At 70.3% G+C, this 110,440-nt stretch carries 107 protein-coding genes and 1 riboswitch (2 of these 108 only partly in view); of the genes, 58 read left to right on the top strand and 49 right to left on the bottom strand.

Annotated features, from left to right (window positions below):
* On the top strand, positions 1–107 hold the final stretch of the coding sequence (locus ACZ6Z4_RS20765) for an SDR family oxidoreductase (RefSeq protein WP_465566588.1). It extends 808 nt beyond the left edge of the window; only the last 107 of its 915 coding nucleotides appear in the window; its start codon lies beyond the left edge, outside the window; it ends in the stop codon at positions 105–107.
* On the opposite strand, the gene ACZ6Z4_RS20760 is transcribed toward ACZ6Z4_RS20765, so the two are convergent.
* Positions 108–860 (bottom strand): MBL fold metallo-hydrolase, encoded by a 753-nt coding sequence (locus ACZ6Z4_RS20760; protein ID WP_465566585.1) that lies wholly within the window; start codon positions 858–860, stop codon positions 108–110.
* 17 nt (positions 861–877) lie between these two features.
* Complete coding sequence (locus ACZ6Z4_RS20755) at positions 878–1,474, bottom strand: LysE/ArgO family amino acid transporter (RefSeq protein WP_465566580.1); 597 nt, start codon at positions 1,472–1,474, stop codon at positions 878–880.
* Between the two features lie 70 nt (positions 1,475–1,544).
* Here ACZ6Z4_RS20755 and ACZ6Z4_RS20750 point away from each other — a divergent pair, with 70 nt between their 5' ends.
* Positions 1,545–2,432, top strand: a complete 888-nt coding sequence (locus tag ACZ6Z4_RS20750) for a LysR family transcriptional regulator ArgP (RefSeq protein ID WP_465566576.1) — start codon at positions 1,545–1,547, stop codon at positions 2,430–2,432.
* Here ACZ6Z4_RS20750 and ACZ6Z4_RS20745 read toward each other — a convergent pair.
* Complete coding sequence (locus tag ACZ6Z4_RS20745; protein ID WP_465566573.1) at positions 2,383–3,651, bottom strand: FAD-dependent monooxygenase; 1,269 nt, start codon at positions 3,649–3,651, stop codon at positions 2,383–2,385. The two genes, ACZ6Z4_RS20750 and ACZ6Z4_RS20745, sit on opposite strands and share 50 nt — an antisense overlap.
* Positions 3,652–3,723: 72 nt before the next feature.
* On the opposite strand from ACZ6Z4_RS20745, the gene ACZ6Z4_RS20740 reads away from it, so the two are divergent.
* A complete protein-coding gene (locus tag ACZ6Z4_RS20740) occupies positions 3,724–4,308 on the top strand; it encodes a TetR/AcrR family transcriptional regulator (RefSeq protein ID WP_465566570.1) in 585 nt (194 codons plus the stop codon).
* Between the two features lie 9 nt (positions 4,309–4,317).
* On the top strand, positions 4,318–4,512 hold the full coding sequence (locus ACZ6Z4_RS20735) for a hypothetical protein (RefSeq protein ID WP_363670169.1): 195 nt from the start codon (positions 4,318–4,320) through the stop codon (positions 4,510–4,512).
* Between the two features lie 22 nt (positions 4,513–4,534).
* On the opposite strand, the gene ACZ6Z4_RS20730 is transcribed toward ACZ6Z4_RS20735, so the two are convergent.
* Positions 4,535–5,404 carry an SCO6745 family protein gene (locus tag ACZ6Z4_RS20730; protein ID WP_465566567.1) on the bottom strand — a complete coding sequence of 290 codons (870 nt, stop codon included), beginning with the start codon at positions 5,402–5,404 and terminating at the stop codon, positions 4,535–4,537.
* Between the two features lie 589 nt (positions 5,405–5,993).
* Between ACZ6Z4_RS20730 and ACZ6Z4_RS20725 the strand changes: the two genes are divergently transcribed.
* Complete coding sequence (locus ACZ6Z4_RS20725; RefSeq protein WP_363670165.1) at positions 5,994–6,389, top strand: VOC family protein; 396 nt, start codon at positions 5,994–5,996, stop codon at positions 6,387–6,389.
* Positions 6,390–6,398: 9 nt separating this feature from the next.
* Here ACZ6Z4_RS20725 and ACZ6Z4_RS20720 read toward each other — a convergent pair whose 3' ends face one another.
* Both ACZ6Z4_RS20720 and ACZ6Z4_RS20715 read right to left on the bottom strand, forming a co-directional pair.
* On the bottom strand, positions 6,399–6,905 hold the full coding sequence (locus ACZ6Z4_RS20720) for a GNAT family N-acetyltransferase (RefSeq protein ID WP_465566562.1): 507 nt from the start codon (positions 6,903–6,905) through the stop codon (positions 6,399–6,401).
* Positions 6,902–7,636 carry a class I SAM-dependent methyltransferase gene (locus ACZ6Z4_RS20715; RefSeq protein ID WP_465566558.1) on the bottom strand — a complete coding sequence of 245 codons (735 nt, stop codon included), beginning with the start codon at positions 7,634–7,636 and terminating at the stop codon, positions 6,902–6,904. The genes ACZ6Z4_RS20720 and ACZ6Z4_RS20715 overlap by 4 nt, the downstream gene beginning before the upstream one ends.
* A gap of 97 nt (positions 7,637–7,733) precedes the next feature.
* Here ACZ6Z4_RS20715 and ACZ6Z4_RS20710 point away from each other — a divergent pair, with 97 nt between their 5' ends.
* A complete protein-coding gene (locus tag ACZ6Z4_RS20710) occupies positions 7,734–9,101 on the top strand; it encodes a calcium:cation antiporter (protein WP_465566555.1) in 1,368 nt (455 codons plus the stop codon).
* Here the strand turns inward: ACZ6Z4_RS20710 and ACZ6Z4_RS20705 are convergent.
* Both ACZ6Z4_RS20705 and ACZ6Z4_RS20700 read right to left on the bottom strand, forming a co-directional pair.
* On the bottom strand, positions 9,057–10,607 hold the full coding sequence (locus ACZ6Z4_RS20705) for an ankyrin repeat domain-containing protein (RefSeq protein ID WP_465566552.1): 1,551 nt from the start codon (positions 10,605–10,607) through the stop codon (positions 9,057–9,059). The genes ACZ6Z4_RS20710 and ACZ6Z4_RS20705 overlap by 45 nt on opposite strands.
* A 190-nt stretch (positions 10,608–10,797) precedes the next feature.
* Positions 10,798–11,157: a YybH family protein gene (locus ACZ6Z4_RS20700; RefSeq protein ID WP_465566549.1), complete on the bottom strand. Its 360-nt coding sequence runs from the start codon at positions 11,155–11,157 to the stop codon at positions 10,798–10,800.
* Between the two features lie 263 nt (positions 11,158–11,420).
* On the opposite strand from ACZ6Z4_RS20700, the gene ACZ6Z4_RS20695 reads away from it, so the two are divergent.
* Entirely contained in the window at positions 11,421–12,461 is a 1,041-nt protein-coding gene (locus ACZ6Z4_RS20695) for an amidohydrolase family protein (protein ID WP_465566546.1), read from the top strand.
* 3 nt (positions 12,462–12,464) lie between these two features.
* Here ACZ6Z4_RS20695 and ACZ6Z4_RS20690 read toward each other — a convergent pair whose 3' ends face one another.
* A complete protein-coding gene (locus ACZ6Z4_RS20690; protein WP_465566800.1) occupies positions 12,465–13,181 on the bottom strand; it encodes a DinB family protein in 717 nt (238 codons plus the stop codon).
* On the opposite strand from ACZ6Z4_RS20690, the gene ACZ6Z4_RS20685 reads away from it, so the two are divergent.
* The 4 genes from ACZ6Z4_RS20685 to ACZ6Z4_RS20670 all read left to right on the top strand — a co-directional run bounded on the left by ACZ6Z4_RS20685 (position 13,180) and on the right by ACZ6Z4_RS20670 (position 17,958).
* Entirely contained in the window at positions 13,180–14,949 is a 1,770-nt protein-coding gene (locus ACZ6Z4_RS20685; RefSeq protein ID WP_465566543.1) for a DEAD/DEAH box helicase, read from the top strand. The two genes, ACZ6Z4_RS20690 and ACZ6Z4_RS20685, sit on opposite strands and share 2 nt — an antisense overlap.
* Positions 14,950–15,114: 165 nt before the next feature.
* A complete protein-coding gene (locus tag ACZ6Z4_RS20680) occupies positions 15,115–16,014 on the top strand; it encodes a phosphotriesterase family protein (RefSeq protein WP_465566540.1) in 900 nt (299 codons plus the stop codon).
* A gap of 63 nt (positions 16,015–16,077) precedes the next feature.
* Positions 16,078–16,446, top strand: a complete 369-nt coding sequence (locus ACZ6Z4_RS20675; RefSeq protein WP_465566536.1) for a DUF1304 domain-containing protein — start codon at positions 16,078–16,080, stop codon at positions 16,444–16,446.
* A 42-nt stretch (positions 16,447–16,488) separates the two neighbouring features.
* Positions 16,489–17,958: an MFS transporter gene (locus ACZ6Z4_RS20670; protein ID WP_465566533.1), complete on the top strand. Its 1,470-nt coding sequence runs from the start codon at positions 16,489–16,491 to the stop codon at positions 17,956–17,958.
* Positions 17,959–18,064: 106 nt separating this feature from the next.
* On the opposite strand, the gene ACZ6Z4_RS20665 is transcribed toward ACZ6Z4_RS20670, so the two are convergent.
* On the bottom strand, positions 18,065–18,703 hold the full coding sequence (locus ACZ6Z4_RS20665) for a LysE family translocator (protein ID WP_465566530.1): 639 nt from the start codon (positions 18,701–18,703) through the stop codon (positions 18,065–18,067).
* 157 nt (positions 18,704–18,860) lie between these two features.
* Positions 18,861–19,002, top strand: a riboswitch (cobalamin riboswitch).
* Between the two features lie 34 nt (positions 19,003–19,036).
* On the opposite strand from ACZ6Z4_RS20665, the gene ACZ6Z4_RS20660 reads away from it, so the two are divergent.
* Genes ACZ6Z4_RS20660 through ACZ6Z4_RS20650 form a run of 3 tightly spaced genes read left to right on the top strand, consistent with a single transcriptional unit; the run spans position 19,037 to position 20,589 of the window.
* Positions 19,037–19,234 (top strand): CbtB domain-containing protein, encoded by a 198-nt coding sequence (locus ACZ6Z4_RS20660; protein WP_363670139.1) that lies wholly within the window; start codon positions 19,037–19,039, stop codon positions 19,232–19,234.
* 39 nt (positions 19,235–19,273) lie between these two features.
* Positions 19,274–20,032, top strand: a complete 759-nt coding sequence (locus ACZ6Z4_RS20655; protein WP_465566527.1) for a CbtA family protein — start codon at positions 19,274–19,276, stop codon at positions 20,030–20,032.
* Positions 20,029–20,589: a histidine phosphatase family protein gene (locus ACZ6Z4_RS20650; protein WP_465566524.1), complete on the top strand. Its 561-nt coding sequence runs from the start codon at positions 20,029–20,031 to the stop codon at positions 20,587–20,589. Before ACZ6Z4_RS20655 ends, ACZ6Z4_RS20650 begins: the two co-directional genes overlap by 4 nt.
* 16 nt (positions 20,590–20,605) lie before the next feature.
* Here the strand turns inward: ACZ6Z4_RS20650 and ACZ6Z4_RS20645 are convergent, their stop codons facing one another.
* From ACZ6Z4_RS20645 to ACZ6Z4_RS20635, 3 genes are all read right to left on the bottom strand, one after another.
* Entirely contained in the window at positions 20,606–20,986 is a 381-nt protein-coding gene (locus tag ACZ6Z4_RS20645) for a VOC family protein (protein WP_363670133.1), read from the bottom strand.
* Between the two features lie 100 nt (positions 20,987–21,086).
* On the bottom strand, positions 21,087–21,938 hold the full coding sequence (locus ACZ6Z4_RS20640) for a fumarylacetoacetate hydrolase family protein (protein ID WP_465566520.1): 852 nt from the start codon (positions 21,936–21,938) through the stop codon (positions 21,087–21,089).
* Positions 21,939–21,947: 9 nt separating this feature from the next.
* On the bottom strand, positions 21,948–22,646 hold the full coding sequence (locus ACZ6Z4_RS20635) for a GntR family transcriptional regulator (RefSeq protein ID WP_465566517.1): 699 nt from the start codon (positions 22,644–22,646) through the stop codon (positions 21,948–21,950).
* A 140-nt stretch (positions 22,647–22,786) separates the two neighbouring features.
* Here ACZ6Z4_RS20635 and ACZ6Z4_RS20630 point away from each other — a divergent pair, with 140 nt between their 5' ends.
* From ACZ6Z4_RS20630 to ACZ6Z4_RS20605, 6 genes are read left to right on the top strand one after another with little or no spacing between them, the layout of a single operon-like run.
* Positions 22,787–23,899 (top strand): sugar ABC transporter substrate-binding protein, encoded by a 1,113-nt coding sequence (locus tag ACZ6Z4_RS20630; protein WP_465566515.1) that lies wholly within the window; start codon positions 22,787–22,789, stop codon positions 23,897–23,899.
* Complete coding sequence (locus tag ACZ6Z4_RS20625) at positions 23,896–24,981, top strand: mandelate racemase/muconate lactonizing enzyme family protein (protein WP_465566511.1); 1,086 nt, start codon at positions 23,896–23,898, stop codon at positions 24,979–24,981. The genes ACZ6Z4_RS20630 and ACZ6Z4_RS20625 overlap by 4 nt, the downstream gene beginning before the upstream one ends.
* On the top strand, positions 24,978–26,060 hold the full coding sequence (locus ACZ6Z4_RS20620) for an ABC transporter permease (RefSeq protein ID WP_465566508.1): 1,083 nt from the start codon (positions 24,978–24,980) through the stop codon (positions 26,058–26,060). The genes ACZ6Z4_RS20625 and ACZ6Z4_RS20620 overlap by 4 nt, the downstream gene beginning before the upstream one ends.
* Positions 26,057–27,052 (top strand): ABC transporter permease, encoded by a 996-nt coding sequence (locus ACZ6Z4_RS20615; RefSeq protein WP_363670120.1) that lies wholly within the window; start codon positions 26,057–26,059, stop codon positions 27,050–27,052. The genes ACZ6Z4_RS20620 and ACZ6Z4_RS20615 overlap by 4 nt, the downstream gene beginning before the upstream one ends.
* Positions 27,049–28,563: a sugar ABC transporter ATP-binding protein gene (locus tag ACZ6Z4_RS20610; RefSeq protein WP_465566502.1), complete on the top strand. Its 1,515-nt coding sequence runs from the start codon at positions 27,049–27,051 to the stop codon at positions 28,561–28,563. Before ACZ6Z4_RS20615 ends, ACZ6Z4_RS20610 begins: the two co-directional genes overlap by 4 nt.
* A complete protein-coding gene (locus ACZ6Z4_RS20605; protein ID WP_465566499.1) occupies positions 28,560–29,399 on the top strand; it encodes an amidohydrolase family protein in 840 nt (279 codons plus the stop codon). The genes ACZ6Z4_RS20610 and ACZ6Z4_RS20605 overlap by 4 nt, the downstream gene beginning before the upstream one ends.
* A gap of 109 nt (positions 29,400–29,508) precedes the next feature.
* Here the strand turns inward: ACZ6Z4_RS20605 and ACZ6Z4_RS20600 are convergent, their stop codons facing one another.
* The 3 genes from ACZ6Z4_RS20600 to ACZ6Z4_RS20590 all read right to left on the bottom strand — a co-directional run bounded on the left by ACZ6Z4_RS20600 (position 29,509) and on the right by ACZ6Z4_RS20590 (position 32,177).
* Positions 29,509–30,315 carry a maleylpyruvate isomerase family mycothiol-dependent enzyme gene (locus ACZ6Z4_RS20600; RefSeq protein WP_465566495.1) on the bottom strand — a complete coding sequence of 269 codons (807 nt, stop codon included), beginning with the start codon at positions 30,313–30,315 and terminating at the stop codon, positions 29,509–29,511.
* A gap of 87 nt (positions 30,316–30,402) precedes the next feature.
* Positions 30,403–31,074 (bottom strand): hypothetical protein, encoded by a 672-nt coding sequence (locus ACZ6Z4_RS20595; protein ID WP_465566493.1) that lies wholly within the window; start codon positions 31,072–31,074, stop codon positions 30,403–30,405.
* A 35-nt stretch (positions 31,075–31,109) separates the two neighbouring features.
* A complete protein-coding gene (locus ACZ6Z4_RS20590) occupies positions 31,110–32,177 on the bottom strand; it encodes a DNA polymerase IV (protein WP_465566490.1) in 1,068 nt (355 codons plus the stop codon).
* A gap of 87 nt (positions 32,178–32,264) precedes the next feature.
* Between ACZ6Z4_RS20590 and ACZ6Z4_RS20585 the strand changes: the two genes are divergently transcribed.
* Entirely contained in the window at positions 32,265–33,125 is an 861-nt protein-coding gene (locus tag ACZ6Z4_RS20585; RefSeq protein WP_465566487.1) for an NAD-dependent epimerase/dehydratase family protein, read from the top strand.
* A 19-nt stretch (positions 33,126–33,144) separates the two neighbouring features.
* Here ACZ6Z4_RS20585 and ACZ6Z4_RS20580 read toward each other — a convergent pair whose 3' ends face one another.
* Positions 33,145–33,615, bottom strand: coding sequence for a GNAT family N-acetyltransferase (locus ACZ6Z4_RS20580; protein WP_465566484.1), 471 nt, complete (start codon positions 33,613–33,615; stop codon positions 33,145–33,147).
* Positions 33,616–33,757: 142 nt separating this feature from the next.
* Between ACZ6Z4_RS20580 and ACZ6Z4_RS20575 the strand changes: the two genes are divergently transcribed.
* The 5 genes from ACZ6Z4_RS20575 to ACZ6Z4_RS20555 all read left to right on the top strand — a co-directional run bounded on the left by ACZ6Z4_RS20575 (position 33,758) and on the right by ACZ6Z4_RS20555 (position 38,495).
* Complete coding sequence (locus ACZ6Z4_RS20575) at positions 33,758–36,163, top strand: immune inhibitor A domain-containing protein (protein WP_465566481.1); 2,406 nt, start codon at positions 33,758–33,760, stop codon at positions 36,161–36,163.
* 13 nt (positions 36,164–36,176) lie between these two features.
* On the top strand, positions 36,177–37,109 hold the full coding sequence (sigJ, locus tag ACZ6Z4_RS20570; RefSeq protein WP_465566476.1) for an RNA polymerase sigma factor SigJ: 933 nt from the start codon (positions 36,177–36,179) through the stop codon (positions 37,107–37,109).
* 46 nt (positions 37,110–37,155) lie between these two features.
* A complete protein-coding gene (locus ACZ6Z4_RS20565; RefSeq protein ID WP_465566474.1) occupies positions 37,156–37,611 on the top strand; it encodes a cupin domain-containing protein in 456 nt (151 codons plus the stop codon).
* Positions 37,608–38,066, top strand: coding sequence for a carboxymuconolactone decarboxylase family protein (locus tag ACZ6Z4_RS20560; protein ID WP_465566471.1), 459 nt, complete (start codon positions 37,608–37,610; stop codon positions 38,064–38,066). The genes ACZ6Z4_RS20565 and ACZ6Z4_RS20560 overlap by 4 nt, the downstream gene beginning before the upstream one ends.
* 117 nt (positions 38,067–38,183) lie before the next feature.
* Entirely contained in the window at positions 38,184–38,495 is a 312-nt protein-coding gene (locus tag ACZ6Z4_RS20555; RefSeq protein WP_184800389.1) for a WhiB family transcriptional regulator, read from the top strand.
* 12 nt (positions 38,496–38,507) lie between these two features.
* On the opposite strand, the gene ACZ6Z4_RS20550 is transcribed toward ACZ6Z4_RS20555, so the two are convergent.
* Positions 38,508–38,834, bottom strand: coding sequence for a TFIIB-type zinc ribbon-containing protein (locus ACZ6Z4_RS20550; RefSeq protein WP_465566468.1), 327 nt, complete (start codon positions 38,832–38,834; stop codon positions 38,508–38,510).
* A gap of 220 nt (positions 38,835–39,054) precedes the next feature.
* Between ACZ6Z4_RS20550 and ACZ6Z4_RS20545 the strand changes: the two genes are divergently transcribed.
* Positions 39,055–40,782: an AAA family ATPase gene (locus ACZ6Z4_RS20545; RefSeq protein ID WP_465566465.1), complete on the top strand. Its 1,728-nt coding sequence runs from the start codon at positions 39,055–39,057 to the stop codon at positions 40,780–40,782.
* Positions 40,783–40,785: 3 nt separating this feature from the next.
* Here ACZ6Z4_RS20545 and ACZ6Z4_RS20540 read toward each other — a convergent pair whose 3' ends face one another.
* Together ACZ6Z4_RS20540 and ACZ6Z4_RS20535 are read right to left on the bottom strand one after the other, a co-directional pair.
* Positions 40,786–42,693, bottom strand: a complete 1,908-nt coding sequence (locus ACZ6Z4_RS20540; RefSeq protein ID WP_465566461.1) for a penicillin-binding transpeptidase domain-containing protein — start codon at positions 42,691–42,693, stop codon at positions 40,786–40,788.
* A 153-nt stretch (positions 42,694–42,846) separates the two neighbouring features.
* A complete protein-coding gene (locus ACZ6Z4_RS20535; protein ID WP_465566456.1) occupies positions 42,847–43,650 on the bottom strand; it encodes a VOC family protein in 804 nt (267 codons plus the stop codon).
* A gap of 122 nt (positions 43,651–43,772) precedes the next feature.
* Between ACZ6Z4_RS20535 and ACZ6Z4_RS20530 the strand changes: the two genes are divergently transcribed.
* A complete protein-coding gene (locus ACZ6Z4_RS20530; protein WP_363670086.1) occupies positions 43,773–44,087 on the top strand; it encodes an L-rhamnose mutarotase in 315 nt (104 codons plus the stop codon).
* Here the strand turns inward: ACZ6Z4_RS20530 and ACZ6Z4_RS20525 are convergent.
* The 6 genes from ACZ6Z4_RS20525 to ACZ6Z4_RS20500 all read right to left on the bottom strand — a co-directional run bounded on the left by ACZ6Z4_RS20525 (position 44,084) and on the right by ACZ6Z4_RS20500 (position 51,937).
* Positions 44,084–44,788 (bottom strand): pirin family protein, encoded by a 705-nt coding sequence (locus tag ACZ6Z4_RS20525; RefSeq protein WP_465566453.1) that lies wholly within the window; start codon positions 44,786–44,788, stop codon positions 44,084–44,086. The two genes, ACZ6Z4_RS20530 and ACZ6Z4_RS20525, sit on opposite strands and share 4 nt — an antisense overlap.
* Before the next feature lie 5 nt (positions 44,789–44,793).
* Positions 44,794–45,309: a DinB family protein gene (locus ACZ6Z4_RS20520; protein WP_465566450.1), complete on the bottom strand. Its 516-nt coding sequence runs from the start codon at positions 45,307–45,309 to the stop codon at positions 44,794–44,796.
* Between the two features lie 41 nt (positions 45,310–45,350).
* The gene (locus ACZ6Z4_RS20515; protein ID WP_465566445.1) at positions 45,351–46,670 is read right to left on the bottom strand and encodes a glycosyl hydrolase family 18 protein; all 1,320 of its coding nucleotides are present in this window, start codon (positions 46,668–46,670) and stop codon (positions 45,351–45,353) included.
* 178 nt (positions 46,671–46,848) lie between these two features.
* The gene (locus ACZ6Z4_RS20510) at positions 46,849–48,297 is read right to left on the bottom strand and encodes a S1C family serine protease (RefSeq protein WP_465566442.1); all 1,449 of its coding nucleotides are present in this window, start codon (positions 48,295–48,297) and stop codon (positions 46,849–46,851) included.
* Between the two features lie 722 nt (positions 48,298–49,019).
* Positions 49,020–50,420 (bottom strand): sensor histidine kinase, encoded by a 1,401-nt coding sequence (locus ACZ6Z4_RS20505; protein ID WP_465566439.1) that lies wholly within the window; start codon positions 50,418–50,420, stop codon positions 49,020–49,022.
* A gap of 824 nt (positions 50,421–51,244) precedes the next feature.
* The gene (locus tag ACZ6Z4_RS20500) at positions 51,245–51,937 is read right to left on the bottom strand and encodes a response regulator transcription factor (protein WP_363670074.1); all 693 of its coding nucleotides are present in this window, start codon (positions 51,935–51,937) and stop codon (positions 51,245–51,247) included.
* A gap of 120 nt (positions 51,938–52,057) precedes the next feature.
* On the opposite strand from ACZ6Z4_RS20500, the gene ACZ6Z4_RS20495 reads away from it, so the two are divergent.
* Entirely contained in the window at positions 52,058–53,050 is a 993-nt protein-coding gene (locus ACZ6Z4_RS20495; protein ID WP_465566430.1) for an acetamidase/formamidase family protein, read from the top strand.
* A 24-nt stretch (positions 53,051–53,074) separates the two neighbouring features.
* Here ACZ6Z4_RS20495 and ACZ6Z4_RS20490 read toward each other — a convergent pair whose 3' ends face one another.
* Positions 53,075–53,962, bottom strand: a complete 888-nt coding sequence (locus tag ACZ6Z4_RS20490; RefSeq protein WP_465566427.1) for a DMT family transporter — start codon at positions 53,960–53,962, stop codon at positions 53,075–53,077.
* Positions 53,963–54,051: 89 nt separating this feature from the next.
* Here ACZ6Z4_RS20490 and ACZ6Z4_RS20485 point away from each other — a divergent pair, with 89 nt between their 5' ends.
* Positions 54,052–54,486: an Lrp/AsnC family transcriptional regulator gene (locus ACZ6Z4_RS20485; protein ID WP_363670066.1), complete on the top strand. Its 435-nt coding sequence runs from the start codon at positions 54,052–54,054 to the stop codon at positions 54,484–54,486.
* On the opposite strand, the gene ACZ6Z4_RS20480 is transcribed toward ACZ6Z4_RS20485, so the two are convergent.
* The gene (locus ACZ6Z4_RS20480; protein WP_465566421.1) at positions 54,478–55,440 is read right to left on the bottom strand and encodes a hypothetical protein; all 963 of its coding nucleotides are present in this window, start codon (positions 55,438–55,440) and stop codon (positions 54,478–54,480) included. The genes ACZ6Z4_RS20485 and ACZ6Z4_RS20480 overlap by 9 nt on opposite strands.
* A gap of 183 nt (positions 55,441–55,623) precedes the next feature.
* Between ACZ6Z4_RS20480 and ACZ6Z4_RS20475 the strand changes: the two genes are divergently transcribed.
* The gene (locus ACZ6Z4_RS20475; RefSeq protein ID WP_465566418.1) at positions 55,624–56,835 is read left to right on the top strand and encodes a pyrophosphate--fructose-6-phosphate 1-phosphotransferase; all 1,212 of its coding nucleotides are present in this window, start codon (positions 55,624–55,626) and stop codon (positions 56,833–56,835) included.
* Positions 56,836–56,839: 4 nt separating this feature from the next.
* Here the strand turns inward: ACZ6Z4_RS20475 and ACZ6Z4_RS20470 are convergent, their stop codons facing one another.
* The 3 genes from ACZ6Z4_RS20470 to ACZ6Z4_RS20460 all read right to left on the bottom strand — a co-directional run bounded on the left by ACZ6Z4_RS20470 (position 56,840) and on the right by ACZ6Z4_RS20460 (position 58,460).
* Positions 56,840–57,277, bottom strand: a complete 438-nt coding sequence (locus ACZ6Z4_RS20470) for a low molecular weight protein-tyrosine-phosphatase (RefSeq protein ID WP_465566415.1) — start codon at positions 57,275–57,277, stop codon at positions 56,840–56,842.
* A 1-nt stretch (position 57,278) separates the two neighbouring features.
* On the bottom strand, positions 57,279–57,665 hold the full coding sequence (locus tag ACZ6Z4_RS20465) for a phage holin family protein (protein ID WP_465566413.1): 387 nt from the start codon (positions 57,663–57,665) through the stop codon (positions 57,279–57,281).
* A 126-nt stretch (positions 57,666–57,791) separates the two neighbouring features.
* On the bottom strand, positions 57,792–58,460 hold the full coding sequence (locus ACZ6Z4_RS20460) for a GntR family transcriptional regulator (protein WP_465566410.1): 669 nt from the start codon (positions 58,458–58,460) through the stop codon (positions 57,792–57,794).
* A gap of 169 nt (positions 58,461–58,629) precedes the next feature.
* Here ACZ6Z4_RS20460 and ACZ6Z4_RS20455 point away from each other — a divergent pair, with 169 nt between their 5' ends.
* From ACZ6Z4_RS20455 to ACZ6Z4_RS20435, 5 genes are all read left to right on the top strand, one after another.
* A complete protein-coding gene (locus ACZ6Z4_RS20455; protein WP_465566407.1) occupies positions 58,630–60,204 on the top strand; it encodes a phage tail tip lysozyme in 1,575 nt (524 codons plus the stop codon).
* Between the two features lie 28 nt (positions 60,205–60,232).
* Complete coding sequence (locus tag ACZ6Z4_RS20450; protein ID WP_465566405.1) at positions 60,233–60,844, top strand: PEGA domain-containing protein; 612 nt, start codon at positions 60,233–60,235, stop codon at positions 60,842–60,844.
* Between the two features lie 326 nt (positions 60,845–61,170).
* Positions 61,171–62,043 carry a dimethylarginine dimethylaminohydrolase family protein gene (locus tag ACZ6Z4_RS20445; protein ID WP_465566402.1) on the top strand — a complete coding sequence of 291 codons (873 nt, stop codon included), beginning with the start codon at positions 61,171–61,173 and terminating at the stop codon, positions 62,041–62,043.
* A 77-nt stretch (positions 62,044–62,120) separates the two neighbouring features.
* On the top strand, positions 62,121–63,200 hold the full coding sequence (gene hisC, locus ACZ6Z4_RS20440; protein ID WP_465566399.1) for a histidinol-phosphate transaminase: 1,080 nt from the start codon (positions 62,121–62,123) through the stop codon (positions 63,198–63,200).
* An 18-nt stretch (positions 63,201–63,218) separates the two neighbouring features.
* A complete protein-coding gene (locus ACZ6Z4_RS20435; protein ID WP_465566396.1) occupies positions 63,219–63,932 on the top strand; it encodes an SDR family NAD(P)-dependent oxidoreductase in 714 nt (237 codons plus the stop codon).
* A gap of 127 nt (positions 63,933–64,059) precedes the next feature.
* On the opposite strand, the gene ACZ6Z4_RS20430 is transcribed toward ACZ6Z4_RS20435, so the two are convergent.
* Entirely contained in the window at positions 64,060–64,656 is a 597-nt protein-coding gene (locus ACZ6Z4_RS20430; RefSeq protein WP_465566391.1) for a hypothetical protein, read from the bottom strand.
* Positions 64,657–65,191: 535 nt separating this feature from the next.
* Positions 65,192–66,178: an EamA family transporter gene (locus ACZ6Z4_RS20425; RefSeq protein ID WP_465566388.1), complete on the bottom strand. Its 987-nt coding sequence runs from the start codon at positions 66,176–66,178 to the stop codon at positions 65,192–65,194.
* 175 nt (positions 66,179–66,353) lie between these two features.
* On the opposite strand from ACZ6Z4_RS20425, the gene ACZ6Z4_RS20420 reads away from it, so the two are divergent.
* The 4 genes from ACZ6Z4_RS20420 (at position 66,354) to ACZ6Z4_RS20405 (ending at position 71,522) form a co-directional block, all read left to right on the top strand.
* A complete protein-coding gene (locus ACZ6Z4_RS20420) occupies positions 66,354–67,670 on the top strand; it encodes a phytase (RefSeq protein WP_465566385.1) in 1,317 nt (438 codons plus the stop codon).
* A 353-nt stretch (positions 67,671–68,023) separates the two neighbouring features.
* Entirely contained in the window at positions 68,024–69,190 is a 1,167-nt protein-coding gene (gene pdhA / locus ACZ6Z4_RS20415; RefSeq protein ID WP_465566382.1) for a pyruvate dehydrogenase (acetyl-transferring) E1 component subunit alpha, read from the top strand.
* Complete coding sequence (locus ACZ6Z4_RS20410) at positions 69,190–70,167, top strand: alpha-ketoacid dehydrogenase subunit beta (RefSeq protein WP_465566379.1); 978 nt, start codon at positions 69,190–69,192, stop codon at positions 70,165–70,167. The genes pdhA and ACZ6Z4_RS20410 overlap by 1 nt, the downstream gene beginning before the upstream one ends.
* A complete protein-coding gene (locus ACZ6Z4_RS20405) occupies positions 70,167–71,522 on the top strand; it encodes a dihydrolipoamide acetyltransferase family protein (RefSeq protein ID WP_465566377.1) in 1,356 nt (451 codons plus the stop codon). Before ACZ6Z4_RS20410 ends, ACZ6Z4_RS20405 begins: the two co-directional genes overlap by 1 nt.
* Positions 71,523–71,584: 62 nt before the next feature.
* Here ACZ6Z4_RS20405 and ACZ6Z4_RS20400 read toward each other — a convergent pair whose 3' ends face one another.
* Complete coding sequence (locus ACZ6Z4_RS20400) at positions 71,585–73,039, bottom strand: S8 family peptidase (RefSeq protein WP_465566375.1); 1,455 nt, start codon at positions 73,037–73,039, stop codon at positions 71,585–71,587.
* Positions 73,040–73,252: 213 nt separating this feature from the next.
* Here ACZ6Z4_RS20400 and ACZ6Z4_RS20395 point away from each other — a divergent pair, with 213 nt between their 5' ends.
* The 5 genes from ACZ6Z4_RS20395 (at position 73,253) to ACZ6Z4_RS20375 (ending at position 77,987) form a co-directional block, all read left to right on the top strand.
* Positions 73,253–73,972 (top strand): GntR family transcriptional regulator, encoded by a 720-nt coding sequence (locus tag ACZ6Z4_RS20395; RefSeq protein ID WP_363670017.1) that lies wholly within the window; start codon positions 73,253–73,255, stop codon positions 73,970–73,972.
* A complete protein-coding gene (locus tag ACZ6Z4_RS20390; protein ID WP_363670015.1) occupies positions 73,969–75,285 on the top strand; it encodes an MFS transporter in 1,317 nt (438 codons plus the stop codon). The genes ACZ6Z4_RS20395 and ACZ6Z4_RS20390 overlap by 4 nt, the downstream gene beginning before the upstream one ends.
* A 101-nt stretch (positions 75,286–75,386) precedes the next feature.
* Positions 75,387–76,373 (top strand): ATP-binding cassette domain-containing protein, encoded by a 987-nt coding sequence (locus ACZ6Z4_RS20385; RefSeq protein WP_465566370.1) that lies wholly within the window; start codon positions 75,387–75,389, stop codon positions 76,371–76,373.
* The gene (locus tag ACZ6Z4_RS20380) at positions 76,370–77,200 is read left to right on the top strand and encodes an ABC transporter permease (RefSeq protein WP_465566365.1); all 831 of its coding nucleotides are present in this window, start codon (positions 76,370–76,372) and stop codon (positions 77,198–77,200) included. The genes ACZ6Z4_RS20385 and ACZ6Z4_RS20380 overlap by 4 nt, the downstream gene beginning before the upstream one ends.
* A 130-nt stretch (positions 77,201–77,330) precedes the next feature.
* Positions 77,331–77,987, top strand: coding sequence for a TetR/AcrR family transcriptional regulator (locus ACZ6Z4_RS20375; RefSeq protein ID WP_465566362.1), 657 nt, complete (start codon positions 77,331–77,333; stop codon positions 77,985–77,987).
* On the opposite strand, the gene ACZ6Z4_RS20370 is transcribed toward ACZ6Z4_RS20375, so the two are convergent.
* Entirely contained in the window at positions 77,938–81,216 is a 3,279-nt protein-coding gene (locus tag ACZ6Z4_RS20370) for an ATP-binding protein (protein WP_465566359.1), read from the bottom strand. The genes ACZ6Z4_RS20375 and ACZ6Z4_RS20370 overlap by 50 nt on opposite strands.
* 85 nt (positions 81,217–81,301) lie before the next feature.
* Between ACZ6Z4_RS20370 and ACZ6Z4_RS20365 the strand changes: the two genes are divergently transcribed.
* On the top strand, positions 81,302–82,648 hold the full coding sequence (locus tag ACZ6Z4_RS20365; RefSeq protein ID WP_465566356.1) for a serine hydrolase domain-containing protein: 1,347 nt from the start codon (positions 81,302–81,304) through the stop codon (positions 82,646–82,648).
* Positions 82,649–82,655: 7 nt separating this feature from the next.
* Here ACZ6Z4_RS20365 and ACZ6Z4_RS20360 read toward each other — a convergent pair whose 3' ends face one another.
* The 6 genes from ACZ6Z4_RS20360 to ACZ6Z4_RS20335 form a co-directional block, all read right to left on the bottom strand.
* Positions 82,656–83,093, bottom strand: a complete 438-nt coding sequence (locus ACZ6Z4_RS20360) for a DUF5615 family PIN-like protein (protein ID WP_465566353.1) — start codon at positions 83,091–83,093, stop codon at positions 82,656–82,658.
* Complete coding sequence (locus ACZ6Z4_RS20355) at positions 83,093–83,731, bottom strand: DUF433 domain-containing protein (protein WP_465566350.1); 639 nt, start codon at positions 83,729–83,731, stop codon at positions 83,093–83,095. The genes ACZ6Z4_RS20360 and ACZ6Z4_RS20355 overlap by 1 nt, the downstream gene beginning before the upstream one ends.
* Before the next feature lie 115 nt (positions 83,732–83,846).
* Positions 83,847–84,374, bottom strand: coding sequence for a DinB family protein (locus ACZ6Z4_RS20350; RefSeq protein ID WP_465566347.1), 528 nt, complete (start codon positions 84,372–84,374; stop codon positions 83,847–83,849).
* Between the two features lie 9 nt (positions 84,375–84,383).
* Entirely contained in the window at positions 84,384–85,931 is a 1,548-nt protein-coding gene (locus tag ACZ6Z4_RS20345) for an acyl-CoA synthetase (protein ID WP_465566342.1), read from the bottom strand.
* A 73-nt stretch (positions 85,932–86,004) separates the two neighbouring features.
* Entirely contained in the window at positions 86,005–87,120 is a 1,116-nt protein-coding gene (locus ACZ6Z4_RS20340) for a DUF5938 domain-containing protein (protein ID WP_465566338.1), read from the bottom strand.
* Between the two features lies 1 nt (position 87,121).
* Complete coding sequence (locus tag ACZ6Z4_RS20335; RefSeq protein ID WP_465566335.1) at positions 87,122–87,919, bottom strand: SDR family NAD(P)-dependent oxidoreductase; 798 nt, start codon at positions 87,917–87,919, stop codon at positions 87,122–87,124.
* 169 nt (positions 87,920–88,088) lie between these two features.
* On the opposite strand from ACZ6Z4_RS20335, the gene ACZ6Z4_RS20330 reads away from it, so the two are divergent.
* The gene (locus ACZ6Z4_RS20330) at positions 88,089–88,709 is read left to right on the top strand and encodes a TetR/AcrR family transcriptional regulator (RefSeq protein WP_465566332.1); all 621 of its coding nucleotides are present in this window, start codon (positions 88,089–88,091) and stop codon (positions 88,707–88,709) included.
* Here ACZ6Z4_RS20330 and paaK read toward each other — a convergent pair.
* From paaK to paaI, 3 genes are read right to left on the bottom strand one after another with little or no spacing between them, the layout of a single operon-like run.
* The gene (gene paaK, locus ACZ6Z4_RS20325) at positions 88,706–90,019 is read right to left on the bottom strand and encodes a phenylacetate--CoA ligase PaaK (RefSeq protein ID WP_465566330.1); all 1,314 of its coding nucleotides are present in this window, start codon (positions 90,017–90,019) and stop codon (positions 88,706–88,708) included. The two genes, ACZ6Z4_RS20330 and paaK, sit on opposite strands and share 4 nt — an antisense overlap.
* 13 nt (positions 90,020–90,032) lie before the next feature.
* Positions 90,033–91,238 (bottom strand): 3-oxoadipyl-CoA thiolase, encoded by a 1,206-nt coding sequence (pcaF, locus tag ACZ6Z4_RS20320; RefSeq protein ID WP_465566328.1) that lies wholly within the window; start codon positions 91,236–91,238, stop codon positions 90,033–90,035.
* Positions 91,235–91,672 carry a hydroxyphenylacetyl-CoA thioesterase PaaI gene (paaI, locus tag ACZ6Z4_RS20315; protein ID WP_465566326.1) on the bottom strand — a complete coding sequence of 146 codons (438 nt, stop codon included), beginning with the start codon at positions 91,670–91,672 and terminating at the stop codon, positions 91,235–91,237. Before paaI ends, pcaF begins: the two co-directional genes overlap by 4 nt.
* Positions 91,673–91,750: 78 nt before the next feature.
* Here paaI and paaN point away from each other — a divergent pair, with 78 nt between their 5' ends.
* The 11 genes from paaN to ACZ6Z4_RS20260 all read left to right on the top strand — a co-directional run bounded on the left by paaN (position 91,751) and on the right by ACZ6Z4_RS20260 (position 105,819).
* On the top strand, positions 91,751–93,424 hold the full coding sequence (gene paaN, locus ACZ6Z4_RS20310; RefSeq protein ID WP_465566323.1) for a phenylacetic acid degradation protein PaaN: 1,674 nt from the start codon (positions 91,751–91,753) through the stop codon (positions 93,422–93,424).
* A complete protein-coding gene (locus tag ACZ6Z4_RS20305) occupies positions 93,417–94,802 on the top strand; it encodes a serine hydrolase (RefSeq protein WP_465566320.1) in 1,386 nt (461 codons plus the stop codon). The genes paaN and ACZ6Z4_RS20305 overlap by 8 nt, the downstream gene beginning before the upstream one ends.
* Before the next feature lie 4 nt (positions 94,803–94,806).
* Positions 94,807–95,325, top strand: coding sequence for a flavin reductase family protein (locus ACZ6Z4_RS20300; RefSeq protein WP_465566317.1), 519 nt, complete (start codon positions 94,807–94,809; stop codon positions 95,323–95,325).
* A gap of 30 nt (positions 95,326–95,355) precedes the next feature.
* A complete protein-coding gene (locus ACZ6Z4_RS20295) occupies positions 95,356–96,387 on the top strand; it encodes a zinc-dependent alcohol dehydrogenase family protein (protein ID WP_465566314.1) in 1,032 nt (343 codons plus the stop codon).
* Positions 96,388–96,556: 169 nt separating this feature from the next.
* Positions 96,557–97,792, top strand: a complete 1,236-nt coding sequence (locus tag ACZ6Z4_RS20290) for an ABC transporter substrate-binding protein (protein WP_465566311.1) — start codon at positions 96,557–96,559, stop codon at positions 97,790–97,792.
* Between the two features lie 51 nt (positions 97,793–97,843).
* On the top strand, positions 97,844–98,743 hold the full coding sequence (locus ACZ6Z4_RS20285; RefSeq protein ID WP_465566305.1) for a carbohydrate ABC transporter permease: 900 nt from the start codon (positions 97,844–97,846) through the stop codon (positions 98,741–98,743).
* Positions 98,740–99,645, top strand: a complete 906-nt coding sequence (locus ACZ6Z4_RS20280; RefSeq protein ID WP_363669970.1) for a carbohydrate ABC transporter permease — start codon at positions 98,740–98,742, stop codon at positions 99,643–99,645. The genes ACZ6Z4_RS20285 and ACZ6Z4_RS20280 overlap by 4 nt, the downstream gene beginning before the upstream one ends.
* A 140-nt stretch (positions 99,646–99,785) precedes the next feature.
* Positions 99,786–101,411: a hypothetical protein gene (locus tag ACZ6Z4_RS20275; RefSeq protein ID WP_465566298.1), complete on the top strand. Its 1,626-nt coding sequence runs from the start codon at positions 99,786–99,788 to the stop codon at positions 101,409–101,411.
* A 40-nt stretch (positions 101,412–101,451) separates the two neighbouring features.
* The gene (locus ACZ6Z4_RS20270; protein WP_465566295.1) at positions 101,452–101,859 is read left to right on the top strand and encodes a hypothetical protein; all 408 of its coding nucleotides are present in this window, start codon (positions 101,452–101,454) and stop codon (positions 101,857–101,859) included.
* 166 nt (positions 101,860–102,025) lie between these two features.
* Positions 102,026–102,925, top strand: coding sequence for a TIGR03619 family F420-dependent LLM class oxidoreductase (locus tag ACZ6Z4_RS20265; RefSeq protein WP_465566292.1), 900 nt, complete (start codon positions 102,026–102,028; stop codon positions 102,923–102,925).
* Between the two features lie 1,112 nt (positions 102,926–104,037).
* Positions 104,038–105,819, top strand: coding sequence for an NHL domain-containing thioredoxin family protein (locus tag ACZ6Z4_RS20260; protein ID WP_465566289.1), 1,782 nt, complete (start codon positions 104,038–104,040; stop codon positions 105,817–105,819).
* Between the two features lie 65 nt (positions 105,820–105,884).
* Here ACZ6Z4_RS20260 and ACZ6Z4_RS20255 read toward each other — a convergent pair whose 3' ends face one another.
* From ACZ6Z4_RS20255 to ACZ6Z4_RS20235, 5 genes are all read right to left on the bottom strand, one after another.
* Positions 105,885–106,133: a DUF6458 family protein gene (locus tag ACZ6Z4_RS20255; protein ID WP_363669960.1), complete on the bottom strand. Its 249-nt coding sequence runs from the start codon at positions 106,131–106,133 to the stop codon at positions 105,885–105,887.
* 256 nt (positions 106,134–106,389) lie between these two features.
* A complete protein-coding gene (locus tag ACZ6Z4_RS20250; protein WP_465566285.1) occupies positions 106,390–107,166 on the bottom strand; it encodes a DUF4097 family beta strand repeat-containing protein in 777 nt (258 codons plus the stop codon).
* 133 nt (positions 107,167–107,299) lie between these two features.
* Positions 107,300–108,553, bottom strand: coding sequence for a hypothetical protein (locus ACZ6Z4_RS20245; protein ID WP_465566282.1), 1,254 nt, complete (start codon positions 108,551–108,553; stop codon positions 107,300–107,302).
* A complete protein-coding gene (locus ACZ6Z4_RS20240; RefSeq protein ID WP_465566279.1) occupies positions 108,550–109,215 on the bottom strand; it encodes a hypothetical protein in 666 nt (221 codons plus the stop codon). Before ACZ6Z4_RS20240 ends, ACZ6Z4_RS20245 begins: the two co-directional genes overlap by 4 nt.
* Positions 109,212–110,440, bottom strand: partial view of a hypothetical protein gene (locus ACZ6Z4_RS20235; RefSeq protein ID WP_465566276.1) — the 3' portion only. 58 nt of this gene lie beyond the right edge of the window; only the last 1,229 of its 1,287 coding nucleotides appear in the window; its start codon lies beyond the right edge, outside the window; its stop codon occupies positions 109,212–109,214. The genes ACZ6Z4_RS20240 and ACZ6Z4_RS20235 overlap by 4 nt, the downstream gene beginning before the upstream one ends.

The following is a 110,440-nucleotide window of genomic DNA, read 5'->3' as shown; positions in this document are numbered from 1 at the left end:
AGGTCTACGGCTTCACCGACAGCGACGGCAGCCAGCCGGACGCGTGGCGCTACATCGTCGAGGTGCAGGACCCCGGCAAGCCCGCCGACACCACCGGCTACCGCTGATCACAGCCGCCGCACTCCGCCTTCGCACTGGCCGGCTGGGTGTGCCGCGGCGATCGGCACGCCCAGCTCGGCCGCGAGGCGCAGTACCTCCCGGCGAGACGTCGTAGCGACAGCAGGTTCTCGCTCATACACGTAGACCAGCTCCGGCCACTTCGCCTGCGCCGGATGCACCAGCACATCCCCAGCGATCAGCACCTGGTCTGTCAGCACCGCCTGATGGCCTGGCGTGTGCCCAGGCGTCGGCAGCAGTGTCACGCCGGCAACAGACACCTGCCCATCCACAGTCCGCACCTGCTCACCCAGCGGCTCGATGAGATTCCGGTACGTCGTACCAGCTCGTGCGTGATCCAACTCAGTCTGCTGCACAACGTAGTTCGCATTAGCGAACCGTGGCCGGTCGCCATCGGTGTTCCACCCGGCATGGTCGAGATGGACGTGAGTGAGGATCACCGTGTCGATTTCCTCAGCACCGACCCCGGCCTCCTGCAGCAGCTGAGGCAGGCGGCCCGCCGTACCCAGCCACTCCGCTGCTTCCCCGCCCGCCGGCCCAACCCCTGTGTCCACCAGCACCGCATGCCGATCGCTGGTCAGCAGGTACGAGTGGAAGTGCAGCAGCCAGCCCCCATCAGCAGCAACGTTCCCCGGCGCCTCCACCTCGGCCCAGCGCTGCTGCTCCGCCGACCAACCAGGCAGGGCGTCGCCGATCGGCTCGGGGAACACCGCCACCGCGTCGCACAGCACAGTCACGTCCACGCGGCCATTGTTGGCGCTCAGGGGAGCAGCATCCAGACGCCCAGCGCGGTCATCACCGCGGCGATGCCACCGTCGAGGAACTGCCAGGCCCGGGCACGGGCGAAGACCGGGCCGAGCTTGCGGGCGAAGTAGCCGAGCGAGAAGAACCAGAAGAAGCTGCCGGCGACCGCGCCGACGCCGTACAGCCAGCGGCCATCGGTGCCGTGCTGGTTGGCGAGCGAGCCGAGCAGCACGACGGTGTCGAGGTAGACGTGCGGGTTGAGGTAGGTGAACCCGAGGCAGGTGAGCAGCACGCTGCGCAGCGCGGCCGGCGCGTGGTCGGCGGCGGTCAGTGCGCTCGGGCGGAACGCTCGGCGGGCCGCGACGGCGGCGTACCCGAAGAGGAACAGCGCACCGGCGTACTTGGTGATGGTGAGGGCGGTCGGGTTGCCGGTGAGCAGGGCGCCGAGGCCGGCGATGCCGCTGGTGATCAGGACGGCGTCGGACAGCGCGCAGATCAGGACGACCGGCAGGACGTACTCGCGTCGCAACCCCTGGCGCAGCACGAAGGCGTTCTGCGCGCCGATCGCGACGATCATCGACAGGGTGGTCAGGAAGCCGGCCAGGAGGTTCACACCTTTGACGGTAGGAAGATCGAGCGCTGTAAACCAGCTAAAGATTCTTCACCGCCATTAGCATCACTTCATGGAGATCGACTCGTCCCAGCTCGGCACGTTCGCGGCGGTGATCGACGAGGGCAGCTTCGACCTGGCCGCGCAACGGCTGCGGATCACGCCGTCGGCGGTCAGCCAGCGGATCAAGGCGCTGGAGAGCCGGGTCGGCCAGGTGCTGATCCAGCGCGGGAAACCCGCTCGTACGACGGCCGCGGGCGACGCGCTGCTGCGGCTCGCCCGGCAGGTCTCGCTGCTGGAGGTCGAGGCGATCGCGGCGGTGAAGGGGACCGTCGAGGGGCTGCGGCTGCCGATCGCGGTCAACGCGGACTCGCTGAACGGGTGGTTCCTGCCCGCGCTGCTCGCCGTCCCGCCGGAGCTGGTGACCGCGTTCGACCTGCGGCAGGAGGATCAGGACCACTCGGCCGAGCTGCTGCGGGCCGGCTCGGTGCTCGCGGCTGTGACTGCCGATCCGCGACCGGTGCAGGGCTGCCGCGTCGTGCCGCTCGGGCGGATGCGGTACCTGTCGATCGCCACACCGTCGTACGCCGAACGCTGGCTCGCCGGGCGCCCGCTGGCCGAGGCGCTGGGCGACGCGCCGCTGCTCGTGTTCAACACCAAGGACCAGCTGCAGCACCGGCTGATGCGCAAGGTGACCCGGCGCCGGCTCGACCCACCGGTGCACTCGATCCCCGCGCCCGGCCCGTTCGTCCGGGCGATCCGGCTCGGGCTGGGCTGGGGGATGATCGAGGAAGAGGTGGTCGAAGCCGATCTCGCCGCCGGGACGCTGGTAGAGGTTGCCCAGGGCAAGTACGTCGACGTGCCGCTGTACTGGCAGTACTGGAAGCTCGACTCGCCGGTCCTGGACGCGCTCACCGACGCTGTTCGGCAGGCCGCGGCGGCCGGGCTTCGTACTGCTTGAGCTCGACCGCGTTGCCGACCTTCAGCGGCAGCTCGTCGATCAGCTTGCGCCAGGGCAGGTAGGGCATCAGCCGGAACGTGAGGTTGCGCAGGCGCAGGAACGCCTTGCTGCCCGGGATGAACCAGCGCGCGCCGTCGGTCGCCTGCTTCTGACAGGCGGCGACGAACGGGCGCATCACGGCGTCGTACGCCGCGAACGCGCGGATGTGTGCGGGCTCCACGCTCGTCTCCGCGCTCGGCTCTGCGCCCGTCTCTGCGCCCGGCTCCGCGTCCGCGAGCTGCGCGGCGTGCAGCTCACCGGCCAGCACGTACGCGCCCACGATCCCCAGGCTTGTTCCCATCCCCGCCAGCGGCGACGCGCAATACCCGGCGTCCCCCACCAGCGCGACCCGCCCGCGGTAGTACCGATCCAACTTGATCTGGCTGATCGAGTCGAAGTAGAAGTCCTCCGCCACCTGCATCTCACTCACCAGCCGCGGCACCTCCCACCCGAGCCCACCGAACGTCTCCGCGACCAGCTCCCGCTGCGCCGCCGTGTCCCGCCGATCGACCGTCCGCCCGTCCGTCGCGAAGTAGAACAGCGCCTTCGCCTCGGTGTTGTCGCGCGCGGAGTACGCGCCGACCGTCTTGCCCGGCACGCTCAGCAGCCGCCCGGTGTGGTCGAGCCCGAGATAGTTCGGCACCGTCGCGACCGACACGGCGTACCCGAGATCGTGCCGGAACGACGCCTCAGGCCCGAACGCCAGCCGGCGTACGTTCGAGTGCAGCCCGTCCGCGCCGATCACGAGATCGAACCGGCGCGCATCCGCGTGCTCGAACTCGACCAGTACGCCGTCCGCGTCCTCGTGCAGCCGGGTGATCGAGTCGCCGAACACGTACTCGACGCCGGCGCGGGTGGCGTCGTACAGGATCTCGACCAGGTCGCCGCGCAGCACCTCGAGCTCGCCGCTGAACGCGGTCTCCGAGGTCTTGGCGACGGTCCGGCCGGACCCGTCCACGTAGTGCATCGCGCCCATCCGGGTGGCCCGCGCCTCGACCGCGGCCCGCAGGCCCATCCGGTCGAGCACGGTCAGGGACGCGCCGCGGAAGTCCACGGCGTACCCGCCGGGCCGGGGTGCGGGCGCCTTCTCGACCACGGTCACGTGGTGGCCGAAGTGGTGCAACCAGTACGCGAGGGCCGGGCCGGCGACGCTGGCTCCGGAGATCAGGATCGTTGTCATGGCTTCGACTGTACGGAAGTCTCAGACGTTTGTGCAAGACATTCGTGTGAGGATTTTGGCTAGGATCACCACATGGGCAATCGCGAGGCTTTGATCGAGGGCGCCAAGGTCTGTCTGCGGGAGAAGGGCTACACCCGGACCACCGCACGGGACATCGCCACCGCGGCCGGGGTGAGCCTGGCCGCGATCGGGTACCACTTCGGCTCCAAGGACGCGCTGCTGAACGAGGCGATGCGCCAGGCGCTCAGCGAGTGGGGTGACGAGCTGGGCGCCACGATGAGCGCCGGGCCGGCCGCGGACGCCGTACCGGCGGACCGTTTCGTCGCGACCTGGGCGCTGGTCGTCGACACACTCGCCAACCCGGCGAGCCGGGCACTGTGGACAACCCAGTTCGAGATCCTCAGCCAGGGGGCGCACCTGCCGGATCTGCTGCAGGCTGTCTCGGCGATGCAGGGTGAGGCGCGCGAGGGGTTGGCCGCGCTGTTCGGTGCGACGGACTCGACGACCGACGAGGCGACCACGCAGCAGGTCGGCTCGTTCCTGCAGGCGCTGCTGCTCGGGGTGGTCGCGCTGACGATGTTCAACCCCGAGCAGGCGCCGCGCGGCGAGGACCTCTCCGCCTCGATCCAGCTGCTGGCCCGCAAACTCGGGGGATAGGCTCCCCGGATGAAGAAGATCGTCGCGAGCGCCTTCGGTGTCCTGCTCGCCGTCGCCGGCGTCGTCTGGACCCTCCAAGGCCTCGGCTACCTCAAGGGCAGCTCGATGACCGGCAGCAGCTTCTGGGCAGTCGTCGGGCCGGTCGTCGCGGCGCTCGGTGTCTCACTGCTCTGGGTCACCTGGCGAGGTCAGCCCAAGCGCTAGTACTGCGTGGCTGCGCCTCGGCTCAGGTGCTGAGCTCCGACTCCGGCCAGCGCAGCGCCATCGGGTTGTCCGGCGGGATCAGCCCCGACGCCATCACCGTCGTACTGATCGGCCTGACAAGCCGCTCAAGCTCCTCGGCCTTCGCGTCGCCGAGCGCCCGCCACCCCTGCTCGGCCAGCCGGTCGGTCGTCTCCTCCACCTCACGCCGTACCGCGTGCCCGCGCTCGGCCAGCGCCGTACCGTCCATCAGCCCGCGCTCGCGGAGGTCCTCCTCAGCCGCAGCCCACTCGTCATCACTCCACCGCCGGCTGCGCTGATACACCTCCTTCGACGGCCCACCCGTCGCCGTCATCGTCAGATTCGCCTGACAAGGGCTCAACCCAGCCGCGACCAACGCGGCGACGTGCCCGTCCCCACGCGACTCCCGCAGGATCGTCGTCGCCTGCCACAACACCAGATGCGGCTCATCAGCCCACCCCAGTACGGCGTTCGCCGCCGCCAGCGGCCGCCCAGCAACCGGCGCCACCTCAGCCGCCTCCCGAGCCAGCTCAGCCGCCCGCCGTACGGCGGAACTGCCGACCGCCTCCGGCAGCAGCCGCCGTACCGCCGCGTCCACAGCCTGCAAGCGCGCCTCGATCAACCGCTCCGGCGACGCATACCCCCAAGCATCCGGCAGCGCCCGCGCCACCATCCCCGGATGGAAGTTGTAGAACACCGCCGCCACCACCTCAGGCCCGACCGCCCCCAACGGCGCCGCCCGGCAGGCGAAGTAACTCATCCACCCGCCCCGCAACCCCATCCCGTCCGTGGCCGCCCGAGTCTCCGGCGCGAAGTACGTCACCGCATGAACCGGCTCCAACACCCGCCACATCCGCCGCGCCCGAGTCTCCATCCCCCGATCCAAACACGCCCCCAGCCCGAGCACACCCCGGTGTGACAAACCCACCACCCACCGTGCCGCTCCCAGCAGGCGCCCGGGCGGCCGGTCGCGCCCGCGCCGCATCACGCCACGCTCCGCCCAGCGCCGCACGCTCCGCTCCGCCCGTGCGCCGCACGCTCCGCTCCGCCCGTGCGCCGCACGCTCCGCTCCGCCCGTGCGCCGCACGCTCCGCTCCGCCCCCGCGCCGCATGCCCCGCGCCGCACGCTCCGCCCCGCGCCGCACGCTCCGCCCCGCGCCGCACGCCCCACCCCGCCCGCGCGCCGCACGCCCCACCCCGCCCGCGCGCCGCACGCCCCACCCCGCGCCGCACGCCCCACCCCGCGCCGCACGCCCCACCCCGCCCGCGCGCCGCACGCCCCACCCCGCACGCTCCGCCCCGCGCCGCACGCCCCGCCCCGCGCCGCACGCCCCACCCCGCGCCGCACGCCCCACCCCGCACGCTCCGCCTCGCGCCGCACGCCCCGCCCCGGCGGTTCTCGCTGCTGCTTGCTGAGCACCTCTTCCTCGTGGGTGAGACCTGCCGAATGAGAGAGTCCTCCCATGGGAATCCGGGTGCAGTGTGTGAACTACGACGCGATCGACCCCGCCGCGCAGGCGCGGTTCTGGGCTGAGGTGCTGGGGTGGCGGATCACGTTCGAGCACGAGAAGGAGTACGTGCTGGAGCCGCCGGCGGGCAGCCCGGAGGACGGCATCGTGCCGGACATCCTGTTCCTCCGCGTCCCCGCCGACGAGGTGAAGTCGGTGAAGAACCGCGTGCACATGGACCTGCGCCCCGAGGACCAGGCCGCGGAGGTCGCGCGGATCGAGTCGCTCGGCGGCAAGCAGGTCGACGTCGGCCAGGACGACTCAGCCTCCTGGATCGTGATGAGTGACCCCGAAGGCAACGAGTTCTGCGTCCTGCGCGCGTTCACGGCCGAGGAGCTCGCGTCCTTCTGAGCGAGGCCGTCAGGGCAACGGCCGGTGCATCACGTGCAGCCCGACGTACCCCAACGTCGGGTGCAGGAAAGCTTCCGGCACCGTCCCGATGATCCTGAACCCGAGCGCCTGCCACAGATGTACCGCCGAGGAGTTGCTCTCCACCACGGCGTTGAACTGAACGGACCGGAACCCCTCTGTGGTCGACCACTCGATCATGTCCCCACAGAGGGCCCGCCCAACCCCGCGCCCCCGAGCGCTGCCGGCCACCATGAAGCTCCCGCTCGACACGTGAGCCCCGGGACCAGGCCGATTCGGATACATGTTGGCCGTCCCGAGAACGATGCCCTCGGCATCGACCGCGACCGTGGTGCGACTCTTCGCCGCGCCCGAAGGCGACATCCACAACGCCCGCGCCTCCTCGTCGGACAGCGCCGGGTCGTACGCGTAGGTCTCCCCGGCGTCCACGACCTCCCGAAAGATCGGAAGGATGGCAGCCCAGTCCTCCGCCACCGCAGTCCTGATCTGAACGCTCATCGCTCTCCTGTGGTCGATCGGCAGACGAGATCAGCAGTATCAGAGGCGTCCAGCATGACCACCTGGAAACCCGCCGCAGCGAGCTCCTCCCGGAGTGCGCCCGGCGTGAGGTGCCGCCGATGCGGAACGTAGGCACGCTCCCCGAGCTGGATGAACTGCTCGCCTGCACCTGCTTCCCGATACTCGATCCCTGTGCTCTCGTCGTAGTGGAAGCCGGGTGCGGTACGGCGGTCGGGCGTCCGGATCGCCGTCGAGATGACGTAGTACCCGTCAGGCTTCAGACGGGCGCTGACGGCGGAGAACAGCGCTCGGCGATCCTCATCGGTGACGATCGACTGGAGACAGTAGCTGTCGAGGACCAGGTCGTACGTCGTACTCGACGGCAGGCCGCCGGCGCAGATGTCACCGACGCTGAACCTCACGTCCAGTCCACGCTCCGTGGCCATCCGCCGCCCGATCTCGACGGCTTCAGGAATCAGGTCGACCGCGTCCACCTGAAACCCCCGAGCGGCAAGGAAACAAGCAGCGGTCCCGGTGCCACACCCGTACTCGAGCACCCGCCGACCCGCTGGTGAGCTGAAACCGAGCTGGGGAAGGACTCGCTCCAGGAAGGCCCGGTTCTGGAAGTCGTCGTAGGTCCAGGGAGTGTCGAACAGGTCGTTCCACTGCGTCTGGCCGCGGCGGGCGAGCTCCCGGTACGCCGACTCGTGCTCCGCTTGGTAGTAGCGCACCTGACCTCCGCGGCTTGATGGAACCGATGCGAAAAGGATCACGGCGGGCGCCGGAGATGCCAACTGGTTTGCCGGGGAGCGAATAGAATCTCGGGGGATGACGAACTCCGTGGTCCATGGGTTGCCGCGCTGGAGTCTGGCCGTGCCCCCGCTCGCGCTCGTTGTGCTGGTGCTGTCCTGGGGGCGCGATCTCGGGGCCGTGCTGCTGGTGCTCGTCTGTGCGGGGCTCGGCGCCGCGGTGATCGCGGCGGTGCACCACGCCGAGGTCGTCGCGCACAAGGTCGGCGAACCGTTCGGCACGCTGATCCTCGCGCTCGCCGTGACGGTGATCGAGGTCGCGCTGATCGTCACGCTGATGGCGTCGGGCGGTGAGAAGGCCGCGTCCCTGGCCCGCGACACCGTCTTCGCCGCGGTGATGATCACCTGCAACGGGATCCTCGGGCTGTCGCTGGTGGTCGGCTCGCTCCGGCATCGGACGCAGCAGTTCCGCGTTCACGCCTCGGGCAGCGCCCTCGCGGTGATCACGGCGCTGGTGACGCTGAGCTTGGTGTTGCCGACCTTCACGACCAGTACGCCGGGGGCGACCTTCAGCAGCGCGCAGCTGGCGTTCGCCGGTGTGGTGTCGCTGGTGATGTACGGCGTGTTCGTGTTCGTGCAGACGATTCGGCACCGGGACTACTTCCTGCCGGTGGAGCCCGAGCAGAAGCCGAGCGACCTGGAGCGCCGCGAGACCCGGGACGCCCGGGAACTGCGCGAGGCCCGGGATGTCCGGGAGTTGCGCGAGGCACGGGTGGAGGTTGGCCGGCAGCTGTCGGAAGGCGAGGGCTCGGTCGACCAGGAGCTGGGCGGGGGATCGGTCGACCAAAAGCGCGAGGGGTCGGTCGACCAAAAGCTGGGCGAGGCGCCGGAAGGGCGCGACGAGGAGGACTCCGAGGTCGGGGCTGACGTTGTGGCGGACGTTGTCGAGCAGGAGGACGACGACCAGGAGACGCATGCGGCCGCGCCCAGTGGGCAGGTGGCGTTGGTCAGTTTGGGGATGTTGTTCGTCTGCCTGATCGCGGTGGTGGGGCTGGCGAAGACGGTGTCGCCGAAGTTGGAGGACGCGGTCGCGTCGGCGGGCGCGCCGGTGGCTGTGGTCGGTGTGATCATCGCGCTCCTTGTCCTGTTGCCGGAGACGGTGGCCGCGATTCGGGCCGCGCTGCGGAATCGCCTGCAGACCAGCCTGAATCTCGCGCTCGGGTCGGCCCTGGCCAGCATCGGGCTGACCATCCCGGCCATCGCGCTCGCGTCGATCTGGCTGGACGGCCCGCTGGTCCTCGGGCTGAGCGGGACCGAGATGGTCCTGTTCGCGTTGACCGTGGTGATCAGCCAGCTCACGCTGGCGACCGGCCGGGCCACGCTGCTGCAGGGTGCGACTCATCTAATGGTCTTCAGCGCCTTCCTGTTCCTTGCGGTCAGCCCGTAGGTCCAAGTCGGTCAGGTAGTCGATGACCTCTTGTTGGTGGGCGTGGATGGCCCAGTTCAACGGTGTTCCGTTGTAGTTGGGGTCGCGGAGCGTGGGATCGGCGCCGAGTTCGAGCAGTTTGCGGACGGTGGCCAGGTGGCCGTGCCAGGCGGCTTGGTGCAGGGGCGCCGCCATGGCGAGGATGTTGAGGTCCCAGCCGAGGTCCTTCAACGGTTGTAGGGCTTCGGTGCGACCCAGTTCGGCGGCTCGGATGGGGAGGTAGGGGTTTCGCTGGATCGCCCGGGCGGCCAGGGCTGGGTCGACGGGGGCCGTCGATCCGTTGAGGACTGCGGCGAAGAGTTCGTGGATGTCGTCGAGGGGTGGGGCTCCGGCTGCTCTGAGCAGGGCGGCGATCTCGGTGTGGCCTTGGACGGAGGCGAGCTCGAAGGCTCGGTGGCCGCAGAAGACGGGGTGTTCGGTGCCGCGGCCTTCGGGGTCGGTGCCGGCGTCGAGCATGAGCTGGACGCGGTCGAGCAGGCCTTCTGAGGAGGCGAACACGAGCTCGTCCTCCAGGAGCTGGCGAGCGGTGGGGTGCGCGACGGTGAGGCGCTGGTGCCAGGGGCCGCCGTCGCCTTGGCCGAGGCCGAACTCCAGGAGCAGGCGGAGGTGGTCGGCGTCGTGCGGGGGTGGGCAGCCGGGGCCGCAGTTGTACATGGTTTGGCTGTCGTTGGGGTCGGCGCCGGCCTCCAGGAGGAGGCGGGCCAGGGCCAGGCGGTTCTGGTGCGGGGGCTGGTTGCCTTCGCCGCGGCCGAAGGCGCCGGTGAGGGCGGTGAAGGGGGAAGGCATTCCGGACCAGAGGAAACCGGCGTTCGGGTCGGCGCCGTGCTCGAGGAGGAGGCCAGCGATCTCCAGCGCGGCTTCGGGGGCGACGGGGAGGCGGGAGTAGGTGAGGTAGAGGAGGGGCTCCCAGTTGAAGGGGCCGCCTTGGAGATTGGCGAGGTGGGGGTGCTGAGCCAGTTGCTTGCGGACGCTTTCGACGTCGCCGGCCACCACCTGGGTGAAGAAGTTGCTTTGGGCAAGCTCTGGGGTGGAGGTCAGGAGGGTGTGAGCGGCGTCGGGCCGTTGGGGGTCGTCCTGGCCGTAGTGCAGGGTCGCCAGGCGGAGGAACTCGTCGGCGCGCTGGGCAGGGGTCTCGACCGGGTTGCCGGTGGTTTCGCGGTGGGGTGAGCGAGTGTACTGCTCGACGATGCCCAGGTGGCGGTTGAGTTTGGGCCAGCTGGGAAATCCGTAGCTTCGGGCGACGACAAGTTGTGCGTCGGCGAGCCCACGAAGAGCATCCGCTGAGGGGCTGTCTGGGCGCTCGGGCTCCACGGGAGCAGTTGCAGGTCGCGCAGAGGGCGCTGGGGAGAACTCGGCGACCAGTGCGAGCGCTTGGGCATCACCGGCTCGGACCTGCTTCAGCAGCGTCTTGGCCTGGTTGCGCAGGTGGTCGAGGTTCGGGTCGTCGGGTAAACGGCGGGTCGGCATGGCGACCTCCTCTCTGTGGGCCTGCTGTCCGCGTGGTCAGGCGAGAAAGGAGGTGGGCTCGGAGCACCAGCACGGCAGACTGCGCCGCTCAGGTGTCCCGGTGGTGCACGACCTCGAACTGCTCAGGTGGGCTGAGCCCTTCCCGCGGACCGGTGGCACCCTGCGTGCCTGTCTTCCACAGTACGCCGGATCACGGCGCTTGCATCCACCACTCGGTGAACTCGTGGGCCCGTCCGCCCCGGTCCAGGCGGATCACCCACAGGTTGCTGAACAGCGCCGGCGGGCTGGTCAGGTACGTCGTCCAGCCGCGGACGAACCCGACGCCGTCGCCGAAGCCGAGCACCTCGTACTCGAAGGTGGTCTCGCCCGCCGCGTCGGCGACCTCCAGCCAGGCGCGCACGATCGCGTCCCGGCCCTGCACCGGCTCCTCGTCGGGGCGCCGGTAGAAGACGGCGTCCTCGGTCCACAGCGCGCCGATGTCCTTGGGGTCGTTCGACTCCCAGGCCCGCCGGTAGCGCGCGACCCACTTGTCCAGGTCCTTCTCCCGCATGACTGCATCCTGCCTCCTGTATTTGTTGGCGGCGACTTCGGCTGTGTTTTTGGCGTCGACTTCGTCGCCGCGGGTTTTGGGGCTTTTTCGCCCGCTCTTCCCTCGTCGGTCGGTCGCTTCGCTCCCTTCCTCCTCAGTCCAGAGCGGGCGGCCCCAAAACCTTGGGGGGATCGAAGCGGCGTGGTCTGCGACGGGCGCCGGGCTTTCCGGCGGTGACGTGGACCGAAGCCGTTTCCGGCCCTGTTGACAGAGAAGATACGGAGATGACGACCTGGACCTTCGACGGAGTTTCGCTGCCTGTGGACAAGTCGGTGCGGCTGCGGTTCGGGACGGGCGACGAGGATCGGCTGCCTGGGCGGTTCGCGCTGCCTGGGCTCGTCGACGCGCACTGTCACCTGACTGTGGACGCGGACGAGCAGGGGCCGTTGCTCGCCGGGGGTGAGGCGGAGGCGGTCGCGCGTCTGGACGAGCTCGCGCAGGCGGGGGTGAGCGCGGTGCGCGACGTCGGGGGTCAGCGGGCGATCACGCTCGAGCTGGCGCGTTCACCGCGCGAGGGCCGGCCGGTGGTGCTCGCTGCTGGGCGGTTTCTGGCGCCGAAGGGGCGGTACTTCCCGCGGATGCACGATCCGGTCGAGGCCGATGAGCTGCTCGCTGCTGTGGAGGCTGAGCTGAAGGACGGCGCGACCTGGGTCAAGCTCGTTGCGGACTTCCCGGCGGTCGGGCCCGACGGGCCGATTCGCGGGAGTGCGATCGAGGCGTCGTACGAGATCGAGTTGGTCGCGCAGGTGGTCGAGAAGGCGCACGCGATGGGTGGGCGGGTTGCGGCGCACACCAACGGTGCGGTGGTGAGCGAGTTGATCCGGGTCGGGGTGGACTCGATCGAGCACGGGACGTTGATCAGCGAGCGGGATCTGGAAGTGCTGGGAGCTCGAGGTGGGGCTTGGACGCCGACGCTGTGTGCGTCGATCGACGTACGGGCTGGTGAGAGTGAGGAGCGGCGGGAGCGGCGGCTCGCCAGTGCGAAGTACTTGACCGGCATGCTCGAGTTGGCTGATCAGTACGGCGTGACGGTGCTGACCGGGTCGGACGCAGTGGGGTCCGTCGCGCGGGAAGTCGCGTTGCTGGCTCGGCACGGGCTCGATGTCACGCAGGCGATGGAGGCCGCGACGACGAAGGCCTGGGACTACCTCGGATTACTCGATGACGGCGGCAACCTCGTCACGTACGACGAAGACCCGCGAGAACGTCCCGAGACTCTGGCGACGCCGGCCGCGGTGGTTCTGCATGGTCACCGGATCCGATAGAGCTCACTCGCCGACTTGGCCGTCGATTCTCTCGCGGAGCAAATCGGCGTGGCCGTTGTGGCGGGCGTACTCCTCGACCATGTGCAGGTAGAGCCAGCGCACCGACAGCTGCGGGCCGCCGCGTGGCCGGGTGAACTCGTGGTCGAGGTCGTAGCCGCCGGCAATCGCATCCGACTCCGCGACCACTTGGCGGAACGTTTCCAGGTCCGCCTCCGCCTCAGCAGGCGAGACCAGGTCGAAGTCGCCGTCGGGATGTTCGTCCGTCCACAGCTTCAGCGCGTCCATGCGCCCGTCCAGGCTCAGCTGGAACCAATACCGCTCCACCTCGGTCAGGTGCCGGACCAGGCCGAGCAGCGTCATTCCCGACGGATCGACAGTGGGCCGGACCAGTTCATCCCTGGTAAGCGCGGAGACCTTCCAGAGCAGCGTGCCGCGGTGGAAGTCGAGAAATCCTTGCAGCATGGCGCGTTCGGCACCGGTCGACGGCGGGTCGGCGCGGAACCGTGTGGAGGTGTCGGTCGTCACAGGCACGACCGTACCGCCACGCAACTGTCTGGGGAGGCGAACCTCGTGCCGTATGCTGGGTGATGACGGTCCGCCCAGTTCTGCCTCGGACCATTTGGCAGTCGACCCCCACGCGCCGCGGCCCACGATGCCGCGCCGGGCAGGACGACCCTTTTCGACTTTCTTGGAGTACCAGATGGCGGTCAGCCGCCCCATGCCCACGCCCGAAACCTCTTCCGCCCGCCCGGACGGACCGGCGCGCCCCCGGCGCCGCCGCCGTTCAGGGGCCGGTGGCAACCAATCCGGTCAGGCGGCCGGAGCCCCGAAAACCGCACAGAGCAACGAGAATCGTACCCAGGGTGAGCGTCGCCGCGGCGGTAAGAAGCCGCAGCAGGCCGTACAGACCACCGAGCAGTACGACGACGTCGCGCCGCTGGTCGTCCCCGACGACCTGACCTTCACCGACCTCGGCCTGCCCGCCGAGCTGGTCGCCGCGCTGTCCTCGGCCGGCGTCACCAAGCCGTTCCCGATCCAGGCGGCGACGCTGCCGGACTCGCTGGCCGGCAAGGACGTGCTCGGCCGCGGCCGGACCGGTTCCGGCAAGACCTACGCGTTCGTGCTCCCGGTGATCGCCCGGCTCGCGTCCAGCGGCACCCGCCGCCGGCCGAACCAGCCGCGCGCGCTGATCCTGGCGCCGACCCGTGAACTGGCGACCCAGATCCAGGCCTCGATCACGCCGCTGACCGACGCGTTCGGGCTGCGCACGATGACCATCTTCGGTGGCGTCGGGCACGGCCCGCAGATCACCGGCCTGCGCAAGGGCGTCGACATCGTCGTCGCCTGCCCGGGCCGGCTCGAGGACCACGTCAAGGCCGGTCACGCCAAGCTCGACGCGGTGGAGATCACCGTGCTTGACGAGGCCGACCACATGGCCGACCTGGGCTTCCTGCCCGCCGTACGGCGCCTGCTGGAGGCGACTCCGGCCGACGCGCAGCGTCTGCTGTTCTCGGCGACGCTGGACGCCGGCGTCGACGTACTGGTCAAGCGGTTCATGCGGAACCCGGTCACCCACAGCGTCGACTCGGCGCAGTCGCCGGTGTCGAAGATGACCCACCATGTCCTGCACCTGCAGGCCGACAGCCGGCTCCCGGTGCTCGTCGACCTGGCCGCGGCTCCTGGCCGCACGCTGGTCTTCACCCGCACCAAGTACGGCGCCAAGTCGCTCACCAAGAAGCTGATCGCCCAGGGCGTGCCCGCGGTCGAGCTACACGGCAACCTGTCCCAGGGCGCCCGCACGCGGAACCTGGAGGCCTTCTCCGACGGCTCCGCGCGGACGCTGGTCGCGACCGACATCGCCGCGCGCGGGATCCACGTCGACGACGTGTCGCTGGTGATCCACGCCGACCCGCCGATCGAGCACAAGGCGTACCTGCACCGCTCCGGCCGGACGGCGCGGGCCGGCGCCGAAGGCACCGTCGTCACGCTGATGACCGACGACCAGGTCAGCGACGTGCGCGACCTGACCCGCAAGGCCGGGATCGCGCCGAAGGTGACCAAGCTGCGCGTCGGCGACCCGCTGCTGACCGAGCTCGCTCCGGGTGAGCGGACGTACGTCGAGCCGCCGGTCAAGGCGGCCAACGACGACGTACGCCGTGGTGGCGAGTCGTCCGGGCGTGGTCGCGGTCGTGGCCGGCGCGGGAGCTCCGGGCCGGGTGAGGCTGCTCCGGCGGCGCGCGGTGGGTCTGGTGCGGGTGGCCGGGCTTCCGGTGGGGCTCGCAACGGGTCCGGTGGCGGCGGCCGTAGCGCTGCTGCTGGTGGTGGCCGCTCGGGTGGAGCCCGTGGCGGTTCCGGCGGCGGTCGCGGTGGCTCCGGTGGAGCGCCGAAGAGCTACACGACGACGACACCGGGTGCGAGCAGCCGACCGGCTGGTGCCGCGGCGTTCTCAGCAGGTACGCGAGCAGGCAGCAGCCGCCGCGGCCGCTGACGCGCCGGCCGCGCTGACGCGCCGGCCGCGCTGACTCGCAAGGCTGGCTCACGCCGGATCCGGTGCAGAGGTCGTTGGAATCGGTTCAGAACATCTAGCTGAACGACAGAGCCCAGGTTGCCCGTGGCAGCCTGGGCATTGTCATGTCGTGAAGGGGAGAGCCGAATGGCCGTCGTACGGACTGTGCTGGGTGACGTCGCACCGGAGGAGCTCGGGGTGTGCAACGCGCACGACCACCTGTTCATCCGCAGCGCGGTGATGCCGCCGGGGCAGGAGCTGGACGACTACGACGGCGCGCTGCAGGAGGCGACGCTGTACGCCGAGGCCGGCGGCCGCGCGGTGATCCAGTGGACGCCGTACGGGCTGGGCCGGCGGGTGGACCTGCTGCCGAAGCTCTCCCGCGAAGCCGGCGTACAGGTGGTCGCTGCGACTGGGATGCACCGGGCTGAGCACTACGGCGAGGTGCCGGACCTCGACCTCGCCGAGGTGTTCGTGCGGGAGCTGACCGAGGGCATCGACAACAGCCAGGTGCGCGCGGGGATGATCAAGATCGCCAGCGGGTTCCACGGGCTCGACAAGCACACCGCCTGGGTGCTGGACGCGGCAGCGGAAGCGCAGCTGGCGACCGGTGCGCCGATCGGGATCCACCACGAGCTGGGGACCGGAGCGGACGTCGTACTGGATCGCCTGGAGGGCCATGGGGTCGCGCCGGACCGGATCATCCTCGGGCACCTCAACCGCTTCCCCGACCACCAGATCCATCAGGAGCTGGCCGCGCGCGGTGCGTTTCTCGCGTTCGACGGGCCGTCGCGGGCCAACAGCGCGACCGACTGGCGGATGGTCGACTGCCTGGCCGCGCTCGCCGAGACCGGGTACGCCGACCGGCTGCTGCTCGGCGGCGACACCACGAGCGCGCGGGCGCGGCTGGCGACCGGTGAAGGGCCGGGGATGCCGTACCTGTTGACGAATCTGCGGCCGCGGCTGACGCGCCGGCTCGGAGCGGAAGCGGTCGAGCAGATCTTCGTGACCAACCCGGCGCGGGCCTTCGCGACCAGCTGGAAATGACGGCAGGAACTCGCCACTCGTGACGTTCTGTTGCCGGAGGCATCCGAGCGGTACGGTTCGCAGGTGAACACCGTCGCGCAGATCTTCGTCGCCCTGGCCGGGGCCCTGCACCTCGTCTTCTTCGCCATGGAGAGCTTGCTCTTCCGCAAGCCCAGCGTTCAGCAGCGGTTCCGGGTCACGACCGCGGCCGAAGCCGAGGCGGCGCGGCCGTGGGCGTTCAACCAGGGCTTCTACAACCTGTTCCTCGCCGCGGGCGCGATCGGCGGGCTGATCGCGGGTGGCGACCGCGGGTACGCGATCGCGCTGTTCTCGTGCGCGTGCATGCTCGGCGCCGGGCTGGTGCTGATCGGGTCGGACCGCCGGATGGCGCAGTCGGCGGCGATCCAGGCCGGGCCGCCGCTGATCGGGCTCGTCCTTGCTGCGGTGCTCTGACGCCTTGACTTGAAGTGCACTTGAGCCCTGAGGGTTCAGGGCATGACCACCACGACCGCGCCGACGCGCGCACCTGGAGTTCTATCCCCGCAGTACCGTGCGCTGACGGTCGGGATGGTCGCGCTGATCACCCTGGTCGCGTTCGAGGCGCTCGCCGTGTCGACCGCGATGCCGACCGTCGCGCAGTCGCTGGACGGTCTGTCGCTGTACGCGCTGGCGTTCGGCGGGCCGTTGGCGTCGGGTGTGGTCGCGATGGTCGTGTCGGGGACCTGGTCGGACCTCAAGGGGCCGACGCGGCCGCTGTGGCACGGGACGGGGTGGTTCCTGGCCGGGCTGCTGATCGCCGGGCTGGCGCCGACGATGGAGGTGCTGGTCGTCGGGCGGGCGATCCAGGGGTTCGGGTCGGGGCTGCTGACGGTCGCGCTGTACGTCGTGGTCGGGCGGTTCTACCCGGCTGAGCTGCGGCCGCGGGTGTTCGCGGCGTTCTCGACGGCTTGGGTGGTGCCGTCGCTGGTCGGACCGGCGATCGCGGGGTTGATCGTCGAGCACGCGAACTGGCGGATCGTGTTCCTGGCGGTGCCGGTGCTGGCGGTGCCGGCGGCGCTGATCATGCGCCCGGGGCTCGCGCGGGGTGAGCGGTCGGCGCCGTTGAGCGAGGCCGAGTTGGCACCGTCTGGTGAGGGCGAACCGGTGCGGTCTGGTGAGGTCGAACCGGCGGGGTCTGGTGGGGCGAACTCGGCGCGGTCTGGTGAGGTCGACTCGGGCAGGCTCTGGACCGACCAGGCCTGGTACGCCGTGGGTGCGGCGTTCGGCGTCGGGCTGCTGCACTACGGCGGGCAGCAGCGGGGAGCCCTGCAGTTGATCCTGATCGCGATCGGGCTGGCGGCGGTGGTCGTGTTCGCGCCGAAGCTGCTGCCGAAGGGGACGTTCACGGTCCGCGCGGGGCTTCCGGCGGTGATCGCGTTGCGCGGGCTGGTCGCAGCGGCCGGGTTCGGGGCCGAGGTGTTCCTGCCGCTGATGCTGACCCGGGAGCGCGGGCTGTCGCCGGCGTGGGCGGGGATGGTGCTGACGGTCAGCGCGCTGAGCTGGTCGGCGGCGTCGTGGTACCGGGGCCGGCCGAACCAGCCGTTCGAGCACCACGTGTTCCTGCAGGCGGGCATGCTCTCGCTGCTGCTGGGGATCGGGACCGCCGCCGCGACGCTCGACGACCGGGTGCCGGTGGTCGTCGGGATCCTCGGGTGGGCGCTGGTCGGGCTGGGGATGGGGACGGTGTTCCCGACCGTGTCGGTGCTGGTGCTGGAGTACTCCACGGTCGAGCAGCAGGGTGCGAACAGCTCGGCCCTGCAGCTCAGCGACTCCTTGCTGACAGCAACGATCCTGGCGATCGGCGGCTCGCTCTTCGCCGCCATCGAGCCGCACTCGCCGACCACGGCGTACCTGACAGCCTTCGGCTTGCCTGCTGCGCTTGCTGTGGTGGGCGTCTTCGCGGCTCGGCAGACTCGAATGGTGTGAATCTGGTGCGGCTGACGGCGTCTGCTGCCCGCCGCCTGTTCTTTCCTTGTTGAGTTTACAAGCGGAGGGTGAACGGCTGGGGAGTTGTCCACAGCCCTGCAGCGGACTAGTCCTTCGCGCCCGTGAGGGCGATGCTCGCGCCGAGCGTGATGATCATCAGGCCGCCGGTGCCGCCGACCAGTTCCAGGCGGCGCGGGGAGCGGGCGAACCAGTTGCGGGCGGTGCCGGCGGCCAAGGCCCAGGTGGTGTCGGAGATGAGGGCGATGGTGATGAAGATGAGGCCGAGCAGCAGGATCTGGAGGGTGGGGTTGCCGGCTTCGGGGTCCAGGAACTGGGGGAGGACGGCGGCGAAGAAGACCGCGGTCTTGGCGTTGGTGACGCCGACGAGGAAGCCCTGGCGGAGGACTCGGCGGGTGTTCGCCGGGCGGACGCCGGCGGTGAGTGCAGAGGCGAGGGACTTGCGGGTGCGGAAGGCGTGGATGCCCAGGTAGATCAGGTACGCCGCGCCGGCGAGTTTCACGACGGTGAGGGCGATGGCGCTGGCGGCGATGAGGGAGCCGAGGCCCAGGGCTACCGCGACCAGGAGGACCACGACGCCGGCCATGCTGCCGATCATGGTGAGGACGGCTTCGCGGCGGCCGACGGTCAGGGCCCGGCCGATGATGAACAGGACGCTCGGGCCGGGGACGACGATGACGATCAGGGCGGTGACGGCGAAGGCCAGGAGGTGGTGGGCGGACGGCATGGAGTCAGGGTAAGTGCCGGGTCCGCGACCCGCTGCACGATCTCGCCAGCCGAGGCGAGCCCGCGAGGCTGCGGGGATCTCGCCGGCCGAAGCAATCCCCGCGAAGCTGCGGGATCTCGCCAGGTGGGGAAGATCACCGGCGCGCCGGGATCCGTTGACCGGTCACGAAGGCGGCCGCTACCGTTCAAAGGTCAACCTGCGGTGCCATGAGGGAAACCGGTGAGAAACCGGTACGGCCGCGCCACTGTGAGCGAGCTTCGGGCTCGTGAGTCAGGACGCTCGGGCACTCGCAGCCTTTCGATGGGGACGCGCACTTCCCCAGGAGGTCCTCAGATGTCTGCTCCTGCTCGCCCGGTCGCCGTACCGGCCGTTTCCCCGCGCCTGCTCGCGGTCGCGCTGCTCACCGTCGGCGTGCTGCTGATGCTGGCCTACCTGGTCGCCTTCGACCAGGGTGCGATCTCCCAGTCGGGCATGTACCTGCACGAGCTGATGCACGACGGCCGGCACCTGCTCGGCGTGCCCTGCCACTGACGTCCTGCAGTACCCACACCACCATCTGACAGGACTGTCATGCGCACTTTCGGGAATCTCCTGGTGCGCGGACTGATCGTCGGCCTCTTCGCCGGCCTGCTGGCCGGAACCTTCGCGTACGTGATGGGCGAACCGCACATCGACGCCGCGATCGCGATCGAGGAAGCCGGCGGCGCCGCGCACACCCATGGCGAAGCGACCGAGGCCCCGGCGGCCGAGGAGGAGGAACCGCTGGTCAGCCGCGACGGCCAGCGGTTCGGGCTCTTCCTCGCCACCAGCCTGTACGGCGTGGCGCTCGGCGGCATCTTCGCCGTCGGGTTCGCCCTGCTCCGCCGCCGCCTCCGCACCACCAGCGACTCGTACGCCGCGCTCGGCCTGGCCGCCGCGGGATTCGTCGGGATCGTGCTGGTGCCGTTCCTCAAGTACCCGCCGAACCCGCCCGCCGTCGGCGACCCGGAGACGATCACCAAGCGGACCGTCACCTACCTGCTGACGCTGGTGATCGGGCTGCTCGCGGTCTGGGCCGGCGTCGCGGCGTCCCGCTGGGCGCAGCGCTTCGGCGACGCGCCCTGGATCCGGCTCGCCGCAGGCGGGGCCGCGTTCGTGGTGACGATCGTGGCGGCGTACCTGATCCTGCCGGCGATCAACGAGGTGCCGGGGTCGTTCCCGGCGACGCTGCTGTGGCAGTTCCGGTTCGCCTCGCTCGGCACGCAGGCGGTGCTGTGGACGCTGATCGGATTCGGTTACGCTGCGTTGGTGGATCGTCACTCCAAGGTCGCGGAGCCGGTTGCCGCGTGACCACGACGCTGACCCTCGTCGCGCATGCGCTGACGCCTGGCCTGCGCGGGCTCGTCCTCGGTGGAGAGCCCGCGCCGGACCAGGCGAGCCTGGAGGCGGCGCGTGACCTGCGGGTCGACGCCGGTACGACGTACTGCGGGCCCGAGCCGGCCGCGATCCTGACCGCTGAGGCGATGGGCTTGCAGCCGGTCGTGGTCGGGGCGCTGCGCGACCGGGAGTACGGCGACTGGACCGGGCGCGACCTGGAGGAGCTGCTCGCGACGGAGACTGCGGCGGTCTCGGCGTGGCTGGAGCGGCCGCACACGGCGCCGCCGGGTGGTGAGACGGCGAACGACCTGATCGCGCGGGTCGCCGACTGGCTGGGGGACCTCACCGAGGCTCCGCAGCACGCGGAGCGGCAGACGGTGGTGGCGGTGGTGCATCCGGCGGTCGTGAGAGCTGCTGTGCTCTACACGTTGGAGGCGCCGGCTGAGTCGCTGCGGCACGTGGATGTTCGCCCGCTGGCGACCGTCAGCCTCTCCGCCCACGCGACGGCCTGGTCGCTCAGCCTCCAGTAGCTGCACCCGCGGAGGATCAGCCGCCGGTCGCCGCACGCTCCGCGGCCGAACGGAGCACGCAGAACTCGTTGCCGGCCGGGTCGAGCATCACCACGAACCCCGTACCGTCCGCCTCCCGGTGGTCGTGCTCGACCGTCGCGCCGAGCGCGACCAGCCGCTCGACCTCCTGGTCGCGCGGGATGTCCGGCTCGAGGTCGAGGTGGACGCGGTTCTTGGCACGCTTAGGGTCGTTGTTGCGCTCGAACAGCAGCTTGACCGGGCCGGTGTCGACGGCGGCGTACGGGTCGTCGGGGAAGTCGTCCGACGGGCGCTCCACGCCGAACACCTGCAGCCAGAAGCCGGCCAGCTCGTAGGGGTCGGCCGCGTCGAAGGTCACCGTGCGCACGATCGAGGTCATGGCACAGAAAGATGCCGTACGACGGGTTCGCCCCGCCACCGAGATTCGGGTGACGGGGCGGAAAGGCCGACCGAGAGCCGGGCCGGGGCGCGACGCGCGCTCAGGCCTGGCGAAGCTCCTGGCGCTGCCTGCCCAGCCCCTGGATCTCGCACTCGACGACGTCACCCGGCGCCAGGTACGGGAACCGCCCGGACAGCGCCACACCCTCCGGCGTACCGGTGTTGACGATGTCGCCCGGGTCGAGCGTCATGTACTGCGACAGGTCGCGGATCAGCGCGGCGACCGAGAAGATCATGTCCCGGGTGTTGGAGTCCTGCCGCGGCTCGCCGTTGACGAACGACTTCAGGTCCAGCGCCTGCGGGTCGCCGACCTCGTCGGCCGGGACCAGCACCGGGCCGAGCGGGTTGAACGTCTCGCAGCACTTGCCCTTCGACCACTGGCCGCCGGAGACCTCGAGCTGGAAGGCGCGCTCGGAGACGTCGTTGGAGACCGCGTACCCGGCGATGCAGGCCAGCGCCTCCTCGTCCGAGGTCAGGTACCGGGCGGTCTTGCCGATCACGACCGCGAGCTCGACCTCCCAGTCGGTCCTGCGGCTGTCGCGGGGGACCAGGACGTCGTCGTACGGGCCGACGACGGTGTTCGGGTGCTTGAAGAAGACGATCGGCTCCTTCGGCGGCTCGGCGCCGGACTCGGCCGCGTGCGCGGCGTAGTTCTGGCCGATGCAGACCACCGCGGCCGGCTTGGCGATCGGGGCGCCGATCCGCAGGCCGTCGACCTCGGCCGCCGGCAGCGACCCGGCCTCCAGGGCCGCGCGGGCGCGGGCGATCCCGTCGGCGGCCAGGAAGGCGCCGTCGATGTCGGCGGTGACAGAGCTCAGGTCGTAGGTGGTGCCGTCGGCGGCGCGCACGTAGGGGCGCTCCTCACCGACCGCGCCGAGGCGCAGCAGTTCCACAAACTCTCCTTAGTCTTGTTCTTCGAACTTCGGGCGCAGCCGTGCCCGGGAGGCCTCGATGTGCGAGCGCATCGCGGCGGCGGCCTGCTCGGGGTCACCCTTGCGGACCGCGGTGACGATCGCCTTGTGCTCGCGCAGGGCCTGGGTGGCGATACCGCCGCCGTAGTACAGCCGGAACAGGTGCAGGTGGCAGTGCGTCCGGGCGAAGGACTGCCGGGCGGTCTCGTTGCCGGACAGCTCCAGCACCAGGTCGTGGAAGCGCTGGTCGTGACCGGCCATCGCCTTGTACGAGTCGTAGTCGGGGCGCTCGGGGACCTCGGTGTAGCTGAGCATCTCGTCCTTGAGCCGGACCAGGTCCTCCGGCGACGTGCGTTCCGCGGCCCGGCCGGCCGCCCACGGCTCGATGTGCAGCCGGTACTCGAAGAGGTCCTCGAACTCGGCCCGGGTCAGCGTGGAGGAGACCCGGTAGCCGCGCAGCGGCTCCTTGATCACCAGCCCGTCGGACTCCAGCCGGGCCAGCGACTCGCGGATCGGGGTCTGGGAGATGCCCAGCTCCCGGGTCAGCGCGTCGATGTTCAGCCGGGTGCCCGGGGCCACCACGCTGTCCATGATCAGGCCCTTGACCGTCTCGTAGACGTCGTCGCTCAGTACCTGTCGCTGCGGCAGGCGGGTGAGCTGCCCCGCCAGACCCACATGCGCATCCGTCACCGTCGCTCCTCCCGAAGCACTCATTCTGCCCGACCCCGGAGGTCGTGCTCAGTCGTTACCGGGGCAAGGGTTGACGCCACCAGTGTGAGGCGGCAGCATCAGGTTCGCAATATCCTATAGGATCTTCGAGGGAGCGCCCCATGCCCACGTCCCTGCCCACGTCCGCCGCCCGGTACCGGAGGTCGGCGATCGCCGGCCTGGCCGTTCTCGCCCTGGCCGCCACCGGCTGCAGCACCAAGAGCTCCAACGACAGTACCGGTGGTACGGCGGGCGACGACGCCTCGACGGGCTCGACCGGCGGCCCGGTCACCCTGAAGGACGCCTCCAGCGTGAAGCTGGCGCTGATCCCGGGCGGTGCGCACCCCTACTTCCAGCCCTGGAAGGCGACCGCGGAGCTGGACAAGACCGAGTTCAAGCTCGGCGACGTCACCTTCGACGAGACCGGCGAGTGGGACCAGAGCAAGCAGAACAACGTGGTCAGCTCGCTGGCCGCCCGCGGCTTCAACGCGTTCGGCATCTTCGGCGTGTCGCCGACCGACATCAACACCACCTTCGAGGACCTCAAGTCCAAGGGGTTCGCGGTCGGCTCGCTGGCCTCCTGCCCGGCCGGTGACACCAACTCGGCCGACTTCTGCCTGTCCACCGACGTCGAGGCGGCGGCGTACAAGGCGGCCAAGGCGACCATCGAGGCGATCGGCGGCGAGGGCACGATCGTGCACCTGACCGGCAACAACGTCGACTCCAACACCCAGCGCCGGATCGCGGGGGTGAAGAAGGCGGTCGGCGAGACCGGTGGCAAGGTCACCGAGCTGCCGGTGGTCACCGACATCGACAAGGACCTGCAGACCGCGCAGCGCTCGGTCGCCGACCTGCTCGCGGCCAAGGGCAAGGACATCAAGGGCATCGTCACCACGGCGTACAACCCGGCGGTCGCCGCCGCGGACGGCGTGGCCAGCAGCAAGCTGCCGATCAAGGTGGTCGCGATCGACGACGACGCGAAGATCCTGTCCGGGATCAAGTCCGGCGGCGTCTCGGCGACCGTCGCGCAGAACCCGGTCGGCCAGGCGTACGTCGGCGGCTGGCTGCTCGCGCTGCTCGGCTCGAAGCAGTGCACGATGAAGACGCCCGGTGTGATCGTCGACTCCGGCTCGTTCGTGGTGACCAAGGACAACGTGGACACCTACGACGACGAGCGCAAGGCCAAGACCAAGGAGCTCCAGACCGAGTTCGCGAGCCAGTTGAGCTGCCAGTGACCATCACCCGCGCCGAGGCGTTCCTGGTCGACCTGGAGGTCGAGACGGTCCGGACGGACGCCGTCCAGGCCTTCCTGAAGCAGGAGACGATCTTCGTCGAGCTGGAGACCTCCGACGGAGGTACCGGGCTCGGCTACTCCTACACCATCGGTACCGGCGGTACGGCGGTGCTGGCGATGCTCCGCGACCACCTCCTGCCGCGGCTGGTCGGTGCCGACGCCCGCAACGTCGAGGGGCTCTGGTTCGACCTGTTCGCCTCCACGCGGGCCACCACGGTCGGAGCGATCACGTCGCTCGCTCTGGCCGCGGTGGACACCGCCCTGTGGGACCTGCGCTGCCGCCGGGCCGGTGAGCCGCTCTGGCGGCTGGCCGGCGGCTTCCGCCGCAACGTCCCGCTGTACGACACCGAGGGCGGCTGGCTGCACCTCAGCACCGAGGAGCTCGTCGCCGGTGCGCTGGCGTCGCAGAAGGCCGGCTGGCCCGGGGTGAAGCTCAAGGTGGGCAAGCCGCGGCTGCACGAGGACGTCGAGCGGCTGCACGCCGTACGGGACGCGGTCGGGCCTGCGCTCGACATCATGGTCGACGCCAACCAGTCGATGACGTACCCGGAGGCCAAGCGGCGTGCTGCCGCGTTCGAGCCGCTCGACCTGAGCTGGTTCGAGGAGCCGCTGCCGGCCGACGACCTGAGCGGGCACGTCCGCCTGGCCGACTCCACGTCGATCCCGATCGCGGTCGGCGAGTCGATGTACTCGGTGTCGCAGTTCCGCGAGTACGTCGCGGCCGGTGCGGCCGGCATCGTCCAGGTCGACGTGGCCCGGGTCGGCGGCATCACGCCGTGGCTGAAGGTCGCGCACCTGGCCGAGACCTTCAACCTGGAGGTCTGCCCGCACTTCCTGATGGAGCTGCACGTCAGCCTCACGGCGGCGGTACCGAACGGCCGGTACGTCGAGCACATCCCGCAGCTGCGGGCGATCACCCGGACCGAGATGGAGATCTCCGACGGGCACGCGGTCGCACCGGACGAGCCGGGCCTGGGCATCGACTGGGACCGGGACGCCATCGACGACCGGCGCGTCTCGTGAGCGCACCGGTCTCGGAGACCGCCACCGCCGCGCTCCAGGAACCTGACCAGCCGCCGGCTCAGCGGGGCGGCAAGACGCCCTGGTGGGCCAACCAGCGGGTCGGTCTGCTGATCCTGGTGGTGCTGCTGGCGATCCTGTTCGGCGTACTGCGCCCTGCGTTCTTCAACCAGCAGCTGGTGGTCTTCCCGCTGCTGCGCGACATCGCCATGTTCACCGTGGTCGGCCTCGCGCAGCTGTGCGTGCTGTCGATCGGGCACATGAACCTCGCGGTCGGCCGGATGGCCGCGTTCTCGATGATGATCACCGGCATCTCGTACGACCTGTGGCACTTCAGCCTGTACGCCGGCCTGCTGGTCGGCCTGATCGCGGGCGCCGCCATCGGCGCCCTGGCCGGCTGGGTGATCGCGCGCACGGGCGTGAACTCGTTCGTCGTGACACTCGCGCTGGACTTCCTGCTGCTCGGCCTGATCCCACTGGTCTACACGGCGCTGACCGACAACGCGGCGTTCGTCACCAAGCCCGACGGGATGCGCGAGATGCGCAACTACTCGCTCGCCGACATCTGCATCGGGAACGTCTGCGGCTCACCCGCGGTGCCGCAGCTGGCGCTGTTCGCGGTGATCGCGATGGGCGTGGTCGGCTGGATCTACAGCCGGACCAAGCTCGGCCGCGAGCTGCTGATGACCGGTACGTCGGTCAAGGCCGCGGAGCTGTCCGGGATCCCGACCGCGCGCCGGGTGATCACCGCGCACGCGATGTCGGGTTGCCTGGCCGCGCTGGCCGGCTTCATGCTGGCGGTCAGTACCGGCTCGATCAAGGCGACGATCGGCGAGGAGTTCATGCTGCCGTCGTTCCTCGGGCCGATCCTCGGCGGAACGCTGCTGGCCGGCGGGTTCATCTCGGTCTGGGGCACGCTGCTCGGGACCGCGCTGACCTCGGTGATCCGCAAGGGGCTGGACCTGCTCGGCGTCGGTCTGGAGAGCCTCAACATCTACCTCGGTCTCATCCTGCTGGTTGCCCTGAGCACCGACCGGGTCCGGACCGTGCTGTCGGAGCGGCAGGAGGTGCGACGACGATGAAGCGGTTCGTGAAGACCACCGAGATGACGTTGCTGGTGATCTGCGTGGTGTTCTTCGTCTTCCTGGTGATCGCCTCCGGCGGTGACCTGGTCGGACAGAATTCCCTGAAAGTGCTGCTTCAGTTCCTGGCCGTGCCCATCCTGATCGGGTTGGCTCAGATGGTGGTCCTCGCAGTGGGCCAGCTGAACCTGGCAGTCGGCGCTGTCGGGGGATTCGCCGCAGCCGCGATGGGGGTGATGATGGCCGACCACGGAGTCCCGGTGCCGCTGGCGCTGCTGTTCGGCTTCCTGCTCGCGACCGCGGCCGGGCTGGCCAACGGGCTGCTCGTCGTGCTGACCCGGATCAACGGGTTCATCGTCACGCTGGCGACGATGACCGTGCTGCTCGGCGTCCAGTACCGCCTGGTCGGCACCCGGACGGTCGACGCTTATCCCCAAGGGCTGAAGACGTTCGGGTCGCACGCGCTGTTCGGTGTCCTGCCGCTGATCTTCCTGGTCGCGCTCGTCGTCGCCGGGCTGCTCGCGCTGATGCTGCGGCGGACCGTGCCCGGGCGGCAGCTGCTCGCCTCGGGCGGGAACCCGATCGCCGCCCGGCTGTCCGGCATCTCGAACGACCGGTCGGTGATCCTCGCGCACACGCTGTCCGGGGCGATCCTCGGCGTCGCGGCGATCCTGACCGTGGCGTCCTCGCCGGGTGTGAACAAGAGCATCGGCGGCGACTGGCTGCTGCCGTCGTTCGCGGCGCCGATCATCGGCGGCGCGCTGCTCACCGGCGGGTCCGCGGTGGTGCTCGGGACGGTGCTCGCGGCGTTCATCGTGCGCTTCGTCGACACCGCGCGGGCCGAGTTCTCGCTCGAACCGAGCTGGGTGAACTTCGTGGTCGGTGCGGTGGTGCTCGGGTCGGTCGTGCTCGGACAGGTCCGCGCGCGGCGGCAGGCCCGGCGTACGGTCGTGAAAGCGCCTGATGCCGCGGTGGCGGGAGGGGTGTCATGACGCTGTTCGTGGCAGAGAAGGTCGACAAGCTGTTCCCCGGCGTCCGGGCGCTGGACGGGGTGACGCTCTCGCTGGAGGCCGGGTCGGTGCACGCGCTGCTCGGCGAGAACGGTGCCGGGAAGTCGACGCTGATCAAGGTGATCACCGGGCTCTACCGGCCCGACGGCGGCCGGCTGCTGCTCGACGGCGAGGAGGTGACCTTCGGGTCGCCGCACGAGTCCGCGTCGGCGGGCATCGGCGTCGTGCACCAGGAGCGGAACCTGATCCCCGGCTTCACGGTCGGGGAGAACATCCTGCTCCAGAAGCTGCCGACCTCGCGCGGACTCGTGGATCGGGCCGCTATCCGGTCCGAGGCGTCGCGCTGGCTGGCGGAGCTGGAGCTCGACATCGATCCCGACCAGCCGGTGACCGAGCTGTCGGTCGCGCAGGCGCAATTGGTCGAGATCGCGAAGGCGCTGTCGGTGGAGAGCCGCGTGCTGCTGCTCGACGAGCCGACCGCGTCGATCACGCCGAACGAGGCCGAGCGGCTCTTCCGCGTCGTCGACAAGCTGAAGAACGACGGGCGTTCGGTGCTGTTCGTCAGTCACAAGCTCGAAGAGGTCTTCCAGATCTGCGACACCGTCACCGTGCTGCGGGACGGCTCGTCGGTGCTGGAGTCCGGGGCGCTGGCCGATCTGACCCGTGACCAGGTCGTCGACCTGATGGTCGGTCGCGTGCACGAAGCGCTCAGCCTGCCGCCGCGAGCTGTGGACGAGTCGGCAGCTCCGCTGCTGGAGCTGTCCGGGGTTTCGACGGCGACCGGTCACGCCGACATCGACCTGGCCGTGCGGCCGGGGGAGATCGTCGGGTTGTACGGGCTCGTCGGGGCCGGCCGGAGCGAGCTGGCCAAGGCGCTGCTCGGGCTGGACCGGATCACCGCGGGGTCCGTCCGGGTCCGGGGTCAGGACGTCCGGATCAAGAACGTCCGGGACGCGCTGCGCAACCACAAGATCGGGTACGTCACCGAGAACCGCAAGGAGGAAGGCGTCTTCCTCGAGCAGTCGGTCAGCCGCAACATCGCCGTCACGATCTGGGACCGGCTGCGCAAGCTGCTCGGCTACGTCCCGGCCCGCGCGGAGTCCGAGCTGGTCGCCCGGTACGTCGAACAGCTCGGCATCCGGATCGCCTCGCCGGCCCAGCTGGCCGGCACGTTGTCCGGCGGCAACCAGCAGAAGGTGTCGCTGGCCAAGTGGCTGGCCGCGCAGACCGAGATCCTGATCATCGACGAACCGACGGTCGGCATCGACGTCCGCACCAAGGACGCCTTCCACACGCTGATCTGGGACCTCGCGGCGAACGGGCTGGCGATCCTGCTGATCACGTCGGACCTGCCGGAGATGATCACGCTGGCCGACCGGGTCGTCGTGATGCGCGACCACCGGGTCCAGGGCGAGGTCGCCAACGACCACGACTACGACCGGATCAGCCAGCAGGTGATCCGGCTGATCCACGCCGAGAAGGTGACCACATGAGCAGGGTCGACGCGCACCACCACGTCTGGGACCTGGGCGTCCGGGAGCAGAGCTGGATGGTCGGGGCCGCGATAGATCCGATCCGCCGCAACTTCCTGATCGACGACCTGGCGCCGCTCGCGGCGGAGGCGGACGTGACGCAGACCGTGCTGGTGCAGACGGTCGGGCTGGCGGCCGAGACGCCGGAGTTCCTGGAGGTTGCTGCGAGCAACGATTTGGTCGCCGGTGTGGTCGGGTGGGTCGACCTGACGGCCGAGGACGTCGAGGACGCGCTCGCCGGGTTGCTCAACCGGCCGGACGGGGTGTGGCTGAAGGGGATTCGGCACCAGGTGCACGACGAGCCCGATGTCGAGTGGCTCAACCGGGCCGACGTACGGCGTGGGCTCGCGGTGGTTGCCGAGGCCGGGCTGGTCTACGACCTGCTGACCAAGGCGCCTCACTTGCCGGCCGCGGTGGAGACCGTGCGGGCGCTGCCGGAGCTGAGCTTCGTCGTCGACCACATCTCGAAACCGGAGATCGGCGGCGATCTGGAGCCCTGGGCAACGGGTCTGCGCGATCTCGCGGCGGAGCCGAACGTGACCTGCAAGCTGTCCGGGATGGTCACCGAGGCGTCGTGGACGGACTGGAAGGTCGCCGACCTCAAGCCGTACGCCGACGTGGTGCTCGACGCGTTCGGGCCGGACCGGGTGATGTTCGGGTCGGACTGGCCGGTGTGCCTGCTGGCGGCGTCGTACGGGGACGTCGTCGCGGCCGCCGAAGACCTGACCACTCAGCTCACGGCGGCTGAACGCGATCAGGTCTTCGGGGAGACGGCACGGCGTACGTACCACCTGTGAGGCGCCGGTCGGAGCCGACCCTCGGTCCGCGTGCTCAGCCCTGGCGCGCGGGCCGAGCGACCGACCACCTCCGGTACGCCCTCGTCGCGGGCCGGATGTCGGCTCCCGTTCACCAGCCGCGGAAGACCTTGCGGAGGTCATCCAGGGTGACCTTGTTGCCGGAGAGAGCGACCGAGTCCGGGGTGTAAGCGGCGGCGTTGCGGCCGGTGAGCAGGCGGACCAGGTACTCGGCCGGTGTGCTCAAGTTGCCGTCGGCGGCCGGGGCGCCCGGTGCCTGCGACGATTCGGTCAGCTGGACCGAGTCGGTGATCGCCAGCGTGAACGAGCGCGTGGGATCGCTCGTGCTGACCGTCAGAATCGCGCCGCCGTCGAGCTGTTCGGCCTTGCTCACCCGGCCGAGCAGCGTCGGGATCGTCTCGAGCAGGATCTCGGTCGCCTCCGGCGCGATCCTGGCCGCCGGGTCGAACGCCACGCGGACGTCCCAGCTGTGCAGCGCGAACTCGTTGAGCCGGGCGCCGGCCGCGATGGCGACGTCGACCGGTTCGGGCAGGTAGCCGAGGTCGATGCGCAGGTCGGTGAGCTGTTCGTCGGTCAGGGCCTCGTAGCGCTCGATCAGCGTCCGGCCGGCGCTGAGGAAGTTCTCCGCCTGCTCGGTCGGGCTCATCGCGTTCCAGCGGTCCCAGGTGTTGGTGTTGAAATCGGCCGGCGGGCGGCCGGTGCCGTCGATCGCGCCGTCGAGCGCGGCCAGGTTGATCACCGAGCCGCTGCCCAGGTGGCTCAGCACGTCCGCGACCTTCCACTCGCTCGCGGCCGACGGGCGGACCAGGTCCTCCGGCGGGAGGCTGCCGATCAGCTCGGCGAGAGTGTCGAAACCGGTACGCAGGGCGCCGATGGCGCGCTCGGCCTTGCTGGTCATCAGGTGTCTCCCGGTGATGGATGAACGATCAAGTAATGACAGCAACCGGGGTGGCCGATTACTTCCCGATCACCGGGAGAATCTGCGTCAGGGGAGACGGACGTAGCCGAGGGTGGCCTTGGTGGCGATGGTCTCCAGCGCGGCCTGGTCTTCCGGGCGGCCGGAGACCGAGACTTCGAAGCCGGTGTCGGTGGCCTTGTCGATGGTGACGAAACGGTCGAGGACCTGGCGGGTGCCGCGGGCCGGATCGGTGTAGGTGTAGGTGAGCGTCGTGTGCTGGAAGGTGAGGCCGGCGAACACCTCGCTGGTCGCCTTGCCGGAGCTCTCGGTGTGGGCGAGCAGGCGGAAGCCGGGAGTCGAGCGGAGCGCGGCGAGCTTCTGGGCGACGTACGTCGCGCGGGGCTGCGGTTTGGTGAGGACGCCGTCGAGGCGGAGGGTCCAGAGCTTGTTCGGGCTGGTGAAGCGGGACTCGAAGGTGGTCAGCTTCGCCATCGACCAGGTGGTGGGGACGGGGACGATGACGCCGAGCTCGGTCTTGGGGTCGCCCCAGACGCGGTTGGTGTAGCTGAGGCCCGCGGTGGTGAGAGACGGGACCGTCGGGGCAGCGGTGCTCGGCGCCGGGGTGCTGGGCTTCGGCGTACTGGACGGGCTTGCGGCTGGGGCGGAACTCGCCGGGTGAGTCAGCAGCAGGGCAGTGGTGGCGCCGGCTGCCAACAGGGCGGCGGCAGCGATCGTGGCGACGCGGGTGCGGGTCCTCATGGTGCTCGGTTCGATGCCGGTCGGCCGGGAAAAGTTCACTCCTCCGGAGGCGGCGCGAACTCGGCCCGTACGCCGAGCAACCGGACCGGCCGCCGCAGCTCGAACTTCGCCAGCACGGTGAGCGCCGCGTCGGCGACGACCGCCGGGTCCTGCGTCGGCGCAGGCAGCTTGCGGGACTTGATCGGCGTGAAGAACGTGATGAAGCGGACCTTCACGTGCACGCGCTGGATCCAGCGCCCGTCGGCGACCACCTCGCGGGTCAGCTCCTCGGCGAGCTCGCGGACCCGGTCCTGGATCTCGACCGGGTCGGACAGGTCCTCGGGATAGGTGACCTCGTGGCTGCGTGACACCGGTTCGCGCGGGACGTCGGTGACCTCGGTGTCGCCGAGGCCGCGGCCGAGCGCGCCGTACCAGGCCCCCATCTTCGGGCCGAAGCGTTCCTTCAAGCCGTCGAGGTCGGCCGCGGCGAGATCGGCGACGGTCCGCAGGCCGAGGTCGTTCAGGTTCTGCGACATCCGGGCGCCGATCCCCCACAGGTCGCGGACCGGGCGGTGGTGCATCACCTCGGCCCAGTTCTCCTGGGTCAGCCGGAACGTCCCGCCGTCGCCGGCTCGCTGGTCCGGCCCGGGCTTCGCGAACCCGGTCGCGAGCTTCGCGCGCACCTTGTTGTCGCCGATCCCGATCGAGCAGGTCAGTCCGGTCCGCTCCAGCACGGCAGCCTGCATCTGCAGCGCCAGCGCCTCGGGATCAGACGTCGCCGCGCCCACGAAGCACTCGTCCCAGCCCCACACCTCGACGGTCACCGGGAACGACCGCAGCACGTCCATCACCTCGACCGACGCGGCCTCGTACGTCGCCGGGTCCGAGGGCAGGAACACCGCGTCCGGACACTTCTTGTACGCCGCCTTCAGCGGCATCCCCGAGTGCACCCCGAACGCGCGCGCCTCGTACGACGCCGTCGCGACGACTTGGCGCCCTTGCTGCGGATCCCCCGAACCGCCGACGACCACCGGCAGCCCGCGCAGCTCGGGCCGCCGCCGGATCTCCACGGCCGCGATGAACTGGTCCATGTCGACGTGCAGCAACCACCAGTCCGCGGTCATACCTCAGGGGTATCACAAGCGACCGAACAGGTCTTGGAAATCCAGCGGCCAGGAACAGCAGAGTGGAAGGCGAGCGAAGGAGACAACATGAAGGTGTTCATGACCGGTGGATCCGGTTACATCGGCCAGGTCGTGATCGAGACGCTGCTGCGGCACGGGCACGAGGTGACCGCGCTGGCGCGCAGCGACCGGGCGGTCGGGCTGGTGACCGCGCGGGGTGCGAAGGCGATGGTCGGTGAGCTGACCGACGTCGCCGTACTGCGCGAAGCGGCGGGCGCGGCGGACGGCGTACTGCATCTGGGGGCGTCGGGTGAGCGGAGTGCGGAGATCGATCGGGTCGCCGCGGACGCGTTGCTCGAAGGGCTCGACGGCCGCGGGACGTACGTGCACACCGGTGGCGTGTGGGTGTACGGCGACACCGGCGGCGTGGTCGGCGAGGACGCGGTGAAGCGGCCGCCGGCGATCACCGCGTGGCGGTTGGAGAACGAGGCGCGGGTGCTGGACACCGTCGAGCGGGGGTGGCATCCGGTGGTGGTGATGCCGGCGCTGGTCTACGGGCGGGCGAGCGGGCTGATCGAGACGTTCTTCGTCGAGGCGGCGCGGGCGCGTGGCGCGGTCGGGCTGGTGGGTGACGGGTCGAACCACACGACGCTCGTGCACGTGGACGATCTCGCTGAGCTGTACGTGCTGGCGCTGGAGAAGGCACCGGCCGGAGCCGAGTACGTCGGGGTGGCGGAGAACCGGACGTTCGCGGAGCTGGGTCCTGCGCTGGCCGCGGCTGCTGGTGTGCAGGAGGTGCGGGCGTTGGAGAACGCGGGTGAGGAGATGGGGCCGATCGCGGAGGCGTTCGGGCTGGATCAGCGGATGACGAGCGAGCGGGCGCGGCGGGAGCTCGGGTGGGTGCCGAAGCATCTGGACGCAGTCGAGGACCTCGCAAGCGGACGCTGAGAGCGAGCGGCCCGAAGAGTCAGAGCTGTTTGCGCATCATCTGGCTGACCGTCTCGAAACCGAGCGACTCGTACAGGTTGATCGCGGTCGCGTTGTTGCCGAAGACGTTCAGGTCGAGCTGGGCGTAGCCGCGGAGCCGGCACTCCTGTTCGGCGGCGATCATGATCGAGCGGCCGTAGCCCTTGCCGCGCTGCTGCTCCTCGACCTCGACGCCGTAGATGTACGGGACCGGGGTGAGCACGCTGATCCACAGGCTGCCGACCAGCGTGCCGTCCGCGGCGAACGCCGACCAGAGCAGGTGCTTGTCGGTGCCGAGGCCGTCCGGGAGCAGCTTGTCGACCTCGGTCCGGGCGAACGCGATCGCGGCCGCGCCGTCCAGGCCGCGCAGCGGGCCGATCCCGGCCGCGAACGAGCGCGCGTTACGGTCCTGCCAGCCGGCGTACTCGGCGGCGGTCATCGTGCGCAACGTGACCGGGGGCGGGGTGCTCATTGCGCCGACGATAGTCCTCGGGCGGGCAGATGGCGATCGTGTTGCGGTCGGCGCTCTGTTGGTTCACAGCGGGCTCCGTCACGCACAGTGCTCATAGGGTGTCAGCCGAGGTAGTTGCCCTTGGCCACCAGGAGGAGCAGACGTGCGCGTGTCACCTGTACGCACCACGGCGGTCGGCGTGCTCGCCGCGGCAGTCGCGATCGGAATCGGGCAGCTGCCGTCGAGGCCGGCGGCGGCGGACACCACCGGTCCGGCGCCCGGCGGCGGGCCGGTCGCCGTCCAGGGCGGCGGCGGGGCGCACGCCGACGAGCTGGCCAACCCGCTCGAGGACAAGCGCCGCGAGCTGCGCGAAGCGGCGCTGAACGGCGTACTGAACGGGTCGGTCAAGGCCGAGCAGCGCGGCGCCAGCAAGGTGGTCAAGGTCGGCCAGGAGGTCGCCGTCCCGGCGGCCCGCGACGGGCTCGGCAAGATCAAGATCGCCGAGCACCGCAAGGCCCAGTACGTCGAGCTGGCGCGGGAGAAGACCGACAAGATCTTCGTCGTCCTGGCCGAGTTCGGCACCAAGCGGCACCCGGACTTCCCGGACCGCGACACCGACCCGGACACCGCCGGCCCGACCACCTTCGACGGCCCGGTGCACAACGCGATCCCGGCCCCCGACCGCAAGACCGACAACTCGACGGTCTGGCAGGCCGACTACTCCGCGCAGCACTACCGCGACCTCTACTTCGGCAAGGGCGAGTCGGTCAAGACGTACTACGAGAAGCAGTCGTCGGGCCGGTACAGCGTCGACGGCACCGTCTCGGACTGGGTGAAGGTGCCCTACAACGAGGCCCGGTACGGCCGCTCGAACGGGACACCGTGCGCGGACACCATCTGCAGCAACACCTGGGCGCTGATCACCGACGCGGTCGGGCAGTGGGTGGCGCTGCAGAAGAAGGCCGGCAAGACCGACGCCGACATCAAGACCACGCTGCAGTCCTACGACCAGTGGGACCGCTACGACTTCGATGCCGACGGCAACTTCAACGAGCCGGACGGCTACCTGGACCACTTCCAGATCGTGCACGCCGGCGGCGACCAGGCCGACGGCGACCCGCACCAGGGCGAGGACGCGATCTGGTCGCACCGCTGGTACGCCGACCAGAACCACACCAGCGGCCCGGCCGCGAACAAGCTCGGCGGCGTCCAGGTCGGTGGTACCGGCCTGTGGATCGGCGACTACACGATCCAGCCGGAGAACGGCGGCCTGAGCGTCTTCGCCCACGAGTACGGGCACGACCTCGGCCTGCCGGACCACTACGACACCTCCGGACAGCCCAGCCAGAACCCGGTGAACTGGTGGAGCGTGATGTCGCAGTCGCGGTCCGGGGCCAAGGGTGACGTCGGGATCGGCCTCAAGCCGCAGGACCTCGGCACCTGGGACAAGCTGCAGCTCGGCTGGCTCAACCACGTGACGGTGAAGGCCGGTCAGACCAAGACGGTCGAGCTCGGCCCGCACGAGTACAACTCGGCGCGGCCGCAGGGCCTGGTCGTCTCGCTGCCGAAGAAGAAGGTCACCAAGCAGCTGGTCGCCCCGGTGGCCGGCGCGAAGTCGTGGTGGAGCGGGACCGGCGACAAGCTCGACAACACCCTGACCCGCAAGCTGACGCTGCCGGCCGGCAAGGCGTCGCTGGCCTTCCAGGCGAACTGGCGGATCGAGGACTGCGGCGCCGACGCCTGCGACTACGCGTACGTCGAGGTGAACGACGGGAGCGGCTTCAAGGCGATCCCGGGCAGCATCACCAAGGCGGCCGAGGCGAACGGGATCGACGGCAACTCCGGCGGCTGGAAGCCCGCCACCTTCGACCTGTCGGCGTACGCCGGTAAGACGGTCGACCTGCGGTTCCGGTACGCGACCGACTCGGCGACGCACGAGCTCGGCTTCTTCGCCGACGAGATCAAACTGACCGCCAACGGGCAGGCGCTGGTCACCGACGGTGCCGAGAGTGGCGCGGCCGGCTGGACGGCCAAGGGCTTCCAGGCCGCCGGGGCGTCGGTCACCACCGAGTACGACCACTACTACCTGGCGTCGAACTACACCTACAGCTCGTTCAACCGGTACCTGCAGTACGGCCCGTACAACTTCGTCGGCAACCCGCGGCCGAACTGGGTCGAGCACTACCCGTACCAGGACGGCCTGCTGGTCTCGTACTGGGACACCTCGGTGTCCGACAACGAGACCGCCGTGCACCCCGGTCAGGGGCAGTGGCTGCCGATCGACGCGAACCCGGCGCTGCGGCCGAACCCGGCCGGCGGTTTCTGGAAGAGCACGCTGCAGAGCTACGACTCGACCTTCGGGACGCAGCCGTCGGACTCGTTCGACCTGACCGTGAACGGCAAGAAGAACCACTTCGCCGGGCCGCCCGCGGTCCCGACGTTCGCCGACCGCAACGAGTTCTGGTCGGCGAAGGTCCCGTCGTACGGCGTGAAGGTGCCGCACGTCGGCGTGAAGATCAAGGTGATCAGCCAGCGCGGGACCAACGTGCGGCTGGTCGTCAGCCCGTAGTTACGCTGAATCCATGGCGGACGACGTCGCGGACCCGGTCACCGGCGAGCCGGCCGCTGTTTCGGCCGGCCGGCTCGCGGCCGAGTGGGAGCAGCACCGGCCCGCGGTGTTCGGCGTCGCGTACCGGCTGCTGGGCAGCGTCGCCGACGCCGAGGACGTCACCCAGGACGTGTGGTTGCGCGCTGCGGGGTCGGACCTCGGCGCGGTCGACAACCTGCGGGCCTGGCTGATCACGGTCGCCGCGCGCCGGTCGTACGACATCCTCAAGAGCGCCCGGGTCCGGCGCGAGACGTACGTCGGACCGTGGCTGCCGGAGCCGCTGCTGACCGGGCCGGACGCCTCCGAACGGGTGCTGGTCGACGAGTCGGTCAGCGCGGCGATGATGCTGGTGATGGAGGAGCTGAGCCCGCACGCGCGGGTCGCGTTCGTGCTGCACGACGTGTTCGGCTTCGAGTTCGAGCGGATCGCGGAGGTGCTCGACACCACCGCGCCGGCCGCCCGGCAGCTCGCGTCGCGGGCGCGGCGGCGCGTGGCCGACGCCAAGCGGTCGACCGTGCACACCTCCAAGGCGGAGCGCGAGCGGGTGCTGTCGGCCTTCCGTGCGGCGTACGAGTCGGGTGATCTGGAAGGGCTGGTCCGGGTGCTCGACCCGGACGCCGTCTACGTCACCGACGGCGGCGGCCGGATCAACGCGGCCCGCAAGCTCATCCACGGCGGCGAGCGGATCGCCGAGGTCATGCTCCGGGTCCGCCGCCAGTGGGACCTGGACCGGGTGGAGGTCGTGGAGGTGGGCGGCGAGCTCGGGCTGATGTTCTACCGGCAGGGGCGGCTCTGGTCGGTGGACACCTTCGAGATCACCGACGGGCTGATCACGGCGTACCGGAGAGTGATCAACCCGGACAAGCTCGGGCACGTCACGCCCGGTGGGGCTACCTCGTCCTCCTGACGAGAACGCAACACCGCGTTACCGAGAACCGAACAGGAGCCCCTCCATGCTTGGAGTGCGGATCGCCGTCGGCCTCCTGGCCGTCGTCCCCTTGGCCGCGTGTGCCGCGCAGGACGAACCCGTCCACGCGGCACCGGTCGCGACCACCAGCCCGATCGGCAAGCCCCCCGCCGAAACCCTCACCCCGCTGAAGCAGCTCGCACTGCCGAACGTGAAGGGCAAGACCTTCACCTCGGCGATCGTCGACTTCCCACCCGGTGCCCAGGCGGCACCGCACCGGCACGGTACGGCGTTCGTCTACGCGTACGTGCTCGAAGGCAGCCTGCGCAACCAGCTCGACGACCAGCCCGCGACGACGGTCAAGGCCGGCGACAACTGGGTCGAGCTGCCCGGTGCGCACCACGGCCGCGCCGAGAACGCGAGCGCGACCGAACCCGCCAAGCTGCTGGTGGTCTTCGTCTCCGACACCGGAGCCCAGGTCAAGATCGACGACCCGTCGTGAGCGGCACCGAGCGGGTCCGGATCGAGAAGCAGCACAGTCCGGCGTACAAGGCGCTGGTCGCGATGTCGGTGGAGGCGGACCGGGCTGCCGAGGCGGCGGGGGTCGACCCGCTGCTCGTCGAACTGGTCCGGATCCGGACCTCGCAGCTCAACGGGTGCGCGTTCTGCCTACGGATGCACACGGGTGACGCGCTGAAGAAGGGCGAGACGGCCGAGCGGCTCGCGGTGCTGCCGGCCTGGCGGGAGACCGGGTACTTCTCCGAGACCGAGCGCGCGGCGCTGCGGCTGACCGAGGCGGTCACGTTGGTGTCCGACGGGCAGGTCAGTGACGAGGTGTACGACAACGTGGCCGCGGTGCTGACCGCGGAGCAGATCTCGGCGGTGGCCTGGCTGGTGATCGCGCTGAACGCGTTCAACCGGGTCGCGATCACCGGGCGGTACCCGGTTCATCCCTGATCGGGGCTGCGTCCGGCCGCGGTGGGTGTCGCGGCCGGACGTTTGCGCTCGGGTACCTGGATCCGTGCCGCGGTTGTGAGGCCGCGGCACCATCCCCGATCCGAGCCGAGGTGAGTCATGAGGCGCAAACCGCCCGCCGGGGCCGTCACCAAGGCCCCCGACGGTCTGCCGTCGGCGATGATCGAGAACTGGGCCTGGCACGACCACGCGGCCTGCCGGGACGTGAACCCAGAGCTGTTCTTCTCCGCCGAGTCCGAGCGCGGGCTGCGCAAGCATGCCCGCGAGCTGCTCGCGAAGTCGCTGTGCGGGACCTGCCCGGTCCGGCTGCAGTGCCGCGAGCACGCGCTGATGGTCGGCGAGATGTACGGCGTCTGGGGCGGCACGACCGAGGAGGAACGCGAACCCGCCCTCCACGGCCGGCACCGCTAGCCGCTGCTCAGCTCAGTCGAACAGCTCGTCGAAGAACGACTTCTTCTTCTTGCGCTGCGGGTACTGCTGGCCGTACTTGTTGCGGTCGTCGTACCGGCGGTCGTTGTCGTGGCGCCGGTCGTCGTAGCGCTTCTCCTCGTACCGCTTCTCCTCGTAGCGCGGCTCGGGCGCGCGCTGCTGCTGCGGGCCGTTGTAGGCGACCTCGGCGTCCACCAGCTTCTCCAGCTCACCCCGGTCGAGGAAGATCCCCCGGCACTCGGTGCACTGGTCGACGGTGACGTTGCTGCGCTCGTACGTCCGCATAGCGCCCCGGCACTTCGGACAGATCAGGCTCTCCATCGCACCACCCTAAGTGACGAAAACCCCGCCCTGACGCGGTTTCAGCGAACTCTCAGGAACCCACACAGCGCCTGCCTGAAACTCTCAGGAACGGAGTGAACCGTTCCGCTGATCACCCACGGTGAAGAACACAGTGGGGTCAACGCCCGTAGGTGACCCGGGGGCCGACATTCTGTGGTGAGAGGATGCAAGCCGGTCCGGGTGACGAGGGAGTTCAGGTATGGGTGAGCAGTCCGCGGGGCTTCTGGGGCGGCGGCGGGCTCGTGGGTTGTGGGTGAAGGGGGCTCGGCAGCTGGGGTTCGCCAAGGCTGACGAGAAAGCGGCGACGGTGGACAAGCCGGCGGCGCTGGAGAACTTCACCAGGGCGGTCGAGCTGGATCCGGGGATGACGGATGCCTGGCTCGGGTTTCATGCGGCCGGTGGGGACGCGGACACCGCGCTGGACAAGCTCGTTGCGGGCGTCAAGCGGTTCGGCGAGGAGCGGGACGCGGACAAGCGGCGGCTGAGCTCGTCGTTCCGGGCGGGGTGGTGGTTCACGCACTCGCTCGAGACGACAGACCACGTCTGGCACGCCGAGGCGCTGCGGCGGCTCGGGGCCGGCGACACCGAGGGCGCGGCCGAGGCGACCGGGAAGGTGATCGAGGAGCTGCGGCGCAACTTCCTCGAGGCCGCGGTCGCGATGCACCGGTCCGACTTCGACACCGCGATCGGCATCCTGCGCCGGGTCCCCACCGACGGGCACCTCGGCGTCGAGGCGCAACTGCGGCTCGGGATGCTGCTGGCGACCGTCGAGCAGTGGAGTGAGGCCGAGACGATCCTGCGCCAGGCCGCGGGCCAGCAGCTCAACTCGTTCGTCGCGATGGACGCGGAGTACTACCTCGGCTTCGTCTACCGCGGCACCGACCGCGAGCAGCACGCGATCCGCCAGTTCGAGTGGGTGTACGAGCGCGACAACTCGCACCGCCAGGTCGCCGAGGCGCTCGCCGACACCAACGTGCGGCTCAGCACCCGGCGTACCGAATCCCGCGGTACGGCGTCGCAGCCCGCGCCCGTGATCCGCCGCGGCAACCCGTCCGCCCCCGCGCTGCACCGCCAGCCCGACTGGGGCGCGGTCCAGGGCGTGCTCAACGAGCTCGACCGCAACGTCGGCATGCAGGACGTCAAGCAGCAGGTCTCGGCCGTCGCCGCGCAGGTCCGGGCCGGCCTGATGCGCGCCGAGCGTGGCCTGCCGACCGCCAAGCTCGGCGGTCACCTGATCTTCGCCGGCCCACCCGGCACCGGTAAGACCACGGTCGCCCGCGTCGTGGCCCGCCTGTACTGCGCGCTCGGCCTGCTCGCGGCCGACACCGTGATCGAGACCGACCGCTCCGGCCTGGTCGCGGACTGGATCGGCCAGACCGCGACGAAGACCAACGAGGTGGTCGACTCCGCGCTCGACGGCGTGCTGTTCATCGACGAGGCCTACGCGCTGAAGAAGAAGGGCACCAGCACCAACGACTTCGGCACCGAGGCGATCGACACGCTGCTGAAGCGGATGGAGGACGACCGCGACCGCCTGGTGGTGATCGTCGCCGGGTACTCCGAACCGATGGCCGAGTTCCTGGAGGCGAACCCGGGCCTGCGCAGCCGGTTCTCGACCCGGATCGACTTCCCGCGCTACACCGCCGACCAGCTCCGCGAGATCGCGGTCCGGCTGGTCGCGAGCCGCGGCGACCACATCACGCCCGAGGCGACCGCGAGCCTGACCGCCGCGCTCGACCAGGTCTGCGCCAACGGCCGGATCGACGAGCTCGGCAACGCGCGGTTCATCCGGACCGTGCTCGAGACGGCCGGGAAGCACCGCGACCTGCGGCTGTTCCACTCGCCGGGCTTCCCGACCGACCTCGAGCTGGTCACGCTGGACGGCTCGGACCTGAAGTCCGCGATCCAGGAGATCCTCAGCTTCTGACGGTTACTTGAACCGACCCAGGAAGTTCTTCAGGATCGGGCCCGCCGTCTTGCCGCCGGACTCGCCGCCCTCGATGATCACCGCGAACGCGACGTCACCGCGGAACCCGACCATCCAGGCGTTCGTCCCGACCTTGCCGTTGGTGACGACCTCGGCGGTCCCGGTCTTGGCCGAGACGACGCCGCTGGCGGCCAGCGCGTGCGCCGTTCCACCGGTGACCGTCGTCCGCATCATCGTCCGCAGCGCGTTGGCCGTTGCCGGGGGCAACGGAGCGGCGGCCGGGCCGGCCGGGTCCTTGCCGGTCACCAGCACCGGCTTCATCGCGGTCCCGTGCTTGACCGTGGCGCCGATCAGCGCGACCCCGAGCGGGCTCGCGGTGACGGTGCCCTGACCGATCATCGAGGCCGCCTCGGCGACGTCGTCCTTGGGCGCCGGCACCTCCCCGCCGTACGCCGGGATCGAGCTCTGCAGCTCCTGGCCGAGGCCGAACATCGCCGCGGCCTTGGTCATCCCGTCCTTGGGCAGCCGCCCGTGCTGGGAGATGAACGCGGTGTTGCAGGACTGGTTGAACGCCTTCTGCATGGTGCCGTTGCCGTACGGCGCGAGGCCGTCGTAGTTCTTGAAGGTCTTGCCGAAGACGTTGATCGTGTTGGTGCAGGGCAGCGCGGAGTTCGCGGTCAGCCCGGCGCCCATCAGCGCGGCCGAGGTGACGATCTTGAACGTCGAGCCCGGCGCGTAGTGGCCCTGGAAGGCGCGGTTGTAGTTCGTCGCGGTCGGGCCGTTCGCGGCGGCCAGGATCTGGCCGGTCGACGCCTGGACGGCGACCAGCGACGCGGGCAGCTTGCTGGTGGCCAGCGCGGCCTCGGCGGCGCGCTGCAGGTTGGTGTCCAGCGTGGTGCGGACCGGCGTACCGGCCTTGCCCTCCTGCTTGAACACCTCCTTGATCACCATCTTGGTCTTGCCGTCGCGCAGGTTCACCTCGCCGCCGGGCGTCCCGGCGAGCTGCTGCTGCATCGAGTACTGCAGGCCGGTGGTGCCGACCTGGTCCTGGCTGGAGGCGGTCGGGCCGGCGTTCTTCAGGGTCTCGGCGGTGGCGGTCTTCATGGTGCCGATCACCGAGCGCGCGAAGGTCGAGCTCTCGGGTAGCGACTGGGTGCCGCCCATGGTGAGGACGCCGGGCAGGTTGCCCATGACCGGGCGGAGCTTGTCCCACTCCTCGGCACGGATCGTGATCGCGTCGACGAACTGGCCGGCCGGGGCCGCCTTCGCCCGGTTCCACAGCTTGGTGCCGTCGACGTCGAGGTTCTTGGTGAACGCGGCGTACGTCGCCGCGGTCGCCTTGTTGCCGGACGCGACACCGACGATGACGACCGGGCGGTTGCTGGTCAGCGGCTTGCCGGTGCGGTCCAGGATCGACGCCCGGGCCGGGACGGTACGGACCCGCTTCAGGTAGTTCGCGTCGCCGAGACCGGGGTAGATGGTGTCGCCGGAGGCCTTGATCTTCCAGGCGTCGCCGGTCTTCACGACGGTCGCCGTACTGGTCCACTTCATGGTGCCGATCCCGCGCAGCACGGCCTCGACGGCGAGCTCCTGGGTGCAGTTGCTGTCGTCGGAGCAGTTCGGCTCACCCTGCGGTGTGACGGTCGCCGACTGCGCGACCAGCGCGGTGTCGACGTCGTCGAGCCGCGGGCCGAAGGTCGCCGGGTTGTCGGTCAGCGCGGCGGCCTCGGTCGGCTTGCCCTCCGGCGCCCAGGCCTTCACCCAGCCGGCCGCGAACGCCTTCACGACCTCGGCCGAGGCCTGCTTCTCGTCGTTCGGGTCGGCCTTTCCGCCGTCGGCGGACTTGCTGTCGGAACAACCGGCGGTGACCAGGAGGGCACCCAGACAGACGATGGCAGCAGTACGCTTCACGATCTCCACTCTCGCACGGCGACGGGTTGACGCTTCCGTTCAGTCTTCGGCGTGTGCCCAGCCTGCCACGAGGGGGAAAATACTCAGCCGGCCCACAGGAGTACGACGCCGAGCGGGGCTCCGCGGTTGGTTTTCGGTCTGTCAGAGCTTCGTTCAGACCGCGAGCTGGATCACCGCGAAGACCGCCGACTCCGGGTCGGTGAGCACGGCCATCCGGCCGAAGTCGGTGTCCAGCGGGTCGCCGCTGAGGCGCCCGCCGGAGCGTTCGGCGCGGGCGACGGTGGCGTCGAGGTCCGCGGTGGCGAAGTACGGCAGCCAGTGCGCGGGGGTCTCGGCCGGCATGTCCGGGTGGAACTCGCCGGTGCCGGCGACGGGCCGGCCGGCGGCGTACAGGGCGGCGTAGCGGGCGTCGGCGTACTGGTCGCCGGGGCCGTCGAAGTCCCCGGTGCTGCCGATCTCCTCGACGCGGTAGCCGAAGACCGTCGTGTAGAACGCCTTCGCCTCGTCGTACCCGCGACTGAGGGCCTCGCTCCAGACCAGCATGCCGGGGTCCGAGCCGCGGCCGGTGCCGATGTGGTCGGTGGCCTGCCAGAGGCCGAAGATCGCGTCGTTGGGGTCGGTCGCGATCGCCATCCGGCCGTGCACCGACACGTCGGTCGGGTCGAGCAGCAGCCGGCCGCCGGCCTCGACGATCGCGGCCGCGGTCCGGTCGACGTGCTCGGTCGCCAGGTACGTCGTCCAGCGGCTCGGCAGCGTCTCGGTGCCCGGGTGCTTGCCGCCGATGCCGCCGACGTCCTCGCCGTCGACGCGGCAGATCCAGTAGTCGCGGGTGCTCTGGTGCTCGCACTGCCAGCCGAACAGGCCGGCGTAGAAGTCTGTCGCCGCGCGGGCGTCGGTCGCGGCCAGGTCGACCCAGTTCGGCGTACCGGCCGGCCAGGGGGCGGTGCGATCGGCCATCGGTGCTCCTGCGGGAATTAGTTACCAGGGGCACTTAACCTGCCAGGCACTACAGGTCACGTCGAGGTGATCGCCGGGGGATCGGGTAACGGTTCGATCACTCCGGGGTATTCTCCCCGGTTGTGACCCGCCTTGCCCTGCACAGCCGGCTGATCGCCGGCACCGAAGAGTCCTACGCGATCGAGCACGCCCGGGTCTGGCCCGAGCTGATCGTCGTGATGAACAACGCCGGCATCAGTGACTGGAGCATCTGGCGCAGCGGCCGGGACCTGTTCCACCTGGTGACCTGCGACGACTTCGAGGCCGCGGTGGCGCAGCTCCGCGACGACCCCGTCGACCAGCGCTGGCAGCAGCACATGAGCCAGTTCGTCGAGGGGTTCGCCGAGGACGGTGCGCCGCTGCAGCACGTCTGGACGATGTCCGAGCAGACCAGCTAACGCATTTCCCAGACGAGGATCTCGGCGCCGCCGGGTCCCGCGGTGACACGCTGCCCGTCCGCGACCGGGATCCGGGCGGCGTCGGCCTCGCCGAGCTCGCCCGCGCCCTCGAGCGTGACGGAGCCGAGGGCAACGAACAGGTGCACGTACGGCGCCACCGGCAGCTGCACCGCCGTACCGGGTTTCAGTCTGGCGACCGACATCCCGGCGTCGCGCTGGTTGATCCGTACGGCGGTCGTGCCGGCGTGCTTGGCCAGCCCGGACGCCACCGGCACGAGCTCGCCGCTGCCCAGATCGACCTCCGCCTGCTGGTACGACGGTGGGAGATCGAGCTCGTCCGGCCGGACCCACATCTGGATGTAGTGGACCGGCTCGCCGCCGTCGTTCGTCTCCGCGTGCCGGACGCCGCTGCCGGCGCTCATCCGCTGCGCGAGCCCGGGGTGGACGACGCCGCGGTGCCCCTCGGAGTCCTCGTGGGTGAGCGCACCGCGCAGAACCCAGGTGACGATCTCCAGGTCCTGGTGCGGATGGCTGCCGAACCCGGTGCCGGGGGCAACCACCTCGTCGTTGTGCACGAGCAGCGCGCCGAAGCCGACGTTGCGCGGGTCGTAGTACGGGCCGAACGAGAACGAGTGCCGCGACTCCAGCCAGTCCTCGGTGGTCCGGAACCGGTCAGCCGCACGGCGTACGTCGATGCTCACACCGACTAGTAATACCCCTTCTCGCCGTCGAGCAGCTCGCGGATCGTGTCCAGGTGCCCGACGTGGCGCGCGGTCTCCTCGATCATGTGCAGCACCATCCAGCGCAACGTCGCCTGCCCGGACTTGAAGTCGGGGTGCCGGCCGGTCTCGTCGAGCGAGTGCGCGGCGATGATCTCGTTGGACCGCTCGCACTGCGCCTCGAACTCGTCGAGCAGCTGCTTCAGCGGCGCGGTCGGCATCATGTCCGCGTCCTCGGGCAGCGACTCGTCGAACTGCGGGTTCTCGGCGGACGAGCCGTTCAGGAACAGCACCTCGAACCAGCAGTGCTCGACCCAGCGCAGGTGGTAGACCAGCCCCGCCATCGTCATCGCCGGCGACGTCGGCAGCACCGACCGCAACTCGTCGGCCTCGGCCAGCCCTTCGCACTTCCACCGCACCAGCGCCCGCTGCTGATCCAGCCACCCCACCAACTGGGTGCGCTCATCGGCGACGAAAGGCGGGCGCTCGCGAGAAAACGTCATGGGCGGACCGTACTCGGGCCCTCGGCCCGCCCGCGACGCAATTAGCGGCCCTGCAGCGCCTTCACGTTGTCGCCGAAGGTCCAGTTCTTCGAGCCGTCCCAGTTGATCGACCAGGTCATCAGGCCCTTGAGCTGACCGTTGAAGCTGTTCCAGGCCTGGCTGACCAGGGACGGCGCCATGTAGCCGCCGCCGGCGCCGTTCTGGGCGGGCAGGCCGGGCACCTGCTTGTCGTACGGGACGCGGATCGTCACACCCTGGATGACCAGGCCGTTGTTGAGACAGGTGGTCTGGGCGACGAAGCCCTGGACGGTGCCGGCCGAGTAGGAGTCGCCGGAGCAGCCGTACATGCTGCCGTTGTAGTACTGCATGTTCAGCCACCAGAGGCGGCCGTTGTCGGCGTACTTCTTGATGATCGGGAGGTACGAGCCCCAGATCGAGCCGTAGGTGACGCTGCCACCGGTCACGTACGCCGTCTCCGGCGCCATCGTCAGACCGAAGTTCGAGGGCATCTTCGCCAGCACGCCGTCGATGATGCGGATCAGGTTCGCCTGCGAGGTGGACAGCTGGTTGATGTTGCCGCTGCCGGTCAGCCCGGTCTCGATGTCGATGTCGATCCCGTCGAAGTTGTACTGCTTGAGGATCGGTACGACGGTCGCCACGAACCGGTCCGCGACCGTCGACGAGCTCAGGTCGATCCCGGCGGTCGCGCCGCCGATCGACAGCAGGATCGTCTGGCCCGCTGCCTTCGCCGCGCACATCTCGGCCGGCGTCGCGACCTTCACGGTCGCGTCCATCCCGTCCTCCCACTTCACCGTCCCGTCGGACAGGATCACCGGGAACGCCGCGTTGATCACGTTGTAGCCGTGCTGACCGATCCGGGCGTCGGTGATCGGCGTCCAGCCGAACGGCGGGTGCACGCCGTTGGAGGCGCCGTCCCAGTTCTCCCAGTAGCCGTGCAGGACCTTGCCTGCGGGGCGGGACTTGACGGCGCAGGTCTCACCGGCGGGCGGGGTGGTCGGCGGTGTCGTCGGCGGTGTGGTCGGAGGAGTCGTGGGCGGCGTCGTTGGGGGCGTGGTGGGCGGCGTGCTGTCGCAGGCGCCTTCGTCGAGCCAGAGGGAGGGAGCGGCGACCGGGTTCCAGCCGGAGCCCGGATGCGCGGTGTGCGCTGATCGAGCGGCGTACGAGCGGCTCTGGTAGGTCACCTTGGCGCCGACGGCATAACTGACCCCTTCAGCCCAGGCGGGCCCCGTACAGGCCGCTTGGACCGACGACTGGCCGGCTTGCGCCACCACCCCGGCCGACGCGAGCAGCACCCCGGCTGCCAGCGCACTCGCGAACGCCGTACCGATCCGTCGGTTCATGGCCGCTCCTCAGCTCAATACGCAGTGACCTTTCGTTTCTTCACGGTAGGCGCTGACGGAGTGCTGGGCTACGACATGACGGAAAGCCGACAGCAGAACGGGACTCCGGCCGCTCGGTGGGCGGCCGGAGTCCCGGTTCGTGGGTGCCGGGGGAGGAGGGGCCCCCGGCACCGTCGTGTCACCCCGTGGGGTTGCCGTTGTCGGAGCCGAGCTTCGCCTTCGCCGTCTGGCCGGTCTGGCCGGAGCGGTTGTAGGTGATCGTCACTTCATCGTCCGGGCGGTGCGAACGGACCGCGGCGACCAACGCGTCCCCTGACGCGATCGCCTTGCCGTCGATCGCGGTGACCACGTCACCGCTCTTCAGGCCGGCCTTGTCCGCCGCACCGCCGGACGTCACCTCGCCGAGGGTCGCTCCTTGCGTGAGCCCGTCGGAGGACTGCGCGTCGCCGACCGTCACACCGAGCCGCGCATGTGTGGCCTTGCCCTTGGCCACCAGCTCGTCGATGATCGGCTTGGCCTGGTCGATCGGGATTGCGAAGCCCAGGCCGATGTTGCCGCCTTCGGATTGTCCCGATCCTCCGGCGGTCTTGATCGCGCTGTTGATTCCGACCACCTGGCCGGCGAGGTCGATCAGGGCGCCGCCGGAGTTCCCCGGATTGATCGCGGCGTCCGTCTGGATGGCTGGGAAGACCGTCGTACTGTCCTGCTCCTCGCCGCCCGAAGTGACCGGGCGGTTGAGCGCCGAGACGATCCCACTCGTCACGGTGGCGTCCAGGCCGAACGGCGAACCGATCGCGACCACACCCTGCCCGACACCGAGGTCCCCGCTCTTGCCCAGTACGGCGGGCGTCAGGTCCTTCGCGTCGGCGCGGATCACCGCGAGGTCGGTCAGCGGGTCGGTGCCGACCACGGTCGCGGAGACCGTACGGCCGTCGTTCAGGATGACGCTGAGCCGGCCGCCCTGACCCGCACCGGCAACCACGTGGTTGTTGGTGACGATCAGGCCGTCCTTGCTGATCACGATCCCCGACCCGGTGCCGGAGCCCTGCGAGGTGGTGAAGGCGATCTTCACCACGCTGGGCAGCACCTTCGCCGCGGCCTTCTGCACCGAACCGTCCGGCGCGGAGACCGGGGCGGCTTGGCTGCCGTTCAGCGGAGCCGTCACCGACGGGGTCGAGCTGGAGTCGTTCGTGGCCGAGTACACAGCCGCACCACCCACACCACCGGCCGTACCGACCAGCAGCGCGGTGAGCGCCACCAGAGCCAGCCCACGCCGCTTCGGCTTGGGAGCCTCCGCCTGCTGCTGCGCCTGGTGGGGGCCGAACGGCGGCGGGGACCAGCTGGTACCCGGCGACGCCCCCTGATGCGCCCCGGTCGTACCGAACTGACCACCCTGCCCGCCGTGACCGCCCTGCCCGCCCTGGTAGCGGCCGTGCCCCTGCGGCGCGTACTGCTGCTGCGAGTGCTGCCCGTACCCACCCATCGGCAGCTGCTGCGTCCGCTCCTGCGGACTCGAGCCGTACGCCGGCGGCGTCCCCTGCGGACCCTGGTTCCCGTACGTCGAACCCTGCGCCGGAGTCTCGTCCCCCGACTGGTTCTGCGGCTGGTGCGGCTGGTTCTCGGTCATGCACCAACCATGAGCGCCGGACCTGAGAGACCCCTGAAGATCCCGTCAAAGCACCCAAAGAACTCGTTGAGGATCCCCTGAGCTTCCTGTGGGGAACCTGTGAAGCGCGCTTGGCGGTGGGTTGATGGGTTCATCCCACGCGGTGCTACGCCCGCTCCTACGTCGCGTGCTCCGCGCCGCTCCCACCCACCCTTGGAGTGGGTGCGCGTGCTAACGCCCGCTTCGTGTGCGCGCTGACGCGCCTCGTTTTGCGCGCTGGCGCGCTTCAAGTACGCGCTTAGCGCGCGGTGTGCGCCTAGCGGCGCCAAGTGCGCGCTGGCGCGCTGAGTATTGCGCTACCGCGCGGCCGTGTCCGGCTGAGCGCCGTTGCGATGCGGCCGAGGAGGTCCGCTGTGGCTGAGGCCGCTCCGGCCGGAAGGCGGTGTGTGTAGAGCCGGCGATTAGCTGCAAAGTACCCGGCACCCGGCGTCCGCGCCCGCACCGCACTCGGCGTCCGCACCGCACCCGGCGCCCGCGTCCACGCCGGGCGAGGCGCCTGGCGCCCGCACCCCGCACCGGCCCGCGCCCGCACCCCACACCGGCTCCGCGCCCGCGCCGCGCGCCCGGTCTGGCGTCTTACCGCTCGCCGCCCCCACACCGCATCGCCTCCCGGCCGGAGCGGTCTCAGCCGCAGGCGGCCTTGTCGGCCGCAGTACAGCGGGCCTCTGGGGCACCTCTATATTTCAGCGGGACTGCGTAGCCGCATGCGGCAGCCACAGGGTGAACTGGGCTCCGCCCGACGGTGCGTTGCGGGCGTAGATCATGCCGCCGTGCTGTTCCGCGGCGTGCTTGACGATCGCCAGGCCCAGCCCGGAGCCGGGGCGGCTACGGGCCTCGCTGGAGCGGTAGAAGCGTTCGAAGACGTGCGGGAGGTCGGCTTCGGCGATGCCGGGGCCGCTGTCGGTGACGGTGAGGACGCCGTCGCGGAGGCGGACGATGACGCGGGACGGTGGTTCGCCAGGCGTCGGGTTGTCGGGGGTGCTGTACTTCGCGGCGTTGTCGAGGAGGTTGGTGACCGCGCGGCCGAGCAGGCGTTCGTCGCCCCAGACGGGGAACGGTGCGAGCTGCACGTCCCACTCCAGGCCGGGTGCGCGGCGGCGTACCTTCAGGACTGCGTCCTCGACCACGTTCGACAGCTCGATCAGCTCGGCGTCACGGACCTGTGGGGTGTCGCGGGCTAGCTCAGTCAGGTCGCCGATGAGGGTGGTCAGCTCGTCCATCTGCGCCTGGACGTCGTCGAGCAGCTGCTTGCGGTCCTCGGGTTTGAGGCCGCCGCGCTTGTCGGCCTGCGCGAGGAGGTCGAGGTTGGTGCGGATGCTGGTGAGCGGCGTACGGAGCTCGTGGCCGGCGTCGCCGACCAGCCGGCGTTGGCGGTCCTGGGATCTCGCGAGTGCTTGCAGCATCGCGTTGAAGGCCATCGCGAGGCGGGAGATCTCGTCCGTGCCCGTGACGGGGATCGGGCGGAGCTCCTCGGTCCTGGCGACGTGCTCGGCGGCGCCGGTCAGGCGCACGAGCGGGCGGAGACCGGACTGTGCGATCGCGTTGCCGGCGAGGGCGGCGCCGATCACGCCGACGAGACCGAACGCCCAGAGCACGATGCCGAGGTTGTGCAGCGTCCGGTCGATGGAGTCGAGCGACTGGGCAACGACCAGCGCACCGGGCTCCAGTTGGTCCCTGGTGCACTCGTTGTTCTCGAACGGGCAGAACATGGCCGGTACGGCGACCACCCGGAAGTGCGCGCCGTTGCGCACCCCGACGGTGCGGATGCTGGCCTCGTTGCCCTGGTTGACCGCGACCTCGAGCTCGGCCGGTCCCATCGGCGGCACGTTCTTCGGGTCGGAGCCGAACTGCTGACCGTCAGCGGCGTACAGCCCGAGCTTGATGTCGCTCAGGCCGAGGGCGTCGGGTGGGATGCGTTGCAGGTTCTCCAGGTTGGTCAGCAGGCCACGGCTCGCCGCCTGGCCGGCGCGGTCGACGAGGCTGTTGTCGAGGTTCTGGTACATCTGCTGGCGCACAGTCACGTACGCCGAGACGCTGACCAGGGCCACCGCGAACCCGACCGCCACGGCCGCGAGCAGCGTCACGCGAGCGTGCAGACTCAGCCGGTGGAGCTTCTCCTGCCACCAGCTCTGCGTCCTCGCGGCTGTCGCGGTGATCCGCTTGGGGACGGTGCCGTTTGTACGCCGGGCCTCAGCGCCGCTGGAGTTGGACCCACCAGGGCCAGCTGAACCAGGTCCGCCGGTGCCAGGCCCGCCGATCGCAGCGGAGCCGGACGTACCGGGCGCTCCGCCGCCGGGGCCGCCAGCACCGTGGTAGCCGGGGCCGCCGGAGCCAGGTCTGCCGGAGCCGGGCCCACTGGCACCGGGCGTCGCTGGGCGGGGGCTGGGCGTCGGCGGGATCAGCCCTTGCCCGGTCCCAGGTCCGCCCGACCGCGCCGGCCCAGGCGCGCTCGGCCGCGGACTCGGTGTCGGAGGGATCCGGCCGCCGGACGCAGCCGCCCCGGCGTCGCGCTCAGGGCGCAACCCGGGCGTGCTTGCGCCGCCAGTGCCCGGGGCTGAGGTGTGTGCGCCGCCGCTGGAGCCCGGCGTTCCTGCGTGCGGGCGGCTGACGTCGCCGCCGGTGTCTGGTGTGCTTGCGTCAGGTCCACGCTCCGCCGCGCTTGGGAGAACGCGGCTGCTGCCGGACGGACCACCGCTCGTGCCGGGCGTCTCCGTGTCGGGCCCGCCAGCGGCGCCGCCGGTGCCTGGCGTACGCGCGTCAGGTCCGCGCCCGGCCGCGCCGGGGAGGAGGCGGCTGTCGTCGGACGCGGTGCCACTCGTGCTCGGCGTGCTCGCGTCAGCCTCGCGCCCAGGCCCGCTCGGGGGAACGCGGTCGTCGGCGTACGACGGAAACTCCGGGGGTTCCGAGCTCACGGTGGCGTGTCCCTCAGCACATACCCGATACCGCGCACCGTGTGAATCAACCGCGGCAGCCCGTTCACCTCGGTCTTGCGGCGCAAGTAGCCGACGTAGACCTCGAGGGAGTTGGCGGTGGTCGGGAAGTCGTAGCCCCAAACCGCGTCCAGGATGACGGCGCGTTCGAGGACGCGGCGGGGGTTGCGGATCAGGAGCTCGAGCAGGGAGAACTCGGTGCGGGTGAGCTGGATCGCGACTTCGCCGCGGTGGACCTCGTGGGCGTCGACGTCGACGACCAGGTCGGCGTACTGGAGGACCTCGCCGCGGGGGCCGCCTTCGCCGGGGGTTGCGCTGCGGCGGAGGAGGGCGCGGAGGCGGGCGAGCAGCTCCTCCAACGCGAAGGGTTTGGTCAGGTAGTCGTCGCCGCCGGCGTCGAGGCCGTCGACGCGGTCGGCGACGGCGTCGCGGGCGGTGAGGACCAGGATCGGGACGTTGTTGCCCGCGGCCCGCAGGGCCTTGGTGGTCTCCAGGCCGTCGAGGCGCGGCATCATCACGTCCATCACGACCACGTCGGGCTCGACGTTGCCGATCACCGCGAGGGCCTCGGCGCCGTCGGAGGCCGTCACGACCTCGAAGTCGTTGAACTCCAGCGAACGGCGCAGCGAGTCCCGGACCGCCCGGTCGTCGTCCACCACCAGTACCCGCATCGTTCGCTCCCCGCTCGTCCGTTTCTGCTCGCTTGGCGACTTTATGCGCTCTGTTTGAGAATCCGCTGAGAACCCGCTGATCAGTCGCGAAGGACCGAGCACCAGGCGTAGTTTTTCCGCGTGGACATCGTCGAATTCTCCCCGGACAAAGAGCAGCTCACCTGGACCTTCGGCGGTGCCGCGCCGGTCCGCCGCGTCGCGCCCGGCAGTCTGCTGCGGCTGTGGACCGAGGACGCGTTCTCCGGCAGCCTCCGCAGTACGACGGACCTGGCCAGCGTCAGCCTGAACATGCCGTTCGTGAACCCGCAGACCGGCCCCTTCTACGTCGAGGGCGCCGAGCCGGGTGACACGCTCGCGCTGCACTTCGTCGAGCTGACCCCGGCTCGCAGCTGGGGTGCGTCGGCGACGATCCCGTTCTTCGGCGGTCTGACCAGCACCGACAAGACCGCCACGCTCCAGGACCCGCTGCCGGAGCGGACCTGGATCTACGAGGTCGACACCGCGAACCAGACCGTCGGCTTCCAGGCCCAGGGCAGCGACTTCGAGCTGGCGCTGCCGATCAACACCATGCTCGGCACGGTCGGCGTCGCCCCGGCGGCGTTCGAGGTGCGCTCGTCGCTGGTCCCGGACTACTTCGGCGGCAACATGGACACGCCCGAGATGAAGGCCGGTACGACGTGCTACCTGCGCGTCAACGTCGAGGGCGCCCTGTTCTCGGTCGGCGACGGCCACTACCGCCAGGGCGAGGGCGAGTCCTGCGGTACGGCGGTAGAGGGCGCGATGAACGTGGTGATGCTGGTCGAGCTGATCAAGACCCCCGGCCCGGCCTGGCCGCGGCTGGAGACCGACGACTACCTGGCGGTCGTCGGGTCGAGCCGCCCGCTGGAGGACGCCTGGCGCACCGGTCAGGTCGACATGGTCGCCTGGCTCGGCGAGCTGTACGGCCTCGACAAGCTGGACGCCTACCAGCTGCTCAGCCAGGTCAGCGAGGTCCCGCTGGCGAACGTCGTCGACGCCAACTACAGCGTCGTCACCAAGGTCCCGAAGCGGCTGCTCCCCAAGACCGACGCGTACGGCGGCGTCCACGCCCAGCTCCGCGGCATCAAGCCCTGAACCCCGGTACGAACAGGCCGAACTTCATCGGGCCGGCTCCTTCCGGGGCGCGGTACGGCGGGAGACGGCGACGCCCGCGAGGCAGAGCAGGCCGCCGGCGAGGGCCAGCAGTGCGGGGGTCTCGTTGAGGAAGAGCCAGCCGAGCAGGATGGCGACGACCGGTACGGCGTACACGGTGACGCCCATACGGCCTGCGGTCGAGCGGCGGAGGGCGTAGGCCCAGGTGATGAAGCCGAGGGCGGTGGGGAAGGCGCCTAGGTAGATGACCCACCAGATCGTTGCGGTGCTCGCGGTCCGGAGCTCGGCGAGCAGGGCCGGGGCGAAGGGCAGGCAGACGACGGCGCCGATGGTGCAGGCCAGCCAGGTGACCTCGGCGGCGGGCAGGCGGTTGAGCAGCGGTTTCTGGGTGACGACGCCGACGGCGTACGCGACGGCGGCGGTGACGCAGAGGACGACGCCCCAGGTCTCCGCGCGGCCGGTGGAGGTCGACGTACCGATCACCACGACGCCGGCGAACGCGACCAGGCTGCCGATGACGAGCGGCCGCGGGAAGCCCTCGCCGAGGGTGAGTCCGGCGAGCAGCGCGATCAGCAGCGGCGCGATGTGGACGAGCATCGCCGCCGTGCCCGCGTCGAGGCGGCGCTCGGCCTCGTTCAGGGTCAGGTTGTAGACGCCGAACCAGAGCAGGCCGCAGGCCAGCAGCAGCGGCCAGTCGTGCTTGGCGGGCCAGCGGCGTGCGGCGGGGGCTTCGGTACGGCGTACGAGCAGGAAGGCGCCGAGCAGCAGGCTGCCGACCAGGAGGCGGGCCAGCGAGAGGGCGCCGGCGGAGAACTCGGTGCCGGTGTGCCGGATGGCGACGAACGCGGACGCCCAGAGGACGACGGTGGCCGCGGCGGCGAGGACAGGTTTCACGGGGTTAACGTTAGGAAGCATCAAGCAGGGACGGCATGGCATTCTGAAGGGGATCGAGCGAAAGACTTGCAGGTCTGAAGGGGATTCCGATGGATGAGCTGAACATCAGGCTGCTGACCGAGCTGATGGCCGACCCCCGCGCCCGGACCACCGAGCTCGCGCGCAAGCTCGGCGTCTCCGGCCCGACGGTCCGCGAGCGGGTGACCAAGCTGGAGGAGTCCGGCGTCATCCGCGGCTACCGCCTCGACCTCGACCCGGCCGCGCTCGGGCTGCCGGTCGCCGCCTGGGTGCGGCTCAAGCCCGGCCCGGGCCAGATCCCGCGGATCATCGAGCTGGCCGAGCGGACCCCGGAGGTGGTCGAGTGCCACCGGATCTCCGGCGAGGACTGCTTCCTGATCCGCGTCCAGGTCCCCGCGATCGACGCGCTGGAAGGGCTGCTGGACAAGCTCAACGTGCACGGCTCGACGAACAGCTCGTTCGTCGTCTCGACGCCCGTGCCGCCGCGCGCCGTCCCGCTACGCTGAGTACTTCCGCGCGACGACGGCGAACGACTCCTTCGGCTCCCGCCGATCGGGCTCGTTCACCGGGATCTTCACGACGCCGAAACCGGCCATGTCCAGGTCGAACACCGGGTCCGACCAGTGCGGGAAGTCCTGCATCGCGTAGGTGAAGACGAAACAGCCCTGGACGCCGCCGGCGTCGTACAGGTCGATCAGCTCACCCAGGTACGCCGCCTGCGTCGCCTCGTCGCGCTGGTACCCCTCCTTGACCCGCGGCGGCGTGGCGAACCAGTTGACGATCAGGAACGACCCCGGCCCGCGCCGGTCGGCCCCGACGAACGAGCCGCAGCCGAACTCGGTGATCACCACAGGCTTGTCCGACCGGTCGACCAGCTCGCGCAGCTGCTTCTCGTACGCCGCCGCGTCCGTCCCGAAGCGGTAGAAGTTCACCCCGACCACGTCGAAGCCCGACCAGTCGACCTGCTCCCAGTAGCCGGCCGCGTAGCTGACCGGCCCGTGGAACGACTCCCGCGCGGTCGCCAGCGCCGCCTTCAGCAGTACGCCGAGCTTGCGCGTGATCCGCCGGTCGAAGAACCGCCGCCAGCGCACCAGCACCTGCACCCGCACGAACACCCGCGGCCCCGGCAGCATCCCCGGCGTGGTCAGCGAGAACTCGTTGCCGACCAGCAGCGTCACCCGGCCCGGGTAGCGCTGCCGCAGCTCCTCCGCCATCGCCGCCGTACCGGCCAGCCGCTCCAGCAGCTCCCGGTGCGGCCGGTCCTCCACCGACGGCCGGATCCACACGTCCAGCCCGAGCTGCAACGCGTACTCCGCCGCCGCCCGGTGCCGCTCCGGGTCGGACTCGATCAGCATCACCGTGTCGCAGTGCAGCTCCTCCGCGATCGCCCGCAGATCACCCCGTACGACGTCCGGCGCGCTCGCGGGAACGTACGAGATGCCACGTGGCTGCAGACCCATCCCCGCAGTCTGGTGCCCACCGCGGACCCGGTGACAGCCCCGCGGCCCGACCCGATACCGAAGTCGCTCCGGCCGGGTACCGAAGTCGCCGCTGTCCGCCTGGTGGGCCCCGACCAGCGCCGGAAGTGGTCTGCCTCACTACGCTGGGAGCGACTTCAGCGACCTTCGGAAGGACCCTGACCCATGGCTGCCGACAAGCCTGTCCGCAGAGTTGCCCTTCTCACCGCGGGCGGGCTCGCGCCCTGCCTGTCGTCCGCCGTCGGCGGGCTGATCCAGCGCTACACCGAGGTGGCGCCGGACGTGGAGATCATCGGATACCTGAACGGCTACCACGGTCTGCTCAGCGGCCGGTACGTCGACGTGACGCCGGAGGTCCGCGCCAAGGCCGGCCTGCTGCACCAGTTCGGCGGCAGCCCGATCGGCAACAGCCGGGTGAAGCTGACCAACACCGCCGACCTGGTCAAGCGCGGCCTGATCGCCGACGGCCAGAACGCGCTGCAGGTCGCGGCCGAGCGGCTGGTCGCCGACGGCGTCGACGTGCTGCACACGATCGGCGGCGACGACACCAACACCACCGCCGCCGACCTCGCGGCGTACCTGCACGAGCACGACTACGAGCTGACCGTGGTCGGGCTGCCGAAGACGATCGACAACGACGTGATCCCGATCCGGCAGAGCCTGGGCGCCTGGACGGCGGCCGAGCAGGGCGCGCTGTTCGCCCGCAACGTGATCGCCGAGCACAGCTCGAACCCGCGGATGCTCGTCGTCCACGAGGTGATGGGCCGCAATTGCGGCTGGCTGACCGCCGCGACCGCGCTGGCCTACCGCGAGTGGGTCAAGGCCCAGGAGTGGAACCCAGGCATCGGCCTGACCTCGGGCGGCTGGGACGTGCACGCCGTGTACGTGCCGGAGGCATCGATCGACCTGGACGCCGAGGCCGAGCGCCTCAAGGCGGTCATGGACGAGAACGACTGCGTCAACATCTTCCTGTCCGAGGGCGCCGGCGTACCGGCGATCGTCGCCGAGCTGGAAGCGCGCGGCGAGGAGGTCGGCCGCGACCCGTTCGGGCACGTCAAGCTGGACACGATCAACCCGGGTGCCTGGTTCGCCAAGCAGTTCGCGGAGCGGATCGGTGCCGAGAAGACGATGGTCCAGAAGAGCGGCTACTTCAGCCGTTCGGCCGCGGCCAACGACAAGGACCTGGCGCTGATCAAGGAGTGCACCGACTACGCCGTCGACGCGGCGCTGCGCGGTGAGTCCGGCGTGGTCGGGCACGACGAGGAGCGCGGCGACGAGCTGCGCGCGATCGAGTTCCCGCGGATCGCCGGCGGCAAGGAGTTCGACGCGAACGTGGAGTGGTTCACCGCGCTGAAGGCGGAGATCGGCCAGCCGTAGCCGGCTATCGGGAGAGCCGCTCGACCCAGACGTCGGCGGCTTTCTCGATCTGGTCGAGCACGTCGTCGAAGCCCTCGTCCTCGCCGTAGTACGGATCCGGTACGTCGACGTCGGCGAACAGCTCGACCGTGACCGCCTCCGTGCCGAGGCGGCGGTTCAGCGCGGACAGGTGCCCGGAGTCCATCGCCAGCACCAGGTCGCGCTCGGCGAACCAGCAGCTGCGGAACTCCTGCGCCTTGTGCGCGCTCCCGTCGTACCCGCGACGGCGGAGCGCGGCCGCGGCGCGGGAGTCCATCGGGTCGCCGATGTGCCAGCCGCTGGTCCCCGAGCTGGTCACCACGACGTCGTCGAGGCCGGCCGCGGCGAGCTTGGCGCGCAGCACCACCTCGCCGACCGGTGAGCGGCAGATGTTGCCCGTGCAGACGACCTCGACGTGGCGCACGTCAGCGGATCTCGGCCTTGTCGGGCAGGACGGCGTTCAGCAGGACGCCGACCAGCGTGATCACCAGGGAGCCGAGCAGCGCCGCGCCGAACCCGTCGACGTGGAACTGGACGTCGAGCTTGCCGGTGATCCACGAGGTGAGCAGCAGCATCAGGGCGTTGATCACGAAGATCAGCAGGCCCAGCGTCAGGATGATGAACGGCAGCGAGACCAGCTTCGCGACCGGCTTCACCACCGCGTTCACGACGCCGAAGATGGCCGCGACGATCAGCAGCGTCAGCACCCGCTTGCCGGTGGTCGCCCCCTGGAGTGTGATGCCCCCGACGACCCAGCTCGCCACCGCCAGTGCCACGGCGTTCGCCAGCAACTTGATGATCAGGTTCTTCATACGCTCGATCCTGCCACCCCGGGGTTCACGAAGGGCGGCTCCCGCACCGGAATGGGGGTAAAGCCAGGGCTGCGCCTCCTCCCCACGCCAGGCACCGGCGCGGACCTCGAGCCGGCGGGAGGCGATCTAGTGGTGCGGACTTGCGATGGCTTCCAGCAGCGACTCTTCTGCTCCGGCCAGGTGCCGGCGCAGCTCCTCGACGCACTCGTCGAGCTCGCCCTTCTCCAGCAGCCTGATCAGCTTCCGGTGCGAGGCGACCTGCTGCTTCGCGTCCTGCCGCAGCGCGTCCACCCGGGCCAGCGCGAGCCGCGCCTCACCGGTGATCGAGTCCGCGGTCGCGATCAGCCGCTCGCTCCCGGTCAGCGCGACCAGGCTGCGGTGGATCGCGAGATGCGTCTCCGTCATCGCCTCCGGGTCGGCGCCGTCCTTGGCGGTCGCCGCGAATTCGCGCATCGCGGCGCGGACCTGCTCGCGGGCCGCTTCGTCGGCGTCGTACCAGGCCTTGATGCCGGCCGACTCCAGCACGAACCGGGCCCGGCAGATGTCGGCGACCGCGGCGGGATGCAGGATCGCGACGCTGACGCCCTTGTTCGGCTCGCGGACCGCCAGGCCCTCGGTGACCAGCATCGTCATCGCCTCGCGGACGGTGCTCCGGGCGACGCCGAGCGCCTCGGCCAGCGGCTGCTCGCGCAGCGGCGTACCGGGTTCGAGGTCGCCGGCGAACAGAGCGGCGCGGAGCGCGTCCACGACCCGGTCCACCGTGGTCGAGCGATCAACTCGCAGCCGTTCGTACATGGGAGGATTCTCGTCCAGTCAGGGGCCGTTGTCGCGCGCGGCACGGTCCCGCGGGTCACCTGTGGACAACTCCCGACATGATGAGCCGGTTTTCGGGCAGTCTGTGGGCAGGCGATATCGGCCCGCCCACTCTCCGCCCGGAGAGCCGCTGATCGACCAGGAGGACGCGATGGAGGGTAAGGGGGCACTGCCCGGACTGAGTGTCGTCGGGCTCGCGCTCGTCCTCCCGCTGATCATCGTGGTGACGATGCTGTTCGTCACCCTGGGCTCGGTCGGCCAGGCCTCGGCCTGTACGCCGTCGTCGACCAGCGGCAGCGCGTTCGGCTGGCCGACCGAGGAACACGAGGCGTCCCAGGGCTGGGACGACGGCGATCCGAAGCACACCGGCCTCGACTTCGACGTCGACAAGGGCAGCAAGGTGATGGCCGCCGAGGACGGCGAGGTGGTCGACACCTCCGGCGACTGGATCAAGATCAAGCACAGCGACGACGCGGTGCAGACCTGGTACCAGTTCTTCGAGTCCAAGGCGGTCCGGGTCGGTGACAAGGTCACCCGCGGCCAGGAGATCGGCAAGTCCGGCGAGGGCGACGAGAGTGACCCGGGCGAGGACGGCGAGCACCTGCACTTCGAGCTCCGGATCCGCGGCGGGGAGAACGGCGGCGGCGACCTGCAGCCGCAGGACCCGACCGACGAGCTCGGCGAGGACAGCACCGAGTCGTCGGGAGGCTGCAGCTGTGGCGGCGGCGGCCCGCTGGTCGGCGGCACCAACCAGGAGAAGGCCTTCAACTTCTTCGCGTCGAACGGGTTCAGCAAGGAGCAGGCCGCCGGCATCGTCGGCAACATGATCCACGAGTCGAGCGTCGAGCCCGCTCGGCTGCAGAACACCGCACCCGGTGTGGAGACCAGCGCGAGCGCGGCGCGCGGCAGCTCGCTCGGCTGGGGCATCGTGCAGTGGACGCCGGCCGGCAAGATGATCGACCCGTCGATGCAGGCCACCAACAATGACGAGGACAAGGTCGCCTCACTGGAATGGCAGCTGGAGTTCCTGCTCAAGCAGCTGAAGGGCGAAGGCCCGCTGCCCGAGGGGAACGCCGGTGACAAGCTGCACGCGGCCGTCGGCGTCGAAGAGGCCGCGGTCGCCTTCGGCCGGTACTTCGAACGCTTCGCGGGCTCCGAGGACCTGGGCAACTCGCGGTACACCGAGCGCAAGGCGACCGCCCGCGAGGTCTTCTCGACCTTCGGAGACGGCGGCGTGCCTGGCGGTGGCGGCTGCGGCGCGGGCAACATGGACATCGTGGCAACGGCGAAGAACCTCGCCTGGGACACCCCCGGCCACGGCAAGAACAAGGGTGACGCCAAACCGGAGTACCAGGACGCCATGCCGAAGTGGAACGGATCGACCGGCACCGACGAGTACTCCGACTGCGGTGTCTTCGTCGCGACGGTGATGCGGATGAGCGGCGCCGACCCGGACTACCCGGTTCGCGGCACCAGCATCCAGGAGGCGTACCTGAAGAGTTCGGGCAAGTACGACATGCGGTACGGCGACACGCAACCGAAGCCCGGCGACATCCTGATCGGCCCGGGTCACACCTACCTGTACGTCGGTGAGTTCAACGGGTACAACTCCGCGGCCGCGTCCCTGCACGGCCACGTGCCGGAGGCCGGGAACGCTTACCAGGTGGGAACGCAGCTGGGATTCGTCATCGCCCGGCTGAAGAACATGCCGACCCCGAAGCCCTGACCCGAACCGAGCGACGGAGGAGACACAGATGGACGAGGAGAGGCCGCGCCTCTGGCTGCTCAGCGGCGTCGTGGTCGTCGTCGTCGCGGTGCTTGTCGGCGGCTACCTGGTCTTCCGCGGCGGCGCGGAGTCCGAGCTGACCATCCGGTCGATCCCGAACGACCTGACGCTGACGATCGACGGGCAGCCGATCGTGGCCAACGGCAAGGTGAAGATCAAAGCCGGTCAGCACACGCTGAAGGCCGAGCGGGACGGATTCCAGTCCTACAGCCAGACGGTGACGGCCAAGGGTGGCGACCCGCTGTCGGTGAAGATGTACCTGTACGCGAACGGCCCCGCCGGACGGACCTGGGCGCAGAACAACCCCGACCAATCCCTCGAGGCCGAGGCCGAGGCCGGCCGCAGGTACGACGAGATCCAGCGCCGCCTGGCCGCGAAGTACCCGGTGATGCGCGAGCTCCCGTACGTCGGCCCCGGTTTCAAGGCGACCTACGAGGCCTCCAAATCGGACCCGGACAACCCCGAGGCGATCTCCCTGAAGATCCGCACCTACACCCCTGACGGCCGCACCAAGGCCCTCCAGTGGCTCCAGGGTCACGGCTACGACCCAGCCACCCTCGACATCATCTGGACCACCTGACAACAGGAGCGCGCCCCCCATCACCGCGGACCAACGCGTTCCCCGGCGCCGAACAACGCGTTCCCCACCGCAGAACAACGCACTCCCCACCGCCGAGCCAACAAGTGGTGCGCGAGATCTCCATCACCTCGCCCCCAGCCTTCCCCACCCGACGAGCCTGAAACCCAAGACCCACCGCACCGAGCCGCCAACCCCAACCCCCCGCGGCGGCGCCCGCACAACCCTCCCCCCATCCACCGGGATTGACGCCGGACCACCACATCTGCACACTGACTGATTGTCGGACAATCAGAGGATCCGTCGATCGAGTGCGAAGAGGTGCGTCAATGGGTCAGCCGCTGGGGTGGGGTCGCCGGAACCTGATGGTCCGTCCGGACCACTACCGGATCGACTACGTGATCAACCCGTACATGTCGACCCAGGACCAGCCCGACCCGGAGTTGGCGAGCAAGCAGTGGGAGTCGCTGCGGCAGGCCGTCGTCGACGCGGGCGGGACCGTCGAGGTGCTCGAGCAGCGGCCGGACTCGCCGGACATGGTGTACGCGATGAACGTCGGGCTGGCCACCGCCGACGGCCGGGCGATGCTGTCGCACATGCGGTTCGAGCCGCGCCGCAAGGAGTCGCTGTCGGCGGCGCGGTGGTTCACCGACAACGGGTTCCAGCTCGGCCGGACCGGCTCCGAGGGGGTCGGCCCGCACTTCGAGTCCGGTGACGCGTTCGTCTTCGGCGACGCGCTCGTCGTCGGGTACGGGCACCGCTCCGAGCCGCTCGCGCTCAAGCACCTGGCGACGGAGTGGAACATCCGGGTCCGCGGCCTGCGGATCGCGCACGAGGGCATGTACCACCTCGACCTGCCGTTCTGCCCGGTCGACAGCACCCACGCGATGGTCTACCCGCCGGCCTTCGACGAGCCCAGCCGGGTCGCGCTGGCGGCGATCGTGCCGGACCCGATCGTGCTCACCGACGAGGAGGCGTTCGCGTTCAGCGGCAACTCCGTGGTGGTCGGCGAGACGATCCTGATGCCGGACTGCTCGCCGCGGCTGCGGGAGATCCTGACCGGTCTCGGGCTGCGCGTGGTGGTGCTCGACCTGTCCGAGTTCCACAAGGGCGGCGGCTCGGCGCGGTGCATGACGAACCCGCTCGATTTCGACCTTTCTGGTATTACGGTCGCCGGTGGAGAGGTCATCCTGCCGGAGTAGTCCTCGATCGCTGGACAGTTTGTACAGTCGGCAAGTGAACTCTTCTACGCCGGAGAAGTTGGCTTTAACCTGCCGACATGACCGCACAGGATGAGGTCCGCTTCCGCCCCTGCCTGGACGACGTCGCGGCTTACAAGCCGGGCCGTCCGCCGGAGCGCACCGACGGCCGCCCGACGTACAAGCTGTCCAGCAACGAGAACCCGTACCCGCCGCTGCCGGGCGTGCTCGCCGCGGCGACGGCCGCGGCGGAGGACATGAACCGCTACCCGGACATGGGTGCGGTCGACCTGCTCGAGGCGCTGTCGGAGCGGTTCGGCGTACCGGTCGGTGATCTCGCGGTCGGGACCGGGTCGGTGGCGGTGCTCTACCACCTGCTGCAGGCGGCCTGCGCGGCCGGCGACGAGGTGATCTACGCGTGGCGGTCGTTCGAGGCGTACCCGATCGCGGTCCAGCTGACCGGCGCGACGTCGGTCCGGGTGCCGCTGACCGAGGACGCCCGGCACGACTTCAAGGCGATGGAAGCCGCGATCACCGACCGGACCCGCGTGATCCTGGTCTGTACGCCGAACAACCCGACCGGCCCCGTCGTACGCCGTGACGAGCTGCTCGCGTTCCTGGACGTGGTGCCGCCGAACGTGCTGGTGGTCATCGACGAGGCGTACCGCGAGTTCGTCCGCGACCCCGAGGTCGTCGACGGCGCCGAGCTGTACCGGGAGCGCCCGAACGTGGTCGTCCTGCGCACGTTCTCCAAGGCGTACGGCCTGGCCGGCTTCCGCGTCGGCTACGCGATCGGTCACCCGCCGGTGGTCGCCGCGATCCGCAAGTGCGCGCTGCCCTTCGGCGTCAGCCAGGTCGCCCAGTCCGCCGCGATCGCCTCCCTGCGCGCCGAGCAGGAGCTCCTCGACCGCGTCGAGACCCTCTGCCACGAACGCCGCCGCGTCGTCGGCGAGCTCCAGTCGGCCGGCTGGGACGTCCCCGAAACCCACGCCAACTTCGTCTGGATGCCGCTCGGCGAGGACACCGTTCCCTTCGCCGAGGCCGTCCAGGCCGAAGGTGTCTCCGTCCGCCCCTTCCCCGGCGAAGGTGCCCGGGTCACCATCGGCGAACCCGAGGCCAACGACCTGTTCCTCCAGGTGGCCCGCGCCTGGAAGAAGTGAGGTCGGTACGTTGACGGCGTGAGCCGACAAACGCTGGTCTGGATCTCAGGAGCCTCCGCGGGGATCGGGGCTGCCCTCGCGGCGACCGTGCCGTGGGTCGCCGCGCGGGTGATCGATCTGTCGCGACGGGGTGGTGGGCCTGCTGGGCACTTCGCGGTGGATCTGGCGGAGCCGGGGGAGTGGGCGCGGGTCGAGCGGCACTTCGCCGAGGTGCTGGAGGGGTTCGACGGCGAGCGCGTGGTGTTCGTGCACAACGCGGGGACCGTGGTGCCGATCGGGAGCGCTGGGGTGGTGGACTCCGAGGCGTACGCGCGGGCGGTGTTGCTGGACTCGGCGGCGCCTCAGGTGCTGGGGCAGGGGTTTCTGCGGGCTGTGGCGGGGCTCGACTGCGAGAAGCATCTGGTGATGCTGACCTCGGGTGCGGCGACGAAGGCGTACGCCGGGTGGTCGGCGTACGGCGCGGGGAAGGCTGCTGTCGACCACTGGGTGCGGACCGTGGGGCTGGAGCCGAACGGGTGCCGGGTGGTCGCGGTGGCGCCGGGGGTGGTGGACACGGCGATGCAGGGGGAGATCCGGAAGGCGGACGACGGCGCGTTCCCGGCGGTGGAGCGGTTCCGGGAGCTGGACCGGACCGGCGGGCTGGTCACGCCGGAGGATGCGGCTCGGGGGATCTGGGGGCTGTTCGACCGGGAGCTGGCGAGTGGCTCGGTGGTGGACCTCAGAACCCTGTGAGGACAAACGAAGAACGGCCCTGAGAAGGAGTGAGGCTTTCTTCTCAGGGCCGTTCGTTGTGTTGCTACCGAGTCAGTCGCCCCACCGAGGCGACGGGTTCGGGTCCTGCATCACTGACCAGGGAGGGTCAGTTGTTCTGGCCGACTTCCTGCTCACAGGTCTTCAGCTGCTCGACGGCGTTCGCGTCGTTGCCGAGACCCAGCACACCGGCGAGGTCCGAAACCGGGACCTGGACGCCGACAGCGTTGACCGGGACGTCGTTGTGGCAGACCTGGAACGGGCCGACCTTGTTGTCGGAGACCGAGATCAGGCCGTCGTCGCCGGCGCGGTACCACTTGCCGTGGTGGTCGTTCTGGCCGACCTCCTGCTCGCAGGTCTTCACGGCGGTGGCCGAGTTGCCGTCGTTGCCGAGGCCGACGATGCCGACGATGTCGCGAACCGGGACCTGGACGCCCACGGCGTTGACCGGGATGAAGTTGTCGCAGGCCTGGAACGGGCCGACCTTGTTGTCGTCGATGGCGATCAGGCCGCCGTCGCGGTCAACGCCGTACCACTTGTGGGCACCCTTGGCGCCGTAGCCCTTGGAGGCCGCGGAGACGGTGTCAGCAAGGCCGCTGTTGGCCTTGGTGTCGTCGATCATGTTCGCGCTGACGACGGTGGCCAGGCCCAGCGTGGCGACGGTCGCCACGGCCGCAGCAGCGGCGATCTTGCGTGTTACCTGCATTATGCGAGGTTTCCTTTCGGGTTTGACGGATTCGTCTTAGTGGGTAACGACGCCTGGGTACGCCGGTTACAAACTTTTTCGTCGAGATTTGTTTCGGATGGATGACAGTCGGAACTTTCCAGGCGGCAGACCACCAGATCCCTGACGCCGCAACGACCGGCCTCTGACCTGGGAACTTGCCGGTAACTGAGGGCGCAGCGGGTTTGCCTGCCGGGGCCGGAAAGTCGTTCCCGCGAGTTCCGGGCGATCGCGTAACCGATCCCCGATTTCCTCGTTGTGTCATCGCGGGAGACGGATCGCCCGGTGATTCATGGAGATTTCGGTGGGCTCGGTGGCCGTCGAATCGGCAATACCATGGTGAATCGGTATGTCGTCGCACTATTACCGGAGTTCGCGCCGTGTTTTTTCGGGGCACAGCGCGCGGCCGGTGACTCTGGACCCGCTGCCGCGCGCATCGGCAGCGGTGGGAGACCCGGGCACCCCATGGGAGCCCGGGTCTTTCCTATTTCGCGCGCGCCCGCGCGCGCGAAGTGGTCTACTCCGCCGGAGGAGCGCCCGCGCCGCTCGCCGGCGCCTTCGCCGCCACCGAGGCCGTCGTAGGCCGCCGCTCGGCGGTCACCACCAGCGCGACCCCGAGCACCACCACCGCGCCGCCGATCAGGATCGTCGTGGTCACGTGCTCGCTCAGGATCAGCCAGCCGAGGAACACCGCGACCGCCGGGTTCACGTACGCGTAGGTGCCGATCAGCGAGATCGGCGCGTTGGCCAGCAGGTACGAGTACGCCGTGTACGCGAGCAGCGAGCCGAACACGACCAGGTACGCGAGCGCCAGCCACCCCTTGGTGTCGACCGCCCCGAGGTGCAGCCGCCCGGGCTCGCCGCGGAGGAGCCCGATCAGGATCATCGCCGTACCGCCGATGGCCATCTCGTACGTCGTCGCGACCAGCGGGTCGCGCGGCAGCCCGAGCCGCGGGGAGAAGCGGGAGCCGATCGCCCAGCTGATCGTGCCGAGCACGAGGATCGCCACCGACAGCGGCTTCGCCGTCGTGTCGCCGCCGGACACCGACAGCAGCGCGGCGCCGCCGAAGCCGATCAGGACCCCGATCCAGGTCAGCAGCCGCGGCCGCTCCCCGCCGCCGACGCGCAGCAGCATCAGCCACAGCGGTACGGCGGCCACGAGCAGCGCCGCGAGTCCGGACGGGACGGTCTGCTCGGCGACGGCGACCGCGCCGTTGCCGAACGCGAGCAGCAGCAATCCGACGACGCCGGAGCCGAGCAGTTCGCGCCCGGTGACCTTGAGCCGGCGCGCGCCGGAGCGCAGCGTCAGGAAGGTGGCGAGCAGCAGCGCGGCGGCGAGGAAGCGGGAGGCCATCCCGAGCATCGGCGGGATCTCGGCCTCGACCACGATCCGGATCGCCAGGTACGTCGAGCCCCAGACCACGTACACGACGGCGAGCGCCGACCAGATCATCGCGGTGGACGCGGTGCGCGCGCCCGCGGGCGCGGTGACGGTGGCGGTCATCGGACTCCTTGTAACCAGTCAAACTGCAAGACAGTGCTGACGCTATGCCTCACGGGCGCCGGCGGCAAGTGGTTTGACTGCCACCCGGCAGCGGTTTCCTGCCGGGTTCACGCACCGGACAACCGGCGGTCACCGGCTGCCGCGATCGTGACCGCCAACCGTGAGGAGACCGAACATGCGCTACGTCGCTGCACTCGCTGCAGGTGTACTGCTCACCACCACCGCCGCCGGCTACGCCGGGGCGGTCGGGTGGGGGGAGGGAGGGGCCGCCGCCCTCGCCACCGGCTCCGCCGGGGCGACCGGATCGGCCGGGCAGCGGCTGGCCGCGGTTCGCGCCGTCGCCGAGACCGCGCCGAACTGGGACGACGAGGCCGGCGGCGACGCCAACGCCGACGACCCCGCGATCTGGGTCAGCCCGACCCGGCCGGACAACTCCGTCGTGCTCGGGACGCTCAAGAACGGCGGGCTGACCGCGGTCGACCTCACCGGGAAGCAGCTCCAGCACATCGCGACCCCGCCGGCGCCGGTCGAGGGGCAGGAGCCCGGGCGCTTCAACAACGTCGACCTGATCCAGAACGCCGCGATCGGCGGCCGCCTCCGCGACCTGGCCGTCGTCACCGACCGCGGCCGGGACCAGCTGCGCATCTACTCCGTGGACCGCCGCGGCGCCGACGCCAAGGACAAGCTGCTCACCGATGTGACCAGCGCCAAGGCGCCGCTCGTCTTCAGCAAGGACACCACCGAGGTCCAGGACCAGCGCACGGCGTACGGCGTCGCCGTGCTCGCGGACCCGCTCGGCCCGCTCGTCGCCGTCACCCGGCGCAGCGAGGCCCGCGTCGGTCTGTTCCGCCTGGTCGCCGATGGCGCCAAGGTCACGTACAAGCCGGTCACGCACTGGGACTTCCCGACCAGCTTCGAGCTCCGCAACGGCAGCACCTGGTCGCCGTGCGAGGACCCGGGCGACCGCCCGCAGTTCGAGGGCATGGTCTTCGACCAGTCCACCCGCACCCTGTACGCCGCCCAGGAGGACGTCGGCATCTGGCGCGTCCCGCTGCACGGCAAGCCCGCGCTCCTGGAGAAGGTCCGCGAGTTCGGCCGGCCGGCGGCGTACGACGAGACGACGGAGGAGTGCGCCCCGACCGGCCCGGTCACGGCCGACGGCGGCCGGCACCTGAGCGCCGACGCCGAGGGCCTGACGATCGCCTACGAGCGCGGCCGCAAGACGCTCTACGCCTCGAGCCAGGGCGACTCGACCTTCGCCGTCTACCGGCTCGACGCCCGGGGGCTCACCTACCGCGCCGGTTTCGAGGTCGTCGACGGCAAGGCGAGCGACGGCGTCCAGCACAGCGACGGCGCGGCCGTGACCACCAAGTCGCTGGGCGCCCGCTTCCCGCACGGGCTGCTCGCGGTGCACGACGGCGAGAACACCCCCGGTGACGGTGACCGGGAGGGGACCAATTTCAAACTGGTCCGGCGCGAGCAGTTGCCCTGATCGGTACGAACCTGTGACACAAAACACTCGGGGTGGGCAACCGGCGTCACATCGCCCGCCCCGAGCGTGCGCAGGGCCCCGGACCTGACCACCTGATGGACTGGTGTCTCAACGCGGCACGCGTTTCGGTACCGGCGTACGAGTTGGCGTCCAGACAGTTAGCGGATCAACGATCCGCTGGGTACGGTGTCCGGCAAGATGGGCAGTGGTACCAGTGAGGAGGTTCACTGCCGGACGGTGCATCAACCCCTGGATCCACGTGGTCCGCCTGCGAGGCCTCACCCGGCTGGTCAGGCCGGGCAGCGTGCAAGTTGCGGTCGCGGCGATCCCGCGCTCGAACCCGAGGAGTGCATGTGAGTGAGTCGGTGCCGGGCCTTGCCCCGGAAGTGTTCGCGCCCGTCGAGGCGCCGGTCAGTCCCCCACAGGCCTCCGAGGAGGTCGAGTTCGTCCAGCTGCTGACGCCCGAAGGCGAGCGCGTCGAGCACCCGGACTACTCGTTCGACCTCGACGACGAGGCGATCAAGGGCTTCTACCGGGACATGACCCTGGTCCGCCGGATCGACACCGAGGCGACCGCGCTGCAGCGGCAGGGTGAGCTGGGCCTGTGGGCCTCGCTGCTCGGCCAGGAGGCGGCGCAGATCGGCTCCGGCCGCGCGCTGAACTCCAAGGACATGGTCTTCCCGACCTACCGGGAGCACGGCGTTGCGTTCTGCCAGGGGGTGAACCCGCTGAACCTGCTCGGCCTGTTCCGCGGGGTCGACCAGGGCGCCTGGGACCCGCGCGACAACAACTTCCACCTCTACACGATCGTGATCGGCGCCCAGACGCTGCACGCGACCGGGTACGCGATGGGCCAGCAGCGCGACCACGCGGTCGGCGACGCCGAGAACGGCGAGGCCACGATCGCGTACTTCGGCGACGGCGCCAGCAGCCAGGGCGACGTCAACGAGGCGTTCATCTACGCCTCGGTGTTCAACGCGCCGGTGGTCTTCTTCTGCCAGAACAACCAGTGGGCGATCTCGGAGCCGATCGACCGGCAGACCCGGATCCCGCTGTACCAGCGCGCGGCCGGTTTCGGCTTCCCCGGCGTCCGCGTCGACGGCAACGACGTGCTGGCGACGTACGCGGTCACCCAGCAGGCCCTGAAGCGGGCCCGCGAGGGCAGCGGCCCGACGCTCGTCGAGGCCTACACCTACCGGATGGGCGCGCACACCACCTCCGACGACCCGACCAAGTACCGCCTGTCGGAGGACCTGGAGTACTGGAAGCTCAAGGACCCGATCGAGCGGGTCAAGGCCTACCTGGCCCGCCAGGCCGGCGTCGAGCACGACTTCTTCGACCAGGTCGACGCCGAGGCCGACCAGGTCGCGGCCGAGCTGCGCCGCGGCTGCCTGGCGATGCCGGACCCGGAGCTGACCGAGTTCTTCCAGCACGTGTACGTCGAGATGCCGGACGAGCTGGCCGAGCAGCGTGACCAGTTCGCCGCGTACGCCGCTTCCTTCGAAGGCGAGGCCCGGTGATGACGAAGATCAGTCTCGGCAAGGGCATCAACGCGGGCCTGCGGGCCGCGATGGAGAACGACCCGAAGGTCGTCATCCTGGGTGAGGACATCGGCAAGCTCGGTGGGGTCTTCCGGGTCACCGAGGGCCTGCAGAAGGACTTCGGCGAGGACCGGGTGATCGACACCCCGCTGGCCGAGTCCGGGATCATCGGGACCGCGGTCGGCCTGGCGCTGCGCGGGTACCGGCCGGTCTGCGAGATCCAGTTCGACGGGTTCGTCTTCCCGGCGTACGACCAGATCATCAACCAGGTGGCCAAGATCCACTACCGGTCGATGGGCAAGCTGCGGATGCCGATCGTGATCCGGATCCCGTTCGGCGGCGGCATCGGCGCGGTCGAGCACCACTCGGAGTCGCCGGAGACGCTGTTCGCGCACATCGCCGGCCTCAAGGTGGTCGCCTGCGGCGACCCGGTGGACGCGTACTGGATGATCCAGCAGGCGATCACCTCCGACGACCCGATCGTCTTCCTGGAGCCCAAGCGGCGCTACCACGAGAAGGCCGAGCTCGACGAGAGCGTGCCGCCGGCGTTGCCGCTGCACAAGGCGAAGGTGGTCCGCGAGGGCACCGACGCGACGCTGTTCTGCTACGGCCCGATGGTGAAGACCTGCCTGCAGGCCGCCGAGGCCGCGCTCGAGGACGGGCGCAACCTCGAGGTCGTCGACCTGCGGACGATCTCGCCGCTGGACCTGCGGACGATCTTCGACTCGGTGAAGAAGACCCGGCGCGCGGTGATCGTGCACGAGGCGCCGTTCTCGCTCGGCCCCGGTGCCGAGGTCGCGGCGCGGATCACCGAGGAGTGCTTCTACCACCTGGAGGCGCCGGTGCTCCGGGTCGCCGGGTACGACACTCCCTACCCGCCGTCGCGGATGGAGGAGGAGTACCTGCCCGACCTGGACCGGGTGCTCGACGGAGTCGACCGGGTGATGGGGTACTGATGGGCATCCAGCAGTTCCGCCTCCCCGACGTCGGCGAGGGTCTGGTCGAGGCCGAGATCGTCAGCTGGAAGGTCAAGCCCGGCGACACGGTCAAGCTCAACGACACCGTCGTCGAGATCGAGACCGCCAAGTCACTGGTCGAGCTTCCGGTGCCGTACGCCGGCACCGTCACCGAGCTGCTCGTGCCGGAGGGCGAGACGGTCCCGGTCGGTACGCCGATCATCGCCGTCGAGACCGAGGACGCGACGCCGGGCGACCTGACGCCGCCGGTCACCGAGGGCACGCCGAAGGAAGACCTGGTCCCGGACACGGGCCGTACGGCGGTGCTTGTCGGCTACGGACCGCGCACGACGGAAGCCAAGCGCCGCCCGCGCAAGGGTGCGGAAGCAGCAACTGCTCCAGTAGTGGAAGCATCTGCTCCTGCGCCGGTAGTAGAAGCGCCTGCACCTGCTCCGGTAGTTGCCCCCGGCAACCTGCACGTGCTCGCCAAGCCCCCGGTGCGCAAGCTCGCCAAGGACCTCGGCATCGACCTCACCACCGTCGTCGCCACCGGCCCCGGCGGCATCGTCACCCGGGCGGACGTCGAGAACCACACGACTGCTTCTGCAGTGGAAGCAACAGCTCCTGCTCCAGAACCGTTCGCCGTACGACCGGCAGCCGGCGACGTCCGCATCCCGGTCAAGGGCGTCGTCAAGGTGATGGCCCAGGCCATGGTGAACAGCGCGTTCACCGCCCCCCACGTCACCGAGTGGATCACCGTCGACGTCAGCGCCACCATGGAGCTCGTCGAGCGCCTGAAGACCGACAAGGCCTTCAAGGATCTCCGCGTCTCCCCGCTCCTGATCGTCGCCAAGGCCGTCACCCTGGCGGCCCGCCGTACGCCGATCGTCAACGCGGCGTGGGACGAAGCCAACCAGGAGATCGTCCTCAAGGGCGCCGTCAACCTCGGCATCGCCGCGGCCACTCCGCGCGGCCTGATCGTCCCGAACATCAAGGGCGCCGAGTTGCTCACGCTCCCCGAGCTGTGCGGCGCGCTGAACGGCCTGGTCGCGACCGCCCGTGAGGGCAAGACCTCCCCGGCCGACCAGGCCGGCGGGTCGTTCACGATCACCAACGTCGGCGTCTTCGGCGTCGACGCCGGGACGCCGATCATCAACCCCGGTGAAGCCGCGATCCTCGCCTTCGGCGCGGTCCGCAAGCAGCCGTGGGTGGTGGACGACGAGATCGTCCCGCGTTGGATCACCACGCTGGCGCTGTCGTTCGACCACCGCCTGATCGACGGCGAGAAGGGCTCGACCTTCCTCGCCGACGTCGCGAGCATCCTGGAAGACCCGGCGCGCGCGCTGATGTTCTAGCAGACAAAAGGAAAGAGGGGGTCCCGGGCGGGGGACCCCCTCTTTCAGCTTTCAGCGGTGGTTCACCAGAAGCGCTTGACCGCGTCCAGCGCGTCCGCGATGCCCTCGCCGTAGAACGCGTTGCGCGCCGTCGTACCGGTGCAGCGCGCGTCCGGCGTGGTCGGGCAGGCGGTGTCGTCGGCCTGACGCTGCAGCGCCTTCTCGAGGTCGCGCGGGCCCCACCACGGGTGCGTCGACTTCATCAGCGCGGCGACACCGGCGACGTGCGGGGACGCCATCGACGTACCGCTCATCGTGCCGTACCCGCCGCCGGGCAGCGTCGACAGGATGCTGCTGCCGGGAGCGGCGACGTCGATCGAGCGGAGCCCGAAGTTCGAGAAGCTGCTCTTCGCCCGCGCCTGCGTGGTGCTGGCGACGGTGATGACGCCGGGCAGCTCGGTCGGGATGTCCAGGCAGTCGTTGTTGATGTCCCGGGTGACCGGGGTGGTGTCGTTCGGGCTGGACGTGTCGGTGGTCTTGTTCGACAGGTCGTAGTTCGAGTTGCCCGCCGCGGCGACCGACAGGACGCCCTTCTTGGTCTGGTAGTTCATCGCCCGCCGGACGGCTTCCTGGACCGCGCCCTGGTCACCGTCGTCGTCGCACCAGAACTGCCACGGGTCGATGAAGTAGCTGTGGTTGGTGACGTCCATGTGGTGCTCGGCGGCCCAGACGAACCCGCAGATCGCGTACTCCGGGTAGATGAACCCGTCGTCGTTGACGACCTTCACCGAGGCGATCTTGACGCCCGGCGCGACGCCGACGATGCCGACGCCGTTGCGGGCGGCGGCGATGGTGCCGGCCACGTGGGTGCCGTGCGCGCTGGTGGTCGGGCGCCAGCCGCCCGGCGTACGGTCCGGGACGCCGTTGCCGGTGCAGTTGACCGAGTTCTTGGCGTCGAAGTTCGGCGCCAGGTCCGGGTGGGTGTCGTCGACGCCGCTGTCGGTGACGCCGACCAGCACGCGCTTGGAGCCGTCGGTGATCTGGTGGGCCTGGTCCGCCTTGATCTGGACCATGTCCCACTGCTTGGTCTCGTCCGGGTCCGGTACGACGGTCGCCTCGCCGGCGTTCAGGCCCTTGGCAGCGGCCTTCTTCGCGGCGCCGACCGGTCCTTCGGACACGGCGGCGGTCCGGGTCGCGCCGACCGACTGGACCTCGCGGCCGTCGCGGCCCTTGCGGACGTCGGTCCGGAAGTCCGGGTTGGTCGACTGCGCGATCACCACCCCGAGCTGGTCGTACGACGTCACGACGGTGCCGCCGGCGGCCTTGACCGCCTTCTCGACCTTCTTGACGTGCCCCTTCGAGGCCTTGGTGTTGACCACGTAGTTCATCAGGACGCCGGGCTCGGCCGCGGCGGCGGTGCTGCTCGAGGGTGCGAACGGGGTCGCCTGGGCGGCGGTCGCGGCACCGGCGGTGGTGAGGGCCAGGGCCGCCACCGCCAGGCCGGCGCTCAGCCGGCGGGTACGTGAAGTTCGGGACACACTCTCTCCTCAGGGCACGGAGCGAAACGGGACGGCAACGCTCCGGTGAGCCTAGATCGGATTGCCCGCCACGGACACCGACCCGGCCAGGACAGGGGAATACCCGCACCTTGTCCACAGCTTTATCCACAGAATGTGGATCGAACGGGCGACTGGTAAGATAGATACAACAGAGATACCAGTCGTATGTTTCCGACGAAGAGGAGTGTTGTGGTGAGCGGGGTGCCCGGCGAGCTGCCGGTGCTGGGGGACGAGACGGCCGAGATCGCCCGCGTGGTGGTCGAGCAGGCGCCCGGGGTGGAGAAGATCCCGGCCGCGGAGCGGGTCTACGCGTACGTGAAGGCAGCGATCCTGGACCGGGTCTACCCGGGCGGCGAGCTGCTCACCGAGGGGGAGCTGGCCACCGCCGTCGGCGTCTCCCGTACGCCGGTCCGCGAGGCGCTGCTGCGGCTCGAGGAGTCCGGCCTGGTCAAGCTGTACCCGAAGAAGGGCGCGCTGGTCCTGCCGGTGCTGCCGCAGGAGATCAACGACGTGCTCGAGGCCCGCGAGCTGATCGAGACGCACGCGGCGGCGAAGGTCTGGCCGCGCCGCAAGCAGCTGATCGAGACGCTGACCGCGAAGGTCGACGAGATGCGCGCGCACCGGCGTACCGGCGACGCGAAGAGCTTCCTGGAGGCCGACCGGGCCTTCCACGAGGCGATCGTCGGCGCCGCCGGGAACGAGATCCTGGCCAAGCTCTACAACAGCCTGCGCGACCGCCAGGTCCGGATGGGCGTACCCGGGATCGAGGTCCAGCCGGCCCGGATGGACAAGTCGATCGCCGCCCACGCCGAGATGATCGAGGCGCTCGGCGGGAACAGCGTGAAGCGGTTCCGCGAGCTGGTCGTGTCCCACATCGAGGTCGCCGCGGCGGATCTGCGAGGGGTGCGGTGACCGAGCTCCTCTTCCCCCTGGGTGGCCGGCGCGCCTGGGCGGTCTGGACGGCTGCCGTCGTCACGTACATGGTCACCGTCCTGCACCGCGGCTCGATGAGCGTCGCCGGTCTGCAGGCGGCCGAACGCTTCCACATCTCCGCCTCGGCGCTGGCCAGCTTCACCGTCGTCCAGCTCACCGTGTACGCCGCGATGCAGGTCCCGGTCGGCGTCCTGCTCGACCGGTACGGCTCGAAGCGGCTGCTGATCGCCGCCTCCGGTCTGCTCTTCGTCGCCCAGTCGGCGTTCAGCCTGGTCGACTCGTACCCGGCGGCGCTCGCCGCGCGAGCGGTCCTCGGCGTCGGCGACGCCCTGGTCTTCATCAGCGTGCTCCGCGTGGTGATGTCCTGGTTCCCCGCGCTCCGCCAGCCGGTGATGTCGCAGGCGACCGGCATGCTCGGCGGCATCGGCGCGATCGTCTCCACGGTCCCGATGGCCGCCGCGTTCCACGCCTTCGGCTGGACCGGCACGTTCGCGGGCGCGAGCGTGCTCAGCCTGGTCACCGGCGTCGCCGTACTGTTTCTGATCAAGGACACCCCGTACGACGAACCGCTGCACCGCACCAAGCAGTCCCTCACCGAGGTCCGCCACAATCTGCGCCGCGCCTGGCGCGAGCCCGGTACGCGCCTCGGCCTGTGGACGCACTTCACCACCAGCTTCTCCGGCTCGACCTTCGGCCTGCTCTGGGGGTACCCGTTCCTCGTCCGCGGTCAGGGGCTCGCCCCGACGACGGCCGCGGCGCTGCTGATCCTCCCGGTCCTGGCCGGCCTGTTCTACGGCCCGCTGGTCGGCCGGTACGCCGCCCGCTTCCCGTTCTACCGGTCCTGGATCGTGCTGGCCGTGATCAGCGGGTCGGTGCTGATGTGGACGGTCGTGCTGCTCTGGCCGGGGCAGGCGCCGATGCCGGTGCTGCTGCTTCTGATCGTCGTACAGGCCGCTGGTGGTCCTGGGTCGATGCTCGGCCTGGACTACGCGCGGACGTTCAACCCGTCGACGCGCTTCGGCGCGGCGAACGGGATGGTGAACACCGGCGGCTTCATCGCGACGCTGATCTGCATCGGCATGGTCGGGATCCTGCTCGACGTCTCCTCCGGTGGCGCTCCGCAGGAGATCGGTGACTTCAAGTTCGCGCTGGCCTTCCAGTACGTGCTCTGGGCGGTCGGGACGCGGCAGATCCTGAAGTACCGGCGGAAGGCCCGCGGCCACCTGGCCCGGTACAACCCGGACGCCTACCAGGCGCTGCTGGCCAACAAGATCATGCCGCTGAAGGGCTGAGACAGCGCCCTGGCACCGGCTGTCAGCCGAGTGCCAGGGCGGTGCCAGCGCCGGGGTGGACGGTGGTTCCCAGAGACACGAAGTCATCTGGAGGAACCGAAATGCCCACACCGAACCAGCCCGCCATCGTGGCCGAAGGCCTGGTCAAGCGATATGGCAGCACCACGGCGCTGGACGGCGTCGACCTGACCGTGCCGACCGGCACCGTGCTCGGGGTGCTCGGACCGAACGGCGCCGGCAAGACCACCGCCGTCCGGATCCTCGGCACCCTGCTGCAGCCCGACGCCGGGCGCGCCACCGTCGGCGGCTTCGACGTGGTCCGCGAGGCCGGCAAGGTCCGCGAGATCATCGGCCTGACCGGGCAGTACGCCTCGGTCGACGAGGACATGTCCGGCCGCCGCAACCTGGTCATGATCGGCCGCCTGATCGGCCTGTCCCGCCCGCAGGCCAGGAGCCGGGCCGGCGAGCTGCTCGAGCGCTTCGAGCTGACCGACGCCGGCGACCGGATCGCCAAGACCTACTCCGGCGGGATGCGCCGCCGCCTCGACCTGGCCGCGAGCCTGGTCGGCAACCCGAGCATCCTCTACCTGGACGAGCCGACCACCGGCCTCGACCCGCACGCCCGCAACGGCGTCTGGGACACCGTCCGCAACCTGGTCCTGGACGGTACGACGGTCCTGCTGACCACGCAGTACCTGGAGGAGGCCGACGCGCTCGCCGACTCAATCATGGTCTTCGACAAGGGCAGCGTGGTCGCCGCCGGCCGTCCGGCCGAGCTGAAGGCGCAGGCCGGCAAGCAGTCGCTCGACGTCCGCCCGGCCGAGCCCGGCCACCTGGAGCGGGTCGCCGCGATCGTCGCGGAGTCGACCGGCACCCGGCCCACCGTCGACGTCGTGAACGCCCTGGTCAGCGTGCCGGTCAGCGACGGCACGTCGATGCCGGTCGTCGTCCGGCGCCTCGACGAGGAGGGCATCGCCGTCACCGAGCTGTCCCTGCGGCTGCCCAGCCTGGACGAGGTCTTCCTCGCCCTGACCGGTCACACCGCCGAGAAAGAGTCCACCGCAGTCCTGGAAGGAGCGGGCCGATGAGCGCCGCCACCCTCACCCCGAGCACCACCCCGCAGCACGCCGTACGCCGGAACCGCCCGTTCGCCTGGGTCGAGCAGAGCCTCACCCTTGCCTGGCGCAACATCGTCCGGATCCGGCAGAACCCCGAGGCGCTGGCCGACGTCACGTTCCAGCCGATCATCTTCCTGCTGCTGTTCCTGTTCGTCTTCGGCGGCGCGATCAGCGGCCAGGCCGGCGGCACCTGGCACGACTACCTGCCGTTCCTGCTGCCCGGTGTCCTGGTGCAGTCGGTGGTGTTCTCGACACTGGGCACCGGTGTCGCGCTGAACGACGACTTCGCCAAGGGCGTCTTCGACCGCTTCCGCAGCCTGCCGATCGCGCGGGTCTCGCCGCTCGTCGGCGCCGTGCTCGGTGACACCGTGCGCTACCTGACCTCGATCGTGATCCTGATGGTGACCGGGTTCGCGCTCGGCTTCCGGTTCGAGAACGGCGTCGGCTACGGGCTGCTCGCCTGCCTGCTGGTACTGGCCTTCGCGCTGTCGCTGTGCTGGGTGTGGGTCTGGCTCGGCCTGAAGCTGAAGACCGCGCAGGGCGTCCAGGGCGTCGCGTTCCTGGTGATGTTCCCGCTCACCTTCGGCAGCAACATCTTCGTCCAGACCACCACGCTGCCGGGCTTCCTGCAGTCCTGGACCAAGATCAACCCGATCACCTACCTGGCCGACTCGATGCGCGGCCTGATGATCGGCGGCGATCTGCAGAAGCCGTTGCTGATCACCCTGGCCTGGATGGTCGGCCTGGTCGCGGTCTTCGCGCCGCTGGCGATCCGTGCCTACCGCAAGCGCACCTGACCGATACGAAAAACAAGCCTTTCACTTTCCGTCATCGAGAACTCGCCATCGCTGCCCCGGGTGCTGACAACAGCTCGCACAGAGTGACTAAGATGAGCTGGTCACGCACGGGGTAGCGACAAGAGGTGTTATGAGCGATCCCTCCGTGCGCCGGTACTCCGGACGCTCGGTCGACGAGTGGAAGGCCGCCAGGCGGGAGCGCCTGCTGGACGCCGCTCTGGAGCTGTTCGGGACCGAAGGGTATCCCGCGACCTCGGTGGAACGCCTGTGTGCACAGGCGAAAGTGTCGACCCGGCACTTCTACCACGAGTTCCAGAACAAGGAAGCCGTGCTGCTCGCGGTGCACGCCCAGGTGATCGAGCTGGGGGTGCGCAGTACGGGGGACGCGCTGGCCGCGACCAGGGACGCGCCGGTCCGGGAGCGGATCACGGCGGCCGTCGACGGCTACCTGCGGACCATCATGACCGACCTGCGCCGGGCCCGGATCTCGTTCGTCGAGGTGGTCGGCGCGAGCCCGGCGGTGGAGGAGCAGCGGATCGCGTTCCGCGAGCTGCTGATCTCCAGCGTGGTGTCGGTCGGCGAGGCCGCGGTGGCCCGGGGCGAGATCAGCCGGAAGAACTTCCGGTTCATCGGGCTGTCGTTCATGGGCGCGGTCAACACCGTGGTCTACGACTGGATGCTGGCCGACCCGCGACCGCCCGAGGAGGAGGTCGTGGTGGCGCTGCGCGACCTGGCGGTCAGTCTGATGACAGCAGACCCCCGCGACGGCGACCCGTCGGCAGGGTGAACCGCTTGCGCAGCTCGTCGATCGCGTCGTCGTGCCCCAGTCCCGCCCCGGACCGGAACGCGGTCTCGTAGCGCTCCTCGCCGAGCGCCGCGACGGTGTCCTCGACGGTACGGCGGACCCAGGTGTCCGGGATCGCCCGTACGCCGCGCAGCGCCGTCGCCAGGCCGAGGGTCCGCGCCGCCAGCTCGGCGTCGCCGCCCATCAGCTCCACCGACGCGGCCACCTCGACGACCGCCGACGCGACCGGCATGTCCTCGGTGGTCAGCGCCAGCGCGACGGCCGGCTCGACGTTCTGGCGCGCGCCGGAAAGGTCGCCCTGGGCAACCAACACCCGGGCCAGCTCGGCGCGCACCATCGCCTCGCCGTGCGGTGCCATCCGCTCGGCCTGCGGGTCGAGCGTCGCCAGCGCCTGCTCGGCCAGGTCGCGCGCCTCGTCCAGCCGCCCGGACAGCCGGTTCAGCGCGGCCATGCCCATCAGCGCGATGCCCTGCCCGCCGCGGCCGCCGGTCTTCTCGGCGAGCTGCTGCGCCTCGCGGATGTCGGCCCAGGCGCCGTCGAGATCGCCGAGCTCGGCGCGGCTCAGTGCTGCCTGGCCGAGCAGCTGCGGCATCCCCTCGCTGGTTCCCAGCTCGCCCGTCAGCCGCATCGCCTCGGTCAGCGCGTCCAGCGCGGTCTGGTGCTCGCCGTGCGTCCCCGCGTGCGCGGCCAGCCCGCGCAGCGCCAGCGACGTACCCCAGCGGTCGCCGAGGGCGCGGAACCCGTCGAGCGCGCTTTGCAGGTCGGCCGCCATCTGCTCGACGTCGCCCTCGTTCTCGCGGAACATCGCCGCCATCATCCCGGCCATGTTCCGGGTCCAGGCGTCGGTGCTCTCGCGGGCCTCCTCCAGCTGCCGGAAGGAGGTCGCCTTGTCGCGGCGGAACGCGGCCCAGGCGGCGTTGGTGAACCAGCCGACCGCCGAGTGCCGGACCTCCTGGTGCCGCCGGCTGAGCATCCGGACCTCCGCGAGGCCGCGGATCGCCCGGGTGACCGAGTCCGACGGGTCGGCGCCGTTGGACAGCGTGCCGATCGAGTAGAGCATCACGGTCAGCGCCCGGGCCACCGGCTTGGTCGGTCCCGGTACGGCGAGCGCCGCCTCGAACCAGGTCACCGCCTCCGACGGCCGGCCGCGCATGTTCCAGTACTGGCCGAGGATCGCGACCAGCTCCAGCGAGTCGTTGGCCCGGCCGGAGTCGATCTCGGTGCGCAGCGCGTCCAGCAGGTTCTCGTTGTCGGCGTCCATCCGCGCCATCCACTGCAGCTGGTCGCCGGTCCGCAGCTTCGGCTCCGCCTTGCGCAGCAGGTCTCCGAAGTACGCCGCGTGCGCCTGCCGCACCTGGTCGACCTCACCGGCGGCCGCGAGCTGCTCAGCGCCGTACGCCTTGACTGTCTCGAGCATGCGGTAGCGGACCGACCTGTCATCAGCGGCTGCCTCGACGAGCGACTTGTCCACCAGCGAAGCCAGTACGCCGAGCACAGCCTCCGGCGGCAGCTCCGGCCCGCTGCAGACCTGCTCGGCGGCCTCCAGCGTGGCGCCACCGGAGAAGCGCGACAGGCGCCGAGCGACTGCCTGCTCGTCCGGCTCCAGCAGGTCCCAGCTCCACTCCACGACGGCCCGCAGCGTCTGGTGCCGCGGCAACGCCGTACGGCTGCCGCTGGTCAGCAGGCGGAACCTGTCGTTGAGCCGGTCAACGATCGCCAGTGGCGTCAGCGCCCGCAGCCGGGCGGCGGCCAGCTCGATCGCCAGCGGCATCCCGTCGAGCCGGCGGCAGATCTCCGCGATCGCCTGCCGGTTCGCGTCGGTGACGGCGAAGTCCGGCCGGACCGCACGGGCGCGATCGACGAACAGCCGGACGGCCGGGTAGTCGTCGTCGGTCGCGTCGACCGGCGGCAGCTCCAGCGGGCCGACCTGGTGCAGGTGCTCGCCGGGGATGCCCAGCGGCTCGCGGCTGGTGGTCAGCACCCGCAGCCGCGCGCACTGGGCGAGCAGCGAGTCGACCAGCCCGGCGACCTCCTGGATCAGGTGCTCGCAGTTGTCGAGCACCAGCAGGATCCGGCGGTCCGCGATGACCTCGACGAGCCGGTCCGTCGCCGCCCGGCTGGTGGGCAGCCGCTTCGGCGTCAGCGTGGTCTGGATGGTGTCGACGTACTCGCTCGCGCCCAGCGCCGACAGCAGCGTCGGGGCCACGTCGGCCGCCTCGGCCAGCGGAGCGAGCTCGACGAAGTAGATGCCGTCACCGGCCGCGTTCACCAGCGTCCGGCCGGTCTCGGTCGCCAGCCGGGTCTTGCCGGCGCCACCTGGCCCGACCATCGTCACCAGCCGGGTCCCGTCGCTCAGCTGCCGCGACAGCTCGGCCACGTCCTCGGCCCGCCCGACGAAGCTGGTCAGCGGCGCCCGCAGGTTGCTCTTCGGCGGGGTCGGAGCAGGCGCAGCAGCCGGTACGCCGGCCGACGCCGGCGGCGGGTCCAGCTCGTCACCCCGCAGCACCGCCACGTGCACGTCGCGCAGCCGCGACCCCGGGTCCGCCCCGAGCTCCTCGGCGAGCGTCGTACGGACTCGCTCGTACGCCGCGAGCGCCTCCGCCTGCCGCCCGTCGGCAGCAAGCGCACGGATCAGCAGCTCGTGCGGCCGCTCGCGCAACGGGTGCGCGAGGGTGAGCCGCTCCAGGTCGGCCACCACGTCGCGGGCGTGCCCGGTGGCGATCCCTGCCTCGGCCAGGTCCTCGGCGGTGCCCAGACGCAGCTCGGTCAGCCGGTCCGCCTCCACCTGCGCGAACGGCAGGTCCCGCAGGTCCGCCAGCGCTTCGCCGCGCCAGAGCCGGTCGGCCTGGGACAGCACCGACCGCGCCTCGGCCGGGTCGGCCGTGAGCAACTGCCGCCCGCGCCGAGCCAGCTCCTCGAACTGGACCGCGTCAACGCAGTCCGGCCCGATCGTCAGCGTGTACCCGGCCGGGCCGGACTGCACGGAGATGCTCGACTCGGTAGCGGGCAAGCCCGCCCGGAGCCGTGACACCAGCGACTGCAGAGCATTGGCGCTGGGCGCCTCGCTGCCCCACAACCCGTCGACCAGCGTGTCCACACCGACAGGCTTCCCGGCGCCGAGAGCGAGCCTGGCCAGCAATCCACGCAGCCGGACACCGCGGACGTCCAGCGGAGTACCGTCGGCCGCCCACATCGCGAGTGGACCGAGCACCGCTATGCGCACTCCACCAGCCTCCCACAGCACCCGCTCAAACCCCCTGCCGTTTGTCACCCGACCCGGGTTAAGGTCGGCTCTCGTGACCGACATCGCCGCCGCAACGCAGACAGCCCTCACCCGGATCATCACCGAGCGTCAGACCAAGGGCCGGGTGCCCGGGCTGGTCGGGGCCGTCGCCCGGGGCGGCAAGCTCGCCTGGTCGGACGGGGTCGGCTCGGCCTCGCTGGACGCGCCGGGCGTCGCGCCGACCGCCGACACGCAGTACCTGATCGCCTCGCACAGCAAGACGTTCACGGCGGTCGCGATCATGGCGCTGCGCGACGAGGGCAAGCTCAGCCTCGACGACACGGTCGACAAGTTCATCCCGGAGAGCAAGCACGCCGGCGTCACCGTGCGGCAGATGCTCAGCCACGTCAGCGGCATGCAGCGCGAACCGGTCGGCGACGTCTGGGACGTGATGGCGTTCCCGGACCGCGCCGAGCTGATCTCCGGCTGGAACGAGGCCGAGCGGATCGGCAAGCCGCACCACCGCTTCCACTACTCCAACCTGGTCTACTCGATGCTCGGCGAGATCATCGCGCGCCTCGACGGCAAGTCCTGGTACGAGTCGATCAGCGCCCGCATCCTGCGGCCGCTGGAGATGAACCGGACCACGGTCGGCCTGGACGGCGGCCCGGCCGCCTCCGGGTACTACGTGCCGCCGTTCAGCGACGTCCCGGTGCCGGAGCCGCTGCTGTCGCTCGGCGCGATGGACGCCTGCGGCGGCCTCGCCAGCACCGCCGCGGACCTGGCGAAGTGGACGGCGTTCCTGGCCGACCCGACCGACGAGATCCTGTCCGAGGACACCGTCGAGGAGATGTGCCAGCCGCAGATCATGGCCGACCTGGACCGCTGGCAGCTCGGTTTCGGGCTCGGCTTCATGCTGCTCCGGGTCGGCGAGCGGGTCTTCATCGGCCACACCGGCGGCATGCCCGGCCACATCACCGGCACCTTCCTGCACCGCCCGTCCGGTACGGCGGGGATCGCGCTGATGAACACCACCGCGGCCCCGTCCCCGGCCGCGCTGGCCGCCGACCTGGCGATCAAGGTCCTCGACGACGACCCGGTCCTCCCCGCGCACTGGACCCCCGGCACGACGGTCCCGCCGGAGCTGGCCGGCGTCCTCGGCACCTGGTTCACCGAGGGCCAGCCGTTCGTCTTCTCGGTCCGCGAGGGCCACCTGGAGGCGAAGTCCCCGGCCGCCGCGGACCACGTCGCCCCGGCCGTCTTCGAGCAGGTCTCGACCGACGTCTACCGCACGGTCTCCGGCCGCGAGACCGGCGAGCTGCTCCGGATCACCCGCGACGGCGACGGCGTACCGACGAAGTTGAACTGGGCAACGTACCTGTGCACCCGCGCACCGCTGGCGTTCGGCCAGCACCTGTAGAGGGCAGTCAGCGAGGCCAGTACTTGGGAGGGTCAGTCGCTGGGTCGACGGTCGAGTGGCGTCCATCAGGACCAATGCTGCTGATCCGCACCAGCCGCTGACCCTCTGCCGCCGCAAGCTCCGCTACCACGAACGGCATCGCGGACACGACAGCGCCGAACGCGAGCGCCAGTCCCCTGACGCCGAGGTCGTACTTCTGACGGTAGCGAACGTGATGGAGGCCGCTCCTCTTGATCGCCGCTGTCTCAGCTGGATCGTCCAGCTGGCGCGCGTCGTTGGTGACCAGGACCTCGAAGTTCTGTGCCGCGGCATCGCGCAGGACGAAGAGGTCTTTCTTGCCGCTCCAACCCAGCTTCTGGACATGGTCGACACGGTGGCCGCGCAGCACGTGTCTCAGCGGCTCGAGGACCTGAACGGCGACGTCCTCGTCGAGCAGGATGCGCATCAGGCCGCAGATGTCCGGCCGAAATGGTCGACGTACTCAGCGAAATCGAGTGCGTCCGTCGCGGCCTCGGCGCCGACGGACGGGTAGAAGTCGGCGATCGCCTCGGCGGCAACGCCGTCGCGGAGTAGGCCGGCGACCACTTCGAACGGCACCCGGGTGCCAAGAATCACGGGATGGCCGCCACGGATCTCAGGATCGACCTGAAGGACATCGCGCGGGTGGAGCAGGTCAGGCACCGGCACCTGATCAGCCGTGACGAATGCCTGCAGTACGTCGGACATCACCACCGTCACCTGATGGCCCGGGTGGTCGACCAGGTCAACGGCCGGCGAATCATCAGGGGCAATGAGCGCGACGCTGTTGCCTTGAGCGACGAGACGGTACGTCGAAAGATGCTCTCCCTCGCCCAGGTCGTACAGGCCCTGGATCGCCCGGCGAACCCGTTGCAGCGAGATCCGCTTGCGGAGGTAGACGGTGGTCCGGAGCGCGATGACGTCGCGGAACGAGTACAGCAGCGGTTGCTGTGAGATCTCCGGGACGAGAAGAGGACCCTCGGAAGCGGTCGACTTTCTCCAGTACGCGAGCTGGTGGACGGACGCGCCCGACAACGCCGCAGCCAGCTGTGGCCGATAGGCCATCGAACACCTCCATCCGTTGGGGATTCGATCGTAGCCCCAACCGAGGCGTTGTTTTCGGGGATTGTGGACGACGTGCTGATCTGCCCCGGGAATCCCCTGGGGCAGATCAGTCCAACTACTCCGTGTAGCCCGTGCGCCCGTCCAGGAGCTCCCGGATGATGTCGAGGTGGCCGACGTGCCGGGCGGTCTCCTCGATCATGTGGCAGAGCACGTAGCGCAGCGAGGCGGCGCCGCCGCCCGCGCGCATCTCCGGCGGGCCCTGTTCGAGCGCGTCCAGCGAGAGATCGGCGATGGCCGCGTTCGAGCGGGCGCACTCCTCGTCGTACTCGTCGAGCAGCTGGGCCAGCGGGACGTCGTCGACGAACATCTCGGCGTCGACGTGCCCGTCGTCGGTCCACGGCGTCTGCCCGGTGTCGGGCACCCCGGCCATGTTCAGCTGGAACCAGGAGTACTCGTTCCAGCGCAGGTGCGCGACCAGCCCGGCCACCGTCATCAGCGGTGAGGTCGGGAGCAGTTTGCGGTGCTCGTCGGCCGGGTCGAGGCCCTGGCACTTCATCCGGACGAACGAGCGCTGCAGATCGAGCCAGCCGGTCAGCTGGGTGCGTTCGTCGGCGGTCAGCGGGGGACGCGAGGCAACAGTCATGCCGCCTGTCTAGCGGTCGGCGGCCCCGGAGTTCAACAGAATTGCCTTCACCTCGGCCTTGAGCACCTTGCCGACCTTGGAGCGCGGCAGCTCGGTCCAGACCACCACCTGCTTGGGTGTCTTCACGCTGCCGAGCCGGCTCTTCACGTAGTTGCGGACCTCGGACTCGGTCACGGTCAGGCCCGGGTGCAGCTGCAGCACGGCGGTCACCCGTTCGCCCCACTTCTCGTCCGGGAGCCCGACCACCGCGCAGTCCTGGATCGCCGGGTACGTCATCAGCGCCTGCTCGACCTCGGCCGAGTACACGTTGAACCCACCGGTGATGATCATGTCTTTCGCCCTGTCCACGATGTAGAGGTAGTTGTCGTCGTCCAGGAACCCGATGTCCCCGGTGTGGTGCCATCCGTACTTCGAAGCCGCGGCGGTCGCGGCCGGGTCGCGGTGGTAGCCGGCCATCACGAGCGACCCCCGGACCACGATCTCCCCGCGTGCACCGTGATCCAGGAGCCGCCCGTCGTCCGCCATGATCGCGACCTGGGTCAGCGGACTCGGTCGCCCGGCGGAGGTGAATCGCTCCACCGCGGGCGACCCGTCGGGATGGAAGTGGTCGGCCGGCGCCATCGTCGCGATCATCATCGGCGCCTCGCTCTGGCCGAACAGCTGAGCCATGACCGGCCCGATCCGCTCCAGCGCCTCCTCGAGGCGGGCCGCCGACATCGGCGCCGCGCCGTACCAGAAGCACTGCAGGGAGCTCAGATCCGTGCTGGGCAAGGACTCCTCGGCCAGCAGCATGTAGATCAGCGTCGGCGGCAGGAACGTGTGCGTGACCCGGTGCCGCTCGACCAGCCGCAGGAACGCGGGCAGGTCCGGCTTCGGCATCACGACGATCTCGCCGCCGAGCGTCAGGACCGGGAAGCACAGGACGCCGGCTGCGTGCGTCAGCGGCGCGAGCGCGAGGTAGACCGGCCGGCCCTCGAAGGGATACGCCATCAGCGTGATCGCCGACATGGTCTCCAGGTTCCGCCCGGTCAGCATCACGCCCTTCGGCCGCCCGGTGGTGCCGCCGGTGCCGACCAGCAGCGCGACGTCGTCGACCGGCTCGGCCTGCCACGGCTCCGCCGGTACGCCGTCCAGCCACTCGGTCAAGCTGCTTGCCTCGGGCAATGAGTCGTCGAGGCAGACGACCAGCCGCAGCTTCGGCAGGTCGGGCAGGATCCGTTGCACCAAAGGCAGGAACACGCGCTGGAAGACCAGGACCGAGCAGTCGAACGCGTCCAGCAGGTCCCGGTTCTCGGCCGCCTCGTTGCGCGGGTTGACCGGGCACCAGACCGCGCCGGCCCGGGCGATCCCGAACACGCAGGCGAACGCGATCGGGTTGTTCGCCGACAGGATCGCGACCTTGTCGCCCGGGCCGATCCCGCTCTTGGCCAGCGCCCGCGCGACCTGGTACGACAGCTCCTGCACCTCGCCGTAGCTCAGGCTGGTCCCGTCCATCGTCAGACAGGGCGCCGCCGGACCGAGCGACGCCCCTTTGTCCAGATAGTCGTACAACCGCACGCGAAACTCCTCGACCGGGTGGAACAGGCGCGGGAGCGATCCGGGGGGTTTGAGGGACGCCCCCGCGCCTGGCTCAGTGGTGGACCGTCACAACCGGTTCGAGCACCAGCCCGAAGCTCCGCAGCACACCCAGCAGCTCGCGGTGCCCGAAGGCCTGGCAGGCCGAGGCGAGCCCGGCCCGGCGTGGCGGCTGCTGCAGCAGCGCGTACGCGGCGTACGCCTGCAGCGCGCCGGTCTGCTTGTAGTTGCTGTGCCCGTGGATCACGCAGTGCGCGCGACCGAGCGGTCCGGTCGCGTAGACCGAGTCCAGCGAGGTGTTGATCCGTGGGTTCTCCCGCGGCGGCATGCTGGCCTGGACCGACGCGGCGACCTCGGCCAGCGCGGCCTCCTGCTGGTCGGCGGGCAGTGTCTTGATCTGCGACTCGACCATCTTCACCGCCTCGACCACACCCTGCATGACGGTCCGGTCGAAGACACCGCCGGCGACCTTCACGTTCGCCACCCGCGGGTCGTTGCGGAACCAGACCGGGTGGCTGGTGCCACCCCACGGCAGCGCGAGCGCGGACTCGTGCTGACCCGGCACGTTCACCTCGAACGTGGTCAGCGGGTCCCACTTCACCAGCTGGTTCTGCTCCAGGTAGTGCCAGTCCGCCTTCAGGATCGTGAAGATCGTCTGCGTCGACGCGTACGTCGGGAAGCCCTTCCAGAGCACGAGAATGTCGAGGGTGTCCAGCCCGGGCGTCTCCAGGCAGAGGTTCGCCGCGATCTCGCCGGTGGTGTACATCTGCGCGATCCCGGGCCCGAGCAGCAGGCCCTGGTCGGCGAACTTGTCACCCCAGTTGGTCTGCGCGGCCAGCATCCAGTCCTGCTCGCCGGTGGTGTCCAGGTAGTGGCAGCCGGCCGCGAGCGACGCCTCGACCACCTCCGGCCCGTACTTCACGAACGGGCCGACCATGTTGCTGACCACCTTCGCGCCGCTGAACAGTTCGGTCAGCGCGCCGACCTCGTGGTCGACCTCGACCACCTCGTGCTCGACGGTCTCGATCCCGGGGACCTTGTCCAGCACCTCCTGGATCCGGGCCTTGTCGCGACCGGCCGCGATGAACGGCACGTGGTACTCGCGCAGGTACTCGCAGACGAGCCGGCCGGTGTAGCCGGAGGCGCCGTACACGACGACTGGTTTGGTCATCTCACATCCCCATTCCGCCGTCGACCGGCAGGCCCGCGCCGGTGATGAACTTCGCCGCGTCGCTGGCCAGGAAGACCACCGCGTCGGCCATGTCGCCGACCTCGCCGAGCCGGCCCAGCGGCGTCAGCCCGATCACGTCGCCGACCGCCGCTTCAGCTGACGGCCAGAGGCCGAGCGTCACCATGTCGGCTGCGAGCTTCATGCCCATCTCGGTCGGGACCAGACCGGGGTAGACGCAGTTCACCCGGACGCCGTACCCGAGCTTGCCGGACTCCATCGCGGCCACGCGGGTCAGCCGGTCGACCGCGGACTTGGTCGCGGAGTACCCGGCGATGCCGGGGAAGGGGATGGTCGCCGCGACGCTGGAGATGTTGACCACCGAGCCGCCGGAACCCGCCGGTCCACCCGGGCGCATCGCCCGGAACGCGTGCTTCACACCGAGCGCGGTGCCCAGCACGTTAATGTCCAGCATCTTGCGGACGTCGTCCGGGTCGAGGTCCGCGACCAGACCGGACAGTTCGACGCCGGCGTTGTTGACCAGGATGTCGAGGCCGCCGAGCTCGCCGACGGTGGCCGTGATCGCGGCCTCCCAGGCGGCGTCGTCGGTCACGTCCAGCGGGACGTACGCCGCGGTGGCGCCGGTCTGCTTCAGCTCGTCGGCGGTCTGCCGGCCGACGTCTTCGGAGATGTCGGCGATCACGACGGCGGCCCCGGCGGCGGCGAGCGCCGCGGCCATCCCGGCCCCGAGGCCACGGGCGCCCCCGGTCACCAGTGCCCGGCGTCCGGTCAGGTCGTACATGGCATCTCCCCTCGCACGGTGCGGATGCTTTGACGCCACGGCCACCGGTGAGGCGGTGACCGGGCGATGCCCTCAGCGTCACGGATCTCTGGACAGTCGTCAAGACTTTCTTGGACAACTGTCAAGAAAATCGGGGTGAGCGGGTAAGCTTTTCGCAGGAGGGTTGCCGATGACCGAGGTGACGGACCGGATCTCCCGCCGGCAGGTGGACAAGTTCGCGGAGCGCCGCACCCAGCTGGCCACGTCCGCGCTGCGCACGCTGTCCGAGCTCGGCTACGCGCGGACCAGCCTGCGCGAGATCGCCCAGAACTCCGAGTTCTCGCACGGAGTGCTGCACTACTACTTCCGCGACAAGGTGGAGCTGATCACCCACTGCGTCCGCCAGTACAAGGCCGAGTGCGTCACCCGGTACGACGAGATCGTCGTCACCGCGACCACCGCCGAGGGCCTGCGCGCCGACTTCGCCGAGGCCCTGGCCACCACCTGCCGCGAGGACGCCTCGATGCACCGCCTCTGGTACGACCTGCGCAACCAGGCCCTGTTCGAGGAGTCGTTCCGCCAGGACGTCCTGGAGATCGACCAGACCCTCGAGCTGATGATCTGGCGCGTCGTCACGACGTACGCCGACCTCGCCGGCAAACCCCTCGCGGTCACCCCCAGTACGGCGTACGGCCTGCTCGACGGCCTCTTCACCCAAGCCCTGCTCCGCCACCTCGCCGGAGTCTCGGGCGCCACCGAGGACCTCGCGGCAGCAGCCCACCAGACCCTGCCCAAGCTGCTGAAGGCTTAGAGCTTTCGCCGGTCGTTGATCCGTTTCGCCTTGCCCAGTGAGCGTTCCAGTGCGTGCGGGGCGACGAGCTCGACCGTGGCGGTGACGCCGATGTGGGTCTTGATCCGGTGGGCCAGTTCGCGGCCCGCCGCTGTCTGATCGAGCAGTCCGGGCGCGGCCTCGACCTGCACCGTCAGCTCGTCCAGCCGGTTCGGGCGGGTCAGGACGCACAGGTAGTGCGGGGTGAGGCCCTCGACGAGCAGCAGCTGCTCCTCGATCTGGGTCGGGAAGACGTTGACGCCGCGGACGATCATCATGTCGTCGGTGCGGCCGGTGATCTTCTCCATCCGGCGCATCCCGGGACGGGCCGTCCCCGGCAGCAAGCGGGTCAGGTCGCGGGTCCGGTAGCGCAGGACCGGGAAGGCCTCCTTGGTGAGCGTGGTGAAGACGAGCTCGCCCTCGGAGCCGTCGGGCAGCACCTCGCCGGTGACCGGGTCGATCACCTCGGGGTAGAAGTGGTCCTCCCAGATGTGCAGCCCGTCCTTGGTCTCGACGCACTCCTGCGCGACACCCGGGCCCATCACCTCCGACAGGCCGTAGATGTCGACCGCGTGCATCCCGGTCCGCTGCTCGACCTCGAGGCGCATCTGCTCGGTCCACGGCTCGGCGCCGAAGATCCCGATCCGCAGCGCGGTGTCGCGCGGATCCAGCCCGCGGGCGTCCATCTCGTCCAGGATCGACAGGAAGTACGACGGCGTCACCATCACGATCTCGGCGCCGAAGTCGCGGATCAGGTCGACCTGCCGCTCGGTCATCCCACCGGAGACCGGGACGACCGTGCAGCCGAGCCGCTCGGCGCCGTAGTGCGCGCCGAGTCCACCGGTGAAGAGCCCGTACCCGTAAGCCACATGGCACACGTCGCCCGCGCGACCACCCGCGGCACGGATCGACCGCGCGATCAGATCGGCCCAGCGGTCGATGTCGCCCTGCGTGTAGCCGACCACGGTCGGGCGGCCCGTCGTACCGGAGGACGCGTGCACGCGCACGACCTCGGACCGCGGGACCGCGAACATCCCGAACGGGTAGTTGTCCCGCAGGTCCTTCTTCGCGGTGAACGGCAGCCGGCTCAGATCCGACAGCTCGCGCAGATCACCCGGCTGGAACCCGACCCCGTCCAGCGCGGCGCGGTAGTGCGGCACGTTCTCGTACGCCGAACGCACGGTCGCCTGCAGCTGCGTCAGCTGCCGCGCCCGCAGCTCGTCGACGGACATCCGCTCGCCCGGGTCCTGCAACTCGGGCGGGCAAGCTTCACCGAGAAATCGCTCGGTCATCTGGCGGACCTCTCTACGGTCGGGCGAGCAAGGTGGCGATCCCCTGCCCGACGCCGATGCACATGGTGGTCAGCGCGTACCCGGCGTCGCGGTGGCGAAGCTCCAGGGCGGCGGTCAGCGCGAGGCGGGCACCGGACATCCCCAGGGGGTGACCCAGGGCGATGGCGCCGCCGTTCGGGTTGACGTGCTCGGCGTCGTCGGGCAGCCCGAGCTCACGCAGTACGGCGAGCGACTGCGCCGCGAACGCCTCGTTCAGCTCGACCACGCCGACATCGGCGAGCGCGACTCCGGTCCGGTCGAGCAGCTTGCGGGTCGCGGGCGCGGGCCCGATCCCCATGATCCGCGGCGGGACACCGGCGGCCGCCGTACCGACGATGCGGGCCAGTGGGGTGACGCCGAGCCGCTCGACGGCCTCGCCGCTCATCACCAGCAGCGCGGCCGCGCCGTCGTTCACGCCGGAGGCGTTGCCGGCGGTGACCGTGCCCGGGTCGCGGAACGGGGTCTTCAAGCCCGCAAGGGCTTCCAGCGAGGTCTCGCGCGGGTGCTCGTCGGTGTCGACGACGGTCACCGCGCCACGCTTGCCGGGGACCTCGACGGCGACGATCTCCTCGGCCAGCCGGCCGTTCGCGATCGCCTTGGCCGCGCGCTGCTGGCTGCGCAGCGCGAACAGGTCCTGGTCCTCGCGGCCGATCCCGAAGTCGGCGGCGACGTTCTCCGCGGTCTCCGGCATCGAGTCGATCCCGTACTGCTTCTTCAGCACCGGGTTGACGAACCGCCAGCCGATCGTGGTGTCGAAGATCTCCGCAGACCGCGAGTACGCCGAGGTCGCCTTGGGCATCACGAACGGCGCCCGCGACATCGACTCGACGCCACCGGCGATCACCATGTCGTTGTCACCGGCAACGATCGACCGGGCCGCCGACGCGACCGCGTCCAGCCCGGAACCGCAGAGCCGGTTGATCGTCGACCCGGGCACGCTCTCCGGCAGACCCGCCAGCAGCACGGCCATCCGCGCGACGTTCCGGTTGTCCTCCCCGGCCTGGTTCGCGCAGCCGAGCACGACGTCGTCGATCGCCGCGGGGTCGAGCGACGGGTGCTTGGCCAGCAGAGCCCGGATCGCCCCCGCCGCGAGATCGTCGGGCCGGACCGCGGCCAGCGCGCCGCCGTACCGGCCGATCGGGGTGCGGACGCCGTCGACAAGGTAGGCGGTGCGGGTCATTCGGACTCCTCGATGACGGTTCCGGACAGTTGGCGGCTGCGGCCGCGGAACTCGGCGACCACCTCGTCGCCGCGGGTGACGGTCACGTCGTAGATCCCGTTCCGCCCGTACGCCGTCCGCTCGCGCGCCTCCGCGACCAGCACGTCACCGCGCCGGGCGGCCGCGACGAAGACGATGTCGCAGGCCTGCGCGACGGTGACCAGGTTGCGCGAGTTGCAGGCGAACGCGAACGCGGAGTCGGCGAGCGTGAAGACGAAGCCGCCGTGGGCGATACCGTGGCCGTTCACCATGTCGTCGCGCACCGTCATCTCCAGACGCGCCGTGCCGGTTCCGACCTCGATCAGGCGCATTCCGAGCATCGCACTCGCGGTGTCCTCGGCCCACAGTGCGGCCGCCACCCGGGACGGCAGATCCTCGCCGATGCCCTCACCCATGCTGTTACACCCTATCGCCGATTCGTCTGCCGACTGTAACATCAGCCTCGTCGACCACCTCAGCTTGGAGCGCACCCGATGACATCGACCGACTGGCTCGCCACCCACCGCGACCGCCTCGACGGGGCGCTGGCCGCGATCCGCAGCCGTGGCTACTTCTCCGCCTTCCCCGAGTCGCCGAGCCCGCGCGTGTACGGCGAGACCGCCGCGGCCGACGGCAAGGCCGCCTTCGAGCAGCATCTCGGCCAGGAGTACGCCCTGGCCACCCCGGGCGCGAACGGATCGGTGGTCACCGAGCAGTCGCCGTTCGGGATCGAGCTGAACGTCGAGTACCCGCGGACCACCGAGAGCGGCCTCGACGAGCTGCTCGCCGCGGCCCAGGCCGGGCTGACCGACTGGCGCAAGGCCGGCATCGACGGCCGGACCGGCGTCGCGCTGGAGATCCTCGACCGGCTGCACAAGCGCGTCTTCGAGCTCGCCAACGCCGTCCAGCACACCAGCGGCCAGGCGTTCGTGATGGCGTTCCAGGCCGGCGGTGCGCACGCGCTGGACCGCGCGCTCGAGGCCGTCGCCTACGCGTACGAGGAGATGAACCGGTACCCGGCCGAGGCGGTCTGGGAGAAGCCGGCCAAGGGCGACCCGATCCGGATGACCAAGAACTTCACCGTCACCGGCCGCGGCGTCGCGCTGGTGATCGGCTGCAACACGTTCCCGACCTGGAACTCCTGGCCCGGCCTGTTCGCCTCGCTGGTCACCGGCAACGCCGTCGTGGTGAAGCCGCACCCGCTGGCCGTGCTGCCGCTGGCGATCACCGTCGACGTCTGCCGCGAGGTGCTCACCGAGGCCGGGCTCGACCCGAACCTGGTCACCCTGGTCGCCGAGCGCCCCGGCGACGGCCTGGCCAAGCCGCTCGCACAGCGCCCCGAGGTGAAGCTGATCGACTTCACCGGCGGCAGCGAGTTCGGCGAGTGGCTGGAGCAGAACGCGACCCAGGCCACGGTGTTCACCGAGAAGGCCGGCGTGAACGCGGTGATCATCGACTCGACCGACTCGTTCAAGGCGCTCTGCAACAACCTGGCCTTCACGCTCTCCCTGTACTCCGGCCAGATGTGCACCACCACCCAGAACCTGTTCGTCCCGGCCGGCGGCATCGAGACCGACGAGGGGCACAAGTCGTTCGACGAGGTCGGCGCCGGGATCGCGACCGCGATCGGCAAGCTGCTCGGCGACGACGCCCGCGCGGTCGAGATCCTCGGCGGGATCGTGAACCAGGCCGTGATCAGCCGGCTCGAACTGGCCGACGAGTACGGCGACGTCGTGCTGCAGTCGCGGGCGATCAAGCACCCGGCGTACGAGGACGCGGTGGTCCGCACGCCGCTGCTGGTCGCGGTCGACGCCAAGGACGAGGGCGTCTTCGCCAAGGAGTGCTTCGGGCCGGTCTCGTTCCTGGTCCGGACCGCGGACACCAAGGAGTCGATCGCGCTGTTCGGCCGTACGGTCGCCGAGGGCGGCGCGATGACCGCCGGGATCTACTCGACCGACTCCGGCGTGCTGGAGCTGGCCCGCGACACCGCGCTGGACGTCGGCGTCGCGCTGTCGGAGAACCTGACCGGCCAGGTCTTCGTGAACCAGTCGGCCGCGTTCAGCGACTTCCACGGCACCGGAGCGAATCCGGCCGCCAACGCCACGTACACCGACGGCGCCTACGTTGCGAGTCGCTTCCGCGTCATTCAATCTAGGCGGCATGCCTAACCCTGTGGATGACCGCTCTCTGACCGAAGTCCTCGAGTACTACGACAGCTGGCTGGCGTTCAACCAGCGCTACCAGCGGGTCCCCGGGGTCCAGGCTGCCGTGTACGCCGGGGAGCGCGTCGCGTTCTCCTCGGCGTACGGCTCGGCCGACGTCGAGGGCGGCGTCGCGCTCACCACCGACCACCTGTTCCGGATCGCGTCGCACTCCAAGACGTTCACCGCGACGGCCGTGCTGCAGCTGGTCGAGCAGGGCCGGCTGCGGCTCGACGACAAGGCGTCGGCGCACGTCACCGAGATCGTCGGGACGCCGCTCGGTGAGCGCACGCTGCGCGACCTGCTCAGCCACGCCGGCGGCGTCACCCGGGACAGCCTGGAGGCCGACTTCTGGCAGCTCGCGACGCCGTTCCCGGACCGCGAGCACCTGCTCGCCGTGCTGCGGGCGGACACGTCGGCGGTGCTCGAGGACAACGACCGGTTCAAGTACAGCAACATCGGCTTCGGGCTGCTCGGGCTGGTGATCGAGGCGGTCACCGGTACGTCGTACAACGAGCACGTGCAGACCGCCGTCGTGAACAAGCTCGGCCTGGCCGGCCTCGGGCCGGAGCTCGACCCGGCGCGCAGCACGGAGTACGCCGTCGGCTACAGCGCCTACGCGTACGCCGACCAGCGGGTGCCGATCGAGCACGTCGACACCCGGGCGCTCGCCGCCGCGACCGGCTTCTACGGCACCGCGCACGACCTGGTCAGCTACTGGTCGGCGCACCTGAAGGGCGACGAGCGGCTGCTCAGCGACGCCTCGAAGCGGCAGATGCAGCACGGGCTGTGGCGGACGATGGAGGAGGACGGGCCGAAGTACGGGCTCGGCCTGATGATCAACCAGGTCGCCAAGCGCGACGTCTTCGGGCACGGCGGCGGCTACCCCGGACACATCACCCGCTCGATGGTCGACGCCGAACGGCGGGTCGCGGTGGCGGTCCTGACCAACGCGATCGACGGCCCGGCCGCGCAGCTGGCCGAGGGCGTGCTGAAGCTGATCGACCTGGCGGTGTCGAAGGAGCGTGGCGAGGGCGACCTGGCCCGGTTCACCGGCCGGTTCGCGAACCTGTGGGGCGTGACGGACATCGCGCTGCTCGGTGGGCGGCTCTACCAGATCGACCCGACCGCGGCCGACCCGACGGCCGAGCCGATCCTTTTGTCGCCGTCCGGTGACAGCGCGCTCCGGGTGACGAGCGGCTCCGGCTACGGCGGCTACGGCGAGGACCTGCGGTTCGAGTTCGATGCCGACGGCAAGGTCGCCGAGGTGCGCGGGGCGAGCGGCCTGGTCAGCCGCCCGATCGAGCAGTACTCGCTGCCCGAAAAGGTCACCGCCGTACGCTGACTTGGTGACCATCCATGGCGACCACCCGTTCCTGCCCGCGGAAGGCGACCGGAGCCCGGTCCGGCGCTTTCGCGGGCGGCTAGCGTCACCGGTCGGGCTCTGGACCTCGGCGTACGCCGGGAAGCGGGCCGGGCTGACCGTGTCCTCGATGGTGGTCGGCGACGGCGACCCCGGGGTCGTGGTCGGGCTGATCGACCCGGACTCCGACCTCTGGGAAACGTTGCGGCAGGCAAAGACCGCCGTGGTCGGGCTGCTCGGCGGGCCGCACCAGCAGCTCGCCGACGCCTTCGGGTACGTCGCGCCCGCACCCGGCGGCCCGTTCCGGATGCTGGAGTGGACCGACACCGACTGGGGCCCGGCGCCGGTCGGCGTCAGCGCCTGGGCCGGCTGCCGCCTGGTCACCGAGGACCCGCCCGAAGCCGGCTGGTCGCTGCAGGTCCAGCTGGCCATCGAGCACGTCGAGCTGCTCGCGGACGACGTACCACCGCTGGTCCACCGGCGTGGCCGCTACACCGTCCTCTGACCCGTCAGGGTCCGGGCCTATGCTGCGGACATGCGAGCCACCACGATCCACGCCCCCTTCGACGTCCGGCTCAGCGAGGTCCCGGACCCGGTGATCGTCGACCCGACCGACGCGGTGGTGAAGATCGTCGCCGGGTGCATCTGCGGCTCCGACCTGTGGTCGTACCGCGGTGAGAACAAGATCAAGCCCGGCAGCCGGATCGGGCACGAGTACGTCGGCATCGTCGAGGAGGTCGGCCCCGAGGTCCGCACCGTGAAACCCGGCGACTTCGTGATCACCCCCTTCGTGGCCAGCGACGGCACCTGCCCGAACTGTCTGGCCGGCTACCAGTCGGTCTGCCAGAACCTGGTCGGGATCAGCAGCGACCGCGCCGACGGCGGCCAGGGCGAGTACGCCAAGGTCCCGTACGCCGACGGCACGCTGGTCGCGACGCCCGGCGTACCGGACGACGCGCTGATCCCGTCGCTGCTGACGCTGTCCGACGTGATGGGCACCGGCTGGCACGCGGCCCGCGCGGCCCGGGTGAAGCCCGGCGACACCGTCGTGGTGGTCGGCGACGGCGCGGTCGGGCTGTGCGGCGTACTGGCCGCGGCCCGGATGGGCGCGGAGAAAGTCGTTGCCTTGTCGCGGCATCAGAGTCGGCAAGAACTTGCCACCACGTTCGGTGCGACGCACATCGTGGCCGAGCGCGGCGACGGCGCGCGGGACGCGGTGCTGGAGCTGACCGACGGGGTCGGGGCGGACGCCGTCCTGGAGTGTGTGGGCACCGACCAGTCGTTCACGACCGCGTTCGAGATCGCGCGGGCCGGTGCGACGGTCGGGTTCGTCGGCGTACCGCACGGGGTCGAGGTGCCGATCCGGAAGATGTTCAGCAAGAACGTCGGGCTGGCCGGCGGGGTGGCGCCGGTGCGCGCGTACCTGCCGGAGCTGATGGCCGACGTACTGGCGGGGGAGATCAACCCGGGACTCGTGTTCGACCAGCAGCTCCCGCTCGAACAGGTGGCCGAGGGCTACCTTTCGATGCACGAACGGCGAGCGGTCAAGACCCTTCTGTGGCCCTGACCTACACATTCGGACAAAAGGTGTCACATGTGCACAACTTGCTGGGGTGGAACGTTGACACCCCAGGACGGCGGTGCCCAGAGTTGGCCCGTCAAGGACCGCTCCACGAACTGATCGGAGAAAGAAAATGCGTGGTGGTTGGAGCAAGACCGTAGCGGCGCTGGGTGCCGTGGGTCTTCTCGCGGTCAGTGCCTGCGGGAACAGCGACGACGGTGGCGGCAGCGGCGACTCGGCGAGCAAGGACGTCACCGTCTTCACCTGGTGGGCCGACGGCGGCGAGAAGGCCGGGCTGGACGGACTCGTCTCGACGTTCGGCACCGAGTGCAAGGACTACAAGTTCGTCAACTCCGCCGTCGCCGGTGGCGCCGGCTCGAACGCCAAGCAGGTGCTGGCCAACGACCTGGCCGCGGGCAAGCCGCCGGCGACCTTCCAGGCGCACGCCGGCGCCGAGCTGGGCGACTACATCAAGAACGGCCAGGTCGACGACGTCAGCGACCTCTACAAGGAGTTCGGCCTCGACAAGGCCTTCCCGCAGAGCCTGATCGACAACCTGACCGTCGACGGCAAGATCTACTCGGTGCCGGCCAACGTGCACCGCGCCAACGTCGTCTGGACCAGCCCCGCGGTGCTGAAGAAGGCGAACCTGGACGCCACCAAGGCCCCGGCCTCGGTCGACGCCTGGATCGCCGACATGGAGAAGCTGAAGGCGGCCGGGGTCAAGGCTCCGCTGGCCACCTCCAAGGGCTTCGCCGAGGAGATGGTGATGGAGGTCGTGCTGCTCGCCGAGCTCGGCCCGGACAAGTTCACCGGCCTGTGGAACGGTCAGACCGACATGGCCGGCGCCGACGTCACCGCCGCGCTGGAGAAGTTCAAGAAGATCCTGTCGTTCAGCAACGCCGACCGCGAGGCGATCGACTGGCCGGACGCGCTGCAGTACGTGAACAAGGGCCAGGCGGCGTACACGGTGATGGGTGACTGGGTCGCGGCCCAGCAGCTCGCCGACAAGGTGCCGGACTCGGCGTACACCTACTGGCCGGCGCCGGGCACCCAGGGCAACTTCCAGTACCTGGCCGACTCGTTCACGCTGCCGACCAACGGCCAGACGCCCGAGGGCGCCAAGTGCTGGCTGAAGGTCGTCGGTTCGGCCGAGGGCCAGAAGGCGTTCAACACCAAGAAGGGCTCGATCCCGGCGCGTTCCGACGCCGTCGTGACCGACTACCCGAAGTACCAGCAGTCCGCGATGGCGGACTGGAAGGCGAACAAGATCGTCCCGTCCTGCGCCCACGGTGCCGCGTGCACGCTCGGCCAGAACGACTCGATCCTGTCCGCGATGGGTCAGTTCAGCAGCGGCATGGACGTCGGCGTACTGCAGAAGGCACTCGTCGCGGCCGCCAAGCCGAACTGATCCTGACCTAGCTCTCAACCGGCCGACCAACGATTCGGAGTCCTGAGTCTCATGCACGGAAGGATCCGTACCTGGGGACCGGGGGCACTGGTACTGGTGCCCACGGTCCTGCTGCTCGGGTACTTCGTCTACGGGCTGATCGCCTGGACGTTCAACACGTCGCTGACGGACAAGCACAACGCCCGGCCGGTGCCGACGAACCACGTCGGCTTCGAGAACTACGTCAACCTGTTCGGTGAGGAACGGTTCCTCAACTCGCTGAAGAACCTCGGCGTGCTCACGGTGGCGTTCATCGTGGGCACGCTGATCTTCGGCCTGCTCTGGGCACTGCTGCTGGAGAAGGGGGTCCCGGGCGAGAGCGTCTTCCGCTCGGTCTTCCTGTTCCCGATGGCGGTGTCGATGATCGCGTCCGGTGTCGTCTGGGGCTGGTTGCTGAACCCGTCCCAGGGCGACGACGCGCGCGGCCTGAACCGGCTGTTCTCGATCCTGCACCTGAACTTCCTGGAGAACCCCTGGTGGACCGCGGGGTCGCGATGGACGACGATGGCGTCCATCGCGCTGCCCGCGGTCTGGCAGCTGTCCGGCTACATCATGGCGCTGTTCCTGGCCGGCTTCCGCGGCATCCCGCCGGAGCTCCGCGAGGCCGCGCGGGTCGACGGCGCCTCGGAGTTCAAGCTCTACCGGCACGTGCTGTTCCCGCAGCTGTCGCCGATCGCGCTGTCCGCGCTGATCATCCTCGGCCACATGTCGCTGAAGCTGTTCGACCTGATCTACGCGATCACCGGGCCGAACCAGTTCCGCACCGAAGTGCCGTCGGTCTACATGTGGAACACCTTGCTGCGCAGTGACATGGCCAAGGCGGCCGCGATCGCGATCGTGCTGCTGGCCGTCGTCGCTGTCCTCGTCATCCCGTACGTCGCGTACACCGTCCGGCAGGAGAGCGAAGAATGAGCGTCGTCGAGGCCGGTCAGGCGACCGGCAAGGCTGCCGCCGCGGTCCGCAACAAGCCGCGGCGCAACGCGGTCAGCGACGGCTCCACCCGGACCAGCCGGACCGTGCGGTACGTGCTGCTGGTGCTCTTCCTGCTGTTCGTGCTGACACCGGTGTACGTCGTACTGATCACCAGCTTCAAGACCTCGCAGGACACCACCGCCGCCGCGCAGTGGTCGCTGCCGGAGACCTGGACGCTCGAGCCCTGGCGCAAGGCCTGGGACGTGCTGCAGCCGTACATGGTCCGCTCGCTGTCGCTCGCCGTACCGGCCGCGATCCTGGCGTCGCTGATCGGATCGGCCAACGGGTTCGTGCTGGCCCGCTGGCGCTTCCCCGGTGCCAACCTGGTCTTCGCGTTCATCCTGTTCGGGATGTTCATCCCGTACCAGGCCGTGATGCTGCCGCTGCGCCAGACCTACCAGGACCTGGACGTCACCCGCGGCATCCCGACGCTGCTGATCACCCACGTCATCTACGGCATCCCGATCTGCACGCTGATCTTCCGCAACTACTACGCGACCGTGGTCCCGAACGAGATCATCGAGTCGGCCCGCGTCGACGGCGCCGGGCTGGTCCAGACCTACCTGCGGATCATCCTGCCGATCTCGATCTCCGGCTTCGTGGTGACGCTGATCTGGCAGTTCACCTCGGTCTGGAACGACTTCCTGTTCGCGCTGTTCCTGACCCAGCAGAACAACGGGCCGGTCACGCTCGGCCTGGCCGCGCTGGCCGGTGGGCAGAAGGTCGACTACGCCGCGTCGATGGCCGGCGCGCTGATCACGTCGTTCCCGACGCTGCTGGTCTACATCGTGCTCGGGCGCTGGTTCATCGGCGGGCTGATGGCCGGTGCGCTGAAGGGCTGATTCCTTTCTCTGTACGGCCCGTGGATCCCCTGGTGGAGCCACGGGCCGTAGTACTTACGTGACGGCGTGTCGTAAAGGTTGTCCACAGGACTCGCGCACTGCCCTGCGGCAGGGTGGGCTTCGGCGGTAATCTCGCCAGGGTGACCAAGTCACGAGACCGGGACGGACGCGGCAGCCACCTGCGGCTGGTCGGCTCCACCCCCGGGCCGAACCCCCCGCCCACCGCGGGTGTCGACGACGCCGACACCACGCCGAGCGTCGCCGTGCTGGACACCCTGCAGGAGACCCTGCTGCTCGACCTGGCCGCGGCCCCACCCGCCCTGCACCCCGTGATCGCCGAGGCCTCGGTGGCCCGCTCGGCCGCCCTGCTCGCCGACCAGCTCTGGCCCGCCGGCCGCCCCGACGAGATCGGTGAGGTCGAGCGCTTCTTCTGGGCCGACGCGGCCCGCGTCCTCGGCGAACGCCGCGACGTGGATTCCTTTGTCCTGCTGACGAGTCTGGCCCGTACGGTCGGCCCCGCGGGCCGGCTGCCGTTGCAGCGGGCGCACCTGTCGCGGGGCCGGACGCAGTACGACGTACCGGAGTGGGTGTCGCGGATCGCCGGTTTCCGGCTGACCAGCGCGATCGTCTCCGAGGACGTGACCGGCGACGGGTTGAGCGTCGTCCTGGACTACGACGACGAGCATCACCCGCACACGCTGGTGGTCTTCGTCGACAACAACCTGGGCGCGATCGCCAAGGACGTCTTCGTCGGGCCGCCGGTCGACCGCGTCGTCGAGGCCTATCAGCGCGGCGGCCGGGTCACCGTCCGCACGGTCCGCCCGGCGACCGCCGCGGGCATCATCCTGCAGGCGCTCGGCTACACCCACGACCACGACGAGCCGCCGGTCACCGAGGACTTCGAGTTCTTCTCGGGTTTGCTGGTCAACCGCCTCACCCAGCTGCCGGAGCGTCCGGTCCGCCCGCCGATCCGTCCCCTGCTGTCGCCGCGCCAGCGCGAGCAGCTGGTCGAGGAGTTCCTCGCGTCGCCGTACGCCGAAGGTCTGCCCGACGACACCGGCGACATCGCCCACCTGTGGATCGACCACGCCGTCGACCGCACCGTCGGCGGGCCCTTGCGGGTCAGCGCCGTCCTCGTCGAACTCTTCCTGGCCAACTGGCTTCCCCGCAAAGTCCTTGCCAACAGCACCTACTTCGGCCATGTGCCGCCGGTCGTCAAGGCCTGGCTCCAGTTCGCCGGCGACCGCACCCAGCTCGACCTGGACGCCATCGAAGAAGCCGTCGACGCGGTCGACGTCTGGACCCCCGCCCTGGAAGCAGCAGCGTTGGACGACCCCATCGCCGGCGAACGAGTCTTCCTCGACGAAACCAGCACCGATCTCGACGAGGCCTACCGTTCCCTCTCCGGCCTCGGCACCCCACCCCGCCCCGACCTCGAAGGCCTCGACAAAACCCAGGCGGCAACGCTCTCGGTCCTGGCCCCCCACGCCTGGCTCCTGGCGGGCGAAACCCTGGGCATCCCCTACGCCCCCGACGCCTTCGCCATCGCCGAACGCCTGGTCCGAGAGGCCCCCGACCTCCTCACCAAGGCCCGCCTCTCCACCTGGCCCCGAGCCATCGTCTGGCATCTCGCCCACCACCACCGCCTGGTGGGCCCCGGCGAACCCATGACCCCCCACACCCTCGCCGCGGACCTCGCCTCCTCACCTCCCACCCTTCGCAAAACCACCAAGCTCCTCACCGACACCCTGGTCCTCCCGAGGTAGGGAACGCCGCGGGTGGGCGCCGGTGTGGAACGCTGCAGGTATGGAAGCAGTCAGCACGTTGGCAATCGGTGTTGAGCTTCACCTCGTCCCGACCGCCGAAGGCGGCCGCGACAGCGCCCTCGCCGGCGGCCACGCTCCTGCCGCTCGCTTCGCCTATCGCCCCAACTGGGGGCTGCCGCCGTGGGGTCCCGGTGAACAGACCGCCGGCCCGGTCCTCGGGTTCTCCACCACCGACATCCAGCCCGGCGAATCCACCCGAGCAGTCCTCGTCCCCACGATTCCCGACCACTTCCCCACCTGGCGCATGGTCCAGCGTGGCGACGTCCTCCGCATGTACGAAGGCCCGCGGGTCCGCGGGCTGGGGACAGTCGCCTGGATCGAGACGGCAAGCTGGCCGATGCCGGCGTACGAGCAGGAGAAGCTCACCCGCTGGTTGAGCGAGGCCTAGCCACGCCGAGCAGTTGTTGAGCGCCGCGGGTTTCTGGCACAAGCACGCCGCGCTCTGATGTGGGGTCGGGCGGCGTACCGGACTAGGCTCCAATTGAAGATTCAACTGGCCGACCGGGTGTTGCCGCTGTCGTGCGGGGACGGTCGGTTGGGGTCTGGAGGCGTGAATGAAGATCGGGTTTGCGGTGCCGGCGCTCGGGGACGTGGCGCCTGCGGTCGGACGGGTGGCGGAGTTCGCCCGGGAGGCGGAGCGAGCGGGGGCGGCGAGCCTCTGGGTGGGGGACCGGAACTTCGCCGCCGTGAACCCGAAAGTGGGGGCCGGCGGGCGGGGGAACACGATCCCGGTCGAGTACTGGACGGCCGCAGACCCGTTCGTCGCGCTCGCGGTAGCCGCGGCGGCGACCGAGCGGGTGCAGCTCGGAACGCATGTACTGATCGCGCCGCTCTACCCGCCGGTGCAGCTCGCACGAAGTCTGACGACCCTCGACCTGGTCAGCGGCGGCCGACTGATCCCGGGCTTCGGCGTCGGCTGGTCACCCGAGGAGTACGAAGCGGCTGGTCTCGACTTCCACCAGCGCGGCGCCCGGCTCGACGAACTCCTGGACGTGCTCAACCTGCTCTGGACCGAAAACCCGGTCGAGTACCACGGCAAACACCTCGAGCTCCCGCTCCAGCACGCCCCTCTGAAACCGGCCCAGCAGCCGCATCCACCGATCTACCTCGGCGGATCCGCCCCCGCCTCCCTGGAACGCCTCGGACGGCGAGCCAACGGATGGTTGCCGCTGGCCATGGTCCCGGTCTTCGTCAACGTCGACCTCCTGCTCGCCGAACGCGCCGCCATCGACACCGCCGCCCGCGCAGCCGGCCGCGACCCCGCGGAGATCGACACCGTCCTGCGAGTCAACGTCGTCGCCGGCACCCCAACCACCCAAGTCGTCGACACCATCCGCATGATCGCCGACCGCACCGGCATCAACCACTTCCTGATCGACTCCATGTCCCTCCCAACCGTCGACGCCACCCTCGACCTGGTCACCGAGGTGATGAAACGCGTCAACCAGGGCTGACCGGCGATCGCCGTCACCAGAGCTCAGCGCGGACGCCCTCAACCACGCCTCACGGCGGACGCCCATCACCTTCCAACGGCCGCCGCGGGGACAACTCCCCGCCTGGCGGAGCCCGCGCAGACGGAAATCGGCGGGTTAGTGGGTGATGGACGTCCGCGCCGAGAGTCCCCGCCCACCCGCGCGAGGTGCTGACGGTCGGCCCTACGCTCGCCAAAGGCGTCCGCCTGACCGCCACGCCCGAGCAGAGCAAGCCGCGATCGCCCGCCTCCGCTCACGCACCCACCCGGTCCGCCCCCCACCTCGCCGTCCGGCTCTGCCACCCCCCGTCCGCCTGACTCGCCTACCCGCCGCGCCCCGCCTCATCCGCCCGGCCGCGCCCGCCTTGCCCCGCCCCTCCTCGCCCGGCACACCCGCTCGCCCGCTCGGCGTTGCGTCGACATCCACCACTGATCAACGGTCGCAAGGGGAGCGACTCCCCGCTTGGCCGTCGCGGCTGAGGTGCGTCGCTGGCGGGTTGTTCAGTGGTAGGTGTCGGCGCGCGGCTCGCTCACCCGCGCGTTTCGCCGGCCCCGCCCCGGCCGCCCGCTCGCCTCGGCCGGCGTCGCGTCGACATCCACCACTGATCAACGGTCGCGAGGGGAACGGCTCCCCGCCTGGCCGTCGCCGTTGAGGTGCATCGGCGGCGGGTTGGTCAGTGGTGGGTGTCGGCGCGCGGATCGCCCACCCGTGTGGCTCGTCCACCGGCGCGGCTCGCTCACCCGCGCGCCTCGCCCGCCGGCCGCTCACCCGGCCGCCTCGCCTCGCCGCGCCTCGCCCGCCCGTCCGCTCCGCCGCTCGCCAGCCCCGCCCCGGCCGCCTGCTTGCCTCGCCCGCTCGCCTCGGCCAGCGTCGCGTCGACATCCACCACTGATCAACGGTCGCGACAGGAGCGGCTCCCCGCTTGGCCGTCGCGGCTGAGGTGCGTCGGTGGCGGGTTGGTCAGTGGTGGGTGTCGGCGCGGCCCGCCCGTTCGCTCTCGCCGAGCGTGGTCGGGTGGTCACCGGTGGGCGGCGACCACCCTCCACGGTGGACCACCTCGGCGTACCAGTTGAGCTCAAGCGGACAATGGAGTCATGCATGTGCGCGCGCCGGAGCTCAAGGGTCGGGGATGGTTGAACACCGGAGGGAGCGAGCTGAAGCTCGCGGACTTCCGGGGGCGGTTTCTGTTGCTCGACTTCTGGACGTTCTGCTGCATCAACTGTCTGCACGTGCTCGACGAGTTGCGGCCGTTGGAGGAGAAGTACGGCGACGCGCTGGTGATCGTCGGTGTGCACTCGCCGAAGTTCGCGCATGAAGGCGAGGAGGCGGCGGTGAGGTCGGCCGTCGAGCGGTACGAGGTCGGGCATCCGGTGCTCGACGATCCTGAGCTCGTCACCTGGCAGAACTACACCGCCCGCGCCTGGCCGACGCTCGTGCTGGTCGACCCGAACGGTTACATCGTCGCCCAGTACTCCGGCGAGGGCCACGCGCACGCGCTCGACGCGCTGCTCGGGGAGTTGATCGCCGAGCACGAGCAGGCGGGCACGCTGACTCGTGGCCGGTCGCCGTACGTCGCCCCGGTGGCGGAGCCGACCGAGTTGCGCTTTCCCGCCAAGGTGATTGCCTCAGGCAAGGGGTTCCTGGTCGCCGATGCCGGGAACCACAGCGTCGTCGAGCTCGCCGAGGACGCGCAGACCGTCGTACGCCGCTTCGGCAGCAAGACCCGGGGCTTCGCCGACGGCGCGCCGACGGACGCGTCGTACTCGGAGCCGAACGGGCTGACGTTGCTCCCAGACGAGATCGCGAAGCGCGTCGGGTACGACGTGGTCGTCGCCGACACCGTGAACCACGCGCTGCGAGGGATCACGCTCAGCACCGGCGAGACCCGGACGCTGGTCGGCACCGGCAAGCAGTGGATGGACGGCGACGGCACCGACGTCCTCAGCTCGCCGTGGGATGTCGCGTGGTGGGACGACAAGGTCTGGATCGCGATGGCCGGCGTGCACCAGCTGTGGACGTTCGACCCGCTGACCGGGGTCACCGAGGTCGCGGCCGGTACGACGAACGAAGGGCTGCGCGACGGCGCGCTGAAGGAGGCGTGGTTCGCGCAGACCAGCGGGCTCGCGGCCGACGGCGACCGGTTGTGGCTCGCGGACTCGGAGATCTCCGCGCTGCGGTGGATCGACGACGAGGTGCACACCGCGGTCGGGACGGGGCTGTTCGACTTCGGGCTGCGCGACGGCAAGGCCGAGGAGGCGCTGCTGCAGCACCCGCTCGGCGTCACCGCGCTGCCCGACGGGTCGGTCGCGGTGCTCGACACGTACAACGGAGCGGTGCGGCGGTACGACGTACGGCAGAACCTGGTCGAAACGATGGCGACGGGGCTGGCGGAGCCGAGCGGGGCTGTTGTCGTGGGCAACGATCTGCTGGTCGTCGAGTCGGCCGCGCACCGGTTGACCCGGGTGCCGCTCGGCGCGTCCGCGCAGGTCGACGAGTTCAGCACGCGGTCGCAGCGGCCGCCGATGGAGATCGCCGGGGGAGAGGTCACCCTCGAGGTCGTCTTCACGCCGCCGCCGGGGCAGAAGCTCGACACCCGGTACGGGCCGTCGACGCGCCTGCTGGTCTCGTCCACGCCCGAGAACCTCCTCCGGGAGGGCGCCGGTGACACCACCGACCTGACGCGCCGGTTGGTGATCGACGAGCGGGTGGGCGACGGCGTCCTCCACGTCGCCGTCCAGGCGGCGTCCTGCGACGACTCCGACGCGGTGGAATTCCCGGCTTGCCACATGCACCGCCAGGACTGGGGCGTCCCGGTCGTTGTCACCCCTGGTGGGCCGACGCGCTTGGAACTGGTGCTCTCAGGCGCCACCAACTGAGCAGACGGCCGACCCCGTGGTGCCCACCTGAGCACCCCGGGGCCGGCCGTTGCCAGTAGGAGCTGTTACTCCTTGATGTCGCGGTGGTGTTCCTCCACGACGCGGTACTCCTCCTCGACCGCGGGGTCGAGGGACTCGTTCGGGACCCGGCGCCGGCGGTTGGTGATGTAGAACGAGAGCACGATGCCGAGTGCTCCGGCGAGCAGGAAGATGTAGCCGACGACGGTCAGGTCGACCGCGTCCCAGGAGTCGCGGACGGCGAACGCGAGGATCGCGCCCACCACCATCAGGAAGATCCCCACACCGATGCTCATCAGAGCCTCCTCGTGAAGTCGTTCGACACTGTCGACGCTACTCCCGCCCGCGGGCGGAATCCATCAACGACGGGTGTCGATCACGCCACTTGCGAAGGCCAGGTACCCGGGGGCAAACCTGGGCGGCCCGGCGAGTGCCCGGCAGGCGCGGCGGCGAGTACGGCGTCCGCGCGGTGCTCCCCGCCGGCGCCGACCGACTTCGCCCGCTCCGCGGGGAGCTGGGCCGGGCAGCGGGGCGGCCCGGGAGGCCGCCGACTCACGAGCCCCGGGCCGTCAGCTCCACATCGCCCGACACCGTCGTGGCCTTGATGGTGTGGTCGGCCTGCAGAGCATCCCCGAGGCCGTTCTCCACCTCACCGCTGCGGGTATCCGTCTCGACGCGGTAGGCGCCGCTCGGCGCGCTGACCTCGACATCGCCGCTCGTCACGTCGGCCGTGACGTCGTTCGCCTCGGCGAGATCCAGCGTCAGGTCGCCGGACGTCGTACGGACGTTGACCCGCCCGCCCTTCAGCCCGTTGGCCTCGATGTCGCCCGAGGTGGAGACCACGTCGAGCCGCCCGTTCAGCCGGTCGACCCGCACGTCCCCCGAGGTGAGGTCGAGCTTCACGTCGCCTGAGACGTCGGCGAGTTCGATCTCGCCCGAGCGCGACTTGAGGTCGACCGCGCCCGTCCCGGTGAGCGCGAGGTCGCCGCTGCCGTTGTCGCCGCTGATCTTCGTCCCGCGCGGCACGGTCACGATGTAGTCGGCGCGGCAGTGCCAGCCGCAGTCGCCGTTCAGCTTCAGCGTGTCCCCGTCGACCGAGAAGCCGTCGTCGCGCTTGAGCAGCCAGTAGTTCCGCTTCACCTGCACGGTCGTCTCCGAGCTGTCGGAGACCTTCACGGTCACGTCCGAGTTCGGTGAGTCGAGCTGCACGGTGGCGATCCGGTCGCTCACCTCGTGGGTGTCGTCGGCCTGCTTGTCACCCCACGTCCACACGGCGAGGCCGATCCCGGTCACCAGCAGCAGCGCTCCGACCTGCTTGACGTCAGCCATCGTCCGTTCCCATCCCTCGTCCCGCCCGATCCCGTCGCCACGACACTAGGTCGGTACGGCGTACCGCTGGATCCGGCGCGAACCCCCAGCCACCCCTGACCACCACCTAGGGGCACCGCAGACACGCCCCGGGTCAGGACCGGTGCTGACCCCGCAGCACCGCGGCCGGCAGGTCGTCGGTCAGGTTGCCGAAGAACGTCCGCGCCCACAGGTCGGTCCCGTGCCAGTACGGCCCGTCCTCACCGGGCAGCGACTTCGGCGCCGTCCCGGACTTCAGCGCCCGCCGGCACTCGGCGCACAGCGGCAGCGGCACCGTCGTCCCACCGCTCTCGACCTGCGTCGGCCGCCCGGAAGCCCTTCCGTGCAAGGGATTGAAGGCGCACAGCGGCGGTACGTCGACCACCTTGCGGTCCGCGGCGATCGCGACCGCGGCGTCGTACTCGCGCCGGGCCTGGTCGAGCAGCACCATCGCGCCGACCAGGTCCACCAGGTCGCGCGACGAGTCGAGTACCTTGCCCGCGGCGGCGTGCGCGTCGAGCGCGGCCTGCTGGTGCTCGAGCCCCTGACCGGCCGCCGACGGCAGCGCCGCCAGCTCCGATCCGAGCGTGGTCAACTCGGCGGTCGTCTCCTGCGTCAGCCGGCGCCGCCGCTCGGCCGCGACGGTCTGCGCCACGTGCGGCGGGATGCTGAACGCCTTCTCCCGACGCGGCCGGCCGGACCGCCCGGAAGACCGCAGCCCGATCACCAGCGCCAGCAGCACGAGCACCACCACCACACCCGTGACCACGATCCCGGTCACCGACCCGACCCCCTCGGACTCCGAGGAGCCCGACGAAGACTTGGGCGACCCCGGCACCTCCTTCCGGTCCACCGGCCCGAGCGCCGGCCCGGCGAGCAGCTCGTAGAAGCGAGCGACGGCCTCGGCCGGCCCGGAGTCGTACCCCGTGTCCTCCAGCGCGTGCGACCGCGCGTTCTGCAGCCGGTCGTCGTCCTCGTCGAGCGCCGCGACGTCGTGCGCCTTGTAGTACGGGAACCGCGAGCCGCCGTCGACCACGACGTACAGGCCCGGCTTGCGCAGCGCGTCGATGACGAGGGTCAGGACGTTCGACTCCTTGCCCTGGAAGGCGTCGCTCGGCGTCAGCGGCAGGATGATCGTGTACACGTCGTACGAGAGCGCCTCGCCCTTGCTCCGCACCGAGGTTCGCAGGTTCTCCGGCAGCCCGGTCCTGTACGCCGCGTCGACGTACAGCGGGTCCTTCGCGAGCGCGGACGCGATCTCGCGGGCCCGCTCGGCCGGGGTCTCGGCAGCCTCCGCCGGTACGGCGATCAGCGTCAGCAGGCCCAGCAGCATCGCCACGAGCCCGGTCCTAGCGATCAGCGCCTTCACTGCCGTCCTCCTCGTCGGGCGACCAGTGCCGCCAGTCCCAGCACCAGGGCAGCGACCAGCGCGCCGCCCATCAGTCCGATCAGGCCACCGCCGACGCCGTTCCCGATCGCCTTGCCGACCGTGAACCGCTCCGGCGGGGAGTCCGGCCCGTCCTCGCGCGGCGGCAGCGGTTCGGTCCGGGCCGGGTCGGCGTCGTACCGGTCGTTGACCTTCACCTCGTCGAGGTACTCGCCGAGCAGCTGCGCCGGGGTCTGCTTGGAGTCGCCGTACGTCCGGTTCGGGCCCCAGGCGTGCACTTGGTGCTCGATGCCGGTGGCGATCCAGTCCTCCATCACCAGGTACAGCCCCGGCTTGCCGTTCGCGGTCGCGAGCCAGCCGGCGAGCAGCTCGGTGTCGCCCTTCTCCAGGTACCAGGTCCCGGTCGGCACCACCGCGACGTACACAGGCACCGGCGAGGTCGCGATCCGCGCCTGCATGGCCTCGACCTGATCGGCGTACGCCGACGTGTACTGCGGGTCGACGTAGACCGGCTGATCCTTCCACGCGGCGACGGCCGCGGTGATCCGCGGATCGGTCGGTACGGCGCTCCACGCGGTCGCGGGCAGACCGATCACCAGTACGACGGCCGCAAGAGCCAGCGCGCAGGCGCGGCGCAGCATCATCGAACCCCTCCGTACGTCCGCTCGACGCGCTCGGCCAGGTCGTCGGACAGCGCGCCGAAGCCGGTCGCGACCATCGGGCTGTCCTCGGGGTCGAGCTCCCAGTACGGGATCAGGTCGCGGCCGAACAACCCGGACGAGCCGGGGACCTGCAGGCCACGCGGGGTCTCGCCGCGGCTGACGGTCTGCGCGCAGGTCGCGCAGGCCGGGACGTCGGTCTCGTCGGACCAGGCGGCGGTCGCGGTCCCCGAGGGATGCGTCGGATCGAAGAAACAAGGTGGCTGCACACCGTTGCCGCTGGCCACTTGATGAGCCTGCCGCGCCAGCACGTACGCCCCGGTCAGCGCGAGCAGAGCCTCCGCGGACGTCCGGCCCGCGTCGGCCCGCTCTGATCCCGTCTCTGCCGTGCGCAGGACCTTCGCCGCGTCCAGCCGGGCACGCGCGTCGTCGCGCCGGTCGAGCTGTGCACGCGTCGGTTTCTTCAGCCTCTCCAGGGAACTGACTGCACGACCTGCCTTGGGGATCCACCGATCAGCCTGAGACCGAACAGCGGACAACCTGGTCGCACCTGATGACGACTGCTTCTTGGACGTCACCGGCTTGCGCTTCGACCGCCCCCGCAGCACCGGGACCAGCACCAGCAGGAACCCGATCACCCCACCGACACCCATCCCCGTGAACGCGGTCAGGTCCTCCTTGTCGGTCACCGACCGCCCGGTCCGCGGCGTCCGCGGGGGCGTCAGATCACTCGCGGGGATCACCGGCAGCGCGCGCCCGTCGAGCGCCGTCGCGGCCTGCTGGATCGTCCGGACGATCTTCGGCGCCGGCCGGTCGACCACCATCCCCCGGTCCGCGTCGTCCTCGGACTGCACGCTGCTCAGGCTCCGCCCGCGCAACCCGCCCGCCCGAAACAGCTCCGCAGTCGTCGCCCAGTAGTCGTCCGACACCGTCGCCACGAGGTACAGCCCCGGCTGCCCGGTGCGCGCCTGGAGCAGCGTCGGCAGGTCGTACGTGATGTCCTTCAGGTACGGCGTCCGCGGCACGATCGCGACGTACACCGAGAGCCCCGGCGTGGCCACGGCGGCCCGGATCCGGTCGAGCTCGGTCTTCGGGAACGCGACCCGCAGCGCCGGGTCGAGGTAGACGCGGTCCTTGGTCCAGGCGGTCGCGATCTGGTCCGGGAGCTCGGGCGGGGCAGCGGCGGGCGCTGTGGCGTGGGCGGGGCCGG

Source organism: Kribbella sp. NPDC104740 (assembly GCF_055583505.1).
Note: the sequence above shows the minus strand (reverse complement) of the source record. Positions and strands in the feature narration are given on the sequence as shown.

Bases quoted from the DNA above. Each gene is read 5' to 3' on its own strand.
- ACZ6Z4_RS20695 (WP_465566546.1), top strand. From the start codon at position 11,421: ATGACGACCTGGACCTTCGACGGAGTTTCGCTGCCTGTGGACAAGTCG.
- ACZ6Z4_RS20270 (WP_465566295.1), top strand. From the start codon at position 101,452: ATGGAAGCAGTCAGCACGTTGGCAATCGGTGTTGAGCTTCACCTCGTC.
- paaI (WP_465566326.1), bottom strand. From the start codon at position 91,672: ATGGGTGAGGGCATCGGCGAGGATCTGCCGTCCCGGGTGGCGGCCGCA.
- ACZ6Z4_RS20550 (WP_465566468.1), bottom strand. From the start codon at position 38,834: ATGGAGAGCCTGATCTGTCCGAAGTGCCGGGGCGCTATGCGGACGTAC.
- ACZ6Z4_RS20645 (WP_363670133.1), bottom strand. From the start codon at position 20,986: ATGACCTCGATCGTGCGCACGGTGACCTTCGACGCGGCCGACCCCTAC.
- ACZ6Z4_RS20735 (WP_363670169.1), top strand. From the start codon at position 4,318: ATGAAGAAGATCGTCGCGAGCGCCTTCGGTGTCCTGCTCGCCGTCGCC.
- ACZ6Z4_RS20730 (WP_465566567.1), bottom strand. From the start codon at position 5,404: ATGGAGACTCGGGCGCGGCGGATGTGGCGGGTGTTGGAGCCGGTTCAT.
- ACZ6Z4_RS20250 (WP_465566285.1), bottom strand. From the start codon at position 107,166: ATGGCTGACGTCAAGCAGGTCGGAGCGCTGCTGCTGGTGACCGGGATC.
- ACZ6Z4_RS20660 (WP_363670139.1), top strand. From the start codon at position 19,037: ATGTCTGCTCCTGCTCGCCCGGTCGCCGTACCGGCCGTTTCCCCGCGC.
- ACZ6Z4_RS20545 (WP_465566465.1), top strand. From the start codon at position 39,055: ATGGGTGAGCAGTCCGCGGGGCTTCTGGGGCGGCGGCGGGCTCGTGGG.
- ACZ6Z4_RS20685 (WP_465566543.1), top strand. From the start codon at position 13,180: ATGCCCACGCCCGAAACCTCTTCCGCCCGCCCGGACGGACCGGCGCGC.
- ACZ6Z4_RS20240 (WP_465566279.1), bottom strand. From the start codon at position 109,215: ATGATGCTGCGCCGCGCCTGCGCGCTGGCTCTTGCGGCCGTCGTACTG.
- ACZ6Z4_RS20725 (WP_363670165.1), top strand. From the start codon at position 5,994: ATGGGAATCCGGGTGCAGTGTGTGAACTACGACGCGATCGACCCCGCC.
- ACZ6Z4_RS20565 (WP_465566474.1), top strand. From the start codon at position 37,156: ATGCTTGGAGTGCGGATCGCCGTCGGCCTCCTGGCCGTCGTCCCCTTG.
- ACZ6Z4_RS20605 (WP_465566499.1), top strand. From the start codon at position 28,560: ATGAGCAGGGTCGACGCGCACCACCACGTCTGGGACCTGGGCGTCCGG.
- ACZ6Z4_RS20340 (WP_465566338.1), bottom strand. From the start codon at position 87,120: ATGACCAAACCAGTCGTCGTGTACGGCGCCTCCGGCTACACCGGCCGG.
- ACZ6Z4_RS20485 (WP_363670066.1), top strand. From the start codon at position 54,052: ATGGATGAGCTGAACATCAGGCTGCTGACCGAGCTGATGGCCGACCCC.
- ACZ6Z4_RS20295 (WP_465566314.1), top strand. From the start codon at position 95,356: ATGCGAGCCACCACGATCCACGCCCCCTTCGACGTCCGGCTCAGCGAG.
- ACZ6Z4_RS20430 (WP_465566391.1), bottom strand. From the start codon at position 64,656: ATGCAGGTAACACGCAAGATCGCCGCTGCTGCGGCCGTGGCGACCGTC.
- ACZ6Z4_RS20555 (WP_184800389.1), top strand. From the start codon at position 38,184: ATGAGGCGCAAACCGCCCGCCGGGGCCGTCACCAAGGCCCCCGACGGT.
- ACZ6Z4_RS20285 (WP_465566305.1), top strand. From the start codon at position 97,844: ATGCACGGAAGGATCCGTACCTGGGGACCGGGGGCACTGGTACTGGTG.
- ACZ6Z4_RS20335 (WP_465566335.1), bottom strand. From the start codon at position 87,919: ATGTACGACCTGACCGGACGCCGGGCACTGGTGACCGGGGGCGCCCGT.
- ACZ6Z4_RS20380 (WP_465566365.1), top strand. From the start codon at position 76,370: ATGAGCGCCGCCACCCTCACCCCGAGCACCACCCCGCAGCACGCCGTA.
- ACZ6Z4_RS20375 (WP_465566362.1), top strand. From the start codon at position 77,331: ATGAGCGATCCCTCCGTGCGCCGGTACTCCGGACGCTCGGTCGACGAG.
- hisC (WP_465566399.1), top strand. From the start codon at position 62,121: ATGACCGCACAGGATGAGGTCCGCTTCCGCCCCTGCCTGGACGACGTC.
- ACZ6Z4_RS20710 (WP_465566555.1), top strand. From the start codon at position 7,734: ATGACGAACTCCGTGGTCCATGGGTTGCCGCGCTGGAGTCTGGCCGTG.
- ACZ6Z4_RS20500 (WP_363670074.1), bottom strand. From the start codon at position 51,937: ATGCGGGTACTGGTGGTGGACGACGACCGGGCGGTCCGGGACTCGCTG.
- ACZ6Z4_RS20350 (WP_465566347.1), bottom strand. From the start codon at position 84,374: ATGACTGTTGCCTCGCGTCCCCCGCTGACCGCCGACGAACGCACCCAG.
- ACZ6Z4_RS20585 (WP_465566487.1), top strand. From the start codon at position 32,265: ATGAAGGTGTTCATGACCGGTGGATCCGGTTACATCGGCCAGGTCGTG.
- ACZ6Z4_RS20720 (WP_465566562.1), bottom strand. From the start codon at position 6,905: ATGAGCGTTCAGATCAGGACTGCGGTGGCGGAGGACTGGGCTGCCATC.
- ACZ6Z4_RS20385 (WP_465566370.1), top strand. From the start codon at position 75,387: ATGCCCACACCGAACCAGCCCGCCATCGTGGCCGAAGGCCTGGTCAAG.
- ACZ6Z4_RS20405 (WP_465566377.1), top strand. From the start codon at position 70,167: ATGGGCATCCAGCAGTTCCGCCTCCCCGACGTCGGCGAGGGTCTGGTC.
- ACZ6Z4_RS20280 (WP_363669970.1), top strand. From the start codon at position 98,740: ATGAGCGTCGTCGAGGCCGGTCAGGCGACCGGCAAGGCTGCCGCCGCG.
- ACZ6Z4_RS20445 (WP_465566402.1), top strand. From the start codon at position 61,171: ATGGGTCAGCCGCTGGGGTGGGGTCGCCGGAACCTGATGGTCCGTCCG.
- ACZ6Z4_RS20580 (WP_465566484.1), bottom strand. From the start codon at position 33,615: ATGAGCACCCCGCCCCCGGTCACGTTGCGCACGATGACCGCCGCCGAG.
- ACZ6Z4_RS20680 (WP_465566540.1), top strand. From the start codon at position 15,115: ATGGCCGTCGTACGGACTGTGCTGGGTGACGTCGCACCGGAGGAGCTC.
- ACZ6Z4_RS20510 (WP_465566442.1), bottom strand. From the start codon at position 48,297: ATGACCGAGAACCAGCCGCACCAGCCGCAGAACCAGTCGGGGGACGAG.
- ACZ6Z4_RS20615 (WP_363670120.1), top strand. From the start codon at position 26,057: ATGAAGCGGTTCGTGAAGACCACCGAGATGACGTTGCTGGTGATCTGC.
- ACZ6Z4_RS20515 (WP_465566445.1), bottom strand. From the start codon at position 46,670: ATGAACCGACGGATCGGTACGGCGTTCGCGAGTGCGCTGGCAGCCGGG.
- ACZ6Z4_RS20265 (WP_465566292.1), top strand. From the start codon at position 102,026: ATGAAGATCGGGTTTGCGGTGCCGGCGCTCGGGGACGTGGCGCCTGCG.
- ACZ6Z4_RS20665 (WP_465566530.1), bottom strand. From the start codon at position 18,703: ATGCCGTCCGCCCACCACCTCCTGGCCTTCGCCGTCACCGCCCTGATC.
- paaK (WP_465566330.1), bottom strand. From the start codon at position 90,019: ATGACCGAGCGATTTCTCGGTGAAGCTTGCCCGCCCGAGTTGCAGGAC.
- ACZ6Z4_RS20355 (WP_465566350.1), bottom strand. From the start codon at position 83,731: ATGGCCTATCGGCCACAGCTGGCTGCGGCGTTGTCGGGCGCGTCCGTC.
- ACZ6Z4_RS20630 (WP_465566515.1), top strand. From the start codon at position 22,787: ATGCCCACGTCCCTGCCCACGTCCGCCGCCCGGTACCGGAGGTCGGCG.
- ACZ6Z4_RS20410 (WP_465566379.1), top strand. From the start codon at position 69,190: ATGACGAAGATCAGTCTCGGCAAGGGCATCAACGCGGGCCTGCGGGCC.
- ACZ6Z4_RS20465 (WP_465566413.1), bottom strand. From the start codon at position 57,665: ATGAAGAACCTGATCATCAAGTTGCTGGCGAACGCCGTGGCACTGGCG.
- ACZ6Z4_RS20455 (WP_465566407.1), top strand. From the start codon at position 58,630: ATGGAGGGTAAGGGGGCACTGCCCGGACTGAGTGTCGTCGGGCTCGCG.
- ACZ6Z4_RS20655 (WP_465566527.1), top strand. From the start codon at position 19,274: ATGCGCACTTTCGGGAATCTCCTGGTGCGCGGACTGATCGTCGGCCTC.
- ACZ6Z4_RS20480 (WP_465566421.1), bottom strand. From the start codon at position 55,440: ATGGGTCTGCAGCCACGTGGCATCTCGTACGTTCCCGCGAGCGCGCCG.
- ACZ6Z4_RS20450 (WP_465566405.1), top strand. From the start codon at position 60,233: ATGGACGAGGAGAGGCCGCGCCTCTGGCTGCTCAGCGGCGTCGTGGTC.
- ACZ6Z4_RS20330 (WP_465566332.1), top strand. From the start codon at position 88,089: ATGACCGAGGTGACGGACCGGATCTCCCGCCGGCAGGTGGACAAGTTC.
- sigJ (WP_465566476.1), top strand. From the start codon at position 36,177: ATGGCGGACGACGTCGCGGACCCGGTCACCGGCGAGCCGGCCGCTGTT.
- ACZ6Z4_RS20610 (WP_465566502.1), top strand. From the start codon at position 27,049: ATGACGCTGTTCGTGGCAGAGAAGGTCGACAAGCTGTTCCCCGGCGTC.
- pcaF (WP_465566328.1), bottom strand. From the start codon at position 91,238: ATGACCCGCACCGCCTACCTTGTCGACGGCGTCCGCACCCCGATCGGC.
- ACZ6Z4_RS20690 (WP_465566800.1), bottom strand. From the start codon at position 13,181: ATGGGGCGGCTGACCGCCATCTGGTACTCCAAGAAAGTCGAAAAGGGT.
- ACZ6Z4_RS20740 (WP_465566570.1), top strand. From the start codon at position 3,724: ATGGGCAATCGCGAGGCTTTGATCGAGGGCGCCAAGGTCTGTCTGCGG.
- ACZ6Z4_RS20670 (WP_465566533.1), top strand. From the start codon at position 16,489: ATGACCACCACGACCGCGCCGACGCGCGCACCTGGAGTTCTATCCCCG.
- ACZ6Z4_RS20750 (WP_465566576.1), top strand. From the start codon at position 1,545: ATGGAGATCGACTCGTCCCAGCTCGGCACGTTCGCGGCGGTGATCGAC.
- ACZ6Z4_RS20260 (WP_465566289.1), top strand. From the start codon at position 104,038: ATGCATGTGCGCGCGCCGGAGCTCAAGGGTCGGGGATGGTTGAACACC.
- ACZ6Z4_RS20745 (WP_465566573.1), bottom strand. From the start codon at position 3,651: ATGACAACGATCCTGATCTCCGGAGCCAGCGTCGCCGGCCCGGCCCTC.
- ACZ6Z4_RS20420 (WP_465566385.1), top strand. From the start codon at position 66,354: ATGCGCTACGTCGCTGCACTCGCTGCAGGTGTACTGCTCACCACCACC.
- paaN (WP_465566323.1), top strand. From the start codon at position 91,751: ATGACATCGACCGACTGGCTCGCCACCCACCGCGACCGCCTCGACGGG.
- ACZ6Z4_RS20255 (WP_363669960.1), bottom strand. From the start codon at position 106,133: ATGAGCATCGGTGTGGGGATCTTCCTGATGGTGGTGGGCGCGATCCTC.
- ACZ6Z4_RS20520 (WP_465566450.1), bottom strand. From the start codon at position 45,309: ATGACGTTTTCTCGCGAGCGCCCGCCTTTCGTCGCCGATGAGCGCACC.
- ACZ6Z4_RS20425 (WP_465566388.1), bottom strand. From the start codon at position 66,178: ATGACCGCCACCGTCACCGCGCCCGCGGGCGCGCGCACCGCGTCCACC.
- ACZ6Z4_RS20475 (WP_465566418.1), top strand. From the start codon at position 55,624: ATGGCTGCCGACAAGCCTGTCCGCAGAGTTGCCCTTCTCACCGCGGGC.
- ACZ6Z4_RS20590 (WP_465566490.1), bottom strand. From the start codon at position 32,177: ATGACCGCGGACTGGTGGTTGCTGCACGTCGACATGGACCAGTTCATC.
- ACZ6Z4_RS20700 (WP_465566549.1), bottom strand. From the start codon at position 11,157: ATGCGGGAGAAGGACCTGGACAAGTGGGTCGCGCGCTACCGGCGGGCC.
- ACZ6Z4_RS20600 (WP_465566495.1), bottom strand. From the start codon at position 30,315: ATGACCAGCAAGGCCGAGCGCGCCATCGGCGCCCTGCGTACCGGTTTC.
- ACZ6Z4_RS20595 (WP_465566493.1), bottom strand. From the start codon at position 31,074: ATGAGGACCCGCACCCGCGTCGCCACGATCGCTGCCGCCGCCCTGTTG.
- ACZ6Z4_RS20305 (WP_465566320.1), top strand. From the start codon at position 93,417: ATGCCTAACCCTGTGGATGACCGCTCTCTGACCGAAGTCCTCGAGTAC.
- ACZ6Z4_RS20535 (WP_465566456.1), bottom strand. From the start codon at position 43,650: ATGGCCGATCGCACCGCCCCCTGGCCGGCCGGTACGCCGAACTGGGTC.
- ACZ6Z4_RS20360 (WP_465566353.1), bottom strand. From the start codon at position 83,093: ATGCGCATCCTGCTCGACGAGGACGTCGCCGTTCAGGTCCTCGAGCCG.
- ACZ6Z4_RS20460 (WP_465566410.1), bottom strand. From the start codon at position 58,460: ATGTACGAACGGCTGCGAGTTGATCGCTCGACCACGGTGGACCGGGTC.
- ACZ6Z4_RS20705 (WP_465566552.1), bottom strand. From the start codon at position 10,607: ATGCCGACCCGCCGTTTACCCGACGACCCGAACCTCGACCACCTGCGC.